Genomic DNA, 115,343 nt, shown 5'->3' with positions numbered 1-115,343 from the left:
CCGCGAAGTTAATACTCCTTTTCGCCCCGTCAAGGACTCCAAATAATGCTTTGGCGAAATGCCTTCGATCTTTTTAAATAATTTACTGAAATGATGAATATTGTCATACCCCACCATGACACTGATTTCTCCTACCGAATAGTTGGTCGTTGTTAACAGTTCCTTCGCTTTATCCATTCGTATCTGAATCAAATATTCCAGCGGGGCTTTACCCGTAGCCTCTTTAAAAAGCGTTCGGAAATAATTAAGCGATAAACCGAAATCACTTGCCATTTGACGATAATCCGGCGGATCCTTGTATTGATTTTTCATAGTCTGAATCGCTTCCGCGATGGTCTCGCGATATTTGTGCCGTTTGCCGACCCCATCGTTTGTCGCAATATCCTTCACTACAGCCTCCAGCAATTGCAGCAGCAGGATACGCAGCCTTAAATGATAGCCATATTCCTTCGATACAAAGGCAGCCAGCAAATCTTTTAATGTATTGGCTACGAAAATAGGGTCGCTGGGCTGCATATGATCAGGGAATGAAATTTCATTGAGCACGACATGGGGCCTGTGGGTTAACTCTTCTTCCCAAGGAATTCTATCCATATTTTGGTAATCAAGATTCACATAGACATCCTCAGGCGAGAAATCGTAATTGTGCCCCATATAGACGAGATCAAAGTGCACAGCGATGTAATGGCAATATTGTCCCTGCGATAATAAGAAGGAGTTTTGCACGAAAGGGGGGATGATGCACAGATCCCCCGCATTCAACACAAAGGAACGATCATTAATTCGGTAGCTCCCAGAGCCGCCAATCATAAAGATCATTTCGTAATCATAAATAATGCGTGGCGGCACTTTGACCGCATATTGCTCCTTATGCTCAAACTCATGAACATACCTTACATAGGGAGCCAGATTGAGGAAATCGACTTGCCGTATGTTACTCATAGGTTCTCCCTCCTAGTGAGGAATAAGATGACATTATCCAACCTCTGTTTGAGTTCCCGCCATGTGTTTAACACCAAATACATCTCGAATCGCTTCTAAATATTTCATGCCGTAACGGGTGTCAGGTTCCAAATAGCTTCCCTCTGTCCACTCGTTCCATGAATTGATAGTTATAATACTAGGCTCGGTGAGACCTTTATCGATAAAATATTTCGCTTCCCAAAGCGCCTTCTCGAACTGTTCTGGCGTATTGCCCACCAATATCGGTGTATAAGGATATCCGACACAATCGAATACATCCGTCTGTACGGTACGCGGGCTAGAATCCCACCCCATCGAAACGTTTGGAAAATAGGGAAGATCGTATTCATTCGTAAACCGTTCGAAATCCTTCACCGATAATTCCCTATACATCGCGTAGTCCGACATCGGGAAGTGTGGAATAGGGTTGTGATGTATCCAGACATAAGAGGTAATGCTGTCAAATCCAAGATCCTCTAGCACCTTGTTAACATCCTCAATGGCTTTCTCGCCCGGCAGGTTCTGCACACCCCAGACAATGGCGTTCAAATGCAGTTCACCAAGACCAGCCTTACGTACACGATCACGAAAATCTAGTAAAATACGCTTCGTCTCCTCGTAACTTCCGCCCAATCCTTCAATTAAGTTCATTAATTCATAGATGGAAAAATACAAGCCGCCTTCCACCTTCCAATAATTTGGTTGATGGAAATAATGCTCTATCATATAATCCGTAGCCGCTATAAATTGCTCTTCCGTCACTTTCCCGCTCGCCGCCAAATTATTGCGGAAGTTGCGCGGTGCAGGCTGAATATCATACCAATCATGGTTCGCCCACATGAGCGAAAATTTCAGTTCCTGGCTATTCACCGCATTAAGGAAACCCCGCTCCAAAGCACCGTGTAGAAAAGGACCATTCTCATACCAATACCAATCGAATATAAACGAAGAGATGCCATGATCGGCAGCCGCTTGAATTTTTTTAGCCATAATCGCTGGATCTGACTCATCCTCATAACCCCACATTGGAATTTTGGGTTGATCGTGCCCTTGGAATCGGGGTCTCGCAGCTTTAACCAACTCCCACTCCGTCCATCCTTGACCATGCCATTGTTCGTTTAGTGGATCGGGGTGATAATTGGGAAAATAATAAACAGCTACCTCGGTTTGTTTCATGAAAATTCTCCTTCTCCGATATGAATGTAGGAAGCCTTGTCAGATTAGCCTTTCACAGCACCTGCAACAAAGCCTTTAATTAAGTATTTTTGGGTAAACAAGAACAACACGATTAAAGGTAACGTCGCCAAAACACAAATGGAGAAGATGGGTCCCCAATCGACACCACGGTCGACTTTAAATTTAAAGATCAGTGTAATTAAAGTCGGTGTTTGGTTAATATCCAAGTATAACAATGGGCTAATGAAGTCATTCCAGTACCAAAATACAGTCGTTACGAGAATCGTGCCCGTTGCCGGCAGAAGCAGTGGGAAAATAATCGACCAAAAGGTTCGAAATCGTCCTGCCCCGTCGATCGAAGCCGACTCTTCCAGTTCCCTCGGAACCGTTTTGATAAATCCTGTATAAACCATCGTCCCATAAGGAATTCCGCCAGCGACATACAGCAGGCACAAGTAAGTGAGCGAGCTTTGCATATGAAGAATTTGCTGTAATTTGAATAAAGGAACCATACTGGTCTGAACGGGAATAATCATGCCGGACAGAAATACATAGAATAACAATTGAAAATAGCGATGTTGGTTTCTTCCAATAATGTAACCAGCCATTGAGGAGACGAGAATATTAATGGCGAGCGTCACCAAACAAATATAGAGGGTGTTGCCCAGAGCCTGAAAAAGATGTGTCTGCTCAAATACTTTGGCATAATTTCCGAAATACCAATGCGGGAGTTTAAGCGGTTCGTAGAACTCTGCACTCTTCTTCATACTAGCTGCGAATAAGTAGATGACCGGAAAAAGATAAAGCAGAGCCATGACTAGCAGAATCACTTCTAGCACAATAAATCCAGGCTTGCGTTTGGCTGTAAGGGAGGATTGCGTCATAATTCCACCTCCATTTTGCGGGTAATTCTTAATTGAACCGTTGTCACGATCAGGCAAATGATCATGAAGACGATACCTGCTGCCGTCGAATAGCCATACGTTTGATTGACGAAGGCAAAATTATAAATGGCTTGTGCGATCGTCAGCGTCGCATCCCCTGGCCCCCCGTTTGTGAGTACAAACGGTAAATCGAACATTTTCAAGGAGCCAACAAGACCGAAAAACGTACAAATCGTGACCACTGGCATGATCAGCGGGATAATGATATAAATCACTTTACGCCAGCCGCTGGCACCATCGATCTGCGATGCCTCCAAGATTTCCTTGGGAATGGACTGCAGCCCAGCCAAGTAAATGACGGCTCCAAAACCGGTACCCTGCCAAACGGAAATCATAATGATCATACCCAGCGCATAATGGATACTCCCCAGCCAATCTTGCGTGTACGCCCCCAATCCAAGCCCCGTTTGCACCGCGTTCATGACACCGTCGTATTTCAATAGGAAGTTCCACACAATGGACACGACTACCAGGCTAATAATAACGGGCAAATAAAAGGCGGTTCGCAGGATTGATTTCGTCCGAAACGGTTTGTCTAAGAGCAAGGCCAGAAGCAAAGAAAGCGGATTAGAGATGATGATCCCGAAGATTACGATGTACAGTGTATGAAGCCCACCGTGAAGCATCGCCTGATCGTGAAATAAGTCGGTATAATTTTTCAGACCTATGAAAATGGGTTTGTTAATTCCGTCCCATTGCGTGAAGGAATAATACAGGGAGCTAACAAACGGATAATAATTAAAAAGTAAAAAGATGACGGTCGCTGGCAGCGTTAACAACAACCCAAAACGAAACATCCTGCTTTCATTGTTCATACTCTTCTCCCCTGATTAGACAGCCAGCAGCAGCCGAGGCTACAACTGGCTATCCTTAGAGTTTTAACTTAGCGTTCTTATTGCTTAGGGATCACGATTGTTCCTTTGTCTTTATCATAATTTTGCTGAGCTACTGTGAGTGTATCGCCAAAGTCGCCACCGCCGATAACTTTCAGCACTCCGTTCTGAATCCCCGTCCAAGCCGAGCTAGCTAGGAAATTACTGCTGTTCACGCCGATTACGGAGCTACTAGAGCTCATTGCATTCATCACGTCCGTCATGGCTGGATTGGCGAAATCCCCTTTAATATTTTTAATGCCAGGGAAAGCAACGTCTTTGATATGCACGGATAGAACCTCCTGGCTTAAAACCATGGCAACAAAATCTTTAGCCGCTTGCATATGCTGCGTCTTGGCATTGACCGAAATGCTGTGATCAGGTCCCGCTGAAAGCGCCGATTTCCCCTCTTTATTCGGTATTGCGAAGAAACCAACTTCCTGCTTCGGCATTCCTTTGTCCTTCACGTCCCCGTCCATCATCCCCGGTACCCAGTTGCCTTGAATGATCATGGCCGCTTTACCTTGCTCAAAAGCTGCCAAGCTGCCTGGCCAATCCAAGGATAGGGCATCCTTATTGAAGTAACCGCCCTTGGCCAATTGCAGGAATGCATCTGTCGTTGCTGTCATTTCTGGGCCGGTTAGCTTAGCCTTGCCATTATAGATATCGAATAAATAGTTCGGGTTAGCGACTTCGATCATGGAATCAGCGATAACGCCAAGTGTCAATCCAATCGTCCACGCGTCTTTAAATCCAGCGATAATTGGTGTCACTTTTTTTGCTTTCAGCTTTTCGTTAATGGCGATGAAATCATCCCACGTTTTGGGTGGCTGCAAGCTGGCATCGCTAAATATTTTCTTGTTATAAAATACTCCGTTCACTGAAACCGTTGCCGCTGCTCCGTATAGCTTGCCGTCAAAGGATTCTAACGGCCTAGTTGCGTCCAGTACATTAGCTGCCCATGGTTCGTTAGACAAATCAGCCAAATATCCGGCTTTCCCGAACTGCGCGACGTTCTGACTCCAGATGACATCGGCCGCGCTTCCTGCCGTAAGATCCGCCTTCAATTTATCCATATATTTTTCGCCAACCAGCGTATCCCATTGAATCTTCACATTCGGGTATTTTTCACGAAACTTCTTTTCTGCCACTTGTTTAAAAATGCTGTTTTGGGGCGTATCATCCAAGAACCAGCTGGATACCTTCAAGGTGTAGGCGTCGTTATTCGCATTCTTGGGAGCTTCACTGCTCGCAGTCGTTGGAGCTGCGGACTGTTTCTCACCGGTGGAAGCTGTGCTCGGTGAAGGACTGGATGAACTGTTTCCACAAGCAGCTAACGTCAAGGACATCGCCATTAATGCAGACATGCTGACTACTAAATTCTTTTTCATATCTAATACCCCCGCTCATAAATTTGTTTTACAAGCTTATTGTAAACGTTTTCTTATTGCGCTGTCTTTGCTCGATTCTCTTAGGTTTTTGTTCTTTTTTCAGATCTATTTCATCCATTCGCTCCCTTCACTATAGACTTTGAGAAATGGTTCTACCCCTTAACAGCTCCTCCCACAATCCCTTTAATAAAATGCTTCTGCAAGAAGAGGAACGTAATGATAAGTGGTAATGTCCCTAATAAAATAGCAGCAAAAATCATATTCCAACTGTTATTGTATTGACCCGTAAACGTAAAAATCGCCATTGGGATCGTACGACTCGTTTTGGCTTGCAGAAATAAGAGCGGAACTAAGAAGTCATTCCAGATGGATAAACTGTTGGTGATAATGACCGAAGCTGTCACTGGTTTCATTAACGGAAAAATAATGATCGCAAAGGTACGAAATGGACCGCAGCCATCGATCAGAGCAGACTCTTCCAATTCCTTAGGTATGCCTTTGAGAAAACCTGTGTATAGGAATATGGAAAATGGGATCGACATCGCAATGAAAATCAAAATAACCCCTTGATGTGTATTGATCAAATGTAAGAACTTCAGGAGCTTGTACAGTGGAATCATACTGAGCTGAAACGGCACCATAATACCCGAAATGAAGAATAAGAACATGCCGCTTGTGAACTTCGACTTCACCCTAGCGAGCGGATAAGCCGCAAATGAACTTGCCAACACGATACCCACAATGGCCAATCCCGTAATGAGGATACTATTGCCAAAAGCCATCCCTAAACTCGCTGTTCGCCAAGCTTCAGCAAAATTGCCCCACATGAAAACTTTTGGAAACCCAAGTGTTGTGTGCAATAAATCTTGCGGTGATTTCACCGTGACAGATACGAGAATAAGAAGTGGAATACTGACGATCAAACCCCATAGTGCTAAGATAATAAATTTACTTGCTTTACTTGCCCATGCTACTGACATTATGCCTCTACCTCCCGTTTACGAAGGATCGACAATTGGAAGATCGAGATCACGAGAATGATTAAAAACATCACAACAGCAATGGCCGTCCCATAACCCATCTCATTAAAGTTAAATGCTTTCTTATACAAGAGAATCGCTAATGATTCTGTCGTCGTCCCTGGTCCACCCTTGGTCATGACGTAGATGATATCAAATACTTTAAAGCTGCCAATGATGGAAATCATAATGTTAATCGTAAACGCAGGTGCTATCAAAGGGAATGTAATGCGCGTAAATGTTTGCCATTTATTCGCCCCATCAATATCTGCAGCTTCATATAAGTCAGCCGATATCGCTTGCAATCCCGCCATATAAATAATCATGGTAATACCAGCCCATTGCCATACGTTTGTAAAAACAACACTATACATCGACCACTTGGGATCTCCTAACCAATCTTGCGCGAGCGTTCCTAAACCGATGTTCTCCAACACCGTATTAATGATCCCGAATACCGGGTTGTACAAATAGCTCCAGATATACCCAATAGCCAAAGCGCTCAATAGTGCCGGTATCAGGTAAACCACGCGTAAATAACGATAATACCACCTCGAACCATCCACCAATAACGCCAGTACTAAGGAAAGTACATTTTGAAAAATAGTTACGAGGACGGCAAAAACAACGGTGTTTTTCAAGGCAATCCATACCTCAGAATCATCCAACAACTTTCGATAATTATCCAACCCAATAAAGGTAATCGTTGGATCCAAACCGTTCCAATTCGTCAAGCTGTAATAAATGCTGCTTATCATTGGAATCACAATAAACACGCCAAATATCAGTAAGGCTGGCAATATAAAAAGCACCTGTACCCACAGTTTTCTCATCCAATCTCCCTCTTTTTAACTAAGAAGTCAGGAGATAATTCCTCCTGACCCCTCGATTATTATGATAAGTTACTGACCCTTTTTCTCCGTGAACACTTTATCCATTTCCTTCAACATGCTGTCAATGGAGAATGTTTTGCCGCCGTCTACCATGACATTCTGAATATTCTTCATCATCGTATCTTGTACGCCGGCAGGCCAGTTCTGATCAAGGAAGTTGTACGTTCCCACATTCAAATAAGGTACTAGTTCTTTCAGCGTTTGATCCAATTCAGGCTTTACATCTTTAAATACAGGAAACGCCTTGGCTTGTGTTAATAATTGAGCATTGTTCGCTGGCTCGGCCCAGAAATCGAGGTACAACTTCACTTCGTCAGGGTATTTCGTCTTGGCATTCGCGCCTAGACCCAAAGCAATCGCCGATGGTACCCATACTTGTTTGCCTTCTTCAGCATAAGGGAGAGGGAACATCCCCAGATCCGCTTGCGGATTCGCTGCTAGGATTGGCGGTAGACCCCAGTTCCCCATAATCTCCATAGCCGCTTTCCCCGTCGCCATCAATTGAACCATTTGATCGTAACTCGTTCCTAGCGCACCTTTATTAAAATAACCTTTGGCATCCATCATGGTGTAATCTTCCATCATTTTCTTCCATGGAGAATTGGCAAATGTAGCTTTACCGTCATACATATCTTTATCAAATGTTTTGGCATCTCGATAGATCGCGGATGGTGCCATCGCATATGGAATGATTTGTGTCACCCAAAGATCCTTTAATCCAAGGGCAATAGGCGTAATATTAGCGGCCTTAATGGTATCTGCTACTTTTAAGAACTCATTCCATGTTTTTGGAATCGTTAAGTTCAAATCCTTGAAAATCTTTTTGTTATAGATAACGCCAATCGCATTCTGATCCAGCGGCAACCCGTATACTTTCCCATCCTTGCTTTCCATATCTAGCGCGCCTTGTTGCAATCTGGACACCCATGGTCGATCCGAAAGATCCATCAAATAACCCGCTTTGACAAACGGATCCTTCCACGTGCCTGGGAAAACACCAATAATATCAGGAGCATCGCCTGAAGCAAATCGTGTTTTAATCGTCGTTTGATACTGATCTGTGGGAGCGTTTTCATATTCGATTGTAATATTCGGATATTTTTCATGAAACCGTTTATTAATATCCTTAAGTGTTGGACCTGCTTCTGCTTCCAGGAAGTGAAACATTTTCAACGTTACAGGTTTACCTGTGCTTTTACCCGCTGCAGGTGCATCCGTCGATTTACTGCTGCAACCCGTTAGCGCTACCGACAGTGATACGGCTGTTACAAGCGTAGTAGTCACCATTCTTTTTCTTCTAGTCATTGAAATGAACCCCCTCTTAAATATCTTACAGTTCTTATCTTACCTGCTCTGCTCCTTAGGGAATGTAGGGTCATTTTCCATTTAAGGTAGGTTGATTTATCTCTTTTTATACTCGGCAGGCGTAACCCCAGACCAGCGTTTAAAGGTTTGACTGAAAAATTTGGGATCCTCATATCCCACCATTTGGCTAATCTCTGATACTTTTTTGTAGCCTCCATTTAAAAGTTCCTGCGCTTTTTTCATGCGAATCTCCACGATATACTCCGAGAAATTGCTGCCCGTTTCAGATTTAAACAGCTTCGATAAATAACCCACACTGAGATGATATTTAACGGCAAAATCCTGAAGATGAATCGTTTCGCTGTAATGCTGCTGCACATAATCCAAGAGTATCGGAATAATTTGCTTAGGATGACTCATCTCTGTTGGCTGGCCTACCATCATGCCGCTAAGTTTCCCTAATAGCCATTCTTGAAGCATGCTGTACGTATCACAAGTTTTGATAAACTCATAGATAGAGTCCATACTGAAGGACTCCAGATCATTCTTGCTTAGATTCAAATTATATTTAAGGGCATAAAAGAAGTCGGACAGGAACACCGATATTTGTTTTAAGTGAATGCCAGCACGATGTAAGCTCTCCAGCATCCGCCGTAATTCCATATTGAGCTTGGCATATTCGGACTCGCGCAGGTGCATTTCGATTAATCTCACACTATCCCATACGGCGGCGAACTGTGTAGCTTGCGGGATTGGCATAAACGTGGATACTTCTAGACGAACTTGATCTTCTAACAAGCGCAGACACAGGCGGTAAGAAGCATCCAACACGTCCTGCTCCTTCTTGATGTGATAAACGGTGTGAACAACCTGCTCATAGGTGCAGACGTAATCATGAATCTGATTAACCTTCAATCGAAGCTTACTTTCCTGCTCTGCTTTGAGTACTGGAATCATAACAATCCGCAAATGCACGTCCATATCTAAGCATTTCGTATCATGATCCACCTTCACGTGAAGCCACTCTGAGAATTGATTCATCGTCAACTGACTATTCGCCCACGTATGCTCACTGTTCCAATTTCGCAATAAAATAACACAAACTAGCCAATTCCCGCTAAGCGTATCGTCGTTTCTCGCAACCTGATGGGGACTCATCCCACGCATCATCCGTGTTAATGACCAATCCATGGCCATTTGCATTTTATGCTCCTCGGTAATCACGGAGGCAATCAAACGATCTAACACCTCATACAATTCCTTCTCCACCACTGGCTTTAAAATGTACTCCTTAGCCCCTAATTTAATAGCCGCTCGCGCATATTCGAATTCGTTATAACCGCTTAGCATAATAGCCTGCAGCTGCGGATTCATCAATGTCAGCCTTTGCAGCGTTTCCAATCCGCTTAAACCAGGCATTTTAATATCCGAAATAATAATATCTGGTGCTGCCTGAAGCGCTCCCTCCAAGGCATCCTCGCCATTCTCATAGCAAACGATGGTATGTTGTTCCGAATACGGCTTCATGATGAACAATAATTCTTCCATAGCCAGCGCTTCATCTTCGATTAGAAAAATTCTCATCATAACCCTCTGCCTTTCTATGCCAATTGAAGTGGTACAGCTAAGCGAATTGTCGTTCCGCCATCTGGTTGAGGCAGGAAAGATAGACCATACTGGTTACCGTAAGTCAGATGCAACCGTTTCTGAATATTTAACAAGGCAATACCCATATGTTCGGAATCTGTGTTCGAGCTATGAATATCAATTTCTGCAAAGTTCTGATTGAGCATCTCTTGTGTCTGCCGGTTGATACCTACACCATTATCAGAAACCAGAATCTCAAGCAGGTCCTCATCTGCGGTAACTTGGACCGAGATCAATCCACCTGACTTGCGTTGCTCCAGCCCATGTACCACAGCATTCTCCACAAGCGGTTGAATCGTCAAACGTAAAATCCGTGCATTCAGGAGCCCTTCTGGTATGTGTTGTTCATAGGAGAACCGATCTTGGAATCGGTAGGTTTGAATTTTAATATAGCTTTGGATGATCTGCAATTCTTCGCGAAGCGTGACATTCCCATGCCAATCATGCAAGCTGTACCGAAATAAATGGGCTAACGAATCTGTTACCTCCACCACATCGTTTGTTGCCCCTTTTCGTCCCAATGACTTCAAAATATTTAATGTATTAAATAAAAAATGCGGATTAATTTGTGCTTGAAGCGCTAATAATCGCGCGTCTTTCTCCCTCAATTCGGCTACATATACCCGGGAGATCATGGACTGCATGCTATCCAACATCTGATTAAACACTTTGCCCAGCTGGCCGATTTCATTGCGATTGTCACTGTGGGAGGCCCGAATCGTAAAATCACCCCGTTCCACATGACGCATCGTCGTAATCATGGTGCGCAAAGGACGTGTAATCCCGGTTGCAATAAACCAGGCAATGACAATGACGAGGACTAATATCAAGGATTCGATACTCATGACCGTATTGCGTATTTCTTTTAACCGGCTCGTAATGGAATTCATTGGTTTCAAGATTAATGTTGTCCAGTGGGTGTCCTCCGACCGGTAACTGCCATATAGATAGGATTTCCCTTGCCAAGTGAGTGAACCAGATGTGCTTTTCCCAATCAAATCCGCTACAGGGATACCATCCAACACTTTCCCTGTCCATTCATCCTGACTAGCATAGATCACATTACCTTGATCCGTCACAATAAATAAACTCGAATCCTGCGCACTTCCGAATTCTCTGTAGGAAACGAGATCCTTCATGACATTAACATCCATATCCATTTTCATATAGCCGATCTTTTTACCTGTGGGGATTTGGTTAATCTGACGAATTAAAGAAAACACTTTTATGTCTTGAAAATTAGTAATCGTGTTCTCCTTCATGGTAGGCCACAATAAAAAAGGAGAATGCGTATAGGTTTCGATATAAGGATACCAAGGTTCATCGGCAATGGTATTTCCTACAAATGGACTTCTTTTGGCCGAATAATACGTCATTGCTTTATTATCCGTGGGATACAAATAAATCCCTTGAACGGATGGCCAGGGAATGGATATGTTCAACAAATGGGAAGTGATCTGTTGATTTAAACTTGCATCTTCTGCTTCATTGGTTTCCTCCGGATGGCTTAATACATGTTGAACCAGTGAATCATAAAAAACGGAAAGGGAGAGCTTTTCCATATCTTCAATATATAGCTCTATCGTTCGCGTAATTTGTGTGCTGTTCGTATCGAGCAGCTGCAGTGTCTGCTTTTTCAACTCACCTACGCTGCTATAGTAATAGAAAATCCCGCTTGAAATAATCGAGAACGCAAACAGGAAAGAAAAGCTGAGCACAACTTTGGTTTTTAAATGCCATGCTTTCCAAGGCTTCATCCTACATCTCCTGACTCGTGTTTCTGGCAACTGACACGATGTCATCGTCCGTGCGCTGCGTTCCGCTTCACACTCATAATTCTCGCTCCCTATCCAATTCCCTGTTTCGCTGCGAACTACTTGTCCTTCCTATAGTACAATGGGGCATGTCCCGTCACTAATTTGAACACTCTGCCAAAATGCGTAACACTGCCAAAACCGACTTTTTTGGCAATCAGACTAACTTTCATGGAGGTTTGCTCCAGCAGCTTCTTTGCTTCCTTAATCCTGACGCTGTTCAAATATTCTACAAATGTAAAGCCCGTCGCTTCTTTAAAAAAACGGCTTAAATAATAGGGGCTTACGTAAAATTTCTCCGCCAACACATGCAACGGCAGCTCCTGCATGTAATGGGTGTTCATATAACGAACAACCTCCATGATCCTCTCATGCATGGGACTTGGCGGTTCTAGCGGCTCAAGCGCATTTTGTTTGGCATGCCGGCAGCAAATAATGAGCAGCTGCAGCACCAACGTCTGTACAAACATCTCGAAGCCAGGCTTCTTCTCCTGCATCTCCTGCATAATGCTTTGTGCTAGCGCCTCGATAGCGAGCCGGTCTTGCAGCGGGCATTTTACAATCATGTACGCATTCTCAAATAAGGGCTGGAAGATGTCCCGGTAGGTATCATTAACTGATGCCATATAGCTTTCATGAATATTCACGATGAGCCGCTCGTGCTTGGGCATTTCCGTATTGGTGGTCCGATGAAGGATATTCGGAGAAATGATTACAATATCTCCCTCGTTGACGATTATCGTCCTGTCCTTTATAAAAAACGTCCGTTTACCGGACATCAAATAGAAAATTTCGTACGTACTGTGAAAATGGTTGGCCGGCATATTGTGACTTAACGCTTTCCGATAGGATACTGAGAAGGAACCTTCACCATTATCGAATTGAAAATCTCCCATCCTCTACTCCGCCTCTACTCTGATTTGCCACTTATTATACACCTCATCTCATTTACTGCAAGATATAAGAAGAAATACGCCATTTCCACAAAAAATGTACATATTCCTCTGCTAAGATAGGCTATAAGAACACGAAGGAGGAATGAACGAAGATGCATACTTCAGAAGAAAACATCCAAATCAATAGCACCAAACAAGATACACTGACTCCCCTCCAATGGGCGGAGAAGGCGTGCGAAGCGTTGATGGCCAAATTCGAACCCGAACAGCTTCCCCCGGACCGGTTTCACTATCATCAAGGCGTCTTTCTCTCCGGTATGGAGAAATGCTGGCGAGAAACTAACAACGATAAATACTATACGTATATCAAACGATGGGTAGATAGTCAGATTCTTGCTGATGGCAGCATCAAGAAATATAACCCGGAAGAACTGGATGATATTCAGCCGGGCGTTCTGCTCTTTAATCTGCTTGAGCAAACAGGCGATGAACGTTATAAGAAAGCCTTGTACACGCTGGTTCCCCTTTTAAAAGCATGGAAAACCAACCCATCCGGTGGTTTCTGGCATAAGGAGCGTTATCCGAATCAAATGTGGCTGGATGGGCTGTATATGGCCGGACCGATTGCCGTTATGTTTGGCGATAAATTCGAAGAAGCCGACTATTTCGACATGATGACCTATCAAGCTATTCTCATGGAAAAGCATACCAAGGACCCTAACACCGGCCTACTTTACCACGGCTGGGATGAAACCAAAGCTGCTGCTTGGGCTGATCCTGTAACAGGCTTGGCCCCGGAATTCTGGGGACGTGCGATCGGTTGGTACCCCGTGGCATTACTGGAAATGTTCGAATACCTTCCCGAGGATCACAAAGATAAAGCTAAGCTAACGAGCATCCTTCAAGACCTGCTTATTGCCTTGATTCCCTATCAAGATGCCGCGACAGGCTTATGGTATCAAGTTGTAGACAAAGGAGACGCCCCGGATAATTGGCTGGAAAACTCCTGCACAGCTTTGTATGTGCATGCTATTGCCAAAGCCGTGCGATTCGGCTATTTGGACCCTAAGTATTTGACCTATGCGTGGAAAGGATATCAAGGGGTCATTGATACGCTGAAGTTTGATGAGAACGGTCATGTGATCATTGGACAGATCTGTATCGGTACAGGGATCGGGGACTACGCCCACTACATCGCCCGTCCTACAAGCGAGAACGATTTGCATGGCGCTGGCGCTTTTATTCTGATGTGCGTGGAAATGAGCTTAGCTCAGGAAGTGATCTCGGCGTAAAAAGCTGAAGCTTTTGAAGGTGACAAAGGCACTTCTAACAATTGTCTGGAAGCGTAACAACGTCCAGCGAAAGCGTATATGGTCAAAGATGCTAAAGTACACTTATTTTCGGGGAAAACGGCTCAACATTGATGAATTAGTGCAAAAGTGCATCCTTTGGGACCGAATAGGTGCCGCAACGAGGAGTCCCGGCAGAAATAGTTGCACTTTTGCAAGCATTTCAAATAGAGAGGTCAATTCGATAAAAAAGGTTGCACTTTTGCACTTTTGCGGGCTTCACAGCTGTATGCACGCCACGAACAAGGTGATTTTGAGGGATATCTTTCCACTAATTCCCTTAGCAGCGTAAGTTTATCGAATGGACCCAGAAACAAATTGCAAAAAAAGAAGGTGCCCCGCCACATTCATGGCTTTAGGGACGCCTTCTTTTATTTTGAATAGCCAGTACTAAACGCTATCGAGTGATGAGCGGCTGAAATTCCTTATTATCGGTCTGGCCCAGAGGTTGAAAGAGTAGATTGGAAGTTTAAGTGGTTTTATTGGTTATTCACTAAAATAGTTAATAATTTCTTCACTTCTCAAAATCTAGCATTTCCTTTATACTAAAATATGGGCTTATTAACCGCCGTTCTATTAATTTGGAGAAGGAGTTTTCAACACATGAAAAAAACATTTACGACTCGCCTTACTGCGCTCGCGCTTGTAACCGCTCTTACTGGCTCTTTCGCTAGCAACCTAGCATTTGCCGAAACAACCACACCAACTTCTCCTGTTTCAATGAAATCAGATATGCGTCTTGCCATTGATAATGGCGTTGTGGAAGGCTACGGAGATACAGACTACCGTGGTGCAAGTGCTGCTACTCGTGCTGAAGTTGTAACTATGATTAACCGTGCTGCCAAGCTGAAAAGTGAAGATCCGAGTACTGTTACGTTTACGGACCTTGCGACTTGGCAAAAACAAGCGGTTGCGAATGCCGTTGCAGCTAAACTAATTAGCGGCTTTGCTGATGGTACGTTTCATCCGAATGCTGCTGTGACTCGTCAAGAGCTTGCTGAGTTAATCGTGAAAGTCGTAACTGGCGGCCAACTGCCACAAGTAAACGAGAATGTGCTGAACTACTTCAAAGACTCCTCATCCATCGCGAAAGATTCCCGCCCATATGTCGCTTATGCCGTCATTAGCGGAATTTTCACACCTACCCTCGACGGTAATTTCAACCCTACTGCTGAAGTAACGCGTGATGAAGTCGCAAAAGCGCTTAAACCTATTTTATTTAAAGTGGTTGATATTTTAACAACGAATGATATTCACGGTAAAATCGAGGTCGGCTTCGATAAAAAGCGTAATCAAGGTCAAGGCGGTATCGAAACATTTGGCGGTATCGTGTCCGATTTCCGTGCTGTAAATCCAAAAGGAACGGTCGTTGTTGACGGCGGTGACGCTTGGCAAGGTACACTAATTTCCAATACTACGAATGGCCAATCCGTGATGGATACGATGGCGCAAGTGCAATATGATGCTGCAGCAATCGGAAATCATGAGTTCGACTTTGGCCGTGACGTTCTGATCGACAATATTAAGAAGGCTAAATTCCCTATACTCGGGGCTAATATTATCGATGCACAAACAGGTAAACGCGTTGACTGGACACAGCCCTATGTGATTGTTGAAAAAGATGGCCTGAAAATCGGAATCATCGGCTTCGCAACGCCACAAACAACGACAACTACGAAATCAACAAACATTGAAGGACTTTCCTTTGTAAATCCAGTTCCTTTGGCCAAAGAATTGGCAGCCGAGCTTCGCGCTAAAGGTGTTGATATCGTCATGGTTACCTCCCACCTGCCAGGTGAGCAAAACCAAAAATCCGCTGAAATCATTAGTGAGCTTGCTGATCTTGCAAAAGGCACTGGGAATGGTACATTAGATGCGATTGTTGGCGGTCACTCCCACATGCGTGTTGCCGGAATCGTGAATGGCATCCCAGTTGTTGAGGCTCAGAGCTGGCTATATGCGGTTGGACACATTCAACTCTTTGTAGACAAATCCACTAAGCAAGTCGTATCCTCGAATGCAAGCTTGCTAGAAACATATACGAATTTAACGACAGCTGACGCGGAAATTCACCAAACGGTTGAAGATTACAAATCTAAAATATCAGCGAAATCCGGCGAAGTAGAAGTCGTTGTTGCAGAGCCGCTAAATCGTAAATCTTTCCGTTTTGCTAACAATGGCGGGGCTGACCGCGACGGTGCAACACAGTTAGGCAACAGTATCACAGATGCCATGCGCGCTTCTGAGAAGTCCGATATTGCTTTCACCAATATTGGCGGTATTCGCACGGATATTGACAAAGGTGAACTAACCTACAGCGAAATGTTCGAAGTACTTCCTTTTGGCAATTACAACGTAACGGGTACAATGACTGCTGCACAAATCAAAAAAGCACTCGAAGTTACTGACAAGTATACAAGTCTTCCGGCAATTCAATTCTCAGGTTTGAAGGTAGAATGGGATAACACGAAGCCACTTGGTGAGAAATATTCCAAAATCACTTTGGCAGATGGCACTCCGATCTATGTCGATGGCAAGTTTAATACCGACCGTACGTTCAAAGTAACAACCAATGATTTCATGGCTACTGGCAGTGGCGATGGCTTTACCGTATTTGGTGAAGTGAAGGATTGGAAAGACGGCGCCATCATGTTGGATGCTTGGGTGAATCACGTCAATTCCCTGAAGGCTGCGGGTAAAGAGCTATCTGTACAAGACGATGGTCGCGATGTGCGTTTGGATTTGAAGAAATAAGCTATCATAATTAATCTCATAAAATGAGAAAAGACCTTTGACCGCATCCAACTATGGATAGGGTCAAAGGTCTTTTTCTTTCTCTAAATATGCAAATCTCGTTTTTTAAAAGATACGTACGTGACAACCGTTAGCAGGGCAATCACGACTGTAGAAATAAGGACATACACGGCATCAAATCCACCGCCATACATGATATTTTTCGCTTCATAATATTTAAACGGGGTTACATATTTTAAGAACTCCAGCTTATCATTGAAGTCAATGGCAATCGATAAAATGAACGTGATGAGCATGATGCCTGTTGCAAGCGAGGCTGCTTTTTTGGAATTTCGATAAACGGCTGCAATGGATGTTCCAATGACCAGAAAGAGCAGCTGTAAAATAAACATACCCAGCATGACGATGGAGATATTACCATTGACGGTCTCACCCTTGCTGTAAGCCCCAACAATCAACATACTCGAAATCCATGACACGAGGTTAAAAATAATAATGTTCACTAAAGCGCTTAGCAGCTTCCAAGTTATGATTTGATTTCTAGATAAAGGCTTCACGAATAGGAACTCTGCCGTTTTATCCCGCTCTTCCTTCGCGATAATATTGGCGCCTAGCATAGCCGCATGTATTGTTGCCATTAAGAAGAAATACAAGACCAGGATGCCAAAATAGCCACTTGCCTTCGATAAATCTAACGCGCCGCCACCCATGATCACTTGGAGGGACTTTGGCATTTCCGCCATAAGATCATTAATCTGTCCGTTAGCCGCCGTTGCTTGGTACTTGTTCATGCCACTTGCTATTAGAAAAATAAGCCCTAGGCTCCAAAAAATCATCGATTTTCGAAACGTTTTCAGTTCTCTACAAAAAATATTCAATGGCTTTCCCCTCCTCTCGCCCTCGTTTTATACGGCATGAACATCCTTTTTCGTGTAGATGAAGTAACTGGCGGCAATGGAAACGACGATAATCGCGATGGCTGCAATGACATAAGATGCTTCATAGCTGGCATGCGCAAGCATGTATTTCCCGTTAAAGTATTTGAAAGGCGAGAAATAACGTTTGGCCCCCTCACCATCTACGGCAACAACCATTCCAATAACGAAAAAGGCAAACACCGTACCGAGACTGACGGATAACACCGCTTTTATTTTAGAAAATACGACTGAAATGATGAATCCTATGGCTAGAAACATGAGCTGGATAAACAGCAAAGTGAGTGAAATCAACAGGAATGTGCTCACATCAAAATCGACCGTTTTTACTTGAAGCGCCATCATATAGGCTGCAGCAATATAAATCACACACGTTATCACTAATGAAGCGACAGCCGCTAATAGTTTGGAAGTCACTATTTTCGTACGCGTTACGGGCTTTGTAAGAAGAAAGTCTGCTGTTTTCTCACGAACTTCCTTGGAAAGGATAGACGTTCCCAAAACCATGGCTTGAATGGCTCCGCATAGCGTAATGTACATAAAGATATACATATAGAATCCAAGCAGGGTACCAAAGGTCTCGATTTCAATACCCAGTGCTTTCCTTACTCCTTCTGGATACCCCTCTAATATGGAAGAAAACTCTGCAAAATCCTTAGAGACAGAAGGAAAAAGGGATAGGAATAGGACGATGACAGCAATTAAGGAGCACGTCCACGTGATTGTGGATTTCCGATACGCTCTCAATTCATGAAGGAAAATATTCATTCCTTTTAAGCCTCCTTCTCATAGTAGTGCATAAAGATCTCCTCTAAATCAGGCTCTTCGATCCAAAGATTTTCAATTTCAATTTCCGCAATTTTTCTCATCACTTGATTAATATTGCCTTTAAATAAGAAGCTGGTTGTCTGGCCTTGAACATCAATGTTGTTGACCCCGGTCATCTTGAAGAAATTAGGGTCGAGTGCTTGTGCAGTGTCAATTTTAAATCGCTTAAAATTGTTTTCTTTTAACGTGCTGATCTTCTCAACCGTTACAATCCTACCTTCCTTAATAATCGCAACTCGATCACAAAGTCTCTGCACTTCACTCAAAATATGAGAGGAAAAAAGAATCGTGGCTCCTCTTTGATTTTGTTGTTCGAGCAATTCAAAAAACTTTTGCTGCATGAGCGGATCCAGTCCACTTGTCGGTTCATCAAGGATAATCAGCTTAGGATCGTGCAGCAGCCCTTGAACGATGCCCACTTTCTTTTTGTTACCCAACGATAGATCATCAATTTTCTTCGTAACGTCCAGATCCATGATTTCAGCAAGCTCTTTGATTCTTTTCGTACAATCTTTTTTGTAAAAGCTGGCTGAATACTTGAGTAGATCAATCACTTTCATGTTGTCATAATAAAAAACTTCTGACGGTAAGTAGCCGATTTCTTTCTTAATCTCAGGCGCAAACTGGATGCAATCTTTCCCGAAAATTTTGGCACTGCCGCTTGTTGGAAAAATCAGAGACAGCAGCGTTCGAATCGTTGTCGATTTCCCGGCACCATTGGGTCCAATAAAACCAAAGATCTCCCCTTCTTCGATCGTAAAACTAACATCTGTAATACCTCTTGAATTGCCATAGGTTTTGGTCAGATTGTTGATTTCAATTGCATGCATAGTGTAGCCCCCTTATGAATTCCTGTTAATTGTTGGGTTTAAAGCAAACAAAAAGAAGCCCTAAGCGTAGAGAATCTCTACTCTCGGGCTTCTTTACATAAGAAGGCGAGTGTGCGGTTCTCTCTCAATGCACTACGAGGTTAGCTGTCGGATTCGGACTTGAGAGCGTCCTACCTAATGCTTGCGAGCATCAAGATTCACCCCATGAAGCCATGTGTTGCTTGTACGGCTTCGATTGGTTCCCCCGTTTCCCTACTGGGAATTAAGTGGTTTAATTTAGTAAAAAATCAACTTGTCGTATTGAATCTTACGCCGTTCTTTGTAGAATGTAAAACGTAGATTCGCCTTTAATTCTTGCTTATTTGACTTTGGCAGTCAATGAAAGCGCATTCATATGGAGATGGCGTTGATTATCCATACTTTGCTACATATTAATGCTCCTTAGGGAATAAAGCATTGAGAAGTCGCCTGCTTAGGACGATCACGTCAATTGGAAACAATGGAATCTATTTGATATACTTACTCCAATCAATGACATCTATTTCATTTTGACGGAGGATTCTAATGTCTAATTCAAGTATGTTTACCATGGCGATGTACCGCCCCCATCCAGGTAAAGAGGCTGAACTAGCCGAGATTGTCAAAGGACATATCCCTGTGCTTCGTGAAGAAGGACTCATCACGGATTTTCCGCCGGTAACGCTTCAATCTGTAGACGGTACCCTTATTGAAATATTCGAGTGGCAATCCGAGGAGGCCAAGGACAAAGCGCATACCTCCCCGAATGTTTGGCCGATTTGGGAAAACATGATGAAAGTTGCAGAACTCGTAAGCCTTTCGTCGTTGCCTGAAGCAGCTAAGCCTTTTCCAAACTTCAAAAGAGTCACTCTGTAGCCATGATGCGCGTAAAAAACCTTCAATTACTTGAAGGTTTTTTTACGTGTTATACAACCGCCGATACTCCTGTGGAGTTAGACCCGTATGTTCCCGGAAGCGCGCAATAAAGTAGCTGCTCTGGGAAAAGCCGATATGCTCTGCCACTTGCTTAATAGTCAAACCGGTAGACATGAGCAGCTGCTTAGCTACAACAAGACGACATTCAAACAGCCACACCATCGGAGTACGCCCCATCACTTCGTGAAACATTCGACTAAAATAATAGGTACTGAAGCCTGCCTGTTCAGCCATCTGCAAGAGCGTAAGCGGACTCGTGCAGTGCGTACGAATATATTCCGCAACCTCCCTCATCCGTGCACGCTTATCCAGTATGGTTGCCGTTCCATGCGTCTCTGCACTTAAGGCAAGCTCAGCAAGCAGTTCATAGAGCTTTACCGCCAATTGTACCTCGTTCCGATCATAAGGTGATGCCAGCTCCAATAAGCCCCCGGTCAGTTGTTTGAGCTTGGGTACATCACTATAGGTAAACAACCATACAGCTGAAGTTCCTTGATCGTTCAACAGCCTGTCAAGTCCCTCACCTGCAAGGTGTACCCAAAATACTTGCCAAGGATCATTCGGATCTGTTCGATACTCCTGCTCAAGACCCGCCCCGTAATAGAAGCCCTGTCCCGCTTCCAGACAGAATTCCTTCCCGTTCGCTTTGACATATCCCTTACCGCCTAACACAATATGTAAGTTTGCTTGTTGCAGCTGCCCCTTAAACCGCCACTCCTGATGTTCGGGGAATTCCGCATATTGACCAATCATATCCGGATACACCGTGTAGTGTTTATACATAGGCTCCGGTAATACATAATGAATTTTCATGTGCCCTCCAAAACGCAAAAATCTGATACACGGAGCAAAATGATGTTATATACATTCAATTATAAAGAAATATAATGAATACATAAAGAACTTTAAACAACAAAAAATTACTATATCAATAGAAATGGGGATGTTGTTCATCATGGAAAAAACCATTCCGGGAGAGAAATTTGACCTAGGTGTGTGCTACTACCCTGAGCAGTGGCCGGAGCAGATGTGGGCTGACGATTATAGGAGAATGCGAGAAATAGGCTTTACCATCGTGCGAATGGGTGAGTTTGCATGGAATTTTTTTGAACCCGAGGAAGGGGTATTCGCTTTTGATCTGTTCGATCGCGCGATTGACCTTGCCCACGAACATGGACTGAAGGTCATTCTCGGTACTCCGACGGCAACACCGCCCGCTTGGATGACCTATAATTACCCGGAAATTCTGAACGTTACATATGAGGGTGTGCAGTATCAGCATGGGCTGAGACGTCACTACAATTACAGCAGCCCTGTTTACCGCGAGTACTGCGCGAAGATTACCGAGGCTATGGCAACTCATTATGCGAACCACCCGGGCGTAGTTGGCTGGCAGATCGACAACGAGCTTAACTGCGAAGTGAATGTCTTTTATGCCGAGGCCGATCATGCAGCGTTTCGGAAGTGGGTACAGGAGAAATATGTTACCTTGGATGCATTGAATCAGGCATGGGGGACTGTCTTCTGGAATCAAAGCTACTCGGACTGGGAGCAAATTCATTTGCCTCGTCCTGCCCCTTCCAAATCCGTTAACCCTCATCAAGCGCTGGATGAAAAGCGATTTATCTCGAATAACACGATCTCCTTCGCCCGTGTGCAGGCAGACATCTTGCGTCAGCTAGCACCAACGCAGTGGATTACAACGAACGGCATGTTTGGTCATCTGGACAGCCATGCCATGACGGATGAACTGCTAGACTTCTTTTCTTTCGACTCGTATCCGAACTTCTCAACCATTTGGAACGATGCCGATCGCGAGAATCCACTCATGGACCGCAGCAATTCCAACCAACTCACCAAGATACGTTCGATCTCCCCTACTTTCTGCATTATGGAGCAGCAGTCAGGCCCTGGCGGTTGGGTTAACACGATGGGACAATCTGCACCCAAACCAGGCCAAATGCGATTATGGACGTATCAATCGGTTGCTCACGGGGCGGATATGGTTCTGTTTTTCAGATGGCGAACGGCAACATTCGGCACCGAAATTTATTGGCATGGGATCAACGATTACCATAACCGTCCCAACCGAAGGGTCGCTGAAGCCGCAACAATTAGCCGGGAATTGGGGAAAATCGGGGAGCTTATTGCTGGGTCTCGCTTCAAAGCGGAAGTGGCCATTTTGCATGATTATGACAATGAGTGGGATGGGGAACTTGACCAATATCATGGTCCTCTAACCAGAGAAAGTGAATACAGCTGGGGGAAAGCCCTACAGTTCAGCCATATTCCATACGATTATTTGTATGTCCAGAATAAGACTACCCTAGATGACCTAGCTCGTTATCAAGTGCTCATCTACCCTCATCCTGCCATCATGTCGGAGGAAACGGCAGAGCTGCTTAAGCAGTATGTAGCGGCTGGAGGCAAACTGCTTTTCGGAGCTCGCTCAGGTTATAAAGATAAACGCGGACATTGCCGGATGACGCCATTCCCTGGTCTCGTCGCGGAGCTTTGCGGGGTCACAGTTGAAGACTTTACGCTCGTCCTGAACAAGGCAGCGACACCTAACATCCGCTGGATCGATGGCGGAGACGAAGCCAATACGCCTGCGCGTCTGTTCAATGACATTCTCCTGCCAGAGAACGGCAACGTACAGACAGTAGCCTTGTTTGACGGCGACTATTATGCCGGCAAACCGGCGCTTACCCGCAACCCTTATGGCAGCGGTGAAGCCTATTATTTCGGCGCAGCGTTCAGCCGCGAAATAGCGGATGCCTTGATCCGCCGCCTTGAGCTGAAGCCTGCGACTACAGGTTGGGCGGAGCTGCCGCCTGAGGTGGAGGTTGCCATCCGCGTGAAACAGGATCGTCGCTTTGCCTTTATCCTGAACTATACCGACAAACCGGTGAAAGCCAATCTTTTTCAGGAGCTGGAAGACCTGTTGGAAGGTGAACGGGTTGATGTGGGGGAGCTGGAGATCGCTCCTTATGGTGTGAAGGTTTTCTCATTATGAGATAGAAAAGGAATCGGTCAGCTGACCGGTTCCTTTCTATTTCTGTGATTTCTGAGCACTATCGATAGTAGGACAACACCCAGCAAACGCCGTTTCGATCGGTAACGATGGCCAGCAGTCCGTTGAACGGCGCTTCATACATTTCCACGTTAATAGCCCCACTGGCCGCAAGCTCTCCGTAGATTGTTCGGAACGCTTCCTCTCTCTCGATACTCACGAACACTCTCACGTAATCGCCTTTCATTATTGGCTTTGCCGCTAGTGTATCCGCAAATTTAAGGATTGCCCCTTCTACATGTAGGTCCGCGTTAAGCACCTCTTCTCCTTGCTTGCGTAAAATCGTGATCTCGCCACCGAATATGCTCTGATAGTACTTGATTTCATCCTTGCAGTTTTCCACCACGATAAAAGGGATAGCTTTCATCATGTACATCCTCCTCACATTTAGTTGCTCGTTTCCGATCCACCCTGCATCTGCTCGCTCTACTCGGTCAGATTGTGAAGCACGATTTTCAAGAGGTTTACCATCCTGTCATACTCTTCATCGCTAATGCCTTTTCTGGTTTTATTTTTTACGCGAGCCAGAGCTTCCTGTACCTTGGGTACCACCTCATACCCCGATTCCGTCAAATATAACAACTGATAGCGGTTGTCGGTAGTATCGACTTCCCTCCGTACATAACCTTCCGCTTCTAGCTTGGAAATGGCTTTCGCGGTTGTCGTCTTATCAATGAGCAGCTTTTCGCTCAGTGCTTTTTGAGTAATTGGCTGCCCAAACGCGATCGCCATTAGAAAAATATATTGCCCGCTTCCAATTCGATATAGCGCCAACTCGGCTGAGATCGCTATCTGCATATGGCGGTATATGGCTGAAATGTATTGGCCATGTGATTCGGTTGGCATACCTTCGTCATTTTGACTCCATTGTTGATTCAGTTTACTTCCCTCCTTTAAATAGGATGTCATTGCAACTAATTTTAGCTTATGCCAAATAGGATGCTATTGCAACTATTAACAAATAAAAAAGTGCCCCACAAGCCATATAAATGGCAGGAGACTCTTTTTTTTGTCATGAATACAGCTGTGAAACATGCGAAAGTGCATCCTTTTTTTTAAAAATATCCGCTCTCTCTAAAATGCTTGCAAAAGTGCAACTATTTCTGCCGGCACGCCTTATTTTGGTACCTTTTCGGTCCTAAAGGTTGCACTTTTGCACTTATTCATCTATGTTGAGCCATTTCCCCCGAAAATAAGTGTACTTTAGCATCTTTGATCATTTACGCATACACTTCAAGCCTATACTTCCCAGATTGAACTTGAACGACCGTCCAATCACGCTCTTCACCAACAATGGCCACACCATCGACGTCATGTATCAAAATGTCCGACTCCATCACTCGCTTACCTTGAGATTTAGGGAGGTACACCAGAGCCGTTAGGTTCGCTGGAATCTCAATATGGAGCTTCAAATTCCCCACTGTATGATGCCAGTTCACCTGTACATTCCCTTGCGGCATCTGATGATTGGCCTTTACCCACGCAATCCCTTCAGCCAAATAGGGCTTAATAACAAGCTGCCCTTGATGACCTGTTCTTCCATCATACTCCCTCGAAATGCCTGCGAGATGACGATAGAACCACTCCTCAACGTGGCCTAGCATGAAATGGTTTTGGGATTTTCCCATCGTCGGGCCATCCCAATGCTCTGTCAGCGCAGTGGCTCCATGAAGGATCTGATAGCCATAGCTTGGATCGTCCGTTTGATTCAGCATTTGTGAAATGATATCCGACCTGTCTCCATCGCCCAAAGCCATCAATACGAAGCGGTGTCCCACATCTCCGCTCGTCGTATGATAACCCCGAGCAGCGATATCCTGACAAATATGATCGAGAACGATCCCTCTCTTCTCGTCATCTACAAGTCCCATGGCCAGTGGGGCTGCATTGGAAGTTTGACTTCCCGAACCATACTGACCACTCGTTGCATCATAAAATTGATTATGGAATGCTATTTTTACTAGCTCCGCACGTTCTAATAAATCAGCTGCTTCCCTCGATTTACCCAGTATGTCTGAGATTTGGCTCAGCACATAGAGGTTGTAATAATAAAACGTTGTCGCCGTAATGGGAACTGGGGTATTCTGCGCAAAAGGCGGATTAGGGCCCACATCTGCCCAATCTCCCAATCCATGGCTCAGCACATAATGATTTGCTTTACTCGCTAAATAATTAACATAGTGAACCATCGTCTCATAATGCTCTTCCAGCAGACGTTTATCCCCATACCAGTGGTACATATACCACGGAACTAAGATCACTGTGCTTCCCCACTCTGGCGAATCGCGGAAGCCATCCACAAACACCGCATATTCGGGTGCAATATCTGGAATCAAACCATTGCTGAGCTGTGCATCCGCCATGTCTCTGACCGTTTTACGAAATAGATGGGGCAATTCATAATTGTACATGATGGATGGACCCATTAAATGTACTTCTTCGAGCCAGCCTAATTTCTCGCGATGAGGACAATCGGTGAAAACACTCTTAATGTTGCTAAGCATCGCCCAGCCTATAATCTCATGAATCTTATTCCACATGGGATTGGAACACTCAAAAGAACCAATCGTAGGGATGTCTGGATAAATAAAATGCCCTTCCAATGCCTCCAAAATCGGCAATTCCTGACTAGTCGTCTCCTCCTTGGAGACAAACTCCCTAGGTACAGCGCCTTCGATTTGGATATAACGGTATCCTGTATAGGTAAATTGAGGATGCCAGCTTTCACTTGCATTTCCTTTTTTCGTATATAAATAATAATTGCTTTCATCCTCAATCTGCTGCAGCTCCTGCTTCACGAGGCCATACTCATCCACCAATTCAGCAGGTCTAACCCTAATTCTACTGCCAGCTTGCCCATCTGATAAGGTGAGACGAAACCATCCGGAGAAATTCTGACCTAAGTCAGCGACATAAACACCATAAGCAGGCTGGCTCCATTGTACAGACGTAAACACGCCCTTTACCTTCAAGGGCGGATTCAGCTCTGCGGTTAAGCTCCCCTGTGGAGCTTCTACCAGCGAGGCTTTTGACCATGAATCGTCCAAGACAAAGGCTGGCATGTCCCATCCGAACTGCTCACGTCTGGCATCGTAATCCTCCCCGCCATACAAGCAGGAATACACAATCGGTCCTGGTGCAATGGACCAATCCTCATTGGTCACGATCCACGCGGTTTCCCCGTCCTCATATTGAATGGACATCTGCATGATCAGCTTCGGATCACCTTGCTCAACTTCCTTCGGCCCAGCATCTCGCTGCACGCCGTCTTTCATATAACGTCCTGGCTCACCTTGAACGTTGTAGAAACCATTGCCTAGCATCACGCCTACGGCATTCTCTCCTTGCCTAAGATTCTCCGTAATATCGTGAACCACATATTGGCACGTCTTCTTCGTGTTGGTCCATCCAGGCTCCATGACATAGTCGCCTACTTTATCCCCATTCATCCTTAGCTCGAATTGTCCCAATCCGCAGATATAGGCTCTTGCTCGTGCAACTGGGCGATCTACGGTAAACTCCTTGCGCAATAAAGGCAGCGGAACCGATCGTACATATCCCTGCGCGGGCATCCATGCCTCACGAAGACGATTTTCGGAACCTACGCCAATCCACTTCGCTTGCCAATCACTCTGCGCTAGCATTCCCATTTCCCAACTAGCCACATCACTTTTGCTAACAATGTCCTCAGAATCCCAAACGTTAACCTGCCAGTAATAACGGTTCCCAGACCGTAGTTCCGGACCCGCGTATGCGATCAAAGCATTTTGCCCAGAGCTCACTTTACCGCTATCCCATATATAATCTTCATTCTGAATAAGTTTCTGCTCGCTCAAAGCCACTCTGATCTGATACGCTATCTGCCTAACACCTCGCTGGTCAGTCGGCATGAAACGCCAACTAAACCTTGGCTCGGCAACATCAATACCTATCGGGTCCACTCTATCCTCTACCAGAAGACTAGCAATTTCCAGCATGTAGCCAACACTCCTATCCTTTGATTGCTCCTGCTGTCATCCCTGCAACAATATGCTTCTGCATCAAGACATAGGCCAGCACAACAGGCAATGAAATCATCATAATGTCCGCAAAAACCAAGTTCCAATCCGACGCATGCTGACCAAAAAAGAAAAAGACGGTCAAACTCAGCGTAAATCGACTTGGACTATTTAAGAAATAAAGAGACAAATTAAAATCATTCCATATGGTCATAAAGGTCAAAATAAAAGCCGTGGCATTTATCGGTTTAAGCAGTGGAAAAATGACCTTCAAGAACAATTGGAAGCCCTCTGCTCCATCCATACTTGCCGCTTCATCAATTTCGCGGGGGACACCTGTAAAAAATCCAATATATAAATAAGTGGTAAATGCGAAATTGGTAGCGATATATAAGAAGATGATCCCCACGTAATTTCCCGTCAAATGTAGTTCCTTTAGGAACATATATGTCGTAATAATGGAAATGGGGAGTACCATGCCCGTCAATAGAAGAGAACGTAAAAACCGACAGAAAGCATCATTTCGGCGTTGAATAATATAAGCAGAGAGCGAACATAACAGGATGACCCCGATCACACTGACACCTGTGACCAAAATCGTATTGCCGAATGCTTTTCCAATGTGCGCCTCACGAAATACCGTGGAATAGTTGTCCCATATCTGCCAAACCTTAGGGAAAGCAAGGCTCAAATCGGCTGCTTCTTGTTGGTTCTTAAAGGAATTCATTAAGATGAGAATGGAAGGAATGGCTACAAACAGGCTGAGCAGGACGGCGATCAACTCAAGAGAATAACGTTTAACAGGCTTGGGCATCTTTTCACACCTCTTCTTCTCTGTTTCCTAGTAATTTGTTTAGTATAAGTACAATGCCAAGAATCATAAGGAAGAGGATCACGTTGGCAGCCGTTGCTTCTCCGAAACGCCCCTGAGCAAAGCTTTTGAAAATAACGATGTTAAGGACATTGGATGCGTTGCCAGGCCCTCCACCCGTTAGTCCATACACGATATCAAATACCTTCAAACCACCAATGATACTGAACATAATATTGGCTTTGATAACGGAGCGCAGCAGGGGAAGTGTTATATATCGAAACTGTTTCCATTTATTAGCGCCGTCAATGGTTGAAGATTCATACATGTCGCGTGAAATACTTTGTAATCCTGCTAAAAATAAAACCATGTGAAATCCAGTCCACTTCCAAATTTCTACGAACGACACCGAATACATGACAATCTGACGGTCAGTAATCCAATCTTTTGCCCAACTTTCCAAATGAAGTAGTCTTAACGTTTGATTCAGTATCCCTTGCTCGGGATGATAAATCGCCGTAAACGCTAGAGCAACAGCAACACTGCTTAATATGGCAGGGAAGAAAAGCATGGAACGAAGATAAACCGCTGTCTTTAGCTTCTGATTCACAAATAAAGCCAGCGACAAGCCAAGGGTGATTTTGACAACCGTCGTGAGTGTCGTAAACAAGAATGTATTGCGAAATGAAATCGTCGTATCATCGTTATCTAGTAAATTTCTGAAATTGTCCCATCCAATCCAATGGAATTTACCAATCCCACTCCAGTTCGTGAAAGCGTAATAAAAGCTAACGACCGAAGGAAGAACGAAGAATACGACAAACACCAAAAGGCCGGGAAGAAGCATGCTATAGGAGTAATTTCTTTTATTTAGCGATTGCATTAGACACCTCTCACCTCTCTCTATATGAAGAAAGAGAGCTGCACCCAGCGGCTCCCTTCCTTTTTAAGCGCCATGTTACTTGAATTTCGGATCGTCTTTGGACTTTGCATTCTTCTCAAATTCCTTCTGCATCGCATCCATGACTTGATCTGCACTTTTGCCGCCAGCCATGAAATCTTGAATGTACACCTCAGGCGTTCCATAGCCATATTTAAATCCGGATCCAAAGTTAACGACACCTTTACCTTCATCCACAAACTTCTTCGCATCTAGCTCTGGAGGTGTTAACTTCGTTTTTGATACACCTTTAATTGCAGGAATACCACCTTCATTTGCGAAGAAAATATTCTGGGTATCTACGGATTCAAAATAGTTCATGAACTTCTGTGCGGCTTCTTGATTCTTGCCTTTTACCACATATATGGCATTCGGGCTAAACAAAGGCAAACGCGGTTTGCCATCATCCACAGGCATCATGAAAGCGCCGATATCATTCAACTGATCAGGGAATTTCTTCGTCATGTCTGTCATCACCCAAGTGGCCATGTAGTACATCCCTGCTTCTCCTGTTGCAAGTGCTTTTTGCGCATTGTCATAGGTATCTGAAAGGAAGCTTTTATTGATATAGCCTTTGTTCTTAAGGTCTAGCATTACGTTCAAACCTTTTTTGAAGTTATCCATCTGTCCAAATTTCATGGTATTGTCATTGATCCCTTTGACGAGACTGACATAATCCGGCGTGGCTGCCGCCTCAAATGGTGCTAACTGCAACGTCCATGCGTCTTTCCCTGAGAAATACATCGGTGTTTTTCCTGCTTTTTGAATTACATCACTTGCTTTCAAGAAATCATCATATGTCGTAGGTACTTGTAGATTTAAGCTTTGGAACAATTTTTTATTATAAAGAACGACTCCCGCATTAGCGCCTTGATAAGGACCCGCGTAGAATTTTCCATCTACATCCATGGCACCTGTCCATGCTTTAGCGTCAAAGTTTTTCATCCATTCCTGACCATCCTGCTGTACAAAATTCTCAGCTGGATTACCAAGTTGGGTAATATGGGCTTGATCGGAGTAGTACAACAGAATGTCTGGTTTATCCTGAGTTGCAAAACGGGTTTTCACTAAGTTATCCCCTTGGTCCCCGTCAGCAATCTTTTCAAGTTGTAAATCGAAGCCTTTCGTCGCAGCATCCTTAACCACAGCCTGCATCCCCGCTTGATCCCATGAGGCATGCATCAATACTTTAAGTGACACATTTTTGGCTGGTGCAGCCGTTGCTGCAGCTTTAGCGCTGGCTTCAACCGTTGCTGCTGGCGACGGTGAAGGCGTTGAACTTCCCCCACTGCCACATGCTGTTGTCAGAATTATTGTAGATGCCAAAACTGCTGTCATTGTTCCTGTAGACTTTGTTGTAAATGAACCCCTCATCTGTATTCCTCCTCTTGTAAATGCTTACATCCTTAGTGTATAGGAATTCAAATTGTCGATAAATGGAGATATGTTCATGGGGAAGTGGACTTTTATTCAATCTCCATTTCCCCGTAATAACTGTATTGATTCCAATCTTTATTTCAAGTAAGCTTGTCTTACTATTAGGAAGGAGTCCACTTATGTTCGCTTATAAAACCTTCCAGTTCAGGCTGTTTATCACGTATTTGATCGCTATGTTATTTTTCGCTACCGTAATCGGGGTTCCTATGTATTTGTATTTAAAAGGAAATATTGAATCGAACATTTCTGGCAATGTGGAACAAAAAGTAGAAACTTCCTCTGCCCAAGTCGATCAGTGGTTTCAAGAATTCGCAAACATCTCCACACAGCTTTATTTAGATAATACAGATAATGCCGTCGTCCGACGTTTGGATACACTCTCCTCATCAGGCATTGATATTGATAAACTTAGTGTAAGTAAAACCATCTATAACAATCTCTCTTTGCTTACTGAAATTCATAAAGAACTAAAACGAATGAGCATTGTTACTGCCAACGGGGATCTCTATTCCAATAAAGACTATTCAAATTCACCATTACAATTGTTAAATGAGATAAATCTGAATCCAGTCCGCGAGGCAAAGGGAGCTCCTGTCGTTCGCTTCTATGAGCATGATCCATGGATTTCACCCCGTGTAGAAGGCAATCAACCTATCCTTTCTTTTTCACGACAATTACGGGTAGCAGATCGTGAAATTGGGTTTCTAGACGTTCAATTCAACGCAGACAAATTAATGCAAACGCCTTATCAAGGAAAGAATCCGCTCTCAAACGTAAATTTCGTTGTCTTCTCTGAAGATACCATTCTTTATCCATTCCCTAGTGATCAAGCCTTCATCCCAGATACGGTTCAAACCGTTCGTTCTTTGATGAGCAGCGCTACTCACTTTAGCTCGTATCTAACAAATAGCCGTGGAGAAAGCTCCTATATTGTCGCTATCCGTTCTAATCATACGCCATTTACCGTCATGTATGTTATCCCAAAGAACGAGCTTTTAGCGCCTCTTCAGCTATTTCGGAATGTCGCACTGCTAGCTGTAGGACTCTTAATACTGATGTCAACTGCCGTCTTTTACATTTTATCTCGAACATTAACATCCCCTTTATTCAAGCTTCGAAAAGCCATTGATTCCATCTCACTGGATGATCGCAGTCCTGATATTGATAATAAATTTAATGAAGATGCCATCGAAATGCTGAATCGCTCTTTCCGAAGAATGAGTGAAAGGCTGCAGCTATCCTTGGAAGAAACGGTCCAATTTCGGACGATGCAGCTTCGTTCACAGTTCGAAGTGCTGCAAGCACAAATAAATCCTCATTTTCTGTTTAATATGCTTGGTGTGATTAAAGCCCTGGCCGACAGGGAACGGAATGAGCAGATCTCTGACATTTCGGGTAAGTTAGCCCAGTTCCTACAGTACCCCATTACGACCAAAAAAACAGTTGCCCACATGGGAGAAGAGATTCAATTCGTTGAAGACTATCTCCAACTACTCAAAGTTAGATATATGCACCGTCTTTCCTATACCATCGATGCTCCTGAGCTTGTTCACCGGATTCAAATTCCTAAACTAACCATACAGCCACTTGTTGAAAACTGTATCCAGTACGGTTTTATTGGAAATCCAACCCTGATTATACATATCCATATCAATATCTACGAAGATCATTGGGAATTGTTAATCAAAGATAATGGACCGGGATTCCAAGCAGATAAGTTAGCTGAGATCCATCAACAAATGAGCGAAAATAATGACAAGATACGCACACATCAAGCCCTTGATCCTCTAACCATTGGAGGAATGGGATTACTTAGTACTTATATCCGACTTAAGCTGCTCTATAAAGAAGATCTTTCATTTGTTATTGGCAACGGTAAAGAATGCGGTGCTTATATCCTCATTTCTGGGAAACTTGATTACAAGGAAAGGTGAGACATCCATGCAAATTTTGATCGTCGACGATGAGCCTTTTTTTATTGAAGAATTGAAGCGGATTATCAACAAATTTAGAGTGAATAATGGGTTATCTATCGAGGCCTTCCATGAAGCTTACAGCGGGGAGCAAGCTTTGCAAATCATCCAATCTGCTCGTCCTGATGTGGTTTTTACGGACATTCGTATGGCTTCCATTGACGGTCTAGAGTTAGCCCAGACGATACAAAGCAACTGGCCTGATCTCCCTGTTATTATTGTTAGCGGCTATCCCTCATTTGACTATGCACGTGAAGCCATCCGCGCTCAAGTGATGGATTACTTGCTGAAACCTATTGATGAAAAAGCAATGAACCTCTTACTTACAAATTTGTATGCGGGGCACGAATTGCGTATCAGAGAGGATATCTCCCTTTGGCTGCAACAGTTGGCAGAGTTAACCAAACCGGAAGATCTAGCTAGCTGGCGAGATGCTGCCCCTAAGAAATACGAGCAATTTATGATCGGCTTGATTCGGACGCAAGAAACCATTAATTCTCAGGTAACCAGAGTTACTGAACAGCAGCAAGATTGGCCCCATGATGCCGTATGGATTAGTATCTCTACCAATAAGTGGGATTACCTTGTCTTTATCGGCTTTACCAAGGAGCAGTCTGAATCAACCCAGTTGGATCCGAATGATATCCTACCGAAATTCATAAAGAAACCTGAGCTCATCTCCTTCGTCTACACACCTGAGCCAGTTAAGATTGAACTCATGGCCAAAACCATTGAAAGTTTATATCAGCAGTTGGACTTAACGAAGGTCATAGGTCATCAACTCAATACGCCTTTACTTCCTGCAACCCTCCTTCATTCCTTGAATCAAAAGGAGGATAAGTTTGACTATCTAGTTAATAAATTATCTGCATTCATCACAAGCCAAGATGAGCCAGCCTTTCGCAAAGAAGTGGATAAGCTATTCAGGGAATGGCACCATGCGCAGTGCAACAACCATGTCATCGAGCAAGGCTTAAAGCACATTCTGCGCTCTGCAGCCAAACACGAACCTGAATGGACTACGTTTACCTTGAATCGTTTAAACAAGCATATCGAGGAAATCATCGTATTCGCAAATAGCTTTGAAGAGGTTTGCGATGCCTTTTGTCAAATGGTATCCCCTCTGTTCCATGATACCAACGTGGTTGCTAAGCTAGAAGATGAGTCCTATTCCTTATATCTTAGAGTTACGTCCTATCTCACGACGAGCTTATCAGAACCGCTCACCATGAACGATGTTATTGATAAATTCGAATTATCTAGAACATCCATTTGGTCCTTGTTTCGTCAACACGGTCAGACAACGTTCATTGAGTATCTGACGAACAAACGACTAGAGAAAGCCAAAGAGTTGATCAAGCATTTTGATACAATGAAGCTAAAAGATATCGCTGAACAGGTTGGGTATATGGACCATCACTATTTCAGCCGTATTTTCAAATCGGTAACTGGTCAAACGCCTACTGAGTTTCGAAATCAACATCATTAAGATCATCTGCTTCACAGCAGCAAAAAGAGGGTCCCCCGCCACATACATGGCTTTCGGGTAACCCTCTTTTCTTACACCCTAATTGTTGACCTCAACCTCAGCCAACTGCAGCAAATAGCCATCTGCACCGACTTGTCTGAGATTTGTTGCATAGATGCGAATCCTATCTGTGTTGTCTGCAAAGCCCCATGAAAATGTTTGTCCCGCGTTTCCTGGCTTCGCATAACCCGTTTTAACGACTCTGTCCAACCACGTGGACCCATTCCATACCTGAATCTTGAAGTCAATGGGGAAGCCTTCCCCTATATAACCGACATCATTTCTAGGGTAGAGTACGACACTCGAGAACGTCTTGACGGAGGGCATATTGATTTCAATCCACTCGGTATGGTTGGTCATGATGCCTAGTTGGCTGGAATACCCATTTGCACCGCTAACCGAATTCCGTTGTCCGTCTACTACTTTCCCTTTTAACCAGCCAAAATTCTCTACTGAACTTGATGCATTGATAGAAGAATTGAGAGCCAAATTGACCTTAGCACTTGTATTATAGGCTTGCAACTCAGCCAACTGCATAAGATAATTTCCTGGTGTTCCGTTTAATTTTGTTCCCTCAAACCTGAGATAGCGATAGTTGACCATGGCGAAATCAAATGTTTGCGGACCAACAACTGGAGCTCCGCCATTGTAGTTCGTTCGCGCCGTACCTGAAATCTGCGTGAAGTTGATCCCATCGTTGGAACCTTTTATCGAGAAATCAACGGGGAAATTTACGCCTTCGTAGCCTTGGTCATCCCTTCCGTAGGCAACAACCCGATTGATGTCCGTTGGAACCCCCAAATCAACGGTAACCGACTGCGTTTGCGTTGCGACGCTGGACGCCGGCCAATTGGTCCACCCCATCGATGCATTACCAGCATTACTCTGCAGACTATGTGTCACTTCATCGGTTAAAGCTGCTTTGAACCAGCCGAAATCTTCCGCGCTAGAGCTTGAAGACACTGGCTTGCCCGCTGCTAAATTAGGATGTGGAATCGTTGTATTGGTTATAATTGGCCCGGCATTCACTGCACTTGCGGTCGGTGCAAGCAGATACTGGACTACACTGTATGGAGCCAATGTAATCGTTCGAGTGAACGTACTGCTAGGCGCAATAATGGCGCTTTCGATCGGATCCATGCTTTCGCTGGGCCCAATGCTATAGCCTCTCAAACCTTGCGTATAATCCTGATAATAATTTCCGTGAACCGCGTCTACTAGATAGCCAGTGACCGAGATGTTCTTTCCTGCAGCCGCATACGGCAAATTATTCTCCGTAATTGTAACCGTATTGGTCATGTTGGAATTGTTCCATGCGATCAAAGAGGTACTCGTACTCGTTGTATCTTTGGTCGCAAAGCCATACGTATTGTTATCCGCATTGCCGGTTACCGAAGTCGTCAATTTCGTCGAATACATATTTTTATACATTTTGGTCACATTGAAGACAGCTTTACGATGATTATCCACCGTCAAGAGCCCTAAATCACCATTAAACCTTTGTGTAACATTCCAGCCTTCCGTCGGGGAAAAATAAAATATCTTGTTCAAATTCGTTTTCATTGAAGCTAAGTACATTTTTTTGGCCGCATAGGCGCCCAGAAAATTGGTGTCCACTGCCGCACCTGGTCCGTTCGCCATGTTATAGGTATAATTCCATTCATTCGCTAAGATCGGTTTACTGCCCAATCCACGGTTATTCAACATCGTTTGAACGGTATCCACACTGTTCCAATCCGTATCTGTTTCTGCATAAGCATGATAGGATACGAAGTCAAAAGGCACAGTTGGATGACTTTGCACATAGTCCAATAAAGAAGTGAAAAAAACAGATACATGACTTGCTTCACCATTTCCTCCTACAAGTGCCGTAGAGTCGATGGCTTTCACGGCCGTCGCCGTATTGGCGTATAACGTATTGAATTCTGCTGGTGTGCCCGTAAAGAAATTTATCGGCTCATTCCACACTTCCCAATACCAACCTGTGTACCCAAGCGTTTTGTAATGCTGCACTAACGCTTTAACAATGTTCTGCCAATCCGTCATGCTGCTGGGCATCGCATTCCAAGCGCCTAATTGGCTAGGCGTATAACTGAGCGTCATAAATGGCTTCATGCCTTTTGCCAACAGCGGTAACACGACTTTGTCTAATTGATCAAAGTTGTAGGTAAAATTCGGGCTTGTGCCTTGAACGATATTGTAATACCCAGGGTCAAACAAATGATCTAATCGAATTAACTGCAGACCAGCCTCCGCATAATTGTCATATTGTTCTGGTAAGAAATTCGTGTTTTTCGTAGCTGCGTAGCCACCTTGGGAGGCATTCAATAATTTAGACTTATCGTAAGTACCTGTGTTGGAGTTATAGTCTGCTGTAATGTTAATAGCAGCCGCGTGTGCCGAGCGAGGAAAAACGTAGGTAGAAGACAAGAATACCAGCACACAAATGAGTGAAAGCAATGACATTTTACATCTCATATTGAACAACTCTCCTTTTATTTTCATAAAGTCCGGATTGCACCATTTGATTTAATGGTCCTTACTTGCAAGTACCTTCATCATTTCACCCCCTATCTTACGTGATGAAGCATTCCTTGCCTTGTAAATGTAAGCGATATCATTTTTGCAGTAAATAGAGTTTTGTTTAAATAGGAAGTGGATTATTGTTCTACAAACTAAAAAGACCACTCTTTCCATCTTTCATTGGAAGGAGTCGCCTTTTTACTTTCACTATACCACCTGGAAAAAATCATAGCTCCTACTATTTCCGCCAAAACGTCGAACAATCTGCCTTATCCACTATATTGAACGCAATCATTTTCTCAAGTAACGAGAAATCAACCGGACTATTCCATTTGATACGTACCAATTCCTTGGTGTGATCATAGCCAGCCTGCATAATATCATCAGAGAAACGAAGAATCCCTGCCTTTTCAGGGGCAACTGCCAAATGAGGTTTGGCTACGCTAAAGCCAATAATAAACGTATCGTGATCGGTAAACATCGGCTGATTCCAGGCAATTTTGGGCATTAGATTCGGGAATTTTTTAGAAACCCAAGTCAAAACCTCTTCCGTCCGGTCCCGATGCTGCGGGTTATCTATACGCCCTATAAATTCTGCAAAAACGTCCATGCAGCTTCCTCCTATCATTTATTTAGATAGCTTTACTATTAACCTTAGAAATTGTTTTTAATCAATTTAAAAATCTCATCAACAGCTAGCTGATACCCGCCTGATTTCCGAAGGGACTCCCTGCTGTTTGTAGCAGCTTCCTTGAAAGATGAGTGGTTTAACACATGATCTACAGCTTCACGCAGTTCTTTTGCAGTCAAGCCTTGCATTTGCAACGTGATGCCTGCTCCGATATTTGCGACTTGCCCAGCAATGATCGGCTGATCCGCGCTTTGTGGGATGACAATAAGGGGAACCCCGTAATAGAGGCCTTCCTGGGTACTATTCATGCCGCCATGTGTAATAAATAATTTGCTGCATGTCAGGACATCCGTTTGTGGAACATAATTTCTAACGATGAAGTTGCTAGGAATTTCACCTAAATCAGCAATTTGCGTTCTATTTCCAATCGACATCACAATCGTATGATCCGTGTTGCCTAATGCCTCCAAACACAGTTTATAGAAATCTATGGCTTGGTTAAAGACTGTACCCAGTGAGATATAAATTGGGTTCTTCCCTTCGATTGCAGGAAAGTCAAAGTTTGCTTGTGAAAATCGTGAAGAGATGGATGGACCTACAAATTGATACGTTTGATCGAATGCATCTCCATCAGGTTGAAACTCTCTTGTTGTATACACGATTGTAAGAGGTGCAGGATTGCAGAACACTTCGTAAGGCGAATGGATCTCCACATCATATTTGTCCTTCAGCTGCATCGTCAGGCTCTGAAAATGATCGTTAATAGGCTTAACTATTTCTGCAGGAACTGTTGTGAAAAATGATGCCAACATGTGATCAAATGAGACTTGGGTCTGCGCAAACGAAGTGCAAGAGTTGATGGCAGGAAGCTTAAGGATTTGAGCAAGTAAACGTCCACAACCAAACATGGAGTCATGGATCATATAATCAAAATGCTCATCTTTTATCTGCTCCAGAACGCTTGGTATGACGATATCAGCCGTAAGTAAAAGCCCGTTTATCCTTTCAAGTACATACGTTCTTCCACCTGAGATGAAGGCTTTTATAAACTTTTGATCGTCAAATGTTCGTACAATAGCTCCCGTCTTTTCAATACGCTCTCTATAAGCTTCTATCGTAAAGTACACGACCTCTTCTCCACGAGAAATAAGCTCTTGCACAACGCCTATCGTTGGGTTGATATGCCCTTCTGATCCACCATTGATAACTAATGCACGCGCCATTTGTACCACTCCTTAGGTAAACTGTTCTCTACATTGTAAAACGTAAAGGGCACTCTCTACCATTTTACATATAAATATCAAAAAAATCTCCTAACCACTTGAACCTGACGTAACGTCATGTTTTATAGTATAGTTACCGGTAAACAGCTAGCGCAGCAAAAAGGAGATGATCATGAAACAGCTTTGGAAAGTGGGAGAGCTTGCTAAACTCACGGGACTCACGATACGAACATTGCGGTTTTACGATCAAATCGGCTTGTTCTCGCCTTCGGCGCATTCCGATTCGGGACACAGGCTGTACAGTGAAGCGGATCTGTCGCGGCTGCAGCAAATTTTATCGTTAAAAGAGCTCGGCTTATCGCTGGATGAAGTGAAATCCGTACTAACCGGCGAACACTTCAGTCCGCTGGAGATCGTATCGCTGCAAATCGCCCGTCTGAAAGAAAACATTCAGATGCAACAGAATCTTTTGGTCGAATTGGAGTACGTATCCAATCTGATGCAATTGAAACAACCGGTCACGGTTGATGATTTTACAACATTGCTGGACATGATGAAGAAGAGTCATGAAAAATATATCATCGAACGTCGAATGACGTGGGAACGCCGGCTGGATCTGCTGGGCGACCTCGTAGACGGACATTCCGATGATTCAAATCAAGGGAGCTGACAATTATGAACGAACGATTTGCCGTACATAACACCTTCGTCATCGAACGGGTGTATAAAGCCTCGCCTGCGCGGGTTTTTGCCACATGGGCGGATCCCCAGCTGAAAGAGCAATGGTTTTCAAAACCGGATGAATTCGACTTCCGTGTTGGCGGTGAGGAAAAAAGTCAGGGAGGGCCTCCTGGCGGACCGGTATTTACCTACGATGCTCGGTATCATGACATTGTCCCGAACGAGCGCATTGTTTACAGCTACACATTGGATATGGATGAGAAGCGGATGTCGATTTCCGTGACTACCGTCGAGTTCAAGCCAGAAGGTGCTGGTACGAAGCTGATCTTCACTGAACAAGGCGTCTTCCTGGATGGTCACGATACACCGGCTCAGCGCGAACACGGCACCAAGGAGATGCTGGACAACCTGGGCAAGCAGTTGGAAAATAGTTGAACGTAATCATCCTATGAGGAGATTTACGGCCAGGCGGGACATGGGATTTTATCATGCATGGACCGAATGATATCGATTACCTCAATAAGAGCGAGTTTGTCGAAATCGGACCCGTTCGTAAAACTTACAACTAATTTTGGGACAACTGCAACCTATTCGAACCAACCTCCGTCTGAGGGTTTGTCAACATGATTGACGCTATATTCAAACATCGGAAGGAGTTTTATGATATGAAGAAAAAACTAACTGTAATTTTAACTTTGGCGGGGATACTCGGCACAACAGCCGCAGTCGGAGCTGAGGATTTGGTAGAAAAGGTGACAGGATACTTACAAAAAGATGTAAAGATTGTTGTTAACGGACAAGACAGCAAGCTTACGCCCGTCTACATCGATGGCAAAGCGTACCTTCCTGTACGCGACGCTGCGACTCAGCTTGGCTATACGGTAAATTACGATGAAGCAAACAAAGAGATCGAACTGGACGAAGCAGAAGTTGCTGACCTCATGCGTGCAACTGGTGTAATCGTAAGCGTACAGACAAAGGATGACGGGAATACCCGCATCGAGCTGCTCGGCAGCACATGGGTCATTTTAAACGTAGACAAATCGACTGTCATCAAGAGCCTTGACGGTAAAACACTAACTGCAGCTGATCTGAAAGCCGGCACTGAAATCGACGCTGGATTCGGACCTGCTATGGCGATGAGCTATCCAGGCCAAGCACAAGCTGTAAACATTAACGTTCACGCAGACCGCTTAGTTAAAGAAGATACCATTAAAGAAGTGAAACATACGGATGATGGCTGGCAAGTTCAGTTAGACAATCTGGTACTTAATGGCGGTAAAGAAACTCGTGTCATGACATCGCAAGGTGAATCCGTGAAATGGGAAGACCTGAAAACTGGCGCGAAAGTAACAGCCTACTACGGCCCAATTGAAACGAAAAGCCTGCCTCCGCAAAGCCCTGTGTTCCTTCTCGTTGTTCAGGCTCCATCGACTGTAACCACTACACCGAAAATGCCGCCAGAGACAGCGCAAGAATACCGTAACTTGGCATGGGCACAAGTGAAAGAGCAAGCCTCCCATATTACAACGAAGCAAGACGAAGCAGTGGTTCAAATCGTTTCCTCTAAAGAGGTTGGCGTATTGGCTTCCACAGACGAGCAGAAGAAATTGCTCGCAGACATTCAAGCTGCGAACGGCAATTTCCTGACAGTTACTTACAACACAGACCAAGATGAGCTTCTTGGACCGTTGACTGCCGTGTTCGATTTCAACACAAAAGCATTTATCGGCTTCAACGCTAGAAGATAAGCGACTTCCAAACAGCCATGAAATTCAACTTCCATTGAATTTCATGGCTGTTTTATGTAGTGAACGATTCCATTATATTTGGAATACATTAATTTTTGATTTCAGTAGATCAGCCTGACATCGCAACATTTCCGAGGATGAAGATAGTTCTTCCATAACAGCCATTTGTTCTTGTACGGATGAAGAAACTAGTTTCGTCTCCTTTGAAATCTGAGTTGCAATCTCCGCTACTTCGTTCGTTTGGATTAAGGCACTTTCAATCTTCTGGATCTGATCCGTCACACAACCTACAATATTTTCTACCGTTTGTGCTGTTTCCAGAACGGCTCTGTTGATTTGATTTAGCGCCTTCTTTCCTTCCTCGCCCTTGATAATTTCGCGGCTTGCGAGTTGTTCTTGATCGGTTATTTTCTCTACAACTCCCGCTACATCCAATTCAATCCGTGTGGTCAACTGGTCGATATCCTTCACGGCCCTGGCGCTTTGTTCAGCCAACTTTCGAATCTCCCCAGCTACGACCATGAAACCTGCACCATGCTCCCCTGCTCTCGCTGCTTCAATGGAAGCATTTAAGGCAAGCAAATGTGTTTGCTCTGCAATATCTCCGACAACCCGCGTTATATGTCCAATTTCCTTCGCATTATCGTGTAACTGCCTGACGACGCCAATGGATTCCATATTGGAATTAGCCAGGTTCAGTAGACCTTGTACGAGTGAACGCACAATAACCTCGCTCTCCTTGATGGTTCTCAACGTTTCTTGAGAAATGGTCTGCGACTCTCCTGCTTTTGCTCCGATTTCATCCGCTGCTTGTTTAATCTGTACGACCGCCGTTAATGTTCCTTGCGTAGAAGCTGCTTGCTCCGATGCACCGTTCGATATCAATTCAACAGCGCCGGCTGTGAGTTCGATCTGTTGGGCTGCCTGGTCCATACCACTCCTTAATATGCCTGCATGGCTGTCCGTGAACGAAACACTAGCAGATATATCCGTAATGATTTGCCGCAAACTTCCAATCATTTTCTCAAAAGATACACTAAGCAAGCGAATTTCGTCATTCGAATGGTACATTGGAATTTCCACTTGTAAGTTACCGGTAGCGGCTTCGTTTGCTGCGTCAGTCAATCTGAGCAGTGGTTTTGTAAACCAGGTGGCGCCAAACCATCCCAATAAACCTGTCCAAAAAATACCCAGCAACATAATAATAGAAAGATACAGCCAATCTGCCATTCTTGGAGCAATGATGTCTTTTAAATAGAAAATAAATAATGCGCTGCAGCCATACGTGACGATAGATACAATAACAATACCGACTACAATTTTTTTGACTAAACTCAAATTCATGAATGAGCACCTTCGTTTCGACAGAATGTAATACGTGCAAGCGTCTCATTTCTGATGAATCTGTTATTCAACTTTATCATCTCTGGACAATAATTCGTCATCGAATTCATAGCCCACGATCTTCTCTCTAACCATTGTAACTTTGCCCGCTTTGTTCATCAGGACCGTTTTGACATCACCTATTTTGCAATCCCCACAGACCCAACTGTTGCCTATCTTTCTTGACCCGTTCGTCTTACCACATTGTTCGCAAGTGATCATTTATTTTCAACTCCTCATCCTATATTTAAAATGTACTCCCTTTTCCAAATGTTCTCTGTGACATAAATCACAGGCCTGCAATAGAATTAAAAAAGGACCTGCCTCCTTTACCAAACAAGGAGACACATCCTTCTGTATCACTGAGCCCATATGGACAATTATTTTACTGTAACCATCAGCTTCACTGTAGTCCCTTCTCCCACTACAGAGTCAATCGTGACTGTGCCACCAATACTCTTTGCTCGCTCTTCCATGCTAAAAAGCCCTACTCCTTTAGCACTGCTATTTCTAGCAAAGCCTTTTCCTCTGTCCGCAATTCGGACCTCGACAAACCCATCCACCTCTTTAACGACAACACTTGCCTCTGATACTCCCGCATATTTGGCAATATTCGTAAGTGCCTCTTGTATCACGCGATATATGGTGGTTTCCTCAATGGCTCCAAGCCGTCTACGCAAATGGCTATTTAGATCTACCCGTATGCCATGGTGTTCTGTGAAATTCTCAATATACGTACGAATAGCAGGTATGACGCCTAGGTCATCCAAAACGGAAGGACGGATTTGCCAAGCCAGACTACGCACCTCTTCGATGATCCCGGTCACATTGTGCCGAAGCCGCGTCAGTTCCGTCTGATCCGTCTCCCCTTCTCCGATCAGGCGATCCATCTGGATCAACAAGGAGAATAAGCTTTGACCAATCCCATCATGCAGCTCGCGGGAAAACTTTCTTCGTTCTTCCTCTTGAATTTGCATCACCTGCGACATCATCAGTTGGAGCTCTTCTTCTACCCGTTTTAGTTGCGTAACCTCATTTCGAATAGCCAGATATTGATGGGTTTGACCCTGGTTATCGACAAATGGCACGATAGTTGTATCTACCCAATAATAGCTGCCGTCTTTGGCTTTATTTTTAATTTCGCCACGCCATACTTGCCCTGAGGAAATCGTTCGCCACAAGTCGGCCATGAAGTCTTTTCCATGATGACCGGAATTAATAATCCGATGGTCTAAACCGAGAAGCTCACTTCGAGCATACTTGGAAATTTCGCAAAATTTATCATTCACATATTGAATTTTCCCTTTATGATCTGTAACCGCGACAATCGAGGATTCATCGAGGGCAAATTTAACATTGGACAATTGTTTAAGCGACTGTCTCAAATCCTGTTGAAACAACGAGTCCGTGATATGTTCATCAAGACGATTTAGCAAGTCCGTTACATTTTCGCCGATGACTTCCGGGTATTCACGGTTCAAATCCTTACTCAAAGTTCAACAGTCCTTTCTTCGCCGCATATTTTACTAACTCCGGTCTTGTCTTCAGGCCTAGCTTCTCCATGACGTTGCTTTTATGTGATTCCACGGTTTTGACGCTGATGATCAATTGTTCCGCGATTTCTTTATTGGAGAATCCTTTGGCGATTAAAGCCAGAACTTCCCGCTCACGTTCCGAAAGTGATCCGAAAGTATCGACATTTTCACCTTGCTTCAACCGTTCTATATATTCATTCATGAGCCGTTTCGTCGCCGTTGGATATAGATAGGCATCTCCTGCTGCAACGGAGCGGATCGCTGTCAATAACTCCTCATGCGGTGCACTTTTCAAAATGTACCCGGAAGCGCCAACGTGAATGGCTCTAAATAAGTATTCATCATCGTCATGCATCGTTAATATTAGAATTGCTAAGTCGGGCATTAATCGCCTTAGCTCCGCCGTCGCAGTTAGCCCATCCATGCCAGCTGGCATATTCAGGTCCATCAAGACCACATCCGGCTTCAGCAGTTGAGCCGCCCCAATCCCCTCTTCACCGTCAGCAGCTTCCCCGATGACTTCCATATTATGCTTGCCATGAAGCAGCATCATTAAGCCAGATCTAACTACGGCGTGATCATCCACTACAAGAATTTTCAGCGTACTCTACCCCCTTTTAATCCCATCATAACAAAATAAATGAGTTCGAGTAAGTGCGGCATAGCGCCGTAAGAGCGCGACGGCCGCTTCGGGCGGCTGTAAGTCGATTTTTTCGACTTACGCGGGTACGACGGCCGCTTCGGGCGGCTGTAAGTCGATTTTTTCGACTTACACGAGCACGACGGCCGCTTCGGGCGGCTGTAAGTCGATTTTATCGACTTACACGGGTGCGACGGCCGCTTCGGGCGGCAGTAAGTTGATTTTTTCGACTTACACGGGTGCGATGGCCGCTTCGGGCGGCAGTAAGTCGATTTTTTCGACTTACACGGGTGCGATGGCCGCTTCCGACGGCTGTAAGTCGATTTTTTCGACTTACAGGGGTGCGACGGCCGCTTCGGGCGGCTGTAAGTCGATTTTTTCGACTTACACGGGTGCGACGGCCGCTTCGGGCGGCTGTAAGTCGATTTTTTCGACTTACACGGGTGCGACGGCCGCTTCCGGCGGCTGTAAGTCGATTTTTTCGACTTACACGAGCACGACGGCCGCTTCCGACGACTGTAAGTCGATTTTTTCGACTTACAGGGGCGCGACGGCCGCTTCGGGCGGCTGTAAGTCGATTTTATCGACTTACACGGGTGCGACGGCCGCTTCCGGCGGCTGTAAGTCGATTTTTTCGACTTACGCGGGTGCAACGGCCGCTTCGGGCGGCAGTAAGTCGATTTTATCGACTTACACGGGTGCGACGGCCGCTTCGGGCGGCAGTAAGTCGATTTTATCGACTTACACGGGCGCGACGGCCGCTTCGGGCGGCTGTAAGTCGATTTTTCGACTTACAGGGGCGCCTCAGCGACCCCGCACCGGCAGTTAGTCGATTTCATCGACTATCTCATGCCCCTCAGCACCCCCGCACCGGCAGTTAGTCGATTTCATCGACTATCTCATGCCCCTCAGCGCCCTCGCACCGGCAGTTAGTCGATTTTATCGACTAACTCATGCGCCTCAGCGCCCTCCACCCCAAAAAGATAAGCCGCCAACGTATCGATGTTATATTGAACCGCCAGCAATTCATCGTGTTCAAATCTGGTTTGTTCTCGTTTGCCGATGAATAGCAGCCCCTTGATCTCCGAGCTATTGATTTTCACGAGTGGAAATACAGCGGCCGTCTGCAATTGCTCTGCAAGCATGAGCGGACAATGGAGTCTTTCTTGATGACGATTAGGATGGGTATCATCAAGCTTAACCCATCTGCCTAAACGCAGAGCAGATCCAGCTAACCCCTGACCTTTTTTGATTACCATTTGTTGATACCGATCATTACTGTTGCCGATTACATATGTCCAACGATTGCGACTAGCATGCTCTTGAAGAGGTGCGAATGCCATGAAGTCGCATGACGTCAAGCTTCGTAGTCCTTCTAGCTTTGCTAACATGGTTACATCGTCTATCGCCATTTGGGCCACCTCCGTTTCGACGCAGCAGTGCAGAATCGCCTTATTTATCATTTTAGACTTTTAATTACTTATCATTGTAGATGTTTCCTTGCTTATCATTGTAAATGTTTCTATTCGTCTTGTAAGTCAGGGAAAACCCTGATTTCCCTATCAGGATTCCCTTAGTAAATCATCAGGGCAGTAGGGATTCGCACTGTGATTTTCCTCACAGAAGATAGGGATTATTGGCTTCAAAGATCAGTAGAACCCCCGATAACCAACATGATCCAAAGACGATAAGATAAAGATAACAAAGAACCGTCGAGGAGTTGATCGCTATGGTCATGAACCGTCTAAAGGGTGCGAAAGCACCTACAGGTATAATGAGTTTCTTTTCAGAAGAAAATTTCGAAAGACTGCAAAGCATCATGTATCGGAAACACGCTACAAAAGGGGATTTCTTGTTCAGGGAAGGCGATCTTGCTGATCGCTTGTATTACGTCATCCATGGCGGCGTGCGGATTACCAAGCTATCTGATACGGGTAAAAGCTTCATTCTGTATCTTCATCAAACAGGTGATTTGTTCGGTCAAATCGATCCGTTTCAGAACTCTTTGCAGAGCTTCAGTGCCGAAGTAACGGAGGATTGCGAATTTGGTGTCATTCAGCGAAAAGACCTCGAGATCCTGCTATGGCAGCATGGAGACCTTGCCATTGAATTTATGAAATGGATGGGGCTTATGCACCGTATGACAGAAACTAAATTTCGCGATTTAATGATGTACGGCAAGCCTGGGGCGCTCTGTTCATTATTAATACGGTTAAGTAATTCGTATGGTGTACCCAAAGGTGAACATATCCACATTAACTATAAAATTAACAACTCTGAAATGGCTGATATGATAGGGGCAACACGAGAAAGCGTCAACCGCATGTTAAGCGATATGAAGAAGGAAGATGCTGTTGCGTTTGATCATGGGCAAATTGTCATTAAAAATGTGACATACCTCCGAGATATCTGCCACTGCGAAAACTGCCCTGTAGAAATTTGCCGCATGTAAGTATAGTCTGTTACCTCGATCATCTCTTATGAAAAAAAAGATTCTAAATCTGTCAGCACTTTCTCAGCTAAAGGAAAAACAAGCTGTTCTTCCATCGTCAAATGGTCGTTTAATATGAGGCATGCCTGCACCAGATGGCCTACTGCTTCCGCTAATTGCTTTTTGCCTGAGAGGAGAGGTACCTCCTTACTCATTTCTTGAAAGGATTGGATAAATGACATTCCCAGCTCGTGATCCTTTTCCAATACCCAAAAAGAAGGCAGGATAGAGGGAGCGGATTCACGATGAAAGTACCCTGACAGGAACGGAAACAAGTCATGCTCTTCCCATTCCGAATGTCGTTCCAGTTCCTTCACAAATAAAGAAGTCTGCTTTCTGAGATCTTGAACCAGCTGCACTCCCTTAACGGGGTCATCCATAAGAATGACTTCCTTCGCCCCCGCTTCAATCATCCTGAGTTGGCTCCTCAATTCTTCATGCTCTGCCCTTAACCGATCTGTCGCATATTCAAGCTCCACTGGGTTTGAAGATGCAATTCCTGATATCTCAATTGTAGAATAAATCGCCATACGAAGTCCCTCCTTTTCATCTTGAGAACAATCTTCTACCGGATATTCATGCGCTTCAACACCTGATAATCCTCCAAAGTTTTAATCTGGGCAACAAACTTCAAGTCAACTCCGTTCTCAACCAAAAAGCGATCCCCTAGCTCACTCCAAAAAACATGTCTCAGCAGTGCTGAAACCGAGGTATGCCCTTGCTGTAAGAGACGCCCGATGTGGGACGCGCAGGCTCGATCATAAATACCGTGCAAGGGATGCACCTTACCAGCTACCAAGGGGACAACGGCTTCAAATCCATCCAATTTTCTTTTGAGTAACAATTGAGCCGCTGAGCTGGATATGAAGGGCATGTCACACCCGACGACCCAGGCTGACGTATGTTTCGCTAGGGATAATGCGGCATGCATGCCTCCCAGAGACCCATGTCCCATGAAAAAATCCGTAATAATCCGAACCGAACGATCTACTATGTTTAAATAGGGCTTAGGATCATTGGTTACAACAATCAACTCATCACATATGTCCCTCATACAGTCTAGCTGCCGGACAATGAGCGGCTTTCCTCCAAATGGCAGCAACGCCTTCAGTTCCCCATTCATTTGACGGTTTGCTCCACCAGCCAAAATAACTCCTGAAAGCATACCCATCACTTCTCCTTTTTCTACATCATGTACATGTCACTTTAGTCTAAAAAAGATCATCTGTAAGTGAAAAATGTCACACTCCCAGAAACGAAAAAACCTATTCTTCCTCTCAGCGATGGAGAAAAGAATAGGTTTAACAACTAGTTAACATGGGATGCAGACCTCATCTAAGTTTCGTTTTTAAATGACATACCTCTAAGAGCTTATCAAACCATCTGTGCAGGTAAGGAAGAATCATATGGTCCACACCAAATTTCCCTGCATTGGCACCAGCTGCTAAAATAATGAACCCGAGAAGTACTAACCATGGATTCGAGCTAACCGTGCCAGCAAACATATACATGAAATTCATCAGTAAGCCGAAGAAAATCGCTGCCGTTGTCAAAGCTCCAAGTAGTAGCCCCACACCAACTAAAAGTTCACCCCAAGGAACCAGAATATTAAACCAGCCTACATGTGGAAGTGCGACATTTTTCAAAAAAGCCACATAATTCGCATAAACCAGATCTGTTGTTCCACTTTCTAGAACAGGTTTAGCAATGGCTCCTTTAAGATAACCTGCAGCGTCGAAAGCTTTGTCACCTGTGATTTTGTGCCATCCAGCTATCATCCATTCCCAACCAACATACAAACGAATGATTGTCAAAAGTATTGCAGCGTAATTATTTTCCCTTCCCCATTTCATCATTTCAACCATCTCCTTCGTCCTTTATGATTTCATTATAGGTCGAAGAAAATGCCGTGTATGTGAGATAAGTCACTTTTACTGGAAATTCATAACAATAGGCCCCTGCACAGACAACTGGTCACTCACCTACATAATATGTGGGAGGGAATGATAAACACCTACTTTTAAAGGAGTGGAATGAAACAATGAGCTTGCAACAACTTCCGCCGCCGCCGCCTGCATATACCCCTCCAAAAGTTCATGGTTCTTACATGATCGACTGTATGAATCAATACACCTATGTATGGCTAAAGAATGGCGACAGTTTCTGGTTTTATCCGATTCGTGTAGAGTCCTTTGGAACATCAGGTTTTAGATGGACTGGAACATTCTGGATGTTTGATGGCATCGATTCAAGGTTTATCGATTCCGTATCGTGTCCTCCGATTCCTACCCTATATTGAAAAATCCTTATCCTGAAAAAAAGGCCAACAGCGCTCGAACGAGCTAATCTGCTGGCCTTTTTTAATAGGTTATAGCATTTTATTAATTCCCTCACAGTGGAGCGTCCATGTCCCATCCCGTGGAAATCCAGGCGCTGCCATATCGGGACCTCCCAACCAGCCGCCGGCCATCATGGCAACTGCCGTCAATAGGCCTCCATTGCCAGGTAGATAGATCGGCAGCCTGCTTGTCTGAAAGTTATATCCATTCGGCAAGTAAGTATTCTTGATTTGATCGACCAGGAGAAGATCGACGGCAAGCTTGCCTTCTCCCAGCCTGGCAGCTGTCTGCTCATGGGGATTCAGCCAAGAGAATTTGGATTATAGATTTGCAAAAGCTGTACTTTTCAAAAACATACCCTTATCGACAACTTACCTCTGCAAATCCGTTGGATTTAAGCCCGAATGACAGGGATACCAGGAGGGAAGCTTTCGCTCCACTCCCCGTTCTCGTAACTGAGTCGAATCGTACCCGTTGGAACATTCAGCTGTAGCAAAAACGAGGTCCAAGTCGCCGGCAGCTTCGGACAAAAAGCGATTTCTTGCCAACCCGGCTTCGCAGGTTTTAGGCCGATAATGTCCTCGATCAGCACTGGGACCGGCCCGCTTGCCCATGGATGGCATAAGCTGGTGTTCCACTTCTGATCCTTACCCCATGCTTCGAAGCAGGTCGTTGCTCCTTCTTTGAGCATATTCCCCCAAGAATGCTCATCGTCAGCTGAGAGCAAGTCATAGATCAACTCATGCTCTTCGACCTCCGCAAGTGCCTTCATGACAAAGTAGGAGAAATAAACCCCGCATGCGAAACGTTTAGTCCGGATCATGTCGACAATTGTGCTGACAGATTCCTCCGGAGCGATATGGAACAGCAGCGGAAGTACATTGGCATGCAAGGCATGATGCGTACTCTGCTCCGAATCTGTAAACAACCCATTCTGCTCATCGTAGAAAGCTTCTAAGAAGCTCTTTTTTAATTTCGGCAGCCGATTCTCATAGGCAACACCGAGCAAATCGCGCATCTCATTTACGGTACTTACGCAGCCGATATATAGCGCATTGATGACGTTATGGCAGCCAGGACCAACCGGCCTGGTAAGCTCAAAATCATAGTTGTCACGTAAGTTTTGCGGCCAATCAACCAGATTCCATTTGTCCGTGACGCCCTCAAGCAATCCATCTTCACGCTCAAATTTCTCAAAATGCTGCAGCAAACCTTCCGCATACAGGTACATCTCCTGAAGGAATGCCGTATCCCCACTATAACGGTAATACGTCATGACTTGCATCGGCCACTGCAAAGAGAAATCAGCGATTTCCTGCATAAAATGCCCGGGTACAACAGCCATGATCCCTCCACACACGAACGAACTGCGACCAAATTGCTCAATAGCCTTGCGATACAGCCTCAAATCCCCACTCAGCAGCATATGCGAGTGACCAATAATCGTATTGTCGCCTAAATATTGACCTTTCTCTCGGCTGGGACAATCCACATAATTTTCCTGGGATCCATATCGGACACCATTTTTGCAAATGTCAAAAACTTGATTCATCAATTCATCCGAGCTGTGAAGCACACAGCTTTGCTCATCTAACGGGTAATGCCTGACTACCGCGTGGAAGGATTCCGGTCTCAGCGCTTCCTCGGGTCCCTGTATTTCAACATAGCGAAACGCCTTGTAATCATACGTTTCGAAGGTATCTACGTCGCCGGATAGTGTCCACTGATCATGATAAAGGCAATTGCAACGCATTTCGTAGCGAACTGCTTGATCTCCGGGCATCAGCTCTTCCCCTGACAAAATATGTACTTGTTCTCCCGCATTTCCTTGGGCATTCATGGCGAATTGGCCTGTCAGCTCGTTTCCGAAGTCGATCAGATAATGACCTGGCGCAAGCCATTCGACATGTGAAGGCTGCTTCTTATAGACGGCAAGCGTCGGAGTTGACTGCTGAACAAATATATAATCGGTATGCTCCGCAGCCTCCGCATGTGCCCAATCTGAATCGTCGTAGCCGACCTCTGTCCAGCCCCGTTCTGATTGCCTTGCGTCCACATGCTCTGTGAATTGCGTATCATAGCCGAACTTCACACCGGGCTGATTATTATAAACCCGTTTCGCTTTCCAAGTACGGTCTGTCTTAACCAGCAAATTCTCGCCTGCCCACAGTTCCGCTATGAGACCTTGCCGGAAGTCGGCACTGTTATAAGCGCGATTTAATAGCCCCTGATAATAGACATGAACGGCAATTACATTTTTCCCAGCTTTTAAATACGAACGTACATCTATACGATTAAAATAGTAATGATTCGCATCACTCTGAGCCGGCCCCTGAGCCACGAACTCGCCATTGATATACAGCTTATAATAATCATCTGCCGTCAGGTTTAGCCAAATCTTTTCCTCATCCAATACCTTGCCATCCATCATAAATACACTTCTTACATACCAATGGTGATGCTGTAAATCAGGATCATGTGGTTCGACTTCAAACACTTCAAGCTCTTTATGGTAGAGATAGGATTTTTCCAAATTCATAAAAGAACGATCTGTCAGCCAACTTGCCTGCCACTCTTGTGTCAACAGAACCAACTCCACTTCATGTAAGTAGTACCACCAGATTCCATTTTACAGGATTTGCCCCGTGATGTGTTTTTTTCGGAAATCGCTCGGTGGGAATCCCGTCAGCTTCTTAAACGCTCGGTTAAACGAAAAATATTGTTCATATCCGACCAATCCGGCAATTTCCTGTATCGAAGTATCTGTGTCTTCCAAAAGCTGCTTCGAATGAAAGATACGCAGCGCGGTCAAATAATCAATAAAGTTTTCACCCATTTCTTCTTTAAATAAGCTGCTTACATAATTTTTACTGACGGAGAATTGCTCTGCAAGCAATTGCAAGGACAAGTCTGCATTAGCGTAATGGGTGTCGATATAGGCTTTCAGATCATGAATTAAAAGCCTCTGTGTTTTGGATTGACGCAGCTGCTTCCATAACTCAAAGACAGTGCGGAGCCGCTCCAGTATAATATTCTTCAAATCTTCCATTGTTTCGAAACGGTCAATGGCTTGGGATATAGGAGTAAGCGCCTCCACCCGCCATAAATCCGCATATTCACTTGGAAATTCAGACAATTCACGTGTAAATGTAAAGGTCATATAGTAAAACAGGTTTTTCAACTCATCCCGCGTATGCAATCCGCGATTGATAGCTTTAAAAAGAAAATCAAACTGGCTATACCATTCAGCATTTCCACTTTTATATAACTGGACAATCGAGCGAATTAACTGCAAAATATCAAATAACTCGGTTTCCGTCTGTCGCGTAATGACCTCAAAGTGAATAACGCGATTGTTTCCTAATGCCGAACGATATTGTACAGCCTTTACAGCCTGCTCATAGGATCCGCTGATATCCTCTGAACGTTCTGTCTTTTCCCCTACTCCGATCGTTACCGTGAAAGCGAGATTGGATTCTACCCACACCCGCATACTCTCACAAATGGTATTAATGTGTGCCATCGAAAGTTCGCCGTCCGCTCCGAACAGAATGCTCATTTCATCAGCTGATATCCATTCGCTCCAAATCCCTATGCCATATTGTTCAGCCGTTTCTTTGATCACGTTCGACAATACAAATTTCAGCAACACCTGATCGCGCGTAGAGTAGCTTTCTGTAAAATCACTCATCCTGTCAATTACTAATTTGGCCGTATTAAACGAGCTCCAATTACCAGGAAAACCCAGGTTATGCATTTCATCGGTCAATTCGTCTTGACTTATTGGACGATCCCCTATCAAAAGTTCTTGGAAATAATACTTTTGGCGATATGGCAAATTTAAGTTACTCTCAGATTGATAACGTTCAGCGAAATCAATAATCTTGTCTACCGCCGCATCGACAACCAAATCCAATTCTCCACCTGGCTGTCTGACGTTTAAATAATTGGTTATTCGGCTCATACTCGCATCGATCGGTCTTGCATATCGTTTGGACAAATAAATAATGACGGCGGATGCAATCAGAACCATAATAACTCCGAGAATCATCCAACTGTAGTAGAGCTCTGAAAAAATGCCATAATGGTAGGATTCTTTGATACCGCTGTTAAACGTCCAACCTGTCTCCTCAAACTTCAAATTAAGGATGTCGTTATTGGCTTTTACTTTACTTTGCCCGATTAATTGTCCTGCCTGATCGATTAGTGTAACTGCACTAATTGAGTTCGAAGAGATGTCTTGAAGCCATGAAGCCAGACTCGCAACATCGATATTCACTATGAGGATGCCCCTTGGCTCTGTTTGAAAAGGGATCTTTTTAACGAGTGATACCACTTGAACATCATAGGGTTGAGAAGGAAGTACTTTGTAGGTTCTTACATTCGTCCAAATATTCGGAAGTGGCTGTTTCAACTGCTCCTGTACGAAATCGCGATCACCAAACTCTGCAAGCGGCAGGTACATCTCCGTTCCGAGTACAGTCATATCGATGTTGCGGTAAAAATAAATGGATTTAACGAATGGAAAACCCGCCTGAACTTGCCTAAAAAGATCAGCTACCTTACTGCGCAGCAAATACGGATTGGCATCCGAATCCTGGAGCTGAAACATATACTGATTGAACTCCTTATTATTAACGGTTGCCGCATTCACATTCTGATCGATGTTGCCAAGAATTGAGTTCAGCTGAAGCATGGTATATCTCGTAAATGCTTCATTCGCACTCACAGTTTGCGCTTGTGACTGCTTATTGATCGTCATGAAGAACACAAAAAACAGGACGAAAACAAGCAAATAAACAATTGGCAAGTAGGTTGTAACCAAGCGGTAAAACCAAGAATGGTTCTTTAACATGGCCTATTCTCCTTGGGCATCAAAATGAAACAGCGAAACCGTCCCATAAGGACGGTATGAATATGGCTGTCGACGGAAATCCGCCGACAGCATGTTCTATACTCATTTAGTTAAAATTCATGGAAAGCAAATCTTTCTGACTGATCATCGAATCCTTATTCTTCATGTACCAATCTTGATACCAAGCCTCCAGCTTATCTCCATCTGATTTTTTCCAAATATTCATCGCATCCTGCTTCGCTTGAGCCGAGGTATACGAGCCTCCGCTAACAATCGCTTTACTCCATAGATCCGTAATTGGGTTACCGGCTAAATCTAGCAAGTTCTTAGAGATGAACTGCATGTCAGCAGGCAGCGTAGGCATGAAGCCGGGAAGCGTAATACTCGCTAACGGACGATCCTTATTAATGTTCAAGCTAAAAATTTGCTTACCGAGATCATAAAACTCCTTTTGAAGTGGATTGTTTTGATCAAACCCCTTCAACGCCGTATCAAATTCGTTATTCACATATTGACCGCCTAGCATACGGAAATCGCCCAACCAGTCAAGCTCTTTCTTATTTTTATCCACATTGATCGGGACTTCTTTGTTATTTTCAACTTTAAAGTGTGTACCTTCAACACCACTATACGTTGTTTTGACCCACTCTGGTGAGCTCAAATAATCAACTACTTGGATGGCAGCTTCGGGGTCTTTCGTTTTGGCATTCAGAACACCTGTCAACTGCACCGGTGGATTGAATTCAGGTAAAAAGGTGCCATATTGGCTTGATGGCAGTGCGATTGCCACGAGCCTAGCATCCGGGACATTTTTACGCAATGTTTCGTATTGTGTAGTAAAAGCTTTGTATGAGCCTCCAACTGTATAGATACCTGTTTTCCCGGTAACAAAGTCCTGCTCAGCTTTCTTTCCATTCTTATCGGTCAGAAAGTCTTTATCGACGATGCCTTCATCGAACAGCTTCTTGCGGAATCCATTTGCAGCTTCGGCCCGCTCCCAATCCTTTACCCACTTGCCGTCTTGGATAATCCAGTTTACATTTTGGAACATCGGATCAATAATGTTGCCGCCTCCGACCGCTCCGACCATATTCATGCCGTATGTATCCTTCTTGCCATTACCGTCCGGATCTTGTGTTGCAAATGCTTTTGCAACCTGAAATAATTCATCTGCCGTCTTTGGCGCCGATAATTTCATCTTATCCAGCCAATCTTGCCTAATCACGGTATAACTGAATGGCACATAGCCCAAAACGCGGCCGAAGTCATAAATCTTTCCATCATCCCTCGTGCTCAGCTTTTTGAGCAGAGGGAATTTAACCAGTAATTCCTTATATGTTTTGCTATATTTTTCGATCAAGTCTCCAATCGGCATAAGCTGCTTTTGTAAATACATTTGGTTGCGGAATGCCAAATCGTATTCTAAAATAACGTCCGGCGCTGACCCAGACGCGATAAGCGTATTCAGTTTATTAACTGACTCCGCACGCGGGACAGGTGAAATCTTAATATTCACGCCAGATTTTTCCTGAATAAATTTTGTCCAGATATTGTTTTCTGCCGTTCCGAGTTCAGGGGCAATCGTTCCCCGATCATAAAACGACATCGAGACGTTCTTCGGTCCCGCAGATACCTTTGAAGAAGGAGAGGAAGATGTTTGAGCTTCTCCTGTCTTACTTTCGGAGCAGCCGACCAGTGAGGTTGCCGTAAGCGTCAACGCAACCGTGGAGATGACTAGTGCTTTTTTGTTCATGTAATAACCCTCCTGATTAATATTGTATACAAGCATTCTTCTTTTAGGAAGAGCGGACTTGTCAGAATCAAGCGCGTTCGAACTATCCTTTAACAGAACCGATCATTACGCCTTTAACAAAATACTTTTGCAGGAAAGGATACAGAATTAACATTGGCACAATCATGACGAATACTCCCGCTGCCTTAATCGACTCTGGTGTAACAGATGTGAGATCTTCCGATGACGTATTTGCAATCTCCTGCAACAGTTGCTGGCTGGAAATCATCTGCTGAATAAGCACAGCTAATGTATTCTTACTGGAATCGTTGATGTAGATCATGACACTGAAAAAGGAATTCCAATAGCCAACACCGTAGAAAAGCGTAAGTGCGGCGAGTACCGGTAAGGAAAGCGGTAGAATAATCTGAAGCATCAGCCTGATCTCTCCACAGCCATCGATTCGAGCCGCTTCTTCGATCTCCTCTGGAAAGCCGTTAAAGAATGAACGCATAACTAACATGTTATAAACGCTTATCAGTCCAGGCAGCCATAGTGCGCCGTAGGTATTGACCAATCCGAGTGAATTAATGACAAGATAGGTGGGAATCAACCCTCCATTGAAAATCATTGTAATCACAATAAGCATGTTAAAAAATTTGCGACCGTACATAAACTTCCTCGATAACGGGTATGCCCCTAAGATCGTGAACAACATGCTAAGAAACGTTCCGACCACTGTCACCTCGATGCTATTACGAGCCGCCTGTAAAATACGAGTTCCTGTAAAAAGCTTATGGTAAGTCTCAAAATTCCATCCGATAGGCCATAAGCTGACAAATCCGGATGAGATCGCATCATTTGTACTGAGAGACAATGCAAGCATATGCAACATTGGGATCAAGCAACTGACAGCGATAAGTCCAAGAAGCACATAATTTATCCAGTAGAAGAACTTTTCAGAAGTTGAGGGTTTTATGAGAATACGCTCCTTTCTACCATAGGCTATTGCCTGTGCGTTTCGCTAGAATGTTAGCTGCAAAGACGAGTATTAAAGCAACCATCGATTCGAAGAAGCCCATTGCCGTAGCTAGACTAAACTGGCCACCGTTTATACCCACCCGGAAATTCCAGGTTGAGATGACTTCTGAGATGGAAGAAACCGCCGAATTTTTCAACACATAAATTTGATCGAAACTGACTTCCATAAAATGACCAATCGATAGTACAAACATGATCGCGATCGTCGGTAATATCGCTGGTAGGGTAATACTCCGAATTTGCCTTAACTTACCTGCTCCGTCCATGCTGGCAGCTTCATACAGTGCTGGGTCAACCGCAGCCAAGGCTGCCAAATAAATGATGGCATTCCAACCCGCTTCCTTCCATATCCCACTGCCCACAAATATCGCTATCCAACTGTTCTCTTTGTACAAAAAAGGATAAGGTGTTTCTGACCAGTAGGTAACAAAATGATTCAGAACCCCTTTCTCTTGGGCAAACACAAGGGCAATTATGCCGCCTATAATGACCCAGTTCAGAAAATGAGGCAAATAAATGAGCGTCTGAACAAGTTTTTTAAACCATAATTTCCTCGCTTCGTTCAATAAAATGGCTATGAATATAGGGAAAGGAAAACCGACTACAATCTGTAAAAAACTCAGAAGAATCGTATTGCGAATAATTTGCAACATTTGAGGCTGTGAGAACAGTATCTCAAAGTTTTTGAGACCTACCCATGGACTCCCAAATACGCCATCTGCAAAATTATAGTCTTTAAAAGCAATCACAAGTCCCCCGATAGGTGCATATCGAAAGATAAGAAAAAATGCAAGTGCTGGTAAAAACATCAACATAATAGGAACGTTTTGCCGGAAACGTCTTCTATCAAATCCCCGTTTCCTTATCACTTGTCCGGATGCTGTTGTTTGGAGTGCCTTCTCGATATATCTCATCCTCCTCATATTTTGAATGTTATTCGATAGGCTTGAATCGCTTTACCGAACTCTGGACCTATCGTATCCTGTTCCCCCTATCGATTCAATTCACACATTTCCGAGTAGATCACATTTCTCACATGATCCCCCCACCTCACCTATTTCACTGTCCTTAACTATTTCACTGTCACCGAAGTACAATGATCTGTGCGAAACAAAAAAAGTGATTAATAAGGGCTTTCGACCCTCATAATCACTTTAAAAATGTCTATCCGTATTTACGTTTCAACTTTGTTAATCGTCCATCCGATATCCACTCGGCTACATACACATCGCCACGGGAATCAACACAAATCCCATGCGGCGAGCTAAATTTATTTGCACGAAGGTAATCTTTATCTACATTAGGCCATCTTTGCTGTGATTTAGCTTGACGATCTTCACCCAAATGGGCGACTAATCGGTCATGTTTATCAAATACCGTTACACGGCTGTATAAGTCCGGGAAATACATCTCATCCTTGTGGAAATAGAAGCTGCAAGGCATATCCATATCATGGTCGAAGCTGCGCTTAAAATCACCATTCAGCGTAAATACCTGAATACGATGGTTGCCGCGATCTGCTACATAGATTTCCGGTTCCCCTTGGCGCACATCAATGGAAATACCATGCGGACAATTAAATTGTCCCTCTTCCTGGCCTTTTCCTCCCCAGGAGCGGATATAGTCACCAAGTGCATTATAGTGATGTACCCAGCTCTGTCCATACCCATCAGCGATATATATATCGCCATTTGGCGCAACAGCCACGTCCGTTGGTACAAATTTGCGCTCATCGTCGTACACATCCGGTAAATCTGGTGTACCAATCGTTAACAAATGCTCACCTGTTAATGTGGTCTTCACCATGATTCTTTTGGCTGTGTCCGTTACGTATAGGAATTCGCCGCCTGCTTCTTTATGTAAATAAAAGCCGTGCGCACCTCCCTCGAACTCTTCGCCCCAAGCATTCAGGTACTCCCCATAGCGGTCAAAAACGACGACCGATGGTGTCCCCGTGTGGAACAAGTAGAACCGATCCGCCTCATCTACGACAATGCCGTGGGAATAACCCAGCGTCACATGCTCAGGTACTTTCGCCCAATTCGGAACGACTTCATAATCATGAGATGTATTACCAACTTGCAAAGCATGCAGGATAACCTTTTCCAATTTATCCACTCCTTTATTTCGTATAAACAACAGGAAAGTCCGCTCCGGTCAAAAGCTCACCTGGTTGTACATGAATATGCTTACTCATGGGGTGATTGCCAGTTGGCTCATAGCGAATGTTACCCGGCATATAATGAACCGCAATCGCACGCCGCTTCGTCTGAGAAGTGTTAGGCAGCGAGCCGTGCCAGGTCATACAGTGATGGTAGCCGACCTGACCTTTCTTGATCTCGAACGGCACTGGCTTTATCTCCACGCCCGCTGGCAGCAATTCAGGACGCTTATGCTGCGGCATATGATCTTGACCGTGAAGCAAGTGCCTTTGATGATCTCCCCATGTATGACTACCAGGCACCATCCACATGCAACCGTTCTCAATTACAGCATCATCCAACGCCACCCAAGCGCTGATTAGCTCTGAAGGTTTAATGATCGGCCATAGCGGATGATCCTGATGCCACTTCGTAGGCCCACCTGTGACAGGCGGCTTGTATTGAATTTGATCATGCCAAATGCGCAAAGTGTCCGTACCCGCGAGTTGTGCAACATCTTCGCATAACGTGCGATTAGCTGCATGCTGCAAATAAATATCACTGGCCATCCAAATGTTAACAACCTGAACGATGGTTTCATTGGCTTCCATGCTCATTCCATACTCACTTTTATCTGCTAAATTACGACTCAACACCGGTTTCTTCACCGATCTGCCTTCTAATACTAAATCCAGCTCATGACGTAGAAGCTCAACCTCTTCATCGCTCAGCACAACATCACCTTTGACAAAACCATCACGCTCAAACGCCTCTACTTGTTCCACAGTCAACATACTTAATCCCCCATCCACGATTTGTTGATAGCCACTGTCGTTGCTTACAAGATCAAGTGTAACAGCACACCGTTCGCAAGTCGTTGCAGGAAAGGTTAGAATTAGTTGCACTTTTCAAAGGTTTTTAACCACAAACAGCGAAATGGTTTACAATCATAATCCGATCAAGGAGTACGTCACATGGAACATTCTCGCTCGCTCGGGCCGATGGGCTCATTACTTCCTACAGTGAACTATGCCAACTTACATAAAATCCCATCAGGTGCCATTTACGGGCCTCGAACAATTCCTGACTATCAACTTGTTTATGTGGTTACAGGGCGTATGGATTTGTATATCGGCTCCGATGAATACGCGATTCTTCCAGGTGAATGTGCATATTTGGGACCAGATACGCCGCACAAGCTTACCGCTCATCCCGATAAATCAGTCTCGTTTATCAGTCTCCACTTTGATTGGCAACGTCTGTCCCCAGAACCTATTCATCCGGGCCCTAAGCTAAAAACCTTCGCGGGGAACCCCCCATTTGAATCAGCACTGCGCTACACAGTTGAAGTTGAGGGTTACGGCAGCTTGGCCATCCCCGTTCATTTCAGATTTATGGAAGGTGAACGAATTCTTCATCAGATTGTTCAGGAATACAAAGAAGAGGAACATGGCTACTCATTCGTATTAAGAGGACTTCTGATGCAAGTTTTAACTGAAATCATACGTCGTGAATTAGACGTTTCTTCCACACATAGCTCTAAACGAAGCATGATTAGAAATGCCCTGCAGATGATCGTGGAACACCCCGAGCAGGCATGGAGTATCACAGAACTAGCCGATAGTTGCGGTTATCATCACATCTACTTTTCCCAGTTATTTAAGGAAGTCATGGGCGTTTCTCCGAAGCCTTTCATGATACATAAACGAATACAATTGGCTAAGAAGCTGCTTTTGAAGGAAGAAAAAGTTGAGGTTGTTGCTAGTATGCTTGGCTATACCTCGATCCATTACTTCAGTCGGCACTTCAAATCCGTTACTGGAATGTCACCGTCTACGTTTAGACTTTATGGTGAATGACAACTCGTTATTTCTCCCAAAGCTCGATCAGTCGACCTTCAGGATCTTCAATCCAAATAAACTTTCCATAATCACTAACCTCTTTTTTCTTTGCAAGAGGTACACCAATATGTTCAAGATGCTTAATGGTCTCGTCAAGATTATGTACTTCGAAATTTAACATCACTTGTTGTTCTGTTGGAAAATAACTGTCATTCTCGGCAAAGAAAGAAAAGATAGTCTCATTTCCTGATTGGGGTTTTATCACAGTCCCGTTCCAATTTTCTATTTCAATCTTCAATACTTCACTGTACCATTTTTTTGTAACTTCAAGATTCTTCGTTCTCCAAAATATGCCTCCAAAACCTTTTATCATCGTATCTAACTCCTGTCTGTCATCAAATTTTTTAGCTATCCAATTACATTAGATATTCGAGATTTCACTTTAAGTTCCTTTTTTAAATATACTGCCCTTTCGTTGAGAATTGAAGTCGACAATTCCCTGTTGCTGCCTATAACAAATATAAAAGGGCAAGAGGGGAACCGCTCCCTCATGCCCTCTAGTTGTATTTCTAATGTTTCCCGTTAGCACTTTTCCACACATGATTATGTGAATTACTTGCGTTCAAGCGGCAGCCACTGGAGCACACGCACAGCATAAACACCTCCGTTCAAATGTTAAAATAACAGGGCAAAGCAGCTTCATTTTTCTATGTTATAATGATTATAATTCTAGACAGGAGGGGACTCGAATGCAGTTTGAGGAGCTGAATCGTCAGCTGGCTCAAGTAAACATGTCGGCAGGCGAACGGGTCAAAGCTTATTTCCAATTCATCTGCGAACATTATTCTGTCGGTTTGAACTTGCATGACATAGCTGGGCTTAGCGAGATGGACAGCGCGCTATTTATGGTATTCTCACCTTATCTTTATCACAATAATCCCTTCTGCAATTACGTAAAGAGGTTTGAAGCTACCTTCCAAGCATGCTCCCGCAACAAAAAAGTATTATGCCGAATGTGTACGAGGTCAGCCACACCCTTATACGGCTCCTGTTACATGGGTATTGAAGAACTTCGATTCCCTGTCCGTTGGAAGGGACGTTTGATCGCCTTCCTGTGCGTTGGACAATTCAGCTCAGATTTCAAGGCCACCACAACACGTCTGGAGAAGCAAGCAGCAAAGTACGGCTTGGATGCGGATGAATTAAAGCAACGTTTCCATGCGACAACCCGTCCCCTCGATCTTGATCTCGGAGAGCTGCATGCGCATATTGGGATGCTGACCCAATACTTGATCCTGCTTTATGAGAACTTCCTGCAGAACACCCATCATGAACAAAGCATGGATCAGCGCGCTGAAGCTCATCAACGCAGCTTTATCGTGAATCGGACCCTTCAATATATTAAAGATAATTTTACCTACCCTATAACATTAAGCGCTCTGGCGGGTATCAGCTTCTGCAGCGAGACCTACCTAAGCCATCTATTCAAGGAAACGATCGGATTGACGATCACCGAGTATATCAATCAATTAAGAATTCAAAAATCGAAAAGCTTATTGGACATAACTACCTATTCGATTACTCATATCGCACATCAGTGCGGCTTCAATGACTCCAATTATTTCTCCAGAGTGTTCCGGCAGCATACCGGCATGAGCCCGAAGCAATACAGAGGGCGAACTAGTGATCATATACAGATAAGTAGCCCTTCAGTTAACTGAAGGGCTTATGGTATATTCTATTTTTGTTCGTATACACTCTTGCCGTTGTCCTCGCCCAGCAACATCTGCTTCAGTGGAACCATGGATGGCTCGGGCACATAATATTTAAAGTAATTACTACTGATGTCGCCTAATAGCTGGCGTTGTATCGGGCTAGCTCCTTCCAGCAGTTCATCCGAAGCCTTATGGTAATCGATAGGCCGCATCCATATTGGGCTATACCCCATAAACAGTTGGCGACGCGTATACTCTGAACGGTTCGGTGCGCCGGCATGCCACAGGTTTTGCCCGAAGATAAATACATCACCAGGTTTGCCGCAAACCTGGATTTCTCCGTCCAAGGGAACATTCACATCTCCCTGTGTAGGTCTGTATCCTGGTTTATTGTGACTGCCTGGAATGATCTTGGTATTTCCTCGATTCGGTTGGCTCATGTCACTTAAAATATAGCACGCTTTCACGTAGTACAAGGAGGTCAAACCTGCGTGGGATGGGAAGTGCGGATTCGGTCCATCTTGATGCCAATCGATGAAACTTGCTGATTCCGTTTTCTGATCATTTGGATTTGGCTTACGCACGGTCAAATGGGAAATATGCAACTGTATATTGTAGCCCAGAATGTTAGCCATCAACTTCGTCACAGTAGGCTCATCAATCAAAGAGAGAAACTCCTTATCTCTGGCCACCGAATGATACCAATTGTAGCTTAAGCTCTCCTCTTCCTCTGATAACAGCCGATCCACCGCTGTATTTAGAAGTTCTATCTTTTCCGCACTAAGCACATTGCGCAAAATCACATAACCGTCTGTTTGAAACTGTTGAACCAATGCCTGGATGTCTTGAGTTTGTTGTACCATAAAATGAAATTCCTCCTTCAATTTGATAGTCTCATTTTACTGCGCATTCGCCTCTCCAGACCTTCACTCTGTTTCGAAAAAATAGCATTATTTTTAAGTAAAAGAGGCCGCCGATCTATTGCTGTCGGCAGCCTTCTTCTGATGTCTATTGAGCTATAGTTCCTGATAGTTCAATCCTATTTCCGGATGACTTTACAAATGAGAGCCCCCACTGGCATCGATCAATTGCCCGGTTACCCAGCGACTGTCGGGTGAAGCTAGAAAAGCAGCTATATCCGCGACATCTTCTGGTTGCCCCCATCTTCCAAAGATAGAAAAATCAGCACCAAATTTTTGTGAGGCAGGATCTTGCAGCATTGCGGCATTCATATCCGTGGCAACGAATCCAGGTTGGATGGCATTGATCGTAATTCCACGTGGACCGAGCTGGTTGGATAAAGCGAGCGTTAGTGTGTTGATCGCCCCCTTGGTCATACTGTATGCAGGAATGGCAGGCAGGGAAATTCTTGTTATAGAGGATGACAAGTTAATAATTCGACCTTCGTCTCGTAAACGTGGCAAAGCTTGTTGCGTCAGGAAAAACGGCATTTTTACATTGATTTCCATGATTTCATCGTATGCCTCTTCCGTAGTATCCTCAATTGGTGCTACTAAGGCGATCCCTGCGTTGTTCACTAGTATATCGAAGTGAGTGTCACCTGTACGTTCTTTCAACAATTCATCCAATGTCTTATAAAGTGTCTGTATGCTTTCTGAAGAACCAAGTTTCGTACCAATCGTGAATGCAGTCCCTCCATTCTGCTCAATATCATGCACTACTTCTTCTGCAGCTTCTCGGTTCGTGCCATAATGAACAGCTACTAATGCACCTTCTTGCGCTAAACGTGTCGCAATGGCACGGCCAATCCCCCGGCTTGCGCCCGTAACCAAAGCAACTTTACCCTTCAATCTAGTCATAATTTTAATCACCTCTTGTGTCTAATACGTACACGATATTTATAACACAAGGTCAATATTGAAATGTTGCTCTCATATTCTTGGTCTTTCTCCCGCACGATCAACTAGGCGAGTACGAGTATTTAAATTCCATTGAATGGATGAACTACAGTGGGGTAAGACTGTAGGATAAAGAATTTTACAACTCTATGATAACTTTCTATTACAGAATTGGTATCATGATACCGAGGTGTATTCTTATGGCGAAAATACTGATTGTAGATGATGAGAAGGCAATTAACGATTTAATTGCCGTAAATTTAAAAATGGTTGGGCATGAGTATGTCCAATTGTACAGTGGGGATCAAGTTCTACTAACATTAAATGAGACGCGAATCGATTTAGTCATCCTAGATGTGATGCTGCCTGGCAGAGACGGCTTTGAAATCGTGCAAGATATTGTGAAACGCAACGTACCGGTTATATTTTTAACTGCAAGAAATACGGTTTCTGATAAAGTGTATGGCTTGGAGATCGGAGCGGAAGATTATATAGTCAAGCCTTTTGAAGCAGTGGAACTCATCGCTCGTATCCATGTCATTTTAAGAAGAAACCAAAAGGCCGCAAACGAATTTAGGCTGGATGACACCATAGTAGATTTGGAAAAGCATATGGTGACTGTTCATGGACAAGAAATCGAAATAACCAATAGAGAATTCCAATTATTAGATCTTCTCGTACAAAATAAAAATATCGCTCTATCCCGTGAGAAAATTATTGAGCTAACATGGGGTTTCGATTTTTATGGAGATACAAGAACCGTTGACGTGCATATTCAGAAGCTGAGAAAGAAACTAAATTGGGAGACCCGGATCAAAACGGTTTATAAATACGGTTACAGGCTAGAGGTGTAGAGGTGAAGTTCTGGCAGAAAACGTATCTGTGTGTGTTGATTGTATTTCTGATCGCCTTCGACCTTGGAGCCTATGGACTTTTGAAAAAGAGTTACCAACTAAACGAACAGTTGGATATCTCAAGAGGCGTGAGCGTATACGGGAGCATCGAAAAATCATTAAGCTATATCCTTCGCGTATATACTGAACGTACTGGCGTTAGCAACTATGAAACGGTAATTGCTAGTTTTGCAGCAAATTATTATAAAGAGGATATCCTTTTAGAGGTTTACCAAGCGGATCAATTGATCTTTTCCAATGCCTATCAATTTGTAGGGGATCGGGCAGAACTGCATGCGGATCCATACAAGTCCGTATACAGAAAGATGAATGATGAGCTATGGCTGTTTATCGGCGGGAAAATGGAATTCCAGGATTTAAGGCTAGTTATTTCAAGAAAATCTGATTATTTACAGGAATCTCATGATACTTTACGGCAGTATTTCATTACATTGAGTGTTGTGATTTCTTTGATTTTATCGGCAGCGCTTATTTTTCTATTATTTCAACTAACCGCACCCATTCGCAGGTTAAACAAAGGTGTAAAGGCGATTGCTGCAGGAGCGTATGATCAAAGAGTGAAAGTGAGAGGGACCGACGAATTTGGTGAACTAGCACAAGATTTTAACAGGATGGCTGATGCTGTTTCCAATCATATTGAAACGATCAAAAAGGCGAGTGAAGACAAAGAAATATTCATCAATAACCTCACTCATGAACTAAAAACACCTATTACGGCTATCAAGGGATATAGCGAGTTTCTGAATCATGCCAATTATAATGAGGAAGAAATGAAAATGGCGGTCCAATACATTCATGAGCATATTGCGCGGCTGGATGCTCTCTCAGGAAAAATGATGCAATTGTTATATTTGAAGAGTGATGAGATTGCCTTAAAACCTGTTGATATAGATAATCTGTTTTCATATGTGGTAAACATGGAACGGCATCATCTAGAGGCAAAGCAGATAACGATAATACGTGAGTGCTTGGCCGACGAAGTGTATGGAGATCAAGAACTATTACAATCCTTGTTCATTAATTTAGTAGAAAACAGCATAAAAGCTTCCTCGTTCGGGGGGGAGATCCAAATGCGAAGTTACCATTACGACGAAGGCGTTGTGCTTGAAGTGTTGGATTATGGAAGAGGCATACCTGAGAAGGACATTGCGAAAATTACAGAAGCGTTTTATGTAGTAGACCGATCCCGTTCAAAAGAACTGGGTGGGATTGGGCTTGGCTTATCCATCTGCAATCAGATTGCCCAGCTCCATCATGCAAACATACAAATCGATTCAAAAGAAAATGAATATACAAGGGTCTCTGTTTATTTTACAACTCCATTACAACTTGAAGATTAGTTCATAACGCGCCCCCAGTATACTTGGTTTGTAGTTACGAAATATCAAAAATATTGGAGGTAATGAAAGATGAGAAGAAAGATTACTACAGCAGCAATGACTTTAGGAGTAGCAACCGCTTTGATTGCAGGAAACGGCGCTATGTCGGCTTATGCTTCTTCCACTACGGATGCTCAAAGTGTGAAGGTCATCGGTAAATATCAGCAGCCCGCAATTGCGCAACTCGAAAATGCTACGGTGAGCTTAAAGGAAGCGGTTGTGACTGCGGAGAAGGCGATTCAAGAGAAATTTCAGGTGCCATTAAACGGATATAAAATTTCCTATGATTTGGGTACCCGAGTAGATATGGAAGGCACGTTCTATTTTGTAACCTACTCAAATTCAGAAATGGATAACCTCTCCGACGAAGAAATCATCGAAGCGAAGCGGAAAGTAAAGGCAGGTCAAGATCACGGCTATAAGAGCGACATTTACATCGCATTTATAAACGCCAGCACCGGGGAAGTCGTTTCTGTTGAGAAAAATCCAACGGCACCAAAAGGAACTAATTAAATCACAACGAGTCGCCTTTTAGTTTTTGGGGATATGAAACCTTGGGTCGTATAAGATTATACGAACCGAGGTTTTTTTTTGAGGTAAATCAGTCTGTCTGACAAGGACTTACAGCAACAAAGAAGACGATGTTAGGCTGGCCATCTCATCCGTGAGTATCACGACTATGCGCCGTTCTACCGCGACCCGCAGTGCGCGGCTGCAAAATAGCATCATTTCATTCCTAATTCTAGCAAAATATCCGAAATAACCCTAAACCCTGTGCTTTTTCAGCATTTTTCGCCAGCCCCGTAGCGATAGTGCTCCCATATATATAAAGCGAGCCAGGCGCCTCCTCTCTAATCGGCCTTGTTAAGTCAGTTTTTGGCCGCCTAACAGATTGTAGAAGCGCCATTGTCCGCTTATAACTAATTTACGGCCCTAGAGAATCAAGTGCGTTTTGATAGATGTCGACTTTCGCGTTATCCACTCTTGCTGCCACCAGCTTGTCGAACGACTGATCCATGTAGACACTTTTAAGCTGCTCCTTCACATCATCGAAGGCTTTATACGCACCTTCTCGTTTTTCGACGACTTCCACTATGACATAAGCATCTTTCTGCTTCATAATTGGACTCGTTTCATTCACCTTCAGTTTCGAAACGGCCGTATAGAAGTCATAATTGCTTTTCATGCCAGCAGATTTAATGCCTCGATCAAATACCTGCTCGCTTAATAAGGCAACCTCTTTCAAATGTTCCGCCGCATCGCTCATGCTTGCGCCCATATCCAGCATATTTTTCGCATTCTTTATTTGCTGGAAGGCTTCTTCCGCCGTCAATGTCCCCCTGTTCTCTCCACCCTCAATCCTCCAAGGAACGGCGATTTGATTGATTTTTAAATAATCTGGAGTACCGAACGCCAGACGCCAATCAATTGAGTCCCGCTGCAATTGCTGGTAATACTCACGAAGCTGTTCATCTCTAACGCTAAAATGACCATTTGTTTTCAACATGTCCTTCAACTGATTCATCTGGTTGCTATGGCTGTATACCATATAATCGGCCACACCGAACTTCTGCGGTCCATAAATAGGCTCGCCTTTAAGCAACGACTCCTGACGCCGCTTGTTTTCCCCCGACAAGTCTTTCAATAGCTGTTGATACGACGCATCTTGGATAATGCCGTTCTCCACACTCAGCTTTTGTTCAACTTTGATCCGCTTCATTTTGTCCAACGTTATTTCTTTCGCATATTGGAGCGGATTTTCTCCTTGAAAGGATGTTGTCCAAAAATGCGAGTCTGGCTGCGCGCCATAGGTCTTGCCAAAATAGTCAACCGCCTTTGCCTTGCCCTCCGAAAAAAACAGCAAAAACTCTTCTTTCGCAATCGGCTCGCCATCCACTGTCGCAACAACTTCAACCGCTTCCTGTCGTGCGACGGCATAGGAGACTATACCGACAATCGCAAGCAAAGAAACGATAACAGCTATCATCAATTTCGTCGAAACTTTTCTTAACCGCATGCGCTCACCCTCTTATTCCTTTCGTAAATGTGCAACCAGCGAGTGAAAAGAAAGAGCGACAATAGAAACTGCCGCCCTTTAAGTTATGGTTACTGAGTCAAAGTGAAGCGGTCCAGATCCGGAGCGTTTGCATTTGCCGTATTATTATAGAACTTAACGGTATTGATCCCCTGATTGAAAGTAAGCCCTGACAAAGTAACTGCAGGTGCAAGATTAGTCCAACTTGTTCCTGATACCGTCAATTTTTGTCCCGCCCCACCATTTACACTGATGTATACATCACGCGATTCACCAGTAATGGCGTAAAGGGTCAGATTATATACTCCGGCAGTTTCTACTTGAATGGCAGTTTCTACATAATTGCCGGGCCCGTTGCCGACATTGCCTACAATTCGGCTACCCGAAGCACTGCTATTATGGTAGAAATTAATATTAGCGCTCGATTCCTTCAGAATCGGTTGTCCATACATCGTGCCGTCCTCAATCTCATATCCGCCGTAGGACGGACTACCGAATCCGGTTCTTTCGATTTTGATCTTATCCAGAACAGGGGCGGCTGTATTGTTATTATAAAACTTGATCGTATTATTACCTGCGGCAAGCGTTACAGGTATCGTAATGTCCGGCGCCATCATTCCGCTGGTGCCCGTGAAGGTTACGATCTGTCCGGCACTGCCGTTAACACTCACGTAAAAATCCTGCGACCCAGCCGCCACACTGGAAATTGTTAATGTATATTTCCCACTTGCCGGAGCATCGGCCGTCAGAGTGACATCATTGTTCGGTCCGTTACCGATATTGCCGATACCTTTACCGCCTGACAGAATGCTCAAGCTCGTCACGCTTGCATTGCCGCTGACTGTCCCGCTTTCCGCTTCGACGATATTGGGCGCCGGTACATGACATACGTTAGGTGCTTGCGACAAACCGATAGCGATTCGATCCAGATCCGGCGCATAAGTACTATTATTATAAAATTTGATCGTGTTGTTGCCGGCAGTCAGTGTCACAAGAGTCGTGACGTCTGGAGCTAGCGAAGTCCAGTTCGTTCCTGTTACGGTCACTTTCTGTCCTGTGCCATTATTTACGCTAACATAGAAATCCCGTGTACCGCCCACAATGCTCGATATGGTCAGCGAATAAGTTCCTTGCACAGGAATTTGCACATTCAGTGTTACAAAGTTATTCGCTCCATTCCCCAAATTGCCCAGTTTCTTGCCGCCTGATGTGAATGATTGGTTGAAGACGGTCGCAGAACCGCTTTTCGTTCCGTTCTCTGCCTCGGCCAATATCGGAGTTACGTTATTGCACGTGTACGACGATTCAAAAGCACCCATATCTGGTGCAGCGGTATAAAGAAGATTGCCAGCATAATCCTTGCCGCCATTATTTTGCATATACCAACCTGCATTAATACCTGGAGATGTAGCCTGCAATTGATAACCGCTCACACTGTTAATGCCTTGCCCTCCCGATCCGGGATTGACAAACTTCGGATCTGCAACGATATTTCCATTGCCCATTGGGAATCCTGTCGTATTGCCATAGAACAGATTGTGATGTACGCTGCCAAACGTCGCACCGCCCCATCCTGCGCTGGAGTTATTCACGATAATGTTGTTCGTAAACTCAGACTCGAGCTGAGGCGCGCCCCCCCATTGATTCCACACCTGCCCAATTCCATTGTTTGGAATGTAAATCGTGTTGTTGTAAACCTTGCTTCCCGGACCTAGTTTGCCCTGGAACAGTTCCGTGCCGGGCCCTCCGTCATTCTGACTGATATTGTATCTGAAGATATTGGCGGTTCCGCTACCCATATCTTCCCAGAAGCCGCCTCTGTTATCATGGGAATAATTGTACTGTACCGTGGTGAAGGCTGTCTTCGAATCGTAATCCCAGAACTCTCCATCTGGGTTTAACACCGTGTTATTGAACGCTTCGTTATATTGAACCAGACCTTCTGCGACATGATGAACCCAGATGGCCGCAAACGCCGCCGTAGTCGAATTCGAATGCCCGTTGACAACGTTGTATTCAATAACCGGACGATAGGCATTCGAAACAACAAGCGCATCGCCTAAAATATTCGTAAAAATGTTGTTTGTAATGCGAACATTGCGCGCCATCCCCCAAGTCTTCTCCCAACTTGAGTTATCACTCGGATCGAACGACTGCATGTATAAGCCTGCCCAGTTTAAATCGTGGATCGCATTATTTTCAATCGTCAGGCCATCGATATAGGAGGAATCTCCCCAGCCCAGGACAGAAATCCCGCCAAATGCACGGTCATTATTCGTATACCCTGAACTAAGCCCATGCGTATTGACGCTGTGGATATCGAGAGATGTCAATTTAATATTGCTAACGATTCCGAGTCCTGGGTTAAAAATCGCTAAAGCGCTTCTCCGTATGTCGTCAGAAGCCCCTGTATTCGTAATTTCCAGATTGCTGACTTCCCAGTTGGATTGATTCCATAGCTTAACTGCGTAATCAATACCTCCGCCCGCAATAAGAGGCTTGCTTCCTGTACCATACTGACCAATCTTGATGGGGCTGCCGGCTTGCCCCGATCCTTTAGGCCACAGTTGCCCCGTCCACACCCCGCCGGACTTGAACAAAATAACGTCGCCAGGCTGAAATGTCGTATTATTCACTTTGCTAAGCGTTTTCCAGGATGTGCCTGCGGACGTCCCGTTGTTCGCATCATTTCCAGCTGCATTGTCAACGTAATAGGTCGTGTTGTTTGCAAACCCGGTCTCAGGAGCTGCCGTGAAGGCGTACGCAAACAGGAGAACGAACGATAATAAAATGAATAAGGCCTTTGCGGGTTTAAATTTCTGCATATATTATTTCCTCCAGTCATATTAATTTGAATCCAAAATAACATTCGTTGAATGTACTATTTCAATTGGACTCGTGCAGTTCGTAATATGATTTTTCTTAATAAGGGCCCCGTCCGTACAGCTCAAATAAATCCCCGTTTTGCCGATACCTCTGATTTCATTATGTTCAATGGTCAAATTTTGATGGACGCGCATATCCGGACTTACAGCTTCTGTCTGGACTGTGATACCCGAGGCGTTACGATACGTGCCAGGTCCATACCCGCAAGCGATAAAGGTGTTATTTCGGATCACAACATCTCGCGTACCGATGGACTCCCACCACCCAGATGCGGTATTCACATGGACACCAGTTCCCGTACAATGATCAAATGTACAATTTTCAATTACCGCATCTCTCGTCTGTACAAGCACACCACGAGCACGATTGTTTTCCACTATACAATTCCGAAAACGGAATTTAGCTACTCTCGTCGTATTGGTGATAAGATCGCTCAAATCAAAATCATCAGGCAGTGGCTGCTTGAATCGAATAAAGATGCTTGTCTCCTCTTCGTTTATTTGCGATCGCTCAATGACTCCCGTACTGTAAGGCGCAAGCGTATCCCGTTTAATAAATTCGATTTCGTCGCCATCGTCAGGATAGTCCATCTGCTGATTTTGTGTGCCTACATCCAATTGGATCTGCACCGTGACGGTTCGCACATCGATCCTCTCCAACATGGAGTAATAAAAACCGTGCACATTCGCAGCATCGTCCCCCATCCCTTTGAAGAAACAATCTTTAAACAGAATCATTCCTTTGCAACTGATGAAATGGGTGGCATCGGTCGTCGTGGACATCATCCTTCCCCTGGATGGATAAACCTTAAGCCGGAAACAACGGATATCCTCGCAGCGAAATGCAATAACCCCCATGCCGGCAGCCGTATGAATCGTAACGTCTTGCAAAGTCACATTCGAACTGTTAGTTAGATGGATACACGGACGATAGTTGCCTAAATGTCTGATGACGACTCCATTGCCAATCGTTAACAAATTTAAATTCGAACGATGACAAATAAATGAGACCTTTAGCTGACTGTCCGAACTCAACGGGGACATTTCGCGAATCGGACAAACTTGACCATAATGCCCATCTTCCGGCGTATAATCGTGAAAAGACCATACAGGCTCATCACCCTTCATCGGAAATTCAGCCTGCATGTCCACCTCAACCCGTTGACCCACCACGTTTGAAACGATCCCTTGCGAGAACAGCGGACGATCCCAGTCGATATGAATCGATTGCAATGTAACATGATGGCAGCGGTTAAACTCAAACGGCTGAACCAAACCATTGAACATAAAAGTTGACCCTTGCCCATCCAAAATCAGATGTTGACAATCGTTGAATTCAAAGGCTTTGTTGTAAGGTATCCCTCTCTGGCCCCACCTCCTATCCAAATCCATTTTCCCTTCCATGAGCCGCTCGAAATCCTTCATCCAAGCATCCTGCTTGAAGTAATAGGTGCCTTTCTGAAATACAAGTTTAATACCTGCTTCACAGGTGCTAAGAAGTTCCGAAACTTTCATGTATGAATCCAAGCCTGTATCCGGAAATATTCCAAAGTCCACAGCATGAATAACCCTCAGGCCATTCTCTATCTCAATTGACATAATTATTTCTCTCCATTAATCTTTTTAAACTTATCCTTTTATCGCGCCACCAATCATGCCGGAAACAATAAATTTTTGTGCAAATAAATATATGATGACTACAGGAAGAAGCACGAATATCAGGTCTGCGCAAACGAGACTATAATTAAAGGTATAAGTGCTCTGAAAGTTGTATACGGTCATCGGCATCGTCCACATGCTGGACTTCGAGAGGAAATACAGCACGTTTTGAAATTCGTTCCATACGGAAGTAAAGACGAGAATCGCGTTTGTTGCCACAATTGGCTTTAGCAGCGGGAAGATGACTTTAAAGAACAATCCCATCGGTGTGCATCCGTCTATGACCGCAGCCTCGTCCAGTTCATTCGGAATTCCCTGTACAAATCCAATGTATAGCAGGAAGCTGAACGGAATCGCCGTTGCCGTATCAATCAAGATGAGCCCGAAGTAAGTACCGCTCAAGTGCAACATTTGCAATAGCTTGATCGCAGGAACAACGGAGAAAGGGGCGATCATCCCTGCCAGAAAATAATGTCTAACCAAGTTGCTTCCGCTTGTCTTCCTTCTCTGGGTAACGTAGGCCGCAGTCGAGCTGGTTAGCAGCGTCAGCACAACGACGCTAACCGAAATACCGATCCCGTTCAGGAAAGGCCTGATGATGTTCCCTTCTTTAAGCACCGTCCAATAGTTGTCCAGCATAAACCGAGACGGAAAGTTCAAATTCAGAACAGCGGATTCCGCTTCTGGTTTCACGGAGTTCATCAGGATCAAGAAAACAGGGAATACGTAAAGAGCGATTACAAGCAGAAGCAACCCATAGGAAATAGCCCTCTTCCCCCATCCCTTAGACCTAACCACGCCTGTTTTCATCGCTGAGTTTCCTCCTTCTGCTTCGTTAATCTATTGATCACAAAGGCAATAACCGTAATTAACACGAACTGAACAAAATTCACTGCAGAAGCGTACCCCAACGATCCGGTCGATATGGCTTTGAATACATAGGTAGAGATGACTTCCGTCGCATGTCCGGGCCCGCCGCCGGTCAAAGCTATGAAAATATCGAATCCCTTCATGCCACCGATAATATTAAGCAGGAACGTAAGCGAAACCGCGTGTCTAATAAAATGCATTTTGACGTGAAAAAATTTACGAATCGTGGTTGCCCCGTCCATATCAGCGCTTTCCAACAAATCTGCGGGAATCGTTTGAATCGCTGCCAGGATGATAACGGCGTTGAAGCCGACCCACATCCAGGTTTCCACAACAGCTACGCTAGAGAGCGCAAGACTGTAACTACCCAGCCAATCCAAGGCTAGCGACGGCAATCCAATCTGTGCCAGCAACGTATTTAGGAAACCATCGTATCGCAGCAGAAAGTTAAAGATGAATCCGATAATAAGCGGACTATACATACACGAGAGAAATACAAGTGATCTTGTTATATTTATCCCTCTCAACTTCATATTAAGAAGGAGGGCAATGAGCAGACCTAGTAAGGACTTGCCGATCGACGTCATAAAAGCAAACTTGAATTGATTGGCGAGAGCCTGAAGGAACGTATTCTCTTGAAACAGCAATTGATAGTTGTCCAATCCGATAAACCGTGCAGCTCCGCTAAAGGAACTCCAGTTGGTAAGCGAAAGAATTAACCCCAGCACCGAAGGAACGGCGTAAAACAGCGTAAAGATTAATACAGCAGGCAGTAAAAAATAGACGGGATAATATATCCTCATTCTCTTGTTCCGCATGGGTGCCTCCATCCTCCAGAAGCTCTAGTACAGGCAAGCGTTCTTGCCTATACTAGAACCATTCTTTTCTTATTCCTTAGAAACCAGACATCCCAGCCAGCTTGCCGTTTTTCGTCCAAGCGTCTTGCAACTTCTGCATGTAAGCAGCCGCATCAATTTTACCGAATAGCAAGTCAGTGTAATTCGCAACAAGGTCGCTCTCCGGGAACGGAATCATAACTGTAGGCGGGTTGGCGAATTGCTGGTTGCCCCGGCCATTCTTGATATACTCGGCAGCTTGTGCCGCAGCAGGCGATAGCTTGTCATTCGCATTGGCATCCTTGAACACACTAATTCCTGGTGTTTTTTCGAGATAATATTTCACATTCTCCGGTTCGATCAGGAATTTGACGAAATCGGTTGCAGCATCCGGGGTTTTCGTCGCTTTATTAATCAAGTGCATGCTGCCGAAATTGACAGGGACCAGGGAATTGCCGTCTTTGGATGGATACGGGAAAAACCCTAATTTGACATCCGGATTCTTCTTGGCAATTTCGCCTTCAAACCAGTTTCCTTGGAACACCATGGCCGCAGTGCCTTCAGCCAGCGCCTTGACTTGCAGCTCGTACGTGCCCGTTCCCATCTCTTTGTTGTAATAGCCCTTTTTCGCCCATGAGCTCAGGTATTGCGCATCGTCTGCAATCGACTTCACGTCGGTCCATTTCATTGCGTTGGTGTTCAGCTTTTGTTCCGTCTGCGAATCAGGCTGTTTCACCGAGCCCCACGACGCGTTCATATGCTGCAACGGCGTCCATCCGTCCTTCAGAGCCCAGAAGATCGGCGTAATCGATTTGGCCTTAAGCGCCTCGGCGACTTTCTCGAACTCCTCGTATGTTTTCGGCTCTTGCAGGTTCAAATCGGCGAACACTTTTTTACTGTAGAACACGCCCCAAGTCGCTAACGGATCCGCAGTCGGAATGCCGTAATGCTTGCCCTTGTACACATAAGCAGTGCGCGTCGATTCCAACGTCCGGTTTTCATAAGAGAAATCTTTGATCTCTAGCAAGTACTTCTCAGGATCCAGATTCGTGAACTCTCCGCCGGCTGCTTTGACGACATCGTAAGCTTCGCCTGATGCGAATCTTGTTTTAACCAGGTTCCAATATTGGTTGTCCTGAATAACCTGCAGATCGACTTTATTGCCTGTTTTGTCTTCCCATTTCTTAATCAGATCCTTGATGCCGCCGTAGTTCGATTGACTTTGCGTTATCGCATACGAAATTGTAACAGGGCTGGCCAAATTAGCTTTTGCTTCTTTTGTAGGTTGTGGCGATGACTCCACCGATTTTGTCTCGGACGATCCGCAAGCGCTTACAATACTCACCCCAACTAAGGTCGACATAACAGTTATCAGTTTGAATACTTTGTTCATTTCGAACACCCCTTTTAAGATTTTATAGGTACATTTAAAAGTATAAATCAGAAAAAAATTCGACAATATATCATCTTGAGACACCTATCTGGTAAAAAAGTGACTTTTATTAAAAAATTGTACGAGCTATAATATCTCTCAGGGAGGAATTTTATGGAATTTTTTATGTCGGAGGTATTTCAAAAAAGTATTAATTTGTACTATTGCGGGCACATGCAATGCAAGTCTGATCACGGCTGGGGGCCTTCAATTCGAGACCATTATTTGCTTCATTATGTTAAAAACGGTGAAGGTTCCTATCGAATTTACAATACTACCTACAAAATATCCCCTGGTGAAAGTTTTATTATTTTCCCAAATACTTCTAGTCAATATATTTCCGACTCTTCAAATCCTTGGGAATATTACTGGGTTGCTTTCGACGGGAATTTAGTAAACGAATGTTTGGACGTATCGACAATTTCCCCCTCCTCGCCCGTTATAAAGCACATTCGTCCGGCAGAAGTTGAGCACATTTTTTCGCAGTTATTTGAAAGTGCCGCTCAAAACACACTCCATTCGGAGTTATTTAGCACTAGCTTGCTATACCAATTGCTTGCTCAGATTATGGTGGACATCCAATTATGCCGTAACGAACCAACTGAAAAAGAGTCCAATCCAGCAGATGACTATATTCATAACGCACTGAAATATATTCGGGAACATTATGCCAATCCGGACTTGAAGGTTTCGGAAATCGCAGATCATTTGGGTCTAGATCGCAGTTACTTTACCAGGATTTTCAAATCATCGATTAGACAAACGCCATTTCAATTCGTTATCGATTACCGGCTGGAGAAAGCTGGGCGCATGCTTACGCATACCAATTTGCCAATCAAGAACGTTTCTGAATTAGTCGGGTTTGAGGATGTCGTCTATTTCTCAAAAACATTTAAAAAAAGAAACGGGTTTAACCCCTCCGATTTACGCAAAGGAAACCTGAATGTATGGGAGTCAAATATGTCTAGCGAGCAGCGAGGATCGGCTTCGCCATCTCTGGAATAAGTTCGGCCCAGTCGTCCCTTCCCGCTGCTGATAAGTTCGAAAATCTCACATAAAGCCAACTGTTACGCTTCAGTATGGAATCATAGACTAAAAAAACCAGCAAACCCATGAGTTTTAGTTTGCTGGTTTTACTCTATTGAATCTAGTTTATGCTCCGATAAGTCTCACCTTCAATTACATTAAATCTCAGGTAATGATCACCATGCCGGGTAAACCGCTTGTCTCCAGACAAGTTAAGAAAAATTAGCTGGGCATTCGAGCGTATCGTACATACACCTGATCGTATGCATCTGATCGTTACCGATTGCAGTGTTCCTTCGCTCCAAGTCAGATCTAGCTCGAACCCTCCGCGAGCACGCAAGCCTTCCACGGAGCCCTCGTGCCAAGCTGGCGGCAAAGCGGGGAGCAGGTGGAGTTCATTGCCGTGTGATTGCAGTAACATTTCAGCAATGCCTGCCGTCCCGCCGAAATTGCCGTCAATCTGAAACGGTGGATGATCGTCAAATAAATTGACATGCGTCGATTTACGAAGCAGAGCTAGCAAATGCTGATAGGCTTCTTCACCGTTTTTGAGCCGAGCCCACATATTGATAATCCATGCCCGGCTCCAACCCGTATGGCCGCCTCCACTGGCGAGCCTGCGTTCAATCGTTCGCTTGGCCGCAGCAAACAGCTCGGGCGTCTGTTCCGTAATTTGCTCGCCGGGATGCAGGGCAAACAGCTGCGAAATATGACGATGCCCAGGCTCCACTTCCTCGTAATCATCCAGCCATTCCATGATTTGCCCATGCTTGCCGACTTGCGGCTTCGGAACCTTCATCAGCGCCTCAAAGACTTGATTCCGGAAGGTGATGTCAACACTGAGTAGTTCGCTTGCTTCTATGCAAGCTGTAAATAAGGCATGAACAATTTGCGAATCCATGGATGGACCCATACACAAGAATGAGGCCGCCTGACCGTCTTCAAGGAGATACAGATTTTCCGGGGAACTGGATGGCCCCGTGAGCAATCGTCCCCTAGCATCCATTGTCATGTAATCTAAGAAAAACGTCGTCGCCTCTTTCAAAATTGGATAAGCTTGCAGGGACAGAAAGCTCTCGTCAGCCCCATAGCGATAATGCTCCCAAAGATGCAATGCGAGCCAGGCGCCGCCCATTGGCCAAATCGCCGATTGGATATACGCACCATCAATAGCGGTGTCTCCCCACAAGTTTGTATTGTGATGGGCTACGAAGCCGCCGGCTCCGTAAATATGACGGGCAGTTATACGACCTTGCCCGCGCATTTTTTCTACGAGATCAAATAACGGGCTGTGACACTCGGCCAGGTTACACACTTCAGCTGGCCAATAGTTCATTTGCGTATTGATATTAATCGTGTACTTCGACTCCCACGGCGGTGTATAGCTCTCATTCCAAATCCCTTGAAGGTTGGCCGGCAAGCAGTTCGGCCTCGAACTGCCAAGAAGCAAATAACGGCCATATTGAAAATAAAGGGCGAGCAAGTCTTGATCTACTTCCCCCTCTTGCATCCGCTTGAGCCTTTCATCTGTCGGCAGTGCCCGAACCATCGATTCATTTGGTTCATACAGATACAACCTCATTCGGCCAAACATAGCTTGATGCTCTTCAATGTGATCATGTTTCAGCTGCTCGTAGGTTTTCTTCATAGCTAGTGCAATCATTCTCTCGCAAGCTTCCTGCGGTTTCGGATAACGGAACGTAGTCCCTGCAGATAACACTAACGTGACGCTGGAAGCTTGTTCAATGGAAACATAGTCTCCAATAGTTCGAACCGTACCTCCCTCAGCAACTACTTTTAGAAGAAGACTGTACTTGACGCCATCTGGTCCGCACTGACCGTTCATCGCGATACAATCCTCAGCGATTACGGTTGTTCCGTTGTCGAACGGGCGGCGGCTTAAGTTGACAGATGCGGTGATGACTTGCGGCACATCGCTTGTCACTCGCACGACAAGCACTTGATCGATTGCGCTGCTGAACATTTCCCGCTTAAAGCTTACGCCATCAAGCATATAACTGACAGTTGCGATTGCCTGATCCAAATTCAACTCGCGTCTATAATCCGTCACCTGGCCATACGGACTAGCAAACGCTAAATGAAAGTCACCAAGAGGCTGATAGGGTCCAAAATATTTCGGGCTCGACGTCAGCGCCATTCGGGCCAGATGCTGTGCCTCTGCGACTTTTCCCGACATCAGCAGCTCCTTAATAGCCGCCAAATGCTCAGCCGCATCCCGATTATTCCGATCTTGCGGTCCGCCGTACCAAACCGAATCTTCATTGAGCTGGATCAGCTCTTCATGGACACGCCCATAAATCATGCCGCCAAATCGGCCGTTTCCAATGGGGAGCGCTTCTACCCAAGCAGCTGCCGGCTGGCTGTACCACATCGTTACATCTTCGTTTACCACCTTGCTGTCCCCCCTGTTCTGTTTATGGAACTCCCTGAAGTTACTGCTTTTATTAGAAATGTCCCAAAGCTGACACGAGGAACAAATGTTCCTGCGCCAGCCTTGGGACCAAGTAACTCTACTAATTTTTCAGAATCGAAATCCCTGACACAATCGCATTATTCACACTCGGGATAAAATCCAAATTCAACACTCCATCACTTACTGTGAGGGTGAATTGTCTCTCGTATGCTACAAATTTTCCTACTTGGCTGTAAATATCCAAATTGTCAATCTTGACCGCACCTTCGGCCTTAACGTCAAAAACCCTGCTGCCGCTAGTTCCAAAGTACGGCTCGATAAATTTCAAATACACGGTATAGGTACCATTCGCCACGTCAAAATTGTAGCTGAAATTTCCATATCTGTATGTCTGAAATAGCCCATCATTCGTAGTTCCAGCGATTGCATTTTCTTTTGAATCAATAGAGCCATTAACATAGAATTGATCCGCATAATACTTCTTGCCGCTGTCGTCAGTAAATGACCCCGAACTTCCGACATCGATTCTTATTGGATAAGAAGGGTCTATCGTAAACGGATGATTGTTCACATACACATATTGAAAGCTTGCCGCAGCTTTGTTGGTGCCAACTCCGAATTTCCCACTCTCCAGCGCAGGTTCGAGAATTTCTTGCTCCAATTGGAGAATGCCGTTCACATAGACACAATGGACATTGTTATCGACCTGGGCGGCGATGACATATGTTTTCCCTTGCGTGAGCGGATAGGCCTGTGTAGCAATAGTCGTCGATACCCCGTTCACGACTTTGCGGATTTCTATGCCGTTAACTTTAGAAAGCACATAAACAAAGTAGTTATTCGTATCCTTGTACCTAGCAAATATGTTATACTCCGCCGCAGCCTGCGAAATATTGTCCGCCGTGATCGCTGCTGTCACCGTGTAGTTTTTCCAGTGGCTTTCTCCATTTACACTTCTCACCGAGGCATTCGTCGTATAGTCGCTCTGCACATAATTGCCACCTGCGCTAGCCGTCCAAGTGCCGCCGCTTTCAGTCCAGTCGCTTCGCTTCACACCTCCAGTAAAATCATCGGAGAACACCGGTGCCGCGCTGATTCCGTCGAATTTAACATGAACGCCATCTTTCGCGTAAAACCCGATTTTACCCGCTGTGAGCGGAGCGCTGTCGATGGCTGCAAGCACTTGCGGCACATTCAGGCCGTATTTGATCTTGAATTCAAGCCGGTTCCCATCTACGACCACATTCGAAGAGAACCTTCCTGGCCCAATTTGATTGTCCTTGCGGATTGGAACCTGAGCTAACGTGCTGAAAACCCCGCTTGCATTTTTCTTGATGTAAGCTTTTTGAAGGACGGGATCATATTCAAATAAGTAATAATTGTTAGCGTCGGTATACCGTGCAATAATACCGAATTTGCCTGAAGTACCTGTTGAAACGAGATTAGTGCCGACTTTAATTGAAGCATCCTTCCAGGAGTTTCCCGTTACCGCTATGTTCGTAGCCCCTGCGGCTGGATTCGTTGCATACATCTCGTCCTCGATATCCAAACCCACTGTCCATGTTCCGCTGACCTGCGTCCATCCTGTATCGTTGCCCCCCTCAAAATCGCTGTCAAAAGGGAACAAACCCGAACTCGAATCAAGCATTAGGGGACCTATTCCCTCCGAATTCGCACTTTCACCATTGGCGTTCACAGCCGATACTTGATAATAATACTTCGTTCCTGCAGTGGCCGTCGTATCCTCAAAGTACGAGTGATAGACGTTCGTCGCGATGGTTGTGTAACTTCCTCCCTCAACTTTGCGCTTCACATTGAAAGAGGTGACATCCCCTTTATTTTTCCAAGCAAACTCGATACTCTGATTTTTCGTGCGATCAAAATTGATTTGCGGTGCATCAGGAACATTCGTATTCCTCGGGATGACATAGAGATGGGAGCTCTGCGGAGGCAAATTACTTACCGTAACAGCTCCGCCTGTAATCACATACGTGCCGATCACTTCATCGTTTTTGGACGAAGACACCTCTCTAACGACCGCGCTGCCGCTTGTGATGCCGACTCCTGATAGGTTAATCGTTTCATTGCGGCTTGCCGTCGTCGATTTGTTCAATACAAGCACATAATAGTTGTTCATGTCTCTCGTTGCATAGGTTAGCAAATTCGTGGTATCGCCTGTCGTCGTCAAACCTACCTTCTCACGGGAATCATTCAATAACCGGTTCATCATCCGATAGCCAAAGTAAATCTTGGCTTCTCCGTACGCTTCGGAAGTGGCATCTTCGCTGTAAACAGCTGCATTGTTCTGTCTGTTGTATCTTCTGAACAGATTGAAGTTATCGTACGAATATGCTCCTTTATCCGCCATCACCTTCATCAGTGTCATGCTGTTCAGCACATTGGCCATCTGTTCATAATGATCCAGCGTAGGCGGTGAAAGTTGATAATTCCATTCGCTTATAGAGATAGGCTCAATCATTCCGTCACTGTTATTAGCACTAATGATTGCTTTATTGGCATCGATTCGGCTTGCCGTGGTGGTTTCATTGGCATAGCTGTGGAAATCGAACACGTCAATAACGGAATCCATGTTCTGCATCGTCCACTGTTCCCACTTCGCCTCGTCCGGATGACCGTACATCGTCGGTCCCCAAATTTTCGCCGTCACGCCAGCGGCATCGGCTCCGGCTCCGGCTCTTACAGCATCTACAGCTTCAACCGCTGCTGTCTGCAAGTCGGACATTTGATCGTGTGAAAAATTGGGCTCATTGAATAAGTTAAAATTCGAGACTCCATAATTTTTGGCCATCACATACGATTGCGTGAAACAATACTCCCACCATTCCCAAAGCCCCTTATAATTATCTGTGGAAGGCGTTCTTTGCAGTTGCTGCTCGCTGCCCATACTGATAACCACGAGCGGTTCGACGCCTGCTCTTTTCAATGCGGCAAACGCATGAGTTTCAACGCCTGTCGGATCGTTCTCCAGCATGCTGGTTCGGCCAATTGCCTCCCAATTGATGTAGGAATTGGTGAGGGGGCTATTTTTCACCGCATTCTTGGCGTTCGCATAACTCGTTGCATCGGTCACTCCATCTCCATACGGGGAAGTATCATTGATATATTCAATTGCCTGTGGGAAATACCGCACATGATTGTACAGCGAATCATTGATATATCGAAGCCCATTCCCTTCATAATAAAATGTGCCATAATTCCCATTCGTTCCCGTGTACTTAAATGGAAGCGGCGTTACCGAATTGGTCAGCGCCACCGTTACATTGGTTGCAGCTTCGGCCTTCGGCACCGGTATGAGAATAAAACTGCTTACCAGTAAGCTTGTGCAGATAACATTCGCAACGATCTTCGAAACGTTTGGACAACGCATATCATCGTTCCTCCTTGTTTCATACCATTTTTCGGACATCAGGCTCTGCCTAATTCATGCCAACTCCTTAATGACTCACCCCCTTTATACGAAAATCGTGATTTAGTTCCGACTAATTCGATAGCTGCCCCCTGACTGTGTCTCAAAAACTAGCGGTCGACCTGCTTTCGGTGTAAGGGTATATGTAAAACCAGTTTCCTCTTCTAAAATGCTGACAATCGCGTTTCTCCAAGGATTTTCCATCATGCAAATGTGCCCCTTCTCGCTCGTCACGCTGACTGGCCCGATACTGCCATCTAGTAGCTCCGCGCTAACCAAAAATGCGCCTATGGCGCGCAGTTGGCGGAAACGTGCATTTCGCTCCTTCGGCCACACGGGGAACAACCGAATAATGCCTTCGTTGCTTTGCATAAGCATCTCGTTGATGGTCAATGGCACGGTGCTGCAGCATTCAATGCCGCCCCCGCCAAAGAAGATGAATCCATTCGGCAAGCCATTGGATATACATTGCTTTCGCATCTCCTCAAGGATCGTCTCTGCATCATACCCGCATCGGACGGCTGCAGGGAAAATTCGCGGGAAACCATTGAAATCGTTCCATGCGCCAAGCACCTCCACCGTGTTCCGGGCAATTTGCAGCAGCTGAGGATCGGAGCCGAGTCCGATCATTTCTGCAGGATAGATATGCTCCAGCATCATGGCGTTATGAGTTTGCCAAGCCTTTCCCGATTCTGTTAGTCGGAACACCTCTTTGCCCTGATGTATAAATGTTGGAAAATCGCTCAACCGGTCGGAGATATAACGCCAATACTCTCTTCGATCGGCATCTTGACCCAGCGCCTCGCTGATCTCGGGAATCGCTCGGAATAACGCCTTGACCATCCCTAGTGACAAAATCGAGTTCATATCCTCCGATGACCCTTCGGATTCGTCAACCGAATCGCCGATAATCATAAACCGGCCATCTGCCATAACCAGTTCGTCTTCCCAGAAATCGGCCACTAGCTTGAGAAAAGGATATACCTTCTCGGCATAGGTCAGATCCAAGGTATACTTATATCGCATGAGCATATTAATTGCGCCGTACACTGCGTTCACTTTCTGCCCCCAAAATTTGCCCTTGGCCGTTCGCAATCCCTTAGGCCCAATTCCTACTTCATAATAAACACCTCGTCTACCCATCAAGGCAGCAGCGTTTTCTTGTCCTTGCGCGATATATTGTAGAATCGGCGCATCGTAAGGCTCAGCCAATTCGAGATGATTGGAGCTATATACCCCCCACCAAGGAGCCTGATGATTGTAGTTCAGATGGTAGTCGCTCGCCCATACGGGGTTATCCTTCGTAATCCACGTGCCTAATAGCCCCGGCGGGAATTCAGGGTTCCTACTGCAAGAAGCCATGATGTACTGGGAGCCGTAATAATACTTCTCAAGCAACTCATCCCCAATGTCCACATTGGATCGACGCCACAACTGATGCCACCAGTCCTCATGTTTCGCTCTCAAATCAGCAACAGCCTCCAACGATAGCAGACGTACGAATCGGGCTGATTCTGCAACAAAGTCCTCTTCGTCATGATTCGTTACAATTGAAGCAACAATGACAGCCTTCTCACCCGGATGAAGCTGCAAATAAGATAAGCTGCCTAATGGCGTCCCGCCTCCAATATGCCGGACATGCACAGCCGCTTCGGTTGGCCATTTCAGCTTCTGATCCGTAAAGCTGCGCGTCATCCACAGTTCGTCCTCCCCCTCATAGCCTGCTTGCGCGGTCGACATCCATCCCGTTTGCGGGATCAAAGCGATTTGAATGCGCTGCATGATAGTGGAGGTCAGCTCCACAACAAACAGATTTTCCACCGCACATACCCAGCTCCGCAGCTCCAAGAGCCCGTTATCGTTGCACGGAATCGTGCCAACAATGTCAGCTGTTGAAAGCCGTTGTTCCACCTGCAATAAGACATCTGGATTGGATTCAAACTCAATCTCCAACCACCCGATCGGGCAAGGCGAACCGATTATCGCTTCATGACTCCATCGTGCCTGACCTTCAAACGCACGCCAGAAATCGTTCTTGGCAATGGAAAATCGCAACCGCTCTGGGAACTCCCCTAATGCAATCCCGATATCCCCGTTTCCTAACAATGGGCCATCGACAACTTTCGTTGTCGGAAACATCCGCGGAGTTTCTGTAAATTTAAATACAACATTGTTCATTGAGACCACCTCGATTACATTCTATAAATTACGAATAAGGTGTGACGAAGCCACACCCTATTACAAACGAATAATTAATTCATGATGAGCTCAGGGCGATTGCTGGTATTTTCTTTAGTATTGAATTGAACTGTTCGATCCTGATCACTGGCTCCCGTCACAATAAAGGTGACATAACCGTCCGTCTGCCCCTGTACGAAGGAGGTCACATCAAACTCAAGATATGTCAGCGTATTCGTCACACTTTTGGTTGCGAGCACGGACGTTGCAGCAGTGGGGCTGTTGTTCCACGTCACACCAGATTCCGACCAGGTATCGGTGTTCGAGCCGAACATTTGAACCGTAACAGTTGATGCATCTTGCGTGTTGCTGCCATACAGACGCACTTTGGCCGATGTAACTCCGGAAACCCCAGACAGGTCAAATTTCAATACTGCTTTGCGTGTGTAGCCCGAAACGGTGCCATCTTTGATCGTCAGATCGGTCGTAGAACCGAAATTTGTATTGGCCGATGAACCGTCTCTGACATAAGCATCTTCGACTGAATTTCTAACAATCGGCGTTGTCGACGCAGGTGTAACAATAAGTTGCGGTCCATTGATTCCTTGTTCCTTACTGTAGAAATCGATCGTGCGATCTTCATCTTTGTCCGTCAGAACAAGGAACGTTACCATTTGGTCGGAGACCCTCTTGCTTTGGACAAAGGAAGTAACATCAAATTCATAATAGCCAGCCGCATTATTTACCGGAGCGGAAGCCAGAACGGACGTCGTTGATGATAGAGCGTTATTCCAGGTCATACCTGATTCTGTCCAGCTATCTGAGGATGCACCCTTGATTTTGACGGAAATCGTACGGTTATCCTGTGTGTTGCTGCCGTATAACCGCAGTTTCGCCGTCCCCACTGAAGAGAGTGCAGATAAATCGAATTTAAGATATGCCTTTCTGCTAAAACCTGATGTCGTCCCATCCTTAATCGTCAATGTGGTCGCAGTGCCGTAATTGGTGCTGGCATAGCTGCCATCCCGCACAAAGCTGTCCGCCGTAGCCGCAAGCGTGGTTGGCATCGTGCTTGGGTTCGTTGCCGTCTGATATTCGAAAGCGCCGATATCCGGCTCTTCGATGTAAAGCGCGTTGCCCCAGAAATCTTGGCCTCCACTCGCCACCATGCTTACGCCTTTGTTAATAACCGGAGAATCAGCCTGCAGCTTGTAGCCGGATGTCGTCGTGAACCCGATGCCACCGCTTCCGGGATTCACGAATTTTGGTTCAATCGTCACCTTATGGGCATCAAAAGGCTCATTGGCGCCACGTAAACTGCTTGCTTCATAGATCACATTGTTGCTGAAATGGGCCACGCTCCAGCAGCCGGTATTCGCGCAATTCCAGTTACTTGGCTGTGTCGTACTTGTGTTATAGAAAATATTGTTGTAGAAGTTATAACCCTTCTTCACAGTATCGCTGCCATTGATTTTGCTGGTCGCTCCGTCATAGTAGAAGACATTGTTGTAAATATACGCAGGTGAAACCTCATCTCTGGCATAGTGCCGAAACAGCATGCCATCGTTCTCGCTAACGTTGTAACGAACAATGTCATTGGTGTTTGTACCCATCAGCAGCATGAAGCCCATCGGATTATCATGGCTGTAGTTGTATTGGAATACGACATTCTCCAGATATTCATCCAAGTCGAACGCGCATCCATCCGGATTCGTAGCAGGACCGTCATACACTTCGTTATATTGGAACACGGAATTTTTCGAGACGGCCGTCCAGATGCCAGCAATCGCACGTGTCGTAAAACGTTTGCCATAATCGAAAAGCACATTGTTTTCCACGATGGCACCATCTGCATCCCGGAGAATAATGCCGTCTCCGCCTATATCCGACATGGTGTTGTTCGCGAAATACAACCCAGTGTTCCAGTTACCGTAACGAATAGCCCCAGTTGTATTAAAGTCAACGTCATTAACATAATTAATATGTGCGGCAATCCGCATTGCTACGCGATCGACTTTATGGATCGTATTCCCTGTGACGCGAATGTCGTCGAACCGGGATAACGTTGACTGAGAAGTGGCATACGTACCTTGAATGGCTCCGATAATCCCGCCATTTTCCTTGGCCCCAGTGTCATTAGAGCCGTCGATATCGTGAATATCGCAATTTTGAATGTAGATATGATGGTAGACTTGATCAGTTAGATTGGAATCAATGACAAAATAAATGCCTGCACGCAGCGCATTGGCAACATTGTTCTCGACGCTGAAATTATCGTCGTTGGTGACCGCCAGGTTGTTAATTTCCCAGTACTCTTGATTTTTCAAAAAGACGGTCCCTGTATTGTAGGCGGTTGTCGAGTTATAGATTGTCTGATCGAAATTATTGCCTCCTCCGTTAATAACCGGTTTATTACCGCTGCCATAGCTGTCAATGACGATCGGACTCCCCGAAACGCCTGATCCTTTGGGCCACAATTGACCGTTCCAACTGCTGCCAGCCTTGAATAAAATGTGATCGCCTGGCTGAAACATCGTGCTGTTTACTTTGGTCAGACTTTGCCAAGGCGAAGCCGAACTTGTTCCGATGTTGCTGTCATTACCTGTGGTGGAATCGACGTAATACGTCGTGCCTGCGGCAAGCACTTGATCTGATGCCATTGGAATCATCATCGTTACCAACAAGAGGAGACAGAGCAACCACGCTGCCTTACGGCGGATCTTGTCACTAATCATAAATTTCCTCCTTAACATAATTGTTTGTCTGTACTCAACGAATATTGAATCTTTTTCCCGTCCACCCTCTTTCAAAAAAAGGACCAGGACGCCTTGCTCAAAGCTTCCAAAGCGCCTGATCCAACAACTAATTACTTTTTATCCGGATATCTCGTTTTGTACGCTGCAGCAAATTCTTTCATAACTATTTGAACATCCGGATTTGTTTTTATTTTCGCAATATACGCATCCCACTCTTCAATCGGCGATTGTCCCATAATGACCTTCGTCATTATCGGGTCTTTGTCCTTAAACAGATCGGCTGCACGCTTGGAATTCGTATCCGACACAAGTCCAGTGAACGGATCCGGCGTAGCAACTGCAAAATACTGGTCCACCATTTTCTTCTGTGCTTCATTGGTTTCGGCACTAGCTAACGGATGAACCGCTTTCACATATTTATCGAAAACGCCCGCTACCACTTGCGCGTTAAACCATGGGTCTTTTTTAGTTTCCTCTTGGTTCACAACATAGTTGCCATTTTCCTTCTTGTAGTGAATCCCTTCAACGCCGTATTTATTCAATTCGAAAATATCGTCAGACGCGGCTTGATCCAAATATTGAAGAATTTTTTCGATCTTGTCCTTTGGCGTTTTGGAAGAAATGCTGAGAATTCCGAAATAGCCAGGGAATTTAATACTTGCGTAGCCATCAGGTCCCTTGAGTGGCGGAACCGTTACGAATGTCGCTTTCGGATCAGTTTTACGTGTATCTTCTTGTACCTTCCAGATGTTAGCCAGGTTATTACCCAGGGCTCCAACCTTCCCTTGCACCGTCAGCTTATCATCTTTAACCACAGCATACTCCTGAGGCAACGCTTTAGCCGCATACAAGTCACGCATATAAGCGAGATAATCACGGAAGCCTTTGTTCATCCAATTCAGGAGCATTTTATCCCCTTCAAAGGTCGGCTTGAAAGTGCCAAACGCGACGGATAGTTGAAGACCGGCAATTTTAAATTCAGCGTCTACGCCATTGAGTCCGATCGTATCCGCTTTCCCATTCCCATCTGGATCCTGTGTAACAAATGCTTTCAATACATCTCTGAATTCATCTGTCGTTGTCGGCATTTTCAAATTCAATTTATCCAACCAGTCTTGACGAATCTGAATGGAATGGTCCGTTAACGCACGAGGACGTGGAATCCCGTAAATTTTACCGTTTACTTTGGAATTATCCCAAATGTCTTTAGGTATTTTGGCCAAGTTCGGGTATTTCTTCATATCGCCAAGCAGCGGCGTCAAATCCACGTAGGCTCCTTGTGCAATCGCGTTTAAAGTCGGCGCCAAGTAATTGTTCTGCTCCATCGGAAGCAGCGTAACGTCCGTCAGTTCGTTTGAGGCGAAAGCCAGATTCATTTTGTCACCATAATTGGCATAAGGAATCGCGGTGACTGCAAGCTTCGTATTCGTGCGCTTCTCTAATTCTTTGAAGAATGGACCATCAAAATTCGGCGGCTCTCCATAAAGAATCGTCGTAAAGCTGATCGGTGTAGGTCCCTCCGCCTTTTTCACAGTTTCGCCCGTTGGGCTCGCCGTTGGTGCTGCCGTGTTGCTGCTGCAGGCAGCGAGCAAGCTGGCCAGAAGCCCAAATGCCACAATCGAATTTCCAATCCTCTTTTTCAAACTGAAACCCTCCTCTAAATTTTTCTAAAATTATTTATGCTAACCTTTCACAGAGCCAAGCATGACACCTTTGGCAAAATACTTCTGCAGAAAGGGATAGACCACTAAGATCGGCGTCATGACGATAACAACCATAGCCATTTTGACCGTTTCCTCCGGTATCGCAATGTCCTGCGCTGCAATATCCGAGCTGCCAACAGAGCTAATACTGACCATGATCTGTTGGAGCAATACCTGCAACGGCCATTTGTGCGTGTCGGTCAAGTAGATAATAGCCGAGAAGTAGGTGTTCCAATAATGAACGGCAAAGAATAAACCAAACGCTGCTACGGCAGGCAGGGAAAGCGGCAGCACGATTTGGAAAAATACCCTTAGATCATTGCAGCCATCCATCATCGCAGACTCTTCAAGGCTCTCAGGAATGCTTTCGAAGAACGCTTTAAGCACGAAAATATTCCAAGCCCCTGTTACTGCTGGTAGGATGACTGCCCAGTAGGAATCCAACAAGCCGATATTTTTGATAAGCAAAAAGCTAGGTACAATACCTGCGCTGAATAAGAAAGTAAACAACACCATGGATAACATGAAATTGCGTCCAGGCATTTTTTTCTTTGTCATCGCATAAGCGAACGTGGTTGAGAACAGTAGACCCAGGAACGTGCCTGCAATCGTGATGATGAACGAAGAACGCAACGAATACAGAAAGTTTTTAGATGATATCACATACTCATAGGAAAATACGGACCACTTCTCGGGCCATAGAATGAATTCGCCTATGGTATACACTTCGGGAGCCGTAAACGATACGGCGATAACATAGAAAAAAGGGAATACCATCACAAGAGCGATGATAATCAAGCTTGTATATATCCATAGATCTGGCACTTTGGAAGCATTATTGGTTCGTGAATATCTCAATGTGTTATCCTCCTCAATACAAACCATCTTCGCCGATTTTTTTGGCGAAATAGTTGGCCATTACGATCAAGATCAATCCAATGATAGATTTAAACACACCGACTGCAATGCTGTAGCTGATCTGGCCAGACAACACGCCTTGCTTATACGCATACGTATCAAACACTTCTCCAACATTCAGCACAAGCGGATTCTGCATGAGCAGCACTTGCTCGAAACCAACATCCATCATTTGGCCGATCCGCATGATCAGCAAGATGACGATCGTGCTGCGAATGGCTGGCAGTGTAATGTGCCAGAGTTGACGCATTCTTCCCGCACCGTCCAGTACAGCAGCTTCATATTGCTGCACATCGACACCTGCGATGGCCGCAAGGAAGATGATCGTACCCCAACCAACCTCTTTCCAGATCGTTTGCGCAGTGAGAATGCCCCAGAAATATTTCGGATCGGAGATGAAACCGACTTTTTCCCCTCCAAGACCCACGATGGCTTTATTGATGACACCATAATCGGTGGACAGAAACAGGAACGTAAAGGAAGCAATGATGACCATGGATAGAAAATGCGGCAAATACACGATCGATTGAATTACTCTTTTGAAGCGTTCCCGTCTCACTTCATTCATCATTAAGGCTAGTACAATCGGAAGCGGAAAAAAGAAAATCAAACTCAGCAAATTAATGCCAATCGTATTGCGTAATAAAAGCAAAAACTGGTCATCTCTGAACATTCTATTGAAATGTTCCAACCCGACCCATTCGCTTCCCGTAAACCCGCGAAACGGGCTGTAATCCTGAAAGGCAAACAAGATTCCCCACATGGGGGCGAACTTAAATAACATAAAATATGCGATGCCTGGCAGCGCCAGCAGATAGATATATCTGTATTTCAGCATCTCTCTCAACCGTGAATGTCGCTTGCGCTCTATTGCCAGCGCTTTCGGCGATGTGCTCAACTCTTTCAGCATGCTGCTCTCCCCCTTATATTCACATCCTACCTGCAAACAAAACGGCATCGTAAGAGACGATTATTGATGTGGGTTTTGGCATCGAAAATCCCGCATTCGAACTAGTTTTGGCTGTATGGGGATGCCATTATTTGATGTAGATTTTTCTAAAAAACAAAAAATGACCGCCCTGTTCAGGGCGGTCATCCTGGCGCTACGATTTATCAGCGTTCCTCATGTTGTATTGCTTTCCGAATTCTCTCATAATTTGTCGAACATTCTGTTCCGCTTTCATACGTTCCACATACGCATCCCAATCTTCAAGCGTCAACTGACCTATGATGACTTTCGTCATCACTTTGTCTTTGTCCTTGAAAAGATCGGTCGCTCGTTTCGAATTCGTGTCCGATATAAGTCCAAAGAAAGGATCTGGTGATGCTACCGGCAAGTATTGATCAACCATTCTCTTCTGACTGTTATTGGTTTCTTCCGAGGCCAGTGGGTTTACTGCTTTCCCATATTTATCGAACTTCCCGACAACAATGAGCGCGTTGTACCATGGATCTCTTCTCGTCGCATCCTGATCCACGACAATCTTTCCGTTTACCTTATTATAATGAATACCTTCAATACCATACGTGCTTAATTCAAGCATGTCCTCAGATGCAACCTGATCCAAGAATTGCAAAATCTTCTCAACTTTCTCTTTCGCTGTTTTTGAAGAAATACTCAAGATTCCGAAATATCCAGGAAACTTGATACTTGCATAACCACCAGGTCCCTGAAGCGGCGGGACCGTGAGCAGTACCGCACGGGGGTCCGTTTTTCGAATTTCACTTTGTACAATGGAGATGTCCTTCAAATTTCCGGCCACTGCGCCGAATTTATCTTTAAACGCACTGCTATTTTCTTTGACGACTGCGTATTCGAGAGGCAGTGCTTTAGCCGCATATAAATCACGCATATAGGCAATATAGTCCCGGTACCCATGCGTCATCCAGGTGAGCAGCATGTTATCGCCTTCGAAGATAGGTTTATAAGCACCAAATGCCACAGCCAGTTGCAGCCCTGCTATTTTGAAATCAGCTTCGGTTCCCATCAGCCCAATCGTATCGGCTTTGCCGTTGCCATCTGGATCCTTCTGTACGAAGGCTTTCATTACGTCTCGGAATTCATCCGTCGTCGTGGGCATCTTAAGTTTCAGGTTGTCCAACCAATCTTTGCGAATAAAGATCGCATGATCTGTATATGCACGCGGTCGCGGAATGCCATACATTTTTCCGTTTATCTTGGAGTTGTCCCAAATCTCTTTTGGGATTTTCGCTAAATTCGGGTATTTTTTGAAATCACCTAGCAACGACGTCAAATCCAAATAGGCACCCTGCGCGATCGCATTTAAGGTTGGCGCCAGGTAGCCATTTGATTCCATAGGAAGAACGGTAATGTCGGTCAGCTCATTTGAAGCAAATGCCAGATTCAGTCGATCCCCATAATTGACATAAGGAATGGCCGTAATCTTAAGCTTCGTGTTTGTCCGCTTCTGCACTTCTTTGAAGAATGGACCGCCAAAATCAGGAGGTTCCCCATATAAAATGGTGGTAAAACTAATCGCCGTTGCCCCCTCCGGCTTATTTACCATGTCAACCGTTGAACTTACTGCTGGTGCCTGGCTGCCCTGGCTGCAAGCAGTCAGAACATATACCAGAAGTACAGTTACAGCAAGCGATCGACTCATTTTTCCGCTCATACCAAATCCCTCCTCACTTCTGACGCAGCTCGCGAAACGTTGCCGGAGATTGACCAGTTGCTTGTTTAAATACACGCCGGAAGGAGCGCTCTGAATAAAACAGCTTGTCTGCAATGACAGTGATCGTGTCATCCGTTTCGAGGAGCATCTGCTTGGCGCGTTCCATTTTGAGCGATGCCGCATACTGCGTAAAACTTTCGCCTGTGTGCTTCTGAAATAGACGGCTGAAATAGGATGAACTCAATTCCACATAGTCAGCAACTGATTGCAGGCTGTGGTCGATTTCGACCGACTCCCACAAGTGCCGTTTGGCCCGCTCAATTAGGTGCTTACCTTTCCCAGTAATCGCTTCTTCAAAGTGAAGGAACAGATGCGGTAAGATAAGAGCCACAAACCATGATTTGATCTCGTCGCTCATTTTGAAGCTATTCAACTGCTCGAGAGCTTCCGTTTCGCTCGGCAAGTCTGTCGCATCTTTCGTCAACTCCCGCAATGTACGGTATAGAGCCGTATACAATTGATGAAAAGCCCGAATGACCTGCTGCGCCGAATATTCATCTCGCGTGACGGCACGTACGAAACGCTCGAAAGTCTGTTGTCCTTCTTCATGACCGCCCGTTTTGAGATTCTGCAGCAACTGTAATTCGATTTCATGCGGATAGTGCAGCGCAACATGGTTGGTCCTGACACTTTCAATCTCGATCGTTGTATTGCCGCCACGGATCATACGACTTTTTAACGCGTGGCTAGCTTCTGTATAAGCTGCTCTCACATTCGCAATGTTCTCATATGTAGCGCTAATCCCCACCGATGCGGGAAAGCCCAAGTAAGCGTCGATCGAGAGCCGTATGGATTCACAGATTTGGAAGACTACCGCGGAAAGCCGTTCATCCTGCAACTGAGCATCCATCGCGAGCACGACGATCACTTGCGCTTCGTCGATCCCATTTACGAAATAAGCTTTACCGCTATGCTGGTTGACGATGTCTTGGCAAATGCTTGAGATAGCCAACAGAATCAACTGTCTGTCTTCTTGGCGAAACTTGCCGTACTGTCCGTAATTCTCGGCTTCCACAACAATCACTTTCCATTTTGATTGTCGTGGAATACCATGAACTTCAACCAGCTGCTGCAACCGATTCTCGTTGTCCCCTGCTAATTGACCGTATACTAGCTGCATGAAAAACACATCGCGCATGACAGGTATCTGGCGGTTGGACTGTTCGTGGAGGGTCCCGATTTGTTGCTTTAACTGATCCCAATTGCTGCGGATCCATACCCATTCATCAATTTTGGAATCAGGCTGCCAGCTGTGATTATTCTCTTGTCCAAGCAGCTTGCGGATCGGTGCATACAAATTACGCGTGTTTACAAACATGATGATGAACCCGATGAGAAGTGCACCCAGACAAATCGATACGACCATTTTGGCAATGCTCATTCGCTGCATATTCAACTCCGCGGTGGGATATTGAAGAAGGACCATCCATTGGGTTACGGATGATTTGGCATAACTGCTTAACAGACTACGACCCGAATCTTTCAACAATCCTCGTTGTTCTGTAGCAGAAGCAATTTGCCGGCTTATTTCTTCATTTGGATACGTATCGGATGTTGCAGCGAGATTGCCAGCTACCAATCCGCCCTCATCGGTCAGCATTGAGACTTGATCTTGATGTGCTAGCCCGTCTGTACTGAAAATCTCAATCAGTGCCTCCTTGGTGAAATTCACCGTGAGAAACGCTTGTGGCGACTCCGAGTTTACAGGTAGTGACTGGACGAACGTAATGCCCCGATTCAGCTCTTCATGATTCATCCACCTCATCGGCGGTACTTTCCCAGCTGGATTGGCATAAGGATACGTTTCATTAAAGGCAAGATCATGTTCATACCCTTTACCTGTAGATAGCACGAGTTGTTGGGACGGAATCATTAGCGATACATCGGAAGCGTTTTCAATAGATCTGCTAAGCAGCATTAGTTTCTGATCGATTTCCATCATTTCGGGATAGTCGTTACCATGCACATTATAAATAAATTGGAGGATGGACGTGTCCAGAGCAAGTCCTCTTGTTGCCTTAATCACATTGTTAAATTGTGTATCCACCCGTGCCTGCATCTGTACAACTGTCTCAAGCTTGGCTGCTTGAACTTGCTTCTCCAGATTTTGCGACAATATCGTATAGGACAGGAAAGACGCCATGAGAACGGGTATACACACAGTGAGCAAACCAAACAAAATCATCCTAATATAGTACCTGCGTGAAAAAAATAATGTTCTGAATCGTTGCATCATCCGCATCAATGGCTTCTATCACTCCAATGTGTCACAAATTTGTCTTGGCTAATTGTAGTCATAATAACTGCTAAAATTAAATGAATAAATAATATAAACTACCGTCACAACTCCTCGAAAGTCGACGGAATGTAACGGCAGTTCAATTTGATATTGTCTGACAATGCTTTTTCTTTAACTCTTTTTAATCCTAAGGCACTTGGAAACGGCACGATACAGCCAATTTATATTTGTTTAAGACTCAGAGAAAAGCCCGAGAAATAGGGAGCTAATCAATAGATAAGGTCACAATTTGCTCTCCGCTAAGTATAAATAGCAAAATATGACCGCCAATCCTAGCTGACTTCATCACGATTACTGCTCCTATTCACGCACATGTGCAGATCTGCTCAATCATTTCAAAATGAAAAAGAAGACTTTGAAAACCAGGCTGCAGCGGAGGTATTTCGATTCCGCATCGAAGAAGCTGCGCCCCCCCGAACACTTCATCTCTCCCCTTTAATCTGTATGATGCGTTCGGTTCTAACCCAAGAAGCGGCAAATAGGCTCGCTTCGAAACCTCATAGCTCAATAAATCACGAAAATAGACAACGAATACCCGTGTTTTATCAGGTGATATAAACGCCCAGGCGGAATCGCTTTTTTTATAGGGACCGGCTAATTTATATACATGATCGTTACCCATGCACTTCTCTCCTTCGCTCAACAGACGTCAATTGTTGCTGTTGCCGTCTTTAAGGAATCCGAAGTTGCTCTCAGGACAATGGTGCCTTGGCCTCCAGACGACTGCACAATTGCAAGACAATACCCGTTAAATACTCTTCTTCGGCTTGCTTTGTCAGGCTCGTGACTGCTAGGGTTCCCATTGCCAACGCCGATCAGTTTGCCTGGGCCTTCGATAGAAAACACGACTTCGTTATCAGCCGTTGGCACGACAAAACCCTTCTCATCCAAGATAGACACTCGGACCATGACGGTATCTGTACCGTTTGCTCGATTGACAGATCTATTCGGATCAAGCTGAATGGTTGAAGGTGTTCCCGTGGTTGATAGAAGCTTTTGTGCGGCCACCGCACCCGCAATTCGGCCGATGGCCAGAAGCTCACCCGGCTCGTACACGACCTTCCATTCCAGTCGCGAGTTGCGGTCAACGGCTTGTTCTCCTAAGCTTTTGCCATTGAGCAATAACTCCACGGTTTCACAGTTGCTATACAACCAAACATCTATTTCTCGTCCCACTTTATCCCGCCAATCCCAGTGAGGCATGATATGTACCATGGGTTCGTCAGTCCAAGCCGCTTTATAATAGTAATAAGCATCTTTAGGGAATCCGCAACTGTCCATAATGCCGAAATGTGAGCCGATACATGGCCATGAATAAGGCGTCGGTTCACCTCTGTAGTCGAAGCCGGTCCACACGAAAATACCTGTCAGGTTAGGATGCTGAATGACATCCTGCCACGATTTCTCATGCGAGCAAGACCATTCAGGGATGTTATCGCCATACGATGAGCAATATCCCATGTTGTCGTCATTCTCGTAAATCCCGCGTGTGGTTGTACAACTGGTACTTTCGCTGCCTAGCATAATGCGGTTCGGGTATTTCTCATGGTCTTGTACGTATTGGTTTTGGCGCTGCCCATAGTTATAGCCAGTAATGTCAACCGAGTCGGAATAGCCGCCATCATTCCACCCATGATTCATGCAGGCGATGGTCGGTCGGGTCGGATCGATAGCATGCGTAACGCGCGACAGCGTATCCAGCATGCGGGCGCCCATGATCGTTCCTTCCAAAATCTCCTCATTCTCCATACTCCATATGATGATTGAAGGATGATTTCGATCTCTGTATAGCATCGCTTTCAGATTGTTAATGCCTTCCGGTGATACATCGAGTTTCCTGTTTTCGTCCATCACCAACATGCCTAATCGATCACAAATATCAAGAAGCTCTGGTGAAGGCGGATGGTGCGCGCATCGGTAGGCGTTGCAACCCATCTCCTTGAGCAATTTGATTTTGTATTCCGTAACCTGATCCGGCAAAGCGACACCGACACCAGCAAAATCCTGATGATTGCAAGTCCCTTTGATCAAGTAAGGGTTGCCGTTTAATAGAAAGCCGCGATCGGACGTAAATTCGATGGTACGAATGCCCAGCGGGGTTGTACAGGTATCCACATGCTGCGAATTCCGATAAACTTTCGTCACAACCTCATACAAATAAGGATGTTCAGGCGACCACAGCTCTGGCTGCGCCACGGTCATCACGTGTTCAAATGCATCGCACATACCTCCAGTGATTTTTTTCACATCCGAGATGCTAGCAACGGCGTTTCCATCTGCATCCACGATCGAAGTCGTCACCCAGCAGTTGACTGGAAAGTTGTTTTCATTCTGTACGACTGTTCTTATGTTAACCTTCGCCTCATCTTCAGATATCTCAGGCGTTGTTATATAAGTGCCATATCTGCCAACATGCAGCCGATCCGTCTTGATCAGCCATACATGACGATATATACCACAACCTTCATACCACCAGCCCTCATAATCTCGCGCATCCACTTTGACAAAAATGACATTCTTACCTTCTTCTCCGTATCGCACAATATCTGTAATATCATAGGAGAATCCCGTATATCCGCTGGCATGCGTTCCTAATAGATGTCCGTTTACCCAAACCGTACTATTGCGCATTACGCCGTCAAACTCGAAGGTCAGCTTCTTGCCGTAATCTTCCTTGGGAACGGTAAACTCCTTGCGGTAGCAGCCAATGCCAACCGGCAAATAGCCGTGGCTTTTGTGGTGCTTGACTTTTCCCTGATCGTTGATGTAATTGCCTTCTATACACCAGTCATGCGGGAGACTCACTATCTTCCATTCCGAGTCTTTCATTTTGGCTTTTTCCCGTTCATCGAAGAAAGCAATCTTCAACCACTCACCCTCTTCGATGCTCTCGCAATCGGTAAGGTGTCCCGTCATTCCGCCTTTAATAGCTGGATGAAACGCAATATCACCTTGATGAAAAAACCAATCCGCGTCAAAGTTTTGTTTAGTTCTTCTCGACATCACTGTCATAGCTCTCTCTCCCATCTCCACATATCTCTATCGTAATAGAAAATCCTTGTCCATCCAGACAAGGATTTTCTATTGTTCTATGCATGAACCTACTTGCCGCTAGCTTTTCTCCAGTCATCGATTTGCTTCTGTGCATCCTCAGCCAGCTTGTCAATTCCTGCTTTCTTCAATCGATCCGTATACTTCGGCAAAGCATCTGCTAGATCAACAGTCCCTGACTTCAACGCCGGAATCATTTCCGCCATGATCGCATTCACCTGTGCGTATTCCTGCTTTAAGGATTCTGGATTGTACAAAAAGCCTAACAATGGGGAAGACGGTGCAGCATCGTTGATTTTCATAAATTGATTAAAGAGATCGGACGGTTGTCCCTTCTTCACATTGGCATTGAACCATGAACCATACTCCCATTCCGTGCCTGGCGCATAACCGCCATCAGCAATCGCTTCAATACCTTTGTCGGCAGCGACTTTATAATGCTTGCCTTCGATCCCTTGAACCAGCAAGGTGTACAATTGCTTGTCGCTATATAGCAAGTCCAGCAACATCATCGCTCTTTCTGGATTTTTACTATTTTTTGAAATCCCCGTCAGGGATGCAATGACAGAACCAGTATTCACATAGGCAGGAGCGCTCTCGTTGATGACGACAGGGAACCCGACTCTTTGCGCTTCTTCGTCGGATGTACCTGGTGCGCCACCGCTGGTCCAAACGGCATATTTGCCAGATTTCGACTCCGCCTTGCCATCTTTCAAGGAAATAGCATCTTTTTTGATATATCCTTTTTCATACCAGTCTCGATATACCTTTATCAAGTTAAGGAACTCTGGACTTTCCACCGCATTAAAGACTTTCAGATTCTTATCCTTTACGTTAATTGCGAGTGGAAGGAAGCTATTTCCTTGAACCGCATCAATCGTAAATCCTGTCTCCAGATTGAACAGTTCAGGGAACGTATCGAATGAAGGTAAATACCCCGTCATGCCAGGCTCACCCTTTTTCACTTGCTCAAGGAAAGGCGTAAGATCGCTTGCTTTTTTCACACTCTTGATATCGAATTTGTACTTGTCAACCAATTGCTTGTTATAAGATAAACCACGGCTGATGGCATACAATTGATAGTTGAGCACGCCGTAAATTTTTCCATTTATTTTGGTCGCATCCCAATATTTGGCGGGTACTTGCTGCTTAATATTTTTTCCATACTTCTCAAGCATGTCGTCAAGCGGTAGGTATGCTCCTTTTAAGACATTGCCCGAATAGTTGTTCGTCCAGGAGGATGTAAATGCGAGATCGTACGATTCATTCGTTGCAGTGATGACTTTCATTTTTTCATCATACGCGCCCCAGTCAATGACATTGAGCTTCAAAGTCGCGTTTATTTTGCTCTTCAAAATTTTGTTGACTTCATCCAAAACCGACTGTTGATCTTTCTGTGGCGTTCCGACCGCATACCACGTCAGTTCAACCGGGGCTAATTTACCCGCTTCGGCTGTAGCTGTCGCTGTACCTTTAGGCGATTCTGTCGTCTGAGTTGTCGACTTGGAACCGCATGCGCTGACCATCATGGCTAAGGTGATTAGTGTTGTCATACTTACGAGCATCTGCTTTTTCATCATTTCATTAACCCTCCTGTATAATTTAATTTTATATTGAAACTGCTTACACAGTAACAACTAAATTCTGGTTGCCTCTAGCCTTTGACTGATCCAACGGTAATACCCTTTACAAAATATTTCTGAAAAAAAGGAAAGACAAACAACATCGGACCTGCAGATATGACAGCCATCGCCATTCGCGCCGTCTGATCGGGCAGCTTGATATTCCCTATCATCATGGACGACGCTAAGGAGCTTTTTAAGAAATCGACGTTCGACATGATGCGATACAGCATGAATTGCAAGGAAATCATCTCGCTGCTTTGAATAAACATCAAACTCAAATAGTAGTCATTCCAGTAATGAAGGATATAGAACAAGCCCACAGTCGCAAGGCCTGGCTTGGCAATCGGAAGCACGATTCTGACAAATATACCGAGTTCATTAGCTCCGTCAATTTTCCCTGATTCGATAATGGATATGGAAATGGTGGAGAAAAAGCCTTTCATCAACATAACAAACCACGGAATGACGAGATAGGGCACAATCAGCGCTAACAACGTATCTTTCATGTGAAATACGTTCACAATCAGCATGTACCACGGTACGAGCCCGCCGCTGATCAGCATCGTAAAGAACACATAGAATGATGTTTTGTCCGCATACACATAATCTTTGCGTGACATAGCGTAGGCGAGCATCGCCGTAATTAGGAGACCGACTACTGTTCCTACAACCGTTACCACAATCGTTACCGTATACGAGGTAAGCAATTGCTTGCTGTCACTGAAAACAAATCTGTAAGCGGTCAAATCGAGATGCTGCGGAAGAAAAGCGTACCCGTTTCGCAGAATATCCATCTCGCTCGAGAAAGAAATCGATACCACGAGAAGAATCGGAGCAACACTGAGAATCGTGACAATGATCATTACCAAATGAATGAAAGATTGGATTAAATTAATTCGCATATTTCTCACCTCCCTAGAATAGTCCGTTTTCTTTGTCGAATCTCTTGATCAGCCAATTCGCGGAAATGACAAGGAAGAAACCAACAACGGATTGATAGACGCCCGCTGCAGAAGCCATCCCAATATCACCTATATTTTTGAGAGAGCGGTAAACGTACGTGTCAATGACATCGGTCGTTGGGTACAGCAAGGACGAATCTCTCGGCAAATTGTAAAATAAATCAAAGTTACCGTAGAATATTTTTCCAATTTGCAATAATACTAAGAGTATGATTAACGGCTTCAACATCGGGATAGAAATATACCTGATCTTATGCAGCTTGTTCGCTCCGTCAATGTCCGCCGCATCAAACAACTCACTGTCCACACCCAGTAGACCTGTGTAGTAGATGATGGTGTAATAACCGACATTTTTCCACGTATTTGCGCTGACTAGCAGTGACGGCCAATAACCGGGTTCGTTATACCAAAGGATCGGCTCCATTTGCAATTTCTTAAGCAAGGCATTCACAAAGCCATGATCCATATCGAGAAAAGCGATAAAAATGTAACCGACGACAATCCATGATAGAAAGAACGGGAAAAACAATACGGTTTGATAAAACTTCACAAACTTGCGTGATAGCTCGTACAACATGAGCGCCAAAGCAATTGAACATACAAGTAAAATAACAATAAACAACGAATTCAGAACAATCGTATTCCGTGTAATCCGCCAAGCATCCTCGCCAGAAAATAAAAACTGAAAGTTCTTCAATCCAATCCAAGGGCTTCTCCAGAATCCCAAATCATAGCGGTAATCTTTGAATGGAAGAACTAATCCGTAAAGTGGGATGTAGGAAAAAATAAAGATAAAGATCATCCCTGGCAGCGATAAAAAAAACAACCCCTTATTCCTGCGGAACAATTGTAAACTTCTCATCCACTTCTCTCCTTATGATGCATTTTGTCTCTCTGGTTCCATGGCCTAACTATAAAGGCAAGTTCCTCCTCGTAAAACTGACAATTCTACTTTTTGCTCGCTCTTTTTACGATTTGGCAGACTATGAAATGTATAAAAGCCTAACAAATCCGATTGAACGTTTTCCAACCAAACTAGTTTAAATAATACTTGCCTCTGGGCACGCCACATGAAAAAAAAGGGAGCCCCCTATCGCTGCTGTAGCAGCAAAGGATGCTCCCTTTCGAGTTTCATGCTAAGGCTTATATTCAAAGGCATCGTTGACGACAACGGTGCCGCTCGAACTTGAGTTCTTGGTTCCCATTACAACGATCTTGATCGTATGCGAACCTGGGGTCAAACCAGCTTTCATAAACAACAACTGTTGATGCTGCTTGCTGAAGGCATACGTGTCAATCCCCGCTTGTTCGAGAACACCATCGATGTACACATCCGCTTTGCCGCCATTGCCATTCTTGGCTCCGAACCACTTGATTTCGGTTCCATTAAATGTGAACTGAGCAGAAGCGTTTGCCGCACTGGCATATTTCTCCGTGGATGCATAATCACCGCTATCGGAGAACGTGCCCCAAGAACCGGTGTATGCGATGGCCGCATTTCTATCATCTATTTTGACGGTAGTACCTGGTGCTGGATTGACAGCATAGATGTTAAGATCAGAAGCGCTTGCAAATCCGCCATAGCCGGCTGTCGCCTCTAACTTCACATAGGCAGCGCTCACATCGGCGAAGTATGCCAATTTTTCTGCACTATCACTGTTCCAAGTCCCTGTTTTCACTTTGGTGAACGTCGTGCCGTCCGTGCTGACATAGACATTGTAACCTGTAATGTTACCGTTTGACGTTCCATCTTGCCTTGTCGTGTAGTTAAGCTGATTGATTGTGAATGTTCCGCCAAGATCTAACGTGATCGACTGCGGGAGATTCGCCTTCGGACTCCATTCCGTGTGCCAGAAGGTCGATCTCGTGCTGTCGATGGCTTTACTTGCTTCAGTGCCAGAATGAGCGCTTGTAGCTGTTGCACTTATCTGAGCGTGAGGAATTGGCGTATTCGCCAGAACAGGATCTTTCGGTTTCAATTCGTAGGTGGAGCCAGCATTCGTATTGAAGCTGTACAGTTCCCCGATTGAATTGAAGGATTTGGTCGTCGTAATCAACGTACCGTTCTCGTAAACTTCCAGATCAACGCCCTGCCAAGGATTGAAGACTTTAAGTGGCTTCCCTTTTTCACTATAAATGCTGGCGTATGTTGTAGTCCCGAACTGATTTTGCTTGGCATCGACCAGGAAAGCACCATTCGCGCGCAGTCTTGTAAAGGAAGCTTCTTGATTTTTGTACCAATTTGGGAAAATATGAAGAAATCCTTCGTCGCTCTGAAGCAGGGAATTATGCATAAAGCCCATGAAGATCGAGGCGCCGATATCGCCATACGTATTGTTTTTGCGCATCCCCTTCCAATCCTCAGGTGCCAAATTTAACAAACCTATTGAGATATTGTTAACGAGTTTTTCAATATCATAGCCGGCATTCGTAGCTGCCACAGCCGCACGCATCGCTTTATCACTGTCCCATGTTTGCAAATTGTCGATAAAGGTGCGGACATACATGCTGTATTGCACATCGGATTTTCCGATCGCATTAAAGAAATAGGAGCCATGAATAACTTCAGGATTGCTATACGTTTTTGTAGCCGCACCTTCATATTCGACGAAGGTCGTCTTGCCAGCTCCCGCTCCACTCGCAATGTTGGCTGTAGGATATGGACTTAACTTGTCAAGGATATTTTGCCATATTGCACGGTCTGGGGCATCCACACTTAGAGCGATACTAGCTTCGATTGCGCTTTCCAATACGAAGTGACCTGCCATTAAATCAAGAATCGTATTCTTATAGGAGGCAGATCCTTCAAAGGTAGCGCCATAAACGATATATCTCCCTTTGGCAGCGTCCCAAACAACATAATCTTCCCAGAATTGAGCGAGATCTTTTAGAGCAGGATATAGCTTATTTTGCAAGTATTGCTCATCCTGCGTATATTTCCAGTATTTCACCATCGGTACTAATGCGGATGCGCCATTGGATGGTGAATGATAAAAGTCTTTCTCCGTGTTGTTGTTTTCTGTTCGGGATCCCCATGGTCCAATATGCGTCGGGAACAGCGCACCTCGAATCCCAGAAGTATATATCGGGTGACCTGTGTCCTCAATCAAATGATTCAAATGTACGGGATCCGACGCCAGCCCTTTTGCGACTCCCCAGAAATCCATCATCACATTGGTGTAGTTTGGAATGTGATCCAACCGATTCGCACCGACAGACACATGAATAGGACGCTGTACATCTGTGTTCATCGTATAATCGCCGCTCCAGGCAGAGTTCGCATTAGCTGTCCATGGGAACATACCTGCAGTAAGACCAGCGTTATGCTCACTTTGCGCTGCAATGCTGCATCCTAGCATGTAAAGTTGACCGTAATAAAGTTTTTCCAACTTATTGGAGCTTGGTGCCAAATCAATGTAAGATTTGAGCCAATAGTCTTTCCACCAGTTTCTGTGTGCATCTTTCGCCGTAGCCAGACTGGTGGCATCACTTCGAGACAATATCTTACCCATTGTATCGTTCAAATAGGTTGTCGAATTTTTCCCGCCTTCAACGGCGGACACAACGGTTACCGTTTCACCACTGGATAAAGAGAAGTTCATATTTGTCGACTTGCTGTCAACCGCAGTCAATACAGCCGATTTATCCAACACCTTGGCCGCCACCGCTGCATTGACGGACCAGTTAAAGGTATCGGATTTGGCATTTTTGACGGAATAGACAATGCCATTCACGGTATCGCTTCCCGTACTATTGGTGGAAATCGTATTAACGGGACTCCACGGGGCAGAGGTAAAGGCAGTCACATCCATACTCAACGAAGATCCAGTCGTATTGGTAATTTCCGTGACGATAAGATTTTCTTTGGCCGACAGCCATGTCTTCGTTTGAAAGCCGCTTTCGGATGTCGCCACCAGCTCGGCCGTTTTCATATCCTGCTCATACTTGAATGTGCCAGAAGTTGTTGTAGGGCTGCTAATCATTAATCCGCCAAACGATGTAAAATGGACGTCTTTGTTTGTTGCGTTGCTATCTTCCCACATATCTGACCGGGAGATATAGATCGTTTGCTTTTTCCTGTCGCCTCCCATAAAAGCCATAACCGTCCCATTGCCCATCAAAGGTCCATCGGGTGTCTTATCCGTTGTGTTGCTGATCGGTGAGGGAGCATCATACACAATTTTGTGACTGTCCAAAATGCTCGATACCGTCGCCCACTCTTCTCCAGACGTTGAAGCGCTTACAACCTTGCCGGGGCTTACAGCCACAATACTGCTGGCCATAACGCATGCAGCTATCACCCCTGATACTTGCCGTTTGAATGACTTCATGCTTCATATTCCTCCTCATGCATCAATTTGTGTCTCCACAGGCTCAACTTTATCGGAATTTTCGACAAAATCTACTCTCAAAAATATGAAATCCTACCATTTGAGACGTCTATGAAGCTTCAATGATCATGATTACTGTGAATACCATACTTGCAGCGCTGAATGCAAGCGATATATCCTCTCGCTCACTACTCGTCCGTTTTACTTTGCATCGTTTTCGCGAATGCGTACTCTTTCGGCGAGCAGCCGAATTTCTTTTTGAATAATCGATAGAAGCTGGTTTCATTGGCAATGCCGACTTTGTCCATAATTTGCATGACGCTAAAATTGGATTTTTCCAACCATTCAATCGCTTGCAGAATACGTACCTCGTTGATGTAGGCGGCAACGGACATCTCGGTAAGCCCCTTAAAGATCTGACCCAGATACGTTGGCGACATGTTATAAATTGAAGCTATTTTCTGTAGGGAGAGGTCTAAATCAGCATAATTTTTGTTGATTGTATCCTTGATGCTCTCGACGATGACGGAATGCTTCTCATGTGTTTGATACTTCTCCGAACTTACCACGCGGCGCAGCAAGCTCTTCATTTCATCGTAAATTTCATCAATGGTCTCCATCTCAAGAAATTCACTATATATAGCGTTGAAATCCATATACGTTTGATTCATCTTGAAGTCATTCATCTCGAAAATCGTTGTCAGCATCGTTCGAATCAACTGCATGACCGAGAAAGAGATATGCCCCCCGGAAAGGCAAGATATTTCTTGAAGGATGGCATAGATCGTGCCTTCGGCACCTTCCACATTATTAGACTTGATCTCACTAACAAGCCTCTTTTCAAGCGTTGAAGAATAAATTATTTCTTTGTTATTGTTTTGCCCATGGACAAGCTCCGGAGTGATGATCGTGTGTTTGCCTAAGACATAACGATAATTTGAATTATTAAGGGCCACATGGTAGCTCTTCGAGAGTTCATCGATCTGACTAACCAAGTCGCCAACGGCGATGCTGACTGTAAAGTTCAAATATTGAGCAATATTAGCTTGAAGATTGGAGAGACAGTCATGCAGCTTTTGATCAAGCGCCTTCCTATCCTGCATATCTGAGAAAATAATCATGGCCAAATGATCACGCTTCATATCTACGGAATCATTAATAAAACATGTTGAAACCGTCTCGGAAGCGATATTGAGAATCGCATATTTATATAGCTCGATATCACGGGCATTATTCTGCTTGAAATGCGAATAGTCGTTAATTTTCATGACACAGACCACATAATTACCTCTGAGCTCTATGGAGAGATTGCTCTGTTCATGCAGGATATCCAATTCCTTCTCTTTCATTGACCAACTGTCAATTAATAAGTTTCTCAGATGGTAATATTTCAAAATGTTGGCATTCTCCTGCTTGCTGCTCTGAGCCGAGTTCATCCTTTCCACGATATTGGAATAGGTATGATGAATGAAACCGATCTCGTCATGATGCGATGTGTTATCTTCCGTGAGTTCAGGATTTTCTGTCCGCATTCTTTGGACCAAGGATCCGATCGGCCGATAGATGCGTTTGGATAGCGTGAACGAGGCAAAGATACTAAGCGCTAGAAAAATGATCGTCATGATCAAAATGCTTAGTTGAATTTTATTCATATATCGCAATACCTCAGATAGATGCTGCGTTTTGATTAAAACCCAATCTGCACCCTCGATATACATGTAGGTCACAAAATAGTCCCCACCTTGAATCTTTTCAATTCGGTAACCATAGTTTTCGCCAGCATGAATAGAAGCGTTAATTTTCTCCGCAAAAATCTGCTGCACGGGCTCTTGCATACTTGGATTGGTACTGTTCGTATTGATAATTTGCCGCTTATCGTCTAGCAGAAATACATCCCCGCTAAGCTCATCCGTATTCATGTTCTTAATGTTATTCATGATCATATCTGCGTTCACATTCACGAAAATTGCGCCATCCCAGACCCCGTTTGTATTCGCTGACTCGTACATCGCGTACGTAAATACATTTCTCGACTGCTCGCCTTGCTGCATCCTTCTGGCGATAGGCTGTAAATTGGGAACCTTTTGATATGACTTAAGAGCCTGTATCAGATCCGTATCTTCATAGAAGATACTTTTATGAGTAGATAGAAAGATTTTGGACTCCTTATTGTAAACATACATGGAATGTAACAGAGAATTATTATTAATAATTGATTTGGTCATATTGTTTAGCGTTTGATTCAAATCAAAGACATGCGTGTCTGGGTCTTGGATATGCATCAGATAATCTGCTTCCGGGCTAAAGTATATCGTTGAAAGCAGCTGCCTTACAGAGTCGTTCATATAAGTCACGTTATATTTCATTTGATAAAGTGTCTGCTTATTGAGCGCGTAGTTGTTTTCTTCCACCGTTTTTTTTACATTGAAATATATGGTCGCAGATAAAAAAATAACCAGCAGGCAGATAACCGCTGTGATCCATAAGACCATTACATTGAAATATTTTTTGTTTTTAAATAGAATCATTTTCAAAAGTTATTCCCCCTGCTGACACATAGAAGTTAGATGTTCCTCGCTGTGTGAATATTATACTATAGAACCACGAATATTTGACATCGCTTACATCTTTTCGACATCTTACATATACAGGAAGTTACAACAAACTTTTAATGCAGCTATCTCTACTGTTTTGTACGCTGTACGCTGCAGCGAACCCCCTCATCTTGATTTCAGCTTTTCATGATATAACATAACATCTTCACAGCTTGACTACTTACTAACAATAATGAAGATTACTGGCGTTTATTTATTTTTTCTCATTTATACAACCTTTCACGGCTACACATACGCAATGAAGTGTTCATGATTGCAAAATTAATCAAATCTGCCCGTTACTTCAATGAAGCCAAAAAGGAGCTACTTCAATGCAACTCCTTAACTATCGGGATTTTTTCGTTTGATATACGATAAAGTTACAAATTGCTTAACACTATTGTTAAAATGTGCTAATATTGTTAATAAGGCGGTGGTTAATAAAATGCAACAAATCTCTGATTATCTTTTTATGGGTTCTATAATTCTGTTTATATTAACCTTGCTTTTTAAAGGAGTAGGCTCTAAGGGTTCTTCTAATGCAATGGGGAACATTGATTTAGCTATGCATGAAAACCATGGTAATGATTTGAAAAGTCAGGACTCGATTATCAAAAATATATTTAAATCAGTTTTCGTATGGATTTCAATTTTAGGAATACTTGTTTCAATACTCTTGTCGAAATTATAAATTCCTACCAGAAATATTGAACAAAAAAAGGCGCTGTAAAAAAGCGTCTTTTTTTGTTCGTTTTTTGGTAAGCAGCCAGAGAGAAAAGATCAAAGGGATTAAGACGCCGCTGTCCGCTAGTGGGATAAATATTTATTTCCTCATCTGAAGTGCTTTTATCGTCGAGGAGATACCCTCCTGGAATGGTGTTGCCACAATCGGACCCATATAACGTTCGTACTTATTGCGGCTTAGCGTCAGCGGTTCTTCAGTTAAGTAAAGCATCTCCACGATTTCTTTCATGACGGGCAGGCCGAGTCCAAGCAAGGATAAGCCTATTTTCTTCAACGGAATAACCGGTTTGACGCTGCCACTTGACGCTTGCGCAATCTTCACAATATCTCGTCCGCTAATCACCCCGGCTCCTGGGATATTCCAATTCTGCTGGTAAGCGAAGTCTCTGCTGGCCAGCTCGACAATCATGGCCGCCGCGTCCGGTAAATAGATAAATTCCCGGGGAGTATGCATGTTGCCGATATAGAACGCCATCTTGCCGGCAGCAATGGCTTCCAGAGTTGAGCCCAAATACGAGGCTTCGTTGGCAGTAGGTCCATAATAATCGGGCAACCGGGCAATCAGAACCTTGGCCTTGTTCCACCGCTTGCTGAACAGCATTCGTTCATAGTCCAAACGAACTTTTCCTTTACGAGTATGCGGTTGCTTGGGATGCTCCTCGGTGACCAGGTCGCCCTGTCGCCTGCCGTAAGGATAAATACCGTCAATCGCGACGACTCGGGCGGCCATACGCTCCGCCGCCTCCATCACCGACTCACCCAGCGGAATCAGCTTGCTCGCCATCTCGTGGTAAGGAACATTCGCGCAATGAAACCATACGTCCGCTCCTCTTGTTTGGGAAACAATATCGTCGGGTCGCATAGCGTCTCCTACGCCAAGTGTTAGATTCGCGGGGTTGCCTAGCCGATTGGCGAGTTGAACTAAATTCTGGCGCGAACGCCCAAATGCAATCGTGTCAATCCCTCGTCTCACCAGTTCTTCCGTAATCGCGGTTCCCGTTCCGCCGGTTGCTCCAATTACCATTACCTTCGTCATCGTCATTACAATATGCCTCCTTCAATTTTTTTCTGCTCTGGCAAGTGGATGGCTTCGGCAATATTGCAAAGCATCCCCCGGGCCAGGAATAGCATCGTTCTCTCTTCAGAATTCGGAATCTTAGCTTTATGGAATGCTTCAAGCACGATTCTGCGCACCTCCCGGAACCCATACCGCATGGCTTCTTGGATGGCTTCTTCTTGAATCGTCATCGCCTGCATCTGTAGTAATATTTCCTTGCGATAGTATTCCGTTATTTTCTCGTAGGCTGAGATCAGTTCGGCTTCTAGCCGTTCCAAAGGCGCCAACTCGACAACTTGGCGGAACGACTCGATAATCCGCAACCAGGAAACTTCAAGCGCCGACAGCAACAGCTTCTCTTTCGTGGCAAAGAAGCGATACACGTAAGGCTGCGAAATTCGAACCCGCTGCGCCACCTGTGCCGTAGTAGCTCTGTAATAACCGACCTCGGCAAACACTTCTATCGCTGCTGAGATAATGTCGGTTCGGCGATTAACGGATGTCTTCGCGTCTTTCGTCACAATTTTGAGCTCCTTTACGACTATCTAAATGTTTAATTCGTGTATGCCATTCACCTTATGGATTGCTCTATTTCTATAGGTCAGGAAGATTGCCTGACTTGGTTCCCACCCGGTACGGCGTCGTGATGCCTTCGTAATTAATCATCATGCTCATGCCCATCGAGGCATGCTTGAGATCGTGGCAGTGCGCCATCCAGAGGCCCGGATTATTGGCTTCTAACATCAGCTCATAGGTCTCACCTTTCTTTGTTAGGAGTGTATCCAGATACACCGGGCTACCTTGCAAGGCAACACCGTCCTTGCTTAGGACGCGGAACACATGCCCATGAATGTGGAAAGGATGATCTCCTCCGCCTTCGTTGGAGACAGTGATGAGAATATGATCTCCATTCTTAACGTCCATCGGAGGAATCTCGTGGAAGGACTTTCCGTTAATGGACTTGGTGAAAAGGGTTTGGCCTAGCTTGAGCTCGAAACGCCGGTCGGGCTCGATATGCAGGGCGGAATCGTTAGGTAATGGCGTGCCGTAATCGACGAATGAGAATAACTGCCCGCCTTCCGAATGCTGCGGTTGGATTCCGCTACCTATCGTAATCGGTGAGCTCTCAGGGCTATTAACGACGACTTGGCCAGACTCCGGAACTTTGATGAGCAAATCATAACGCTGTCCCGCGCCTACCGGAACAATCGTTCCGTCCAGCTGCCCAGGGTTGTGCAAATCATGTCCATCCATAGCCATGACCCGGAAGGGGGCCCCATCGACGTCGAATTCCATCGTTTCATTACCCGCATTGATCAACCTAAGTCTGACTTGTTCGCCTGGTTTACCCGAAACCGACAGCCCATTCGTGCTTCCGTTCACCAGCATAGTAGAACTCAGTTGTTGATAGAGGGCTGTCGCTTCTGATGTCGAAGGATTAGATTCAGGTTGTTGCTTAGGCTCGATGATCAGCGCGCCCAGAAGCCCTTTGCTAGCCTGAATTGAGCTCATCTGGTGGGAATGGTACCAGTACGTTCCTGGTGTCGTTGCGATAAATGTATACGTAAACTGTCCTCCCGGTGCCACGGCATCCTGCGTGACTCCCGCAATACCATCCTGTGAGCATGGAACAGCGATCCCGTGCCAATGAATCGTAACACCGTCCTCGATGTCCTTGTTATGGAGCGTAATGACAACTCGATCACCCTCCGTAACGCGAAGCTCGGGACCCGGGGACGAGCCGTTGAAGGTCCAGGCATCGGCCGTCTTTCCGTTATCCAACTTCAGTGTCGTCCGTGCCGCTGTCATATCGAACTTACGTGTTGGACCCGATGATTCCGGCGCCGTGATCGCGGCACAGGACACCATGCCTTCTTCGGAATCAGAAGCCGCCATGCTCGCCATATGCTCCATGTGCGTCATTCCCGCCATATCAGCCATGTTCGCCATGTTGACCTCATCCGGCTTCTGAAGCCTCATCTGCCAAAAATAAGTAGTCACTGCCGCTACGACTATAAGAACCACGATCAAAGATAGTCCGATATTGATCAGTCGTTTTACGCTTTTTCTTCTAGCCAAAAGTTATCCCCCCATAAAATAATTAAGCAATCACTAACTTTTAATTGGTTACCCCTGTTGTTTTACCGATCGAACTAAGAGCGAATCAAATCAGTTGGCTGCCTCGGCTGTTATCTTGAGATTTGCGAGCCAGGCTTCAAGCGAGGATTCGAGTGCTGCTCGCATCCCGTCGGGGTCAGCTGCTACAGGCCGACCGTCCCAAGACTCAGTGGTATGCACGAGGATTCCTTGGGGGGTAGGTGTGAAGCTCCACACGTGAACACCCTCGATACCGTGCGCCGGACCTCCCCATACGATACGCCGCATCGGGATAACCTCGTGGATGGTGGAGGCAATGTTTAGCCCATGAGTCTCCCAATGGAACGTGTTTCCTACTTCGATCAGACCGGATAGCTGCACATGAGAGATGTCTTTCTGCCAAGTTGGCCACTGCTCGATATCAGTCTGGATCCTCCATACGCTCTCTAGTGTGGCTTCGATTTCAATGGATAGGTGGACGATGACTTGTGCCTTTCGGTCGACATCGACCGTGTCCATTTGATTGAACAATTCTCCCGTATTCTCCGATCCCATCCCGCTGTCTACTCCAATTACTATTGATTTCTCCATTTTCTTCAGCCTCTTTTCGTCGAATTATAAAATGATTAATTACTAACTTGATTTCATCACTTGCATTGTCAGTAGTGATCGATTAATAACTACCTTTAACTACCTGTGGACTCTTTTGCTACATACTTTTCCAACATGTGCTTAACCGTTAAGGCTATCCCCTCTTCATACGAGGTTGGTGATACTCCGTCATACGCCATGCTAGAGGTTCCATAATTCTTGCCGGATCGCTCATAGCTATCCAATTTGATCCTCATCTTCGGCTCATACCACTGCAGCAAACGCTGCTGCCACTTTCCGATGGTCTCGAACCGCGGCGCTGCCTGAACAACTGAACCCGCAAAGCCAAGGAGCTCCGCTTGCGAGATCGAGCCATTGCCACAGAGATGCCAATTGCCCCCATACGCGGATTCCGTCGTAGCTAGCTCATGTACATACCTGGCGGCATCATCTACGAATAGATAATCTCTTCTGATGGATGGATCAATGGGCAGCTTGACAGGCTTCCCTTGAACAATTTTGCGAAACGCGTAATGAATAAGCGTGTTGGAAGCGGCCTCGCCATACAACTCTGGACTGAAGATTCGCATCGAATTAGGACAGGGGACGTACGCCGATTCCTTCACATCGGCAGGTCGATAGACCCCTTCCACCATTACCAATTTAGCTCCGATTGCCGCGGAGACGCTCCGAACGGCTTCGAGCATCTGGTGGACTTTCTCCGGCTTGTCATCGTAGGTTAAGTAGACTCCGCAGAAAATAACATTCACGCCGTTCGCAGCATCTAGCAGTTCATCTGGGTTACCGACATCTCCTCTCACTATTCGCAGAAGAGGGGAGGAGATGTTCATCTGCAGAGTTTCCAGCTTCCGTTGCGAGCCGGAATAGGCGACGACTTCGACATTCTCTTCGACCAATCGTTTGACAAGTACCATTTCCCAACCACTGCCTGCTCTTACTACCATTGCTTTTAACATTCTGATCACTCCTATTAGGATTTTTTTAATTGATCAATCACTAACTATAAAAGAGGGCGATTGTCGCACAACCACGAGAACCGCTATTGCCCCGATAAGCGCGAATGCTGCAGCTCCGAGGAACACCCAGGAGAACCCGCCGGTTAACGCTTGCGCTTCGGCTACCCCGCCGCCAAGCAAGCGATCGATGCGAGCCGAGGCTACCGTCGTAAGTACCGCGAGTCCGATGGCTCCACCGATCTGTTGGCTCGTATTGACTAAGCCGCTTGCTAGCCCCGCTTCATCGTCCGCCACGTCGTGGACTGCTAGCTCCGTTCCGGAGATGAAGGCTCCTCCCAATCCAATTCCCATCAAGATGGATGGGCCTAGCAGATTGACAGCGAACGAAGCGTCGCTAGGTGAAAGGGAGAGCCAAATCAGGCCTACGGCCAGCAGAAACAGTGACGCCGCCAGCGTCTTGCGCGTTCCAATAGCCTTGACCACAGCCGGAACGACCCCGGCAATCACGACTAGCGAGCCAGCCAGCGGGAGCTGGGTAAGGCCTGCTTTTAACGCATCATAATGAAGCACTTGCTGCATGTAAACCGAGAGCGCGAAGAACAGTCCTGTCGTAGCTCCTCCGATAAGGAACATGGCCAGATTGCCGCCCGTAACGGACTTGTTGCGGAAGATGCCTAGCGGCATAAGCGGATTCGAAGCGCGCTTCTCGATGAAGATGAACGATCCAAGCAGCACAACCGCCAAGCCTGCGAGAATCAGCGTCTGCGGGGACGTCCAGCCGACCCGATCCGTACCGGAGAGCGCGGCGACTAGTACTACGATTCCAGTCGTTACCGTAGCGGACCCTGACGCATCCAGACTTACTCGTTCGACGTGCGCATCCTTGGGAATAAGATAAGGAACCGCCACCAGAACCAAAGCTACTACAGGGACATTCACATAGAACACTGAAGACCAACCAAGCGAATCTGTCAGTACACCGCCCAACAAGACGCCCGCCGCACTACCAATGCCCGCAACCGCACCCCAGATGCCGAGTGCCTTGGCCCGATCCCGCGGATTCGTGAACAGCTTCGTAACGAGAGCCAGAGCGGCCGGGGCAAGTAGGGCAGCCGATGCGCCTTGAACCGCTCTCGCCGTAAGCAGCCAAGCTCCC

At 45.1% G+C, this 115,343-nt stretch carries 90 protein-coding genes, 1 pseudogene and 1 riboswitch (2 of these 92 only partly in view); of the genes and pseudogenes, 20 read left to right on the top strand and 71 right to left on the bottom strand.

From position 1 onward, the window contains the following. The 11 genes from AC58QG_RS19095 to AC58QG_RS19045 all read right to left on the bottom strand — a co-directional run. Nucleotides 1–942 carry the 5' portion of an AraC family transcriptional regulator gene (locus tag AC58QG_RS19095; RefSeq protein ID WP_497363716.1) on the bottom strand. The gene continues 27 nt to the left of window position 1, outside the view, so only the first 942 of its 969 coding nucleotides appear in the window; the start codon lies at nucleotides 940–942; the stop codon falls past the left edge of the window. Nucleotides 943–975: 33 nt separating this feature from the next. After that, nucleotides 976–2,139: a glycosyltransferase WbsX family protein gene (locus AC58QG_RS19090; RefSeq protein ID WP_497363715.1), complete on the bottom strand. Its 1,164-nt coding sequence runs from the start codon at nucleotides 2,137–2,139 to the stop codon at nucleotides 976–978. A gap of 44 nt (nucleotides 2,140–2,183) precedes the next feature. Further along, entirely contained in the window at nucleotides 2,184–3,023 is an 840-nt protein-coding gene (locus AC58QG_RS19085; RefSeq protein WP_497363714.1) for a carbohydrate ABC transporter permease, read from the bottom strand. Beyond that, nucleotides 3,020–3,898, bottom strand: coding sequence for a carbohydrate ABC transporter permease (locus AC58QG_RS19080; protein WP_497363713.1), 879 nt, complete (start codon nucleotides 3,896–3,898; stop codon nucleotides 3,020–3,022). Before AC58QG_RS19080 ends, AC58QG_RS19085 begins: the two co-directional genes overlap by 4 nt. 77 nt (nucleotides 3,899–3,975) lie before the next feature. Continuing rightward, on the bottom strand, nucleotides 3,976–5,346 hold the full coding sequence (locus tag AC58QG_RS19075; protein WP_497363712.1) for an ABC transporter substrate-binding protein: 1,371 nt from the start codon (nucleotides 5,344–5,346) through the stop codon (nucleotides 3,976–3,978). Nucleotides 5,347–5,498: 152 nt separating this feature from the next. Further along, nucleotides 5,499–6,326 (bottom strand): carbohydrate ABC transporter permease, encoded by an 828-nt coding sequence (locus tag AC58QG_RS19070; RefSeq protein ID WP_497363711.1) that lies wholly within the window; start codon nucleotides 6,324–6,326, stop codon nucleotides 5,499–5,501. After that, nucleotides 6,326–7,198 carry a carbohydrate ABC transporter permease gene (locus tag AC58QG_RS19065; protein ID WP_497363710.1) on the bottom strand — a complete coding sequence of 291 codons (873 nt, stop codon included), beginning with the start codon at nucleotides 7,196–7,198 and terminating at the stop codon, nucleotides 6,326–6,328. Before AC58QG_RS19065 ends, AC58QG_RS19070 begins: the two co-directional genes overlap by 1 nt. 69 nt (nucleotides 7,199–7,267) lie before the next feature. Beyond that, nucleotides 7,268–8,563 (bottom strand): ABC transporter substrate-binding protein, encoded by a 1,296-nt coding sequence (locus AC58QG_RS19060; protein WP_497363709.1) that lies wholly within the window; start codon nucleotides 8,561–8,563, stop codon nucleotides 7,268–7,270. 96 nt (nucleotides 8,564–8,659) lie between these two features. Beyond that, nucleotides 8,660–10,150 carry a response regulator transcription factor gene (locus AC58QG_RS19055; protein WP_497363708.1) on the bottom strand — a complete coding sequence of 497 codons (1,491 nt, stop codon included), beginning with the start codon at nucleotides 10,148–10,150 and terminating at the stop codon, nucleotides 8,660–8,662. A 14-nt stretch (nucleotides 10,151–10,164) separates the two neighbouring features. Beyond that, nucleotides 10,165–11,967, bottom strand: coding sequence for a sensor histidine kinase (locus tag AC58QG_RS19050; RefSeq protein ID WP_497363707.1), 1,803 nt, complete (start codon nucleotides 11,965–11,967; stop codon nucleotides 10,165–10,167). A 116-nt stretch (nucleotides 11,968–12,083) separates the two neighbouring features. Further along, nucleotides 12,084–12,920: a helix-turn-helix domain-containing protein gene (locus AC58QG_RS19045; protein WP_497363706.1), complete on the bottom strand. Its 837-nt coding sequence runs from the start codon at nucleotides 12,918–12,920 to the stop codon at nucleotides 12,084–12,086. Nucleotides 12,921–13,072: 152 nt separating this feature from the next. Between AC58QG_RS19045 and AC58QG_RS19040 the strand changes: the two genes are divergently transcribed. Together AC58QG_RS19040 and AC58QG_RS19035 are read left to right on the top strand one after the other, a co-directional pair. Continuing rightward, nucleotides 13,073–14,212, top strand: a complete 1,140-nt coding sequence (locus AC58QG_RS19040) for a glycoside hydrolase family 88/105 protein (protein ID WP_497363705.1) — start codon at nucleotides 13,073–13,075, stop codon at nucleotides 14,210–14,212. Nucleotides 14,213–14,872: 660 nt separating this feature from the next. Next, entirely contained in the window at nucleotides 14,873–17,023 is a 2,151-nt protein-coding gene (locus tag AC58QG_RS19035; protein WP_497363704.1) for a 5'-nucleotidase C-terminal domain-containing protein, read from the top strand. 83 nt (nucleotides 17,024–17,106) lie between these two features. Here AC58QG_RS19035 and AC58QG_RS19030 read toward each other — a convergent pair whose 3' ends face one another. The 3 genes from AC58QG_RS19030 to AC58QG_RS19020 are packed head-to-tail and all read right to left on the bottom strand — an operon-like array spanning nucleotide 17,107 to nucleotide 19,616. Next, nucleotides 17,107–17,901 carry a DUF2705 family protein gene (locus tag AC58QG_RS19030; RefSeq protein ID WP_497363703.1) on the bottom strand — a complete coding sequence of 265 codons (795 nt, stop codon included), beginning with the start codon at nucleotides 17,899–17,901 and terminating at the stop codon, nucleotides 17,107–17,109. A gap of 27 nt (nucleotides 17,902–17,928) precedes the next feature. After that, nucleotides 17,929–18,726, bottom strand: a complete 798-nt coding sequence (locus AC58QG_RS19025) for an ABC transporter permease subunit (protein ID WP_497363702.1) — start codon at nucleotides 18,724–18,726, stop codon at nucleotides 17,929–17,931. 5 nt (nucleotides 18,727–18,731) lie between these two features. Then, on the bottom strand, nucleotides 18,732–19,616 hold the full coding sequence (locus AC58QG_RS19020) for an ABC transporter ATP-binding protein (RefSeq protein WP_497363701.1): 885 nt from the start codon (nucleotides 19,614–19,616) through the stop codon (nucleotides 18,732–18,734). Between the two features lie 114 nt (nucleotides 19,617–19,730). Continuing rightward, a riboswitch (cyclic di-AMP (ydaO/yuaA leader) is annotated at nucleotides 19,731–19,895 on the bottom strand. Nucleotides 19,896–20,180: 285 nt separating this feature from the next. Here AC58QG_RS19020 and AC58QG_RS19015 point away from each other — a divergent pair. Continuing rightward, nucleotides 20,181–20,510 carry an antibiotic biosynthesis monooxygenase family protein gene (locus AC58QG_RS19015; protein ID WP_497363700.1) on the top strand — a complete coding sequence of 110 codons (330 nt, stop codon included), beginning with the start codon at nucleotides 20,181–20,183 and terminating at the stop codon, nucleotides 20,508–20,510. Between the two features lie 42 nt (nucleotides 20,511–20,552). On the opposite strand, the gene AC58QG_RS19010 is transcribed toward AC58QG_RS19015, so the two are convergent. Further along, a complete protein-coding gene (locus AC58QG_RS19010) occupies nucleotides 20,553–21,383 on the bottom strand; it encodes an AraC family transcriptional regulator (protein WP_497363699.1) in 831 nt (276 codons plus the stop codon). 142 nt (nucleotides 21,384–21,525) lie between these two features. On the opposite strand from AC58QG_RS19010, the gene AC58QG_RS19005 reads away from it, so the two are divergent. Continuing rightward, a complete protein-coding gene (locus AC58QG_RS19005) occupies nucleotides 21,526–23,586 on the top strand; it encodes a beta-galactosidase (protein WP_497363698.1) in 2,061 nt (686 codons plus the stop codon). Between the two features lie 58 nt (nucleotides 23,587–23,644). On the opposite strand, the gene AC58QG_RS19000 is transcribed toward AC58QG_RS19005, so the two are convergent. The 6 genes from AC58QG_RS19000 to AC58QG_RS18975 all read right to left on the bottom strand — a co-directional run bounded on the left by AC58QG_RS19000 (nucleotide 23,645) and on the right by AC58QG_RS18975 (nucleotide 30,766). After that, complete coding sequence (locus AC58QG_RS19000) at nucleotides 23,645–24,013, bottom strand: VOC family protein (protein ID WP_497363697.1); 369 nt, start codon at nucleotides 24,011–24,013, stop codon at nucleotides 23,645–23,647. 56 nt (nucleotides 24,014–24,069) lie between these two features. Next, entirely contained in the window at nucleotides 24,070–24,552 is a 483-nt protein-coding gene (locus AC58QG_RS18995) for a MarR family winged helix-turn-helix transcriptional regulator (protein WP_497363696.1), read from the bottom strand. A 311-nt stretch (nucleotides 24,553–24,863) separates the two neighbouring features. Beyond that, a complete protein-coding gene (locus AC58QG_RS18990; RefSeq protein ID WP_497363695.1) occupies nucleotides 24,864–27,620 on the bottom strand; it encodes an alpha-L-rhamnosidase in 2,757 nt (918 codons plus the stop codon). Between the two features lie 13 nt (nucleotides 27,621–27,633). Continuing rightward, nucleotides 27,634–28,455, bottom strand: coding sequence for a carbohydrate ABC transporter permease (locus AC58QG_RS18985; protein WP_497363694.1), 822 nt, complete (start codon nucleotides 28,453–28,455; stop codon nucleotides 27,634–27,636). Nucleotides 28,456–28,459: 4 nt separating this feature from the next. Continuing rightward, the gene (locus AC58QG_RS18980) at nucleotides 28,460–29,335 is read right to left on the bottom strand and encodes a carbohydrate ABC transporter permease (protein WP_497363693.1); all 876 of its coding nucleotides are present in this window, start codon (nucleotides 29,333–29,335) and stop codon (nucleotides 28,460–28,462) included. A 75-nt stretch (nucleotides 29,336–29,410) separates the two neighbouring features. Beyond that, nucleotides 29,411–30,766, bottom strand: coding sequence for an ABC transporter substrate-binding protein (locus tag AC58QG_RS18975; RefSeq protein WP_497363692.1), 1,356 nt, complete (start codon nucleotides 30,764–30,766; stop codon nucleotides 29,411–29,413). 182 nt (nucleotides 30,767–30,948) lie between these two features. Between AC58QG_RS18975 and AC58QG_RS18970 the strand changes: the two genes are divergently transcribed. Both AC58QG_RS18970 and AC58QG_RS18965 read left to right on the top strand, forming a co-directional pair. Next, nucleotides 30,949–32,763 (top strand): sensor histidine kinase, encoded by a 1,815-nt coding sequence (locus AC58QG_RS18970; RefSeq protein WP_497363691.1) that lies wholly within the window; start codon nucleotides 30,949–30,951, stop codon nucleotides 32,761–32,763. Continuing rightward, complete coding sequence (locus tag AC58QG_RS18965; RefSeq protein WP_497363690.1) at nucleotides 32,744–34,291, top strand: response regulator; 1,548 nt, start codon at nucleotides 32,744–32,746, stop codon at nucleotides 34,289–34,291. The genes AC58QG_RS18970 and AC58QG_RS18965 overlap by 20 nt, the downstream gene beginning before the upstream one ends. Nucleotides 34,292–34,369: 78 nt before the next feature. Here AC58QG_RS18965 and AC58QG_RS18960 read toward each other — a convergent pair whose 3' ends face one another. The 3 genes from AC58QG_RS18960 to AC58QG_RS18950 all read right to left on the bottom strand — a co-directional run bounded on the left by AC58QG_RS18960 (nucleotide 34,370) and on the right by AC58QG_RS18950 (nucleotide 38,707). Next, nucleotides 34,370–36,808, bottom strand: coding sequence for a GH39 family glycosyl hydrolase (locus AC58QG_RS18960; protein WP_497363689.1), 2,439 nt, complete (start codon nucleotides 36,806–36,808; stop codon nucleotides 34,370–34,372). A 283-nt stretch (nucleotides 36,809–37,091) separates the two neighbouring features. Next, complete coding sequence (locus AC58QG_RS18955) at nucleotides 37,092–37,463, bottom strand: iron chaperone (RefSeq protein WP_497363688.1); 372 nt, start codon at nucleotides 37,461–37,463, stop codon at nucleotides 37,092–37,094. Between the two features lie 44 nt (nucleotides 37,464–37,507). Continuing rightward, entirely contained in the window at nucleotides 37,508–38,707 is a 1,200-nt protein-coding gene (locus tag AC58QG_RS18950; protein ID WP_497363687.1) for a macrolide family glycosyltransferase, read from the bottom strand. Between the two features lie 172 nt (nucleotides 38,708–38,879). Here AC58QG_RS18950 and AC58QG_RS18945 point away from each other — a divergent pair, with 172 nt between their 5' ends. The 3 genes from AC58QG_RS18945 to AC58QG_RS18935 all read left to right on the top strand — a co-directional run bounded on the left by AC58QG_RS18945 (nucleotide 38,880) and on the right by AC58QG_RS18935 (nucleotide 41,139). After that, entirely contained in the window at nucleotides 38,880–39,377 is a 498-nt protein-coding gene (locus AC58QG_RS18945) for a MerR family transcriptional regulator (RefSeq protein ID WP_497363686.1), read from the top strand. 5 nt (nucleotides 39,378–39,382) lie between these two features. After that, nucleotides 39,383–39,823 carry an SRPBCC family protein gene (locus AC58QG_RS18940; protein ID WP_497363685.1) on the top strand — a complete coding sequence of 147 codons (441 nt, stop codon included), beginning with the start codon at nucleotides 39,383–39,385 and terminating at the stop codon, nucleotides 39,821–39,823. 230 nt (nucleotides 39,824–40,053) lie between these two features. Further along, nucleotides 40,054–41,139 (top strand): stalk domain-containing protein, encoded by a 1,086-nt coding sequence (locus AC58QG_RS18935; protein WP_497363684.1) that lies wholly within the window; start codon nucleotides 40,054–40,056, stop codon nucleotides 41,137–41,139. Between the two features lie 72 nt (nucleotides 41,140–41,211). Here the strand turns inward: AC58QG_RS18935 and AC58QG_RS18930 are convergent, their stop codons facing one another. From AC58QG_RS18930 to AC58QG_RS18915, 4 genes are all read right to left on the bottom strand, one after another. After that, nucleotides 41,212–42,483, bottom strand: coding sequence for a methyl-accepting chemotaxis protein (locus AC58QG_RS18930; RefSeq protein ID WP_497363683.1), 1,272 nt, complete (start codon nucleotides 42,481–42,483; stop codon nucleotides 41,212–41,214). 63 nt (nucleotides 42,484–42,546) lie between these two features. Continuing rightward, nucleotides 42,547–42,744 (bottom strand): hypothetical protein, encoded by a 198-nt coding sequence (locus tag AC58QG_RS18925; RefSeq protein WP_497363682.1) that lies wholly within the window; start codon nucleotides 42,742–42,744, stop codon nucleotides 42,547–42,549. Between the two features lie 158 nt (nucleotides 42,745–42,902). Next, nucleotides 42,903–44,015: a PAS domain-containing sensor histidine kinase gene (locus AC58QG_RS18920; RefSeq protein WP_497363681.1), complete on the bottom strand. Its 1,113-nt coding sequence runs from the start codon at nucleotides 44,013–44,015 to the stop codon at nucleotides 42,903–42,905. After that, complete coding sequence (locus AC58QG_RS18915) at nucleotides 44,008–44,643, bottom strand: response regulator (protein WP_497363680.1); 636 nt, start codon at nucleotides 44,641–44,643, stop codon at nucleotides 44,008–44,010. Before AC58QG_RS18915 ends, AC58QG_RS18920 begins: the two co-directional genes overlap by 8 nt. 68 nt (nucleotides 44,644–44,711) lie before the next feature. Between AC58QG_RS18915 and AC58QG_RS18910 the strand changes: the two genes are divergently transcribed. Both AC58QG_RS18910 and AC58QG_RS18905 read left to right on the top strand, forming a co-directional pair. After that, a complete protein-coding gene (locus tag AC58QG_RS18910) occupies nucleotides 44,712–44,918 on the top strand; it encodes a hypothetical protein (RefSeq protein WP_497363679.1) in 207 nt (68 codons plus the stop codon). Between the two features lie 18 nt (nucleotides 44,919–44,936). After that, nucleotides 44,937–45,578 carry a hypothetical protein gene (locus AC58QG_RS18905; RefSeq protein ID WP_497363678.1) on the top strand — a complete coding sequence of 214 codons (642 nt, stop codon included), beginning with the start codon at nucleotides 44,937–44,939 and terminating at the stop codon, nucleotides 45,576–45,578. Nucleotides 45,579–45,626: 48 nt separating this feature from the next. Here AC58QG_RS18905 and AC58QG_RS18900 read toward each other — a convergent pair whose 3' ends face one another. Next, entirely contained in the window at nucleotides 45,627–46,109 is a 483-nt protein-coding gene (locus AC58QG_RS18900; RefSeq protein ID WP_497363677.1) for a GAF domain-containing protein, read from the bottom strand. A gap of 323 nt (nucleotides 46,110–46,432) precedes the next feature. Here AC58QG_RS18900 and AC58QG_RS18895 point away from each other — a divergent pair, with 323 nt between their 5' ends. After that, on the top strand, nucleotides 46,433–47,149 hold the full coding sequence (locus tag AC58QG_RS18895) for a Crp/Fnr family transcriptional regulator (RefSeq protein ID WP_497363924.1): 717 nt from the start codon (nucleotides 46,433–46,435) through the stop codon (nucleotides 47,147–47,149). 26 nt (nucleotides 47,150–47,175) lie between these two features. Here AC58QG_RS18895 and AC58QG_RS18890 read toward each other — a convergent pair whose 3' ends face one another. The 3 genes from AC58QG_RS18890 to AC58QG_RS18880 all read right to left on the bottom strand — a co-directional run bounded on the left by AC58QG_RS18890 (nucleotide 47,176) and on the right by AC58QG_RS18880 (nucleotide 49,044). Then, a complete protein-coding gene (locus AC58QG_RS18890; protein ID WP_497363676.1) occupies nucleotides 47,176–47,718 on the bottom strand; it encodes a hemerythrin domain-containing protein in 543 nt (180 codons plus the stop codon). Between the two features lie 35 nt (nucleotides 47,719–47,753). Then, nucleotides 47,754–48,353, bottom strand: a complete 600-nt coding sequence (gene mobA / locus AC58QG_RS18885; protein ID WP_497363675.1) for a molybdenum cofactor guanylyltransferase — start codon at nucleotides 48,351–48,353, stop codon at nucleotides 47,754–47,756. Nucleotides 48,354–48,519: 166 nt separating this feature from the next. Beyond that, the gene (locus tag AC58QG_RS18880) at nucleotides 48,520–49,044 is read right to left on the bottom strand and encodes a DoxX family membrane protein (RefSeq protein WP_497363674.1); all 525 of its coding nucleotides are present in this window, start codon (nucleotides 49,042–49,044) and stop codon (nucleotides 48,520–48,522) included. Nucleotides 49,045–49,229: 185 nt separating this feature from the next. Here AC58QG_RS18880 and AC58QG_RS18875 point away from each other — a divergent pair, with 185 nt between their 5' ends. Further along, nucleotides 49,230–49,487, top strand: a complete 258-nt coding sequence (locus AC58QG_RS18875; protein WP_497363673.1) for a transporter — start codon at nucleotides 49,230–49,232, stop codon at nucleotides 49,485–49,487. Between the two features lie 69 nt (nucleotides 49,488–49,556). Here AC58QG_RS18875 and AC58QG_RS18870 read toward each other — a convergent pair. The 8 genes and pseudogenes from AC58QG_RS18870 to AC58QG_RS18835 all read right to left on the bottom strand — a co-directional run. Then, a pseudogene (locus AC58QG_RS18870) lies at nucleotides 49,557–49,814 on the bottom strand (glycoside hydrolase family 65); the annotation flags it as partial. A 107-nt stretch (nucleotides 49,815–49,921) separates the two neighbouring features. Next, nucleotides 49,922–52,126 carry a family 78 glycoside hydrolase catalytic domain gene (locus AC58QG_RS18865; protein WP_497363672.1) on the bottom strand — a complete coding sequence of 735 codons (2,205 nt, stop codon included), beginning with the start codon at nucleotides 52,124–52,126 and terminating at the stop codon, nucleotides 49,922–49,924. A 30-nt stretch (nucleotides 52,127–52,156) separates the two neighbouring features. Then, a complete protein-coding gene (locus AC58QG_RS18860; RefSeq protein WP_497363671.1) occupies nucleotides 52,157–54,382 on the bottom strand; it encodes a helix-turn-helix domain-containing protein in 2,226 nt (741 codons plus the stop codon). A gap of 106 nt (nucleotides 54,383–54,488) precedes the next feature. Then, nucleotides 54,489–56,135 (bottom strand): extracellular solute-binding protein, encoded by a 1,647-nt coding sequence (locus tag AC58QG_RS18855; protein WP_497363670.1) that lies wholly within the window; start codon nucleotides 56,133–56,135, stop codon nucleotides 54,489–54,491. Between the two features lie 82 nt (nucleotides 56,136–56,217). Continuing rightward, entirely contained in the window at nucleotides 56,218–57,093 is an 876-nt protein-coding gene (locus tag AC58QG_RS18850; RefSeq protein WP_497363923.1) for a carbohydrate ABC transporter permease, read from the bottom strand. Nucleotides 57,094–57,109: 16 nt separating this feature from the next. Next, nucleotides 57,110–58,069, bottom strand: coding sequence for an ABC transporter permease (locus AC58QG_RS18845; protein WP_497363669.1), 960 nt, complete (start codon nucleotides 58,067–58,069; stop codon nucleotides 57,110–57,112). Between the two features lie 250 nt (nucleotides 58,070–58,319). Next, nucleotides 58,320–59,264, bottom strand: a complete 945-nt coding sequence (locus AC58QG_RS18840; protein WP_497363668.1) for an NHL repeat-containing protein — start codon at nucleotides 59,262–59,264, stop codon at nucleotides 58,320–58,322. 13 nt (nucleotides 59,265–59,277) lie between these two features. Continuing rightward, nucleotides 59,278–60,201, bottom strand: a complete 924-nt coding sequence (locus tag AC58QG_RS18835) for a phytanoyl-CoA dioxygenase family protein (protein ID WP_497363667.1) — start codon at nucleotides 60,199–60,201, stop codon at nucleotides 59,278–59,280. Between the two features lie 69 nt (nucleotides 60,202–60,270). Here AC58QG_RS18835 and AC58QG_RS18830 point away from each other — a divergent pair, with 69 nt between their 5' ends. After that, nucleotides 60,271–61,155, top strand: a complete 885-nt coding sequence (locus AC58QG_RS18830) for an AraC family transcriptional regulator (RefSeq protein WP_497363666.1) — start codon at nucleotides 60,271–60,273, stop codon at nucleotides 61,153–61,155. Nucleotides 61,156–61,162: 7 nt separating this feature from the next. Here AC58QG_RS18830 and AC58QG_RS18825 read toward each other — a convergent pair whose 3' ends face one another. Then, nucleotides 61,163–61,510: a VOC family protein gene (locus AC58QG_RS18825; protein WP_497363664.1), complete on the bottom strand. Its 348-nt coding sequence runs from the start codon at nucleotides 61,508–61,510 to the stop codon at nucleotides 61,163–61,165. Nucleotides 61,511–61,886: 376 nt separating this feature from the next. Here AC58QG_RS18825 and AC58QG_RS18820 point away from each other — a divergent pair, with 376 nt between their 5' ends. Further along, a complete protein-coding gene (locus AC58QG_RS18820) occupies nucleotides 61,887–62,858 on the top strand; it encodes a helix-turn-helix domain-containing protein (protein ID WP_497363663.1) in 972 nt (323 codons plus the stop codon). A gap of 17 nt (nucleotides 62,859–62,875) precedes the next feature. On the opposite strand, the gene AC58QG_RS18815 is transcribed toward AC58QG_RS18820, so the two are convergent. Together AC58QG_RS18815 and AC58QG_RS18810 are read right to left on the bottom strand one after the other, a co-directional pair. Then, entirely contained in the window at nucleotides 62,876–63,715 is an 840-nt protein-coding gene (locus AC58QG_RS18815; protein WP_497363662.1) for a phytanoyl-CoA dioxygenase family protein, read from the bottom strand. Between the two features lie 192 nt (nucleotides 63,716–63,907). Further along, nucleotides 63,908–64,672, bottom strand: a complete 765-nt coding sequence (locus tag AC58QG_RS18810; RefSeq protein WP_497363661.1) for an SDR family oxidoreductase — start codon at nucleotides 64,670–64,672, stop codon at nucleotides 63,908–63,910. Between the two features lie 239 nt (nucleotides 64,673–64,911). Here AC58QG_RS18810 and AC58QG_RS18805 point away from each other — a divergent pair, with 239 nt between their 5' ends. The 3 genes from AC58QG_RS18805 to AC58QG_RS18795 all read left to right on the top strand — a co-directional run bounded on the left by AC58QG_RS18805 (nucleotide 64,912) and on the right by AC58QG_RS18795 (nucleotide 67,517). Next, the gene (locus AC58QG_RS18805) at nucleotides 64,912–65,565 is read left to right on the top strand and encodes a response regulator transcription factor (RefSeq protein ID WP_497363660.1); all 654 of its coding nucleotides are present in this window, start codon (nucleotides 64,912–64,914) and stop codon (nucleotides 65,563–65,565) included. 2 nt (nucleotides 65,566–65,567) lie between these two features. Beyond that, complete coding sequence (locus tag AC58QG_RS18800) at nucleotides 65,568–66,965, top strand: sensor histidine kinase (protein ID WP_497363659.1); 1,398 nt, start codon at nucleotides 65,568–65,570, stop codon at nucleotides 66,963–66,965. A 69-nt stretch (nucleotides 66,966–67,034) separates the two neighbouring features. Further along, nucleotides 67,035–67,517: a hypothetical protein gene (locus tag AC58QG_RS18795; protein ID WP_497363658.1), complete on the top strand. Its 483-nt coding sequence runs from the start codon at nucleotides 67,035–67,037 to the stop codon at nucleotides 67,515–67,517. Nucleotides 67,518–67,929: 412 nt separating this feature from the next. On the opposite strand, the gene AC58QG_RS18790 is transcribed toward AC58QG_RS18795, so the two are convergent. From AC58QG_RS18790 to AC58QG_RS18765, 6 genes are all read right to left on the bottom strand, one after another. Beyond that, nucleotides 67,930–69,021, bottom strand: coding sequence for a peptidylprolyl isomerase (locus tag AC58QG_RS18790; RefSeq protein ID WP_497363657.1), 1,092 nt, complete (start codon nucleotides 69,019–69,021; stop codon nucleotides 67,930–67,932). A gap of 89 nt (nucleotides 69,022–69,110) precedes the next feature. After that, complete coding sequence (locus AC58QG_RS18785) at nucleotides 69,111–71,864, bottom strand: hypothetical protein (RefSeq protein ID WP_497363656.1); 2,754 nt, start codon at nucleotides 71,862–71,864, stop codon at nucleotides 69,111–69,113. A 21-nt stretch (nucleotides 71,865–71,885) separates the two neighbouring features. Further along, nucleotides 71,886–73,523: a right-handed parallel beta-helix repeat-containing protein gene (locus AC58QG_RS18780; RefSeq protein WP_497363655.1), complete on the bottom strand. Its 1,638-nt coding sequence runs from the start codon at nucleotides 73,521–73,523 to the stop codon at nucleotides 71,886–71,888. Between the two features lie 30 nt (nucleotides 73,524–73,553). Next, the gene (locus AC58QG_RS18775) at nucleotides 73,554–74,393 is read right to left on the bottom strand and encodes a carbohydrate ABC transporter permease (RefSeq protein ID WP_497363654.1); all 840 of its coding nucleotides are present in this window, start codon (nucleotides 74,391–74,393) and stop codon (nucleotides 73,554–73,556) included. Next, a complete protein-coding gene (locus AC58QG_RS18770; protein WP_497363653.1) occupies nucleotides 74,390–75,256 on the bottom strand; it encodes a carbohydrate ABC transporter permease in 867 nt (288 codons plus the stop codon). Before AC58QG_RS18770 ends, AC58QG_RS18775 begins: the two co-directional genes overlap by 4 nt. Nucleotides 75,257–75,347: 91 nt before the next feature. Beyond that, nucleotides 75,348–76,682 carry an ABC transporter substrate-binding protein gene (locus AC58QG_RS18765; RefSeq protein ID WP_497363652.1) on the bottom strand — a complete coding sequence of 445 codons (1,335 nt, stop codon included), beginning with the start codon at nucleotides 76,680–76,682 and terminating at the stop codon, nucleotides 75,348–75,350. Between the two features lie 153 nt (nucleotides 76,683–76,835). On the opposite strand from AC58QG_RS18765, the gene AC58QG_RS18760 reads away from it, so the two are divergent. Continuing rightward, nucleotides 76,836–77,726 (top strand): AraC family transcriptional regulator, encoded by an 891-nt coding sequence (locus AC58QG_RS18760; RefSeq protein WP_497363651.1) that lies wholly within the window; start codon nucleotides 76,836–76,838, stop codon nucleotides 77,724–77,726. A 142-nt stretch (nucleotides 77,727–77,868) separates the two neighbouring features. On the opposite strand, the gene AC58QG_RS18755 is transcribed toward AC58QG_RS18760, so the two are convergent. The 16 genes from AC58QG_RS18755 to AC58QG_RS18680 all read right to left on the bottom strand — a co-directional run bounded on the left by AC58QG_RS18755 (nucleotide 77,869) and on the right by AC58QG_RS18680 (nucleotide 108,655). Beyond that, nucleotides 77,869–80,160, bottom strand: a complete 2,292-nt coding sequence (locus AC58QG_RS18755) for a glycoside hydrolase family 95 protein (RefSeq protein WP_497363650.1) — start codon at nucleotides 80,158–80,160, stop codon at nucleotides 77,869–77,871. Between the two features lie 121 nt (nucleotides 80,161–80,281). Then, complete coding sequence (locus tag AC58QG_RS18750) at nucleotides 80,282–83,569, bottom strand: malectin domain-containing carbohydrate-binding protein (protein ID WP_497363649.1); 3,288 nt, start codon at nucleotides 83,567–83,569, stop codon at nucleotides 80,282–80,284. A 102-nt stretch (nucleotides 83,570–83,671) separates the two neighbouring features. Continuing rightward, nucleotides 83,672–85,786: a glycosyl hydrolase family 95 catalytic domain-containing protein gene (locus tag AC58QG_RS18745; RefSeq protein ID WP_497363648.1), complete on the bottom strand. Its 2,115-nt coding sequence runs from the start codon at nucleotides 85,784–85,786 to the stop codon at nucleotides 83,672–83,674. A gap of 74 nt (nucleotides 85,787–85,860) precedes the next feature. Continuing rightward, the gene (locus AC58QG_RS18740) at nucleotides 85,861–88,521 is read right to left on the bottom strand and encodes a CBM96 family carbohydrate-binding protein (protein ID WP_497363647.1); all 2,661 of its coding nucleotides are present in this window, start codon (nucleotides 88,519–88,521) and stop codon (nucleotides 85,861–85,863) included. 131 nt (nucleotides 88,522–88,652) lie between these two features. Beyond that, entirely contained in the window at nucleotides 88,653–90,185 is a 1,533-nt protein-coding gene (locus AC58QG_RS18735; RefSeq protein WP_497363646.1) for an extracellular solute-binding protein, read from the bottom strand. A 39-nt stretch (nucleotides 90,186–90,224) separates the two neighbouring features. Continuing rightward, entirely contained in the window at nucleotides 90,225–91,103 is an 879-nt protein-coding gene (locus AC58QG_RS18730; protein WP_497363645.1) for a carbohydrate ABC transporter permease, read from the bottom strand. A gap of 13 nt (nucleotides 91,104–91,116) precedes the next feature. Next, nucleotides 91,117–92,073, bottom strand: coding sequence for an ABC transporter permease (locus AC58QG_RS18725; protein ID WP_497363644.1), 957 nt, complete (start codon nucleotides 92,071–92,073; stop codon nucleotides 91,117–91,119). A gap of 193 nt (nucleotides 92,074–92,266) precedes the next feature. Next, nucleotides 92,267–93,799 (bottom strand): extracellular solute-binding protein, encoded by a 1,533-nt coding sequence (locus tag AC58QG_RS18720; RefSeq protein ID WP_497363643.1) that lies wholly within the window; start codon nucleotides 93,797–93,799, stop codon nucleotides 92,267–92,269. A gap of 13 nt (nucleotides 93,800–93,812) precedes the next feature. Further along, on the bottom strand, nucleotides 93,813–96,002 hold the full coding sequence (locus tag AC58QG_RS18715) for a helix-turn-helix domain-containing protein (RefSeq protein ID WP_497363642.1): 2,190 nt from the start codon (nucleotides 96,000–96,002) through the stop codon (nucleotides 93,813–93,815). Between the two features lie 460 nt (nucleotides 96,003–96,462). After that, on the bottom strand, nucleotides 96,463–96,780 hold the full coding sequence (locus AC58QG_RS18710) for a GH36 C-terminal domain-containing protein (RefSeq protein WP_497363641.1): 318 nt from the start codon (nucleotides 96,778–96,780) through the stop codon (nucleotides 96,463–96,465). Nucleotides 96,781–96,797: 17 nt separating this feature from the next. Next, entirely contained in the window at nucleotides 96,798–99,170 is a 2,373-nt protein-coding gene (gene galA / locus AC58QG_RS18705; protein ID WP_497363640.1) for a beta-galactosidase GalA, read from the bottom strand. An 89-nt stretch (nucleotides 99,171–99,259) separates the two neighbouring features. After that, entirely contained in the window at nucleotides 99,260–100,789 is a 1,530-nt protein-coding gene (locus AC58QG_RS18700; protein ID WP_497363639.1) for a DUF3502 domain-containing protein, read from the bottom strand. 74 nt (nucleotides 100,790–100,863) lie between these two features. Further along, nucleotides 100,864–101,736 (bottom strand): carbohydrate ABC transporter permease, encoded by an 873-nt coding sequence (locus AC58QG_RS18695; protein ID WP_497363638.1) that lies wholly within the window; start codon nucleotides 101,734–101,736, stop codon nucleotides 100,864–100,866. A 13-nt stretch (nucleotides 101,737–101,749) separates the two neighbouring features. Next, the gene (locus AC58QG_RS18690) at nucleotides 101,750–102,658 is read right to left on the bottom strand and encodes an ABC transporter permease (RefSeq protein WP_497363637.1); all 909 of its coding nucleotides are present in this window, start codon (nucleotides 102,656–102,658) and stop codon (nucleotides 101,750–101,752) included. A gap of 274 nt (nucleotides 102,659–102,932) precedes the next feature. Further along, nucleotides 102,933–106,127: a discoidin domain-containing protein gene (locus AC58QG_RS18685; RefSeq protein ID WP_497363636.1), complete on the bottom strand. Its 3,195-nt coding sequence runs from the start codon at nucleotides 106,125–106,127 to the stop codon at nucleotides 102,933–102,935. Between the two features lie 188 nt (nucleotides 106,128–106,315). Then, entirely contained in the window at nucleotides 106,316–108,655 is a 2,340-nt protein-coding gene (locus AC58QG_RS18680; protein ID WP_497363922.1) for a helix-turn-helix domain-containing protein, read from the bottom strand. 511 nt (nucleotides 108,656–109,166) lie between these two features. Between AC58QG_RS18680 and AC58QG_RS18675 the strand changes: the two genes are divergently transcribed. After that, nucleotides 109,167–109,412 (top strand): hypothetical protein, encoded by a 246-nt coding sequence (locus tag AC58QG_RS18675; RefSeq protein ID WP_497363635.1) that lies wholly within the window; start codon nucleotides 109,167–109,169, stop codon nucleotides 109,410–109,412. Between the two features lie 132 nt (nucleotides 109,413–109,544). Here the strand turns inward: AC58QG_RS18675 and AC58QG_RS18670 are convergent, their stop codons facing one another. The 6 genes from AC58QG_RS18670 to AC58QG_RS18645 all read right to left on the bottom strand — a co-directional run. Then, nucleotides 109,545–110,501 carry an NAD-dependent epimerase/dehydratase family protein gene (locus AC58QG_RS18670; protein WP_497363921.1) on the bottom strand — a complete coding sequence of 319 codons (957 nt, stop codon included), beginning with the start codon at nucleotides 110,499–110,501 and terminating at the stop codon, nucleotides 109,545–109,547. Nucleotides 110,502–110,506: 5 nt separating this feature from the next. Then, nucleotides 110,507–111,043 (bottom strand): TetR/AcrR family transcriptional regulator, encoded by a 537-nt coding sequence (locus AC58QG_RS18665; protein ID WP_497363634.1) that lies wholly within the window; start codon nucleotides 111,041–111,043, stop codon nucleotides 110,507–110,509. A gap of 73 nt (nucleotides 111,044–111,116) precedes the next feature. Next, a complete protein-coding gene (locus tag AC58QG_RS18660; protein WP_497363633.1) occupies nucleotides 111,117–112,601 on the bottom strand; it encodes a multicopper oxidase family protein in 1,485 nt (494 codons plus the stop codon). 90 nt (nucleotides 112,602–112,691) lie between these two features. Then, the gene (locus AC58QG_RS18655; protein WP_497363632.1) at nucleotides 112,692–113,210 is read right to left on the bottom strand and encodes an SRPBCC family protein; all 519 of its coding nucleotides are present in this window, start codon (nucleotides 113,208–113,210) and stop codon (nucleotides 112,692–112,694) included. 95 nt (nucleotides 113,211–113,305) lie between these two features. Next, entirely contained in the window at nucleotides 113,306–114,187 is an 882-nt protein-coding gene (locus tag AC58QG_RS18650) for an NAD-dependent epimerase/dehydratase family protein (RefSeq protein WP_497363631.1), read from the bottom strand. 33 nt (nucleotides 114,188–114,220) lie between these two features. Continuing rightward, a protein-coding gene (locus AC58QG_RS18645; RefSeq protein WP_497363630.1) for an MFS transporter crosses the window boundary here: on the bottom strand, nucleotides 114,221–115,343 show its 3' portion. The gene runs 323 nt beyond the window's last position; only the last 1,123 of its 1,446 coding nucleotides appear in the window; the start codon falls outside the window, past its right edge — the gene reads right to left on this strand; it ends in the stop codon at nucleotides 114,221–114,223.

The sequence above is a fragment of the Paenibacillus sp. J22P169 genome (assembly GCF_059691995.1).
This window is presented reverse-complemented; position numbering and strand designations above follow the sequence as displayed.

What these genes read in the sequence shown, in the direction of transcription:
- AC58QG_RS18890 (WP_497363676.1), bottom strand. Translation starts at nt 47,718, where the DNA reads ATGGCGATTTATTCTACAATTGAGATATCAGGAATTGCATCTTCAAAC.
- AC58QG_RS18950 (WP_497363687.1), bottom strand. Translation starts at nt 38,707, where the DNA reads ATGGCGCGTGCATTAGTTATCAATGGTGGATCAGAAGGGCATATCAAC.
- AC58QG_RS19010 (WP_497363699.1), bottom strand. Translation starts at nt 21,383, where the DNA reads ATGAAAATTCATTATGTATTACCGGAGCCTATGTATAAACACTACACG.
- AC58QG_RS18820 (WP_497363663.1), top strand. Translation starts at nt 61,887, where the DNA reads ATGCAGTTTGAGGAGCTGAATCGTCAGCTGGCTCAAGTAAACATGTCG.
- AC58QG_RS18930 (WP_497363683.1), bottom strand. Translation starts at nt 42,483, where the DNA reads ATGAATTTGAGTTTAGTCAAAAAAATTGTAGTCGGTATTGTTATTGTA.
- AC58QG_RS18935 (WP_497363684.1), top strand. Translation starts at nt 40,054, where the DNA reads ATGAAGAAAAAACTAACTGTAATTTTAACTTTGGCGGGGATACTCGGC.
- AC58QG_RS18945 (WP_497363686.1), top strand. Translation starts at nt 38,880, where the DNA reads ATGAAACAGCTTTGGAAAGTGGGAGAGCTTGCTAAACTCACGGGACTC.
- AC58QG_RS18985 (WP_497363694.1), bottom strand. Translation starts at nt 28,455, where the DNA reads ATGCCCAAGCCTGTTAAACGTTATTCTCTTGAGTTGATCGCCGTCCTG.
- AC58QG_RS18990 (WP_497363695.1), bottom strand. Translation starts at nt 27,620, where the DNA reads ATGCTGGAAATTGCTAGTCTTCTGGTAGAGGATAGAGTGGACCCGATA.
- AC58QG_RS18750 (WP_497363649.1), bottom strand. Translation starts at nt 83,569, where the DNA reads ATGCGTTGTCCAAACGTTTCGAAGATCGTTGCGAATGTTATCTGCACA.
- AC58QG_RS18955 (WP_497363688.1), bottom strand. Translation starts at nt 37,463, where the DNA reads ATGGACGTTTTTGCAGAATTTATAGGGCGTATAGATAACCCGCAGCAT.
- AC58QG_RS18880 (WP_497363674.1), bottom strand. Translation starts at nt 49,044, where the DNA reads ATGATGAAATGGGGAAGGGAAAATAATTACGCTGCAATACTTTTGACA.
- AC58QG_RS18770 (WP_497363653.1), bottom strand. Translation starts at nt 75,256, where the DNA reads ATGAGGATATATTATCCCGTCTATTTTTTACTGCCTGCTGTATTAATC.
- AC58QG_RS18765 (WP_497363652.1), bottom strand. Translation starts at nt 76,682, where the DNA reads ATGAACAAAGTATTCAAACTGATAACTGTTATGTCGACCTTAGTTGGG.
- AC58QG_RS18895 (WP_497363924.1), top strand. Translation starts at nt 46,433, where the DNA reads ATGAACCGTCTAAAGGGTGCGAAAGCACCTACAGGTATAATGAGTTTC.
- AC58QG_RS18725 (WP_497363644.1), bottom strand. Translation starts at nt 92,073, where the DNA reads ATGCTGAAAGAGTTGAGCACATCGCCGAAAGCGCTGGCAATAGAGCGC.
- AC58QG_RS18845 (WP_497363669.1), bottom strand. Translation starts at nt 58,069, where the DNA reads ATGAGATATATCGAGAAGGCACTCCAAACAACAGCATCCGGACAAGTG.
- AC58QG_RS19045 (WP_497363706.1), bottom strand. Translation starts at nt 12,920, where the DNA reads ATGGGAGATTTTCAATTCGATAATGGTGAAGGTTCCTTCTCAGTATCC.
- galA (WP_497363640.1), bottom strand. Translation starts at nt 99,170, where the DNA reads ATGACAGTGATGTCGAGAAGAACTAAACAAAACTTTGACGCGGATTGG.
- AC58QG_RS19020 (WP_497363701.1), bottom strand. Translation starts at nt 19,616, where the DNA reads ATGCATGCAATTGAAATCAACAATCTGACCAAAACCTATGGCAATTCA.
- AC58QG_RS18685 (WP_497363636.1), bottom strand. Translation starts at nt 106,127, where the DNA reads ATGAAGTCATTCAAACGGCAAGTATCAGGGGTGATAGCTGCATGCGTT.
- AC58QG_RS19025 (WP_497363702.1), bottom strand. Translation starts at nt 18,726, where the DNA reads ATGAATATTTTCCTTCATGAATTGAGAGCGTATCGGAAATCCACAATC.
- AC58QG_RS18875 (WP_497363673.1), top strand. Translation starts at nt 49,230, where the DNA reads ATGAGCTTGCAACAACTTCCGCCGCCGCCGCCTGCATATACCCCTCCA.
- AC58QG_RS18720 (WP_497363643.1), bottom strand. Translation starts at nt 93,799, where the DNA reads ATGAGCGGAAAAATGAGTCGATCGCTTGCTGTAACTGTACTTCTGGTA.
- AC58QG_RS18830 (WP_497363666.1), top strand. Translation starts at nt 60,271, where the DNA reads ATGGAACATTCTCGCTCGCTCGGGCCGATGGGCTCATTACTTCCTACA.
- AC58QG_RS18715 (WP_497363642.1), bottom strand. Translation starts at nt 96,002, where the DNA reads ATGGCGTCTTTCCTGTCCTATACGATATTGTCGCAAAATCTGGAGAAG.
- AC58QG_RS19070 (WP_497363711.1), bottom strand. Translation starts at nt 6,326, where the DNA reads ATGTCAGTAGCATGGGCAAGTAAAGCAAGTAAATTTATTATCTTAGCA.
- AC58QG_RS18680 (WP_497363922.1), bottom strand. Translation starts at nt 108,655, where the DNA reads ATGATTCTATTTAAAAACAAAAAATATTTCAATGTAATGGTCTTATGG.
- AC58QG_RS18815 (WP_497363662.1), bottom strand. Translation starts at nt 63,715, where the DNA reads ATGGTACAACAAACTCAAGACATCCAGGCATTGGTTCAACAGTTTCAA.
- AC58QG_RS19005 (WP_497363698.1), top strand. Translation starts at nt 21,526, where the DNA reads ATGGAAAAAACCATTCCGGGAGAGAAATTTGACCTAGGTGTGTGCTAC.
- AC58QG_RS18710 (WP_497363641.1), bottom strand. Translation starts at nt 96,780, where the DNA reads ATGGGTAACGATCATGTATATAAATTAGCCGGTCCCTATAAAAAAAGC.
- AC58QG_RS19075 (WP_497363712.1), bottom strand. Translation starts at nt 5,346, where the DNA reads ATGAAAAAGAATTTAGTAGTCAGCATGTCTGCATTAATGGCGATGTCC.
- AC58QG_RS18980 (WP_497363693.1), bottom strand. Translation starts at nt 29,335, where the DNA reads ATGCAATCGCTAAATAAAAGAAATTACTCCTATAGCATGCTTCTTCCC.
- AC58QG_RS18855 (WP_497363670.1), bottom strand. Translation starts at nt 56,135, where the DNA reads ATGAACAAAAAAGCACTAGTCATCTCCACGGTTGCGTTGACGCTTACG.
- AC58QG_RS18775 (WP_497363654.1), bottom strand. Translation starts at nt 74,393, where the DNA reads ATGAAAACAGGCGTGGTTAGGTCTAAGGGATGGGGGAAGAGGGCTATT.
- AC58QG_RS18795 (WP_497363658.1), top strand. Translation starts at nt 67,035, where the DNA reads ATGAGAAGAAAGATTACTACAGCAGCAATGACTTTAGGAGTAGCAACC.
- AC58QG_RS18940 (WP_497363685.1), top strand. Translation starts at nt 39,383, where the DNA reads ATGAACGAACGATTTGCCGTACATAACACCTTCGTCATCGAACGGGTG.
- mobA (WP_497363675.1), bottom strand. Translation starts at nt 48,353, where the DNA reads ATGCTTTCAGGAGTTATTTTGGCTGGTGGAGCAAACCGTCAAATGAAT.
- AC58QG_RS18960 (WP_497363689.1), bottom strand. Translation starts at nt 36,808, where the DNA reads ATGAGATGTAAAATGTCATTGCTTTCACTCATTTGTGTGCTGGTATTC.
- AC58QG_RS18925 (WP_497363682.1), bottom strand. Translation starts at nt 42,744, where the DNA reads ATGATCACTTGCGAACAATGTGGTAAGACGAACGGGTCAAGAAAGATA.
- AC58QG_RS19000 (WP_497363697.1), bottom strand. Translation starts at nt 24,013, where the DNA reads ATGATGAAAGCTATCCCTTTTATCGTGGTGGAAAACTGCAAGGATGAA.
- AC58QG_RS18970 (WP_497363691.1), top strand. Translation starts at nt 30,949, where the DNA reads ATGTTCGCTTATAAAACCTTCCAGTTCAGGCTGTTTATCACGTATTTG.
- AC58QG_RS19015 (WP_497363700.1), top strand. Translation starts at nt 20,181, where the DNA reads ATGTCTAATTCAAGTATGTTTACCATGGCGATGTACCGCCCCCATCCA.
- AC58QG_RS19050 (WP_497363707.1), bottom strand. Translation starts at nt 11,967, where the DNA reads ATGAAGCCTTGGAAAGCATGGCATTTAAAAACCAAAGTTGTGCTCAGC.
- AC58QG_RS18860 (WP_497363671.1), bottom strand. Translation starts at nt 54,382, where the DNA reads ATGTTAAAGAACCATTCTTGGTTTTACCGCTTGGTTACAACCTACTTG.
- AC58QG_RS18690 (WP_497363637.1), bottom strand. Translation starts at nt 102,658, where the DNA reads ATGAGAAGTTTACAATTGTTCCGCAGGAATAAGGGGTTGTTTTTTTTA.
- AC58QG_RS19080 (WP_497363713.1), bottom strand. Translation starts at nt 3,898, where the DNA reads ATGAACAATGAAAGCAGGATGTTTCGTTTTGGGTTGTTGTTAACGCTG.
- AC58QG_RS19060 (WP_497363709.1), bottom strand. Translation starts at nt 8,563, where the DNA reads ATGACTAGAAGAAAAAGAATGGTGACTACTACGCTTGTAACAGCCGTA.
- AC58QG_RS19085 (WP_497363714.1), bottom strand. Translation starts at nt 3,023, where the DNA reads ATGACGCAATCCTCCCTTACAGCCAAACGCAAGCCTGGATTTATTGTG.
- AC58QG_RS18780 (WP_497363655.1), bottom strand. Translation starts at nt 73,523, where the DNA reads ATGTCAATTGAGATAGAGAATGGCCTGAGGGTTATTCATGCTGTGGAC.
- AC58QG_RS19035 (WP_497363704.1), top strand. Translation starts at nt 14,873, where the DNA reads ATGAAAAAAACATTTACGACTCGCCTTACTGCGCTCGCGCTTGTAACC.
- AC58QG_RS18825 (WP_497363664.1), bottom strand. Translation starts at nt 61,510, where the DNA reads ATGATAAAAGGTTTTGGAGGCATATTTTGGAGAACGAAGAATCTTGAA.
- AC58QG_RS18900 (WP_497363677.1), bottom strand. Translation starts at nt 46,109, where the DNA reads ATGGCGATAGACGATGTAACCATGTTAGCAAAGCTAGAAGGACTACGA.
- AC58QG_RS18655 (WP_497363632.1), bottom strand. Translation starts at nt 113,210, where the DNA reads ATGGAGAAATCAATAGTAATTGGAGTAGACAGCGGGATGGGATCGGAG.
- AC58QG_RS18745 (WP_497363648.1), bottom strand. Translation starts at nt 85,786, where the DNA reads ATGAACAATGTTGTATTTAAATTTACAGAAACTCCGCGGATGTTTCCG.
- AC58QG_RS18670 (WP_497363921.1), bottom strand. Translation starts at nt 110,501, where the DNA reads ATGACGAAGGTAATGGTAATTGGAGCAACCGGCGGAACGGGAACCGCG.
- AC58QG_RS18695 (WP_497363638.1), bottom strand. Translation starts at nt 101,736, where the DNA reads ATGCGAATTAATTTAATCCAATCTTTCATTCATTTGGTAATGATCATT.
- AC58QG_RS19040 (WP_497363705.1), top strand. Translation starts at nt 13,073, where the DNA reads ATGCATACTTCAGAAGAAAACATCCAAATCAATAGCACCAAACAAGAT.
- AC58QG_RS18995 (WP_497363696.1), bottom strand. Translation starts at nt 24,552, where the DNA reads ATGACATCCTATTTAAAGGAGGGAAGTAAACTGAATCAACAATGGAGT.
- AC58QG_RS18810 (WP_497363661.1), bottom strand. Translation starts at nt 64,672, where the DNA reads ATGACTAGATTGAAGGGTAAAGTTGCTTTGGTTACGGGCGCAAGCCGG.
- AC58QG_RS18975 (WP_497363692.1), bottom strand. Translation starts at nt 30,766, where the DNA reads ATGAGGGGTTCATTTACAACAAAGTCTACAGGAACAATGACAGCAGTT.
- AC58QG_RS18790 (WP_497363657.1), bottom strand. Translation starts at nt 69,021, where the DNA reads ATGCGGTTAAGAAAAGTTTCGACGAAATTGATGATAGCTGTTATCGTT.
- AC58QG_RS18700 (WP_497363639.1), bottom strand. Translation starts at nt 100,789, where the DNA reads ATGATGAAAAAGCAGATGCTCGTAAGTATGACAACACTAATCACCTTA.
- AC58QG_RS18805 (WP_497363660.1), top strand. Translation starts at nt 64,912, where the DNA reads ATGGCGAAAATACTGATTGTAGATGATGAGAAGGCAATTAACGATTTA.
- AC58QG_RS19055 (WP_497363708.1), bottom strand. Translation starts at nt 10,150, where the DNA reads ATGATGAGAATTTTTCTAATCGAAGATGAAGCGCTGGCTATGGAAGAA.
- AC58QG_RS18675 (WP_497363635.1), top strand. Translation starts at nt 109,167, where the DNA reads ATGCAACAAATCTCTGATTATCTTTTTATGGGTTCTATAATTCTGTTT.
- AC58QG_RS18785 (WP_497363656.1), bottom strand. Translation starts at nt 71,864, where the DNA reads ATGCAGAAATTTAAACCCGCAAAGGCCTTATTCATTTTATTATCGTTC.
- AC58QG_RS18740 (WP_497363647.1), bottom strand. Translation starts at nt 88,521, where the DNA reads ATGATTAGTGACAAGATCCGCCGTAAGGCAGCGTGGTTGCTCTGTCTC.
- AC58QG_RS19065 (WP_497363710.1), bottom strand. Translation starts at nt 7,198, where the DNA reads ATGAGAAAACTGTGGGTACAGGTGCTTTTTATATTGCCAGCCTTACTG.
- AC58QG_RS18760 (WP_497363651.1), top strand. Translation starts at nt 76,836, where the DNA reads ATGGAATTTTTTATGTCGGAGGTATTTCAAAAAAGTATTAATTTGTAC.
- AC58QG_RS19090 (WP_497363715.1), bottom strand. Translation starts at nt 2,139, where the DNA reads ATGAAACAAACCGAGGTAGCTGTTTATTATTTTCCCAATTATCACCCC.
- AC58QG_RS18650 (WP_497363631.1), bottom strand. Translation starts at nt 114,187, where the DNA reads ATGTTAAAAGCAATGGTAGTAAGAGCAGGCAGTGGTTGGGAAATGGTA.